Source organism: Specibacter sp. NPDC078709 (assembly GCF_040686795.1).
Classification (GTDB): domain Bacteria; phylum Actinomycetota; class Actinomycetes; order Actinomycetales; family Micrococcaceae; genus Specibacter.
In genome coordinates this window covers 115,343-230,685 of record NZ_JBFBLU010000002.1, presented here as the reverse complement: position 1 = coordinate 230,685, position 115,343 = coordinate 115,343, and the positions used below count along the sequence as shown (strand labels likewise).

Genomic DNA, 115,343 nt, shown 5'->3' with positions numbered 1-115,343 from the left:
CAACGCTTTCCGATACCTACCGCGTCGTTTTGTGATCACTGACCGGATACCGGCGATATGGCAGAGCCGCCACACGCGCCGCTCCGATACCCGGTAACCGAGCGCTTGCAGTTCGTCAGCGAGGAACCTATACCCGAACTCGGGATCATCCTCATGCAGTTCACGGAGCACCCCGATCAGGTGCTGCTCTTCGATCTCGCGTGCCGAGCAGGGCTGCTTCAACCATTGGTAGTAGGCCTGCTCGCTGAACCCGAGTACCCGGCACGTCACCGCGACGGGCACCCTGATAGAGGCACCCGTCGCAGCCAGCTCTTGGACGAGCGGGTAGATCATTTTGGGGGCGTAATGTGCGCCTGCGACAAATAGGCTGCCGCACGGCGGAGCACTTCGTTTTCCATCTCGAGCTCCCGAATACGTTTCAATGCTTGCCGCATCTCGCGCTGCTCCTCGGGATCTTTCGACGGAGTCATCCCATACGTTTTGAACCTTGCGTCTTGGATCCATGCGCTCAGCGCGGACTTCGAGACACCAAGATCTCGGCACACTTGTTTCTGCGAAATTCCGGACTCCACGAGCCCGACAGCGTCACGCTTGAACTCTTCGCTGTACTTGACCGGCATGACTGCCATCCTTCCAGCCCCGACCCCTCGATCGAAGCAGACTTGGACTCAAGCAAACCGACAGCAGACCCGGGTGACCTCGTTCGGCGGGCCGATCGCGCACCTGGGCTACTTCCGCACCGAGATCGTGGAACGCCGACGCTGGATGGACGACCGCGCCTACGCCGACCTGGTCGCGCTGTGCCAGTTCCTTCCCGGCCCGGCCTCGAGCCAGGTCGGGTTCGGCATCGGCCTGCACCGCGCCGGATACCGGGGCGCGCTGGCCGCATTCATCGCCTTCACGCTCCCGTCCGCGGCCCTCATGCTCGCCTTCGCCTCCGGCGCCGCCCTGTTCACCGGCACCATCGGGGAAGGCATCCTCGCCGGGCTGAAGATCGTGGCGGTCGCGATCGTCGCGCAGGCCGTCCTCGGCATGGCGAAGACACTCACCCCGGACCGGCAGCGCGCCGCGATCGCAGCCGTCGCAGCCCTCGCCGCGCTGCTGCTGGCCGGATCGCTCGGCCAAATCATGGCGATCGTCCTCGGCGGGATCGCCGGATACTTCGTCTGCCGCGCACCCGCCGCGAACACGGCGACAGCGGTGCGGTTCCCGGTGACCCGGGCCGCGGGGATCGCCGCGCTCACCCTGTTCGTCGCAATCCTGGCCGGGATGCCGATCCTCGCCGCCGTCACCGGCAACGACAGCGTCGCCCTGTTCGATGCGTTCGCGCGGGCCGGAGCGCTCGTATTCGGCGGCGGGCACGTCGTGCTCCCGCTCCTGCAATCCGGCGTCGTCGATCCCGGCTGGGTCACGAACGCGGACTTCCTCGCCGGATACGGTGCAGCCCAGGCCGTGCCCGGCCCGCTGTTCACCCTCGCCGCTTTCCTCGGCGGCGCCGCTGACGTCGGCCCGGGCGGGGCGGCGGGGGCGGGCATCGCGCTGGCCGGGATCTTCCTGCCCGGCTTCCTCCTCCTCATCGGCGTGCTGCCGTTCTGGAACCGCCTGCAGCACCACGAGCGGGTGCAGGCCATCATGCGGGGCGCGAACGCGGCCGTCGTCGGCATCCTCGCCGCCGCCCTCTACACACCCGTGTTCACCACCGCGATCCTCACCCCGCCCGCCTTCGCACTCGCGCTGGTCTGCTTCGTGCTGCTCGTCGCGTGGAAGCTCCCGCCCTGGATCGTCGTGATCATCGGAGCCGCAGGCGGCATCCTGGCCACCACCCTCACCTGACCGACCCGATCGGAAACGAGAACCCTCATGTCTACTCCCACCGTCCTGTTCGTCTGCGTCCACAACGCCGGCCGTTCCCAGATGGCCGCAGGCTACCTCCGCCACCTCGCGGGCGACCGCATCGAGGTCCGTTCGGCAGGCTCGATCCCCGCGGACCAAATCAATCCCGTCGCCGTCGAGGCGATGCTCGAAGAGGGCATCGACATCCGCGGCGAGGCCCCGAAGATCCTCACCACCGACGCCGTGCAGGACTCCGATGTCGTCATCACGATGGGCTGCGGCGACGCCTGCCCGTTCTTCCCCGGCAAGCGCTACGAGGATTGGAAGCTCGATGACCCCGCGGGCCAGGGCATCGACGCTGTCCGTCCGATCCGCGACGACATCAAACGCCGCATCCAGGAACTCATCGCCTCCCTCGAGCCCGCGAGCACCGAGGCGGCCAGCGCATGAGCGCGTCGGTGCTGTTCGTCTGCAAGAAGAACGGCGGCAAATCGCAGATGGCCGCCGCGCTCATGCGGCAGCACGCCGGCGACGCCATCACCGTCTATTCGGCCGGTACTGCGCCGGGCGATACGCTTAGTGCCCTCGCCGAGGAAGCGATCGTCGAGGTCGGTGCGTCGATGGAGGGCGAGTATCCCAAGCCCATCGATCCCGAGATCCTCCGCAGCGTGGATCGGGTCATCGTGCTCGGCGACGAGGCGAAGGTCGCCCCGGTCGACGGCATGGCCGGAACGATCGAGACCTGGACCTTCGAAGACCAGGCTGCATCCGACGTCGGCGGCGGCGACCGCACGCGGGCGATCCGGGATCAGATCGCCGAACGCGTCCTGCGCCTCGCCAGCGAGCTCAGCGCCGCGATGTCGTAACTCTGAACGGGAGGGCAGGAGTAGTCGCTGGCCCTCCCGTCCAGCGCGGCGGACGGCCGATGAGCCTTGCATGAGCCGAGCACGCAGTCGGGTCAGTGTGAGGGCAGGTTCCCGCTCAATCGTGCGTGGAAGGTTCCGCTCGCCTCGTTCAAGCCGATGATCTCGACCTCGATGTCGTGTTCGCGGTACTTCTGCTCGATTCCATCGAGCGCTGCGACGGTCGAGGCGTCCCACACGTGCGACTTCGACATGTCGATCACGACACGCTTCGGGTCGTCGGCGTACTCGAACTGGGTGGTCAGGTCGTTCGAAGACGCGAAGAACAGCTCGCCATCGACCTCATAGTGCGCCGTGTCTTCGTTAGCGCTGAAGGTGCGGGTGACGGTGGTGAAGTGGGCGACGCGGCGCACGAACAGGATCGCGGCGACGAACACGCCGATGATGACCCCGACGGAGAGGTTGTGGGTGATGAGCACCGGGATGACGGTGACGAGCATCACGATCGTCTCGCTCTTGGGCATCCGCTTCAGCGTGGAGGGTGCGATGGAGTGCCAGTCGAAGGTGAGGAACGCGACCATGAACATGATCGCCACCAGCGCCCCGATGGGGATCAGGTTCATTATCGGGCCGAGGAACCACACCAGGATCAGGAGGAACACGCCGGCGGCGAACGTGGAGACGCGGGTGCGGGCGCCGGAGGCGCGCACGTTGATCATGGTCTGCCCGATCATCGCGCAGCCACCCATGCCACCGAAGAGGCCAGAGAGGATGTTCGCGCCGCCTTGCCCTATCGCCTCGCGGGTCTTGTTCGAGTGCGTGTCGGTGATGTCGTCCACGAGCTTCGCGGTCATCAGTGACTCCATGAGCCCCACCGCGGCCATGCCGAGGGCATACGGGGCAATGATTTGCAGTGTCTCGAAGGTGAGCGGTACATCGGGGAAGAACGGCATCGGCGGGCCGCCGGGCAGTTCGCCGAGACCGCCGACGGTCTTCACATCGAGGTTCAGCAGCCACACCGCGAGGGTCATCACGATCACGACCACCAGAGGCGCGGGCACAGCCTTCGTGAGCTTCGGGAAGAGCCATAGGATCAGGATGCTGACGATGATCATCGGGTACATCAGCCAGGACGCGCCGGTGAAATGCTCCAATTGGGCGACAGCGATGAGGATCGCGAGGGCGTTGACGAACCCGACCATCACGCTGCGCGGGATGAACCGCATGAGCTTGCCGACACCGAGCAGGCCGAGAACGATCTGGAAGATGCCGCCGAGGATCACGGTCGCGATGAGGTAGTCGAGGCCGTACTCGTCGGCGACCGGCCGGATGACGAGCGCGATCGCTGCGGTCGCCGCGGTAATCATCGCGGGCCGCCCACCGAGGAACGCGATCGAGATTGCCATCACGATCGAGGAGAACAAGCCCACCTCGGCCGGCACGCCTGCGGCGATCGCGAACGCGATGGCCTCCGGGATGAGCGCGAGGCCGACCACCATACCCGCGAGGACTTCCTTCGTCAACAGCTTCGGCGAACGGAACACATCCATCACGGTCGGCCGAGACCAGTAGCGTTCCTTGTCGCGTGCGGGCGCGCTCATTCTGCCTCCCAGAGAGGTGCGGGAAAATAGGGTGACGGCGGTCGAGGTCGGAGCCCGCCAAACCCAACTCTACCGTTACGTGAGGGTTGGGTGCCAAATCGAGGCAGAGGAGTACCCGATGGCAGGAACGATCCATATCGGCGAGGTCGCTGAGCGCACCAGCCTGTCGCTGCGCACCCTCCGCCACTACGACGAGATCGGGCTCGTCTCCCCGAGCGACCGCACCAGTGGCGGGTTCCGCCTCTACACCGACGCCGACGTCGAGCGGCTCCTCCTGATCCGCCGGATGAAGCCGCTCGGGTTCTCCCTCGACCAGATGGGCGAAGTCCTCGCCGCTGCTGACGCACTGGCGGATGATCCGTCAGACAGCGCCGCGCGCGCAGCGCTGGATACGTTCGTGACCGACGCAGAGGAGCGTCGCGAGAAACTCGCGAAACAACTGGACGCCGCCGACGAACTCATCGCGCGCCTCCGCGACGTATAAGCCTGCGGCAGATGCACGCCCGGCCCAAGTGTTCACCGGTGGGGTTGCATGTTCGCGGAACATGCAACCCCACACCTCAGAAACCATGGCCTGAACCCGCATCTTCCGGCGATTTAGCCTTCAGGAATCGTGAACTTGCGGGTTTCCTGGCTCATCCGTTGCGTCGTGTCGAAGACCCGGAGCTCTTCCGGATGGAGTTGATGCTGAACCACATAGCTGGACTCTTTAATCCGCCACAGCCCCTGCCCGGTGCCGAGGCTGGGGAGCAGTTTCTGTTCTGTACCGGTGAGACCGAGCGTCTTGCCGGTGGTTCCGATCTGATCAGATTCTTGTCGATAGATGATCCGGGACTCTGCGTTGGCAAGGAGGCTGTTGGCGAGGGCGCGCATGGCGGATCCCTGGTCACCAACGTTGTCAAGGTCGGTGAGCTTATGGAAAATCAGGAGGTTCGCGATGCCGTAGTGGCGGGCAAGCCGCCAATGCGCATCCATTCGCTTCAGCAGCGCCGGGTGGGACATCAGCCTCCACGCTTCGTCGTAGACCACCCACCGTTGACCCCCGTTAGGGTCCAGGAGCGCAGACTCCATCCATGCACTCGAGCACGTCATCAGCACGCTGATCAGAGTCGAGTTCTCCACGACACGAGACAAGTCGAGGGTGATCATCGGCAGCGTCGGGTCAAACGTGACAGTCGAAGGTCCATCGAACAGCCCCGCGAGGTCACCAGACACGAGGCGGCGCAGCGCATGGCCGACGAGACGTCCGTCCTCAGCCAGGCGCTCGTCATCGCCCGGATCAGGGGTGAGAATCCGGTCGACGATCATCGGGAGGATCGGCACCGACGCTGACGCGACGACGGCTTGCAAGGCAACGTCAATGACGGTGTGCTCCAGCGGTGACAAGGCACGCTCCAGCACCGTCTCGGCGAGGGCCCCGATCAGGTCGCGGCGGCGTGAAGCAACGGTGGAAGCCCATTCGGGGTCGGAGAGCCCACCAGGCCGGTATCCCTCATCAAGCGGGTTCAGGCGGTTACGGAGTCCGTGGCCGAGAATGATCGCTTTCCCACCGACAGCTTCGGCGACCGCGGTGTGCTCACCCTTCGGATCACCAGGGACATAGACGCGGCGACCGAACGGGATCGACCGGGTGTAGAGCGATTTCGCGAGCGACGATTTCCCGGAGCCGACGATACCCGCCAGGACGAGATTTGGGGCGGTGATGATGCCGCGCTGGTAGAGCACCCAGGGGTCGTAGACGAAGCTGCCGCCGGAGTACATATCCTGCCCCACGAACACACCCTGCGAGCCAAGTCCGCCCTCAGCCAAGAACGGATAGGCTCCCTGCAGGGTTGCGGAGGTGTCCTGGTGCGGTGGCACCCGAAACTGTCGATACGAGCGCAACGCGGCAGGTCCCGGTTCCCCGCCTCTGGGGAGATAGTCGGTGCTGCGAGCAGCTGCTCGTTCGGCGGCAACTTTCGCTCTCTCCGCCTCCAGCTGGGCGAACCGGTCGCGGGCGATCACCTGCACGGCAGCACGCTCTCGGGCCTTGCGCGAGCGACGTTTACCTTTCCCGTCCTCGACGAGGACGGTGGAGTAGAGCTTCTTTGGATTCGGTCGCGGTCCCATGTGGATGCCTTTCCTCAAGACGAGCAGTGACATCCGTCAGGTGCGGACTGCCTCAAGCTCAGCCCCGCACTGTGGCTGAAATATCGTCGCCACGAACGTCCTAGTACGGCTGGTCGGGTTTTGAGAGAATGAGTACCTACAGCAGCAAGAAGAGGCTGGTCATTTCACCGCGGAACTTCTGCTTTTGGAACGAGTGGGGCAGTTTTAGGCCAATGAGAGAGATATCCCAAGAGAAATTTGACGCCTTTGCAGGATTCTGCCGCCAACCTACTTCCGTACTCTTCGGCCAAGAGGTTGCTTGGTTTGAGAGCAAGTCGAGGTCAGTTTTTGCTCTCCTGATGCTAGATACAGATGAAGAGTTCTCCGGCATCCTGTTCGCCAGGGACCTCGCTAGCCGCTTTCGCTGGGTGAAACAAACCGCCTATTACACATCATCGGCAGATGCACTCGCGGAGCTTCGCCGTCTGATGAGGCAAGTCGAAGCAGACATAGAAGAAGAGCGTGTTCAAGGCGATGAAGCTGATCCAGTCGACTTCTTTGCGCCCGTTGTCAAGGAACAACGATTCCATGAGCGATTCCAGCATCTCGCATTTGGTGAGGGGTTTGCTGCAGCTCGTGAACTGATCAATGTGATGATGTGTTGGTATGAGAATCAGGACGGCAACTACATAGAGCAATTCCAAACGACCGGATTCGACGCGCGCATCTGGGAATTATATTTGTTCGCAATGCTCGTTGAATCACGATACGCGGTATCACAGCCGAGCCCTGCACCAGATTTTCTCGCTCGTGGCCTCGGAGGTACCTTCTTCATCGAGGCCACGACAATCAACCCCTCAATCATCAACGGGAAACCTGCCACTTCCCAGAAACCCGAGTCTGTCGAGGAAATTGCTGATTACGTCCAGAACTATCTCCCAATTCGGTTCGCTGGTCCGCTCAGTGCGAAATTGGAAAAGCGTTACTGGGAAAGCCTGGAAGTCGCTGACGCGCCGCTAGTGATTGCAATTCAAGACTTTCATGACGAGTTCTCGATGACATACAGCGGGCAGTCGCTGCTGCGGTATCTATACGGTGTCGAGTTTCTTGAAGTTCAGAATGATCAAGGAGTAGAGATCGTTAGCCGTCCGGTCACGCATCACCTCTGGAAGGGCAAGAAGATTGCGTCAGGGTTCTTTAGCCTTCCAGACGCGCCCAACATCAGCGCCGTGCTTTTTAACGCCAGCGGTACTCTCGCAAAATTCAACAGAATGGGAGTCAAGGTTGCTTTCGGCCGACCGGGAGTGACTCTTATCCATAGCGGAATTCGCGTGTCGAGTGACGGCAGATTAGAAGAAACTTTTTCGAACGAAGTCAATGAGGGGTATGAGGAAGCATGGATCGACGGGATGGAGGTTTACCACAACCCGGCTGCCACACACCCCTTGAATCCGGATCTACTTCCAGGTGCTAGGCATCACTTTCAAACAGACTCAGGCTTCGAATCTTGGACGCCAGTCGGGCATCTAGTGACGAGCAGAACCGCAGTAGTGACCACTCGTTAGATCATCCGGCTCATTTTCGTCCAAACTCGCCGCTTACCTGAAACTAGACGTAGAGAAAATACAGCCACTTGATCCGCCAACAACTGGCTCCAGAGCTTTATAGGCCGAGATGATGACGTTCAACCGTCAAATGCCTCGGCATAAAGGCAATGCGGCAGCAACGAACGCTTGTGCCTGTTGGCCGACCAAGCGTCGGGTCTCGCAAGACGCTTGGATGGCGGCCTGTTCGATCGCAGACACGGCAGCTTCGAGTTCGTCGTTGCTGGTGGCGGAGACGGCGATGAGGCCGGTGTAGCGGATGACCCCGTGCCCGGAGGTGAGGTCGGCCTCCTGCTGTAGCACGTCCTGGTACTCGGCGGATTGTTGGGCGTCTTCGATCTGCCCGACCCGCTGGCGTTGCGTCGCATCCGAGATGTACTCGGTCTTCTTCTTGCGAATATCCCGTGCTGCCTGATCAGAGCGGATCGGGTCACACAGCAGCGTGAACGAACGTCGGATTCCCGAGGACAGCAGCACTGGGGCAAGAAACCCTGGATAGACAAGAGACCTCGGCCATTCCGATATCCACAGCACCGCATGATGGGCGCTATCCGAGCGCAGCCCCTCCCACGTTTCCTCCACCGCAACAGGACCAGCAGTAGCAAGGTCGTGTCCGATCGTTCCAGAACGTTCCAGGGTGGCGGCGACTCCCGGGTCGTAGGCACTGCGGAGCATCACGGCGAGTTGGCCGGGTGTGTACCACTCGGAGGGTTTCAGATCCGCGGTGCGTAGCGCCGTCGTGAGCGTGTGCATCTCTTGTTTGAGGACTTCGGCTGCGCCTTTGAGGCTGCCGCCCGCGGTGCGAATTGCGCGGGAGGCGGCCCGCATGTCCAGGCTGAGCGAGATCGTGGAGATGTGGCGTTCCCCGGCAGGGCCTGCCCTCTCGATCAGCTCCCGGTAGGTTTGGGCGACCCAGGACCCGTCATCGTTGCCGTGCTCCGCCCACCACTGCGATAGTCCGGACCCGGAATCGGGGACCGTGCGCTCCAGCACTTGCAGACGAGCGATGCGGGTAGAACGGCAGGTGGTCGAGAGGACCCGGCCCCACGCGTGGACACGGCGCTCTTGCTCTCCCGGGTCTAGCAGGATGAACGAGGGGTGGGTCACCTCCAGCAGCGCCGTCAATGTTTGAGCCTGCGGATCGTGCACCATGATTGCACCAGATTCCTTGTCCTGATACTGCCGCAGTGCTGCCGCGTCGCCCGGGAGCGCGAGGGTTCCTGCGGGGCGGGGCTTCACGATCTTGCGCCGGTAACTGGTCTGGTGGGCTCGGGTCCGCCATATCCAGTGCAGAGTGATCGGCACCCACTCGACCATCTTTCGGCCGCCGAATGGAACCACGGCTAGCCCGAGGGCGATGCCCCAGATCGGTGCCGTATAAAGTGCGGCGGGGCCTCCGATGTAGAGGGAGGCGACGAACACGAGGACGGCGATGCTGACGGCGATGACTTGCGGTAGTGAGAGTCCGAGGATGATGCCCCGGCGGGTGAGTCGGGAGAACTTCACCGGGGACAGATCGAACTCGGTGCTGGATGCGGTGGCCATGATTACTCCTCGAGGCGGGAATGGGTATCGCCGGTCAGGTACGAACAGCAAGAAAGAACGGCGGTGCGTGAGCGGGATCTAAGTCAGGTCGCTGGCTGACTCGGATGCCTGCGCTCACGCACCGCCAAGGGGTTGCGGTGTCACCTCCTCTCGGGAACGTCTGGGGGTCTAACTCTTCGGCTCCGCCCGCGGTGGCGGGGGTGCAGATGAGGTGCGAGCAGCCGCCTGGGAAGGCGGAGCGGATGAGGGTGTAACGGGAGGTGCCGCCGGTGGTACGGACCGGTCAGGGGGCGGCGGAGGCGTTTGCCCTTCTCCCGCTGCGTCAGCGTGTCCGTCGGCTGTACGTCCGATTGCGCCGCCGAGTTTCGGGCCGGCCTCTGCCGCACCCTTGGCGATTGTTGCGCCTGCGACCGCGGCGATCCCGATCGGACCAGCGGCGGCGGCACCAGCTGTACCTCCGGCCGCTACACCACCGCCTCCAGCCGCAGCGCCACCTCCTGCACCAGCGCCTGCAGTACCGCCTCCAGCTGAGCCAGCAGCAGAGTGCTTAGGGGCTGAGCTCGGCGGCGGGGCACCACCGCCCGAGCCTTTGCTGTCGCCTCCTCCGTCGAGGACTTTCTGCGGTCCAGCACCGTCTGGTTTCCCGGGCATCGGAACCGGCCGGTTCATCGCCTGCTTCGACTCCTGCTCCGCGGACATCACGTGGTACATGTCGAAGCCGACGAAGGAAATGAATTTGTACACCATGTATGGCGCGAACGCGGCGATGAACATCAGCACGATCCCCGCGATGGGATCCGCGATGGATGACAAGTCCATGTCGATCGGGGCGTTGACCTGGTTGGTTGCCACTAGGAAGACCACGACGATCACGAGTTTCGAGAAGATCAGGGCGAGCACGAAGGATGCCCATTTTCCGAACCAGCCCTTCGTCGCATCCCAACTCGCCCCGGATAATGCGATCGGTGCCATCACGACCGCAACCAGGATGAGGGCTTTGCGGATGAGTAGGGAGAACCAGACGATCGCTGCCGCGCAGATTGCCAGGAACGAAAGGAAGATCGTGATGATCGCCCCCGCTCCGGGTGCGGTGAGGTTGATCGCGGTGAGGCCGGCGACGAGGATTCCGATCTTCCCGCCCATTTCTTCGATGGTCGTTCCCGTGGCTTGGATGATCCCGATGGAGAGTTGGTCGACGACCTCCAGCAGCGTTGCGGTGAGCGTGATCACCAGGAATGATCCGAGCACTGACTTCGCGAGCCCCAGGGCTGCTCGGCCAAGGGAGCCTGCGTCTCGACGGATCAGGCCGGTGATCAGTTGCAGGCAGAAGAAGATCAACATCAAGAAGATCGCGATGCCGAACATTACGTTGTAGACGCCGATGTATCCGGCCCCGGTGATGTCGACCAGAGTGGTGGAGTCAAACAACGACCACACACCTTGGAAGAGCCAGGACGCGGCCTGGCCGATGGCTTGGGCCAGCCAATCAAACGGGGCCGCAACCAGGGTCGCGGCACTTTCGCCGACGGTGTCGCAGACGTTGCTGATGATGGGGACGTCACAGATACCAGCCACAACACCCCTCCCTTCGTATGTTCGGGGTGTGGGTTAGGAGACGGTCTGTCCGACGTTCCAAAAGAAGTTGATCAGCGTCACAGATGCGCCGGTGATGATCGCCGCCGCGCACGAGATGAGTACGCCGATCTTCCCGCGGGAGGCCAGGTGCGGGTTGGAGCTGTTGGAGCCGAAGCCCCAAACCACGGCGCTGATGATCAGTGCCAGGACGGAGAGGATCAGTCCGATTGTCATTACCGCCCCGACCACGGTCCGGAGGGCAGCGATGCCGGGCAGCCCGGAGTCGTTCGGGGTGATGTTGATATCCGCAGGTAACACCGCGGTGATAGCGATGAGGGTGTCGAGGGCAGCAGACATGGGAGGGGCTCCTTCACGAGAACTGGTGAGCCACCAGGCGGTGGTCACCAGAACAGGTGCGGGACGCAAACGCGCTTAGAGTGTGTCGCCGAGGTTCAGCAGGAAGTTCATCCAGGCAACTCCCGCCCCAGCTAGGACGGCTCCGCCAAGAGCGACGAACACCCCGACCTTGCCTTTCGCAGCAGCCTGGAAATTGCCACTGGAAGAAGACACCGCCCAGACGATTCCTGAGATCACCATCATCAGTACGGCGATGATCAACGTGATGGTCAGGAGTGCACCGACTATGCCGATGAGGGTGCCGCGTCCGCCCACACTGTCGATGTTCGGGTAGACGTTCTCCGCCAAACGGATCAAAGGTAAGACGGGCGAGATGCGCATGGGGTTCTCCTGACGGGGCACGAGTGAGTCGGGTACTGGTCAGGTGCGCACGCTAATCGAGCCTCTGTCAGGCGGTGCAGCCCGGGCCGCCGCCGACGGGAGCGTCCAGGCCTTCGATGCCGCGTGCGGCGAGCCATGGTTCCGCGTCTATCGCAGGATGGTTCGCGCCGCCGGGGTGGACTTGGAAGTGCAGATGAGGGCCGGTGGAGTGGCCGGAGGAGCCAACGTCGCCAATGTGTTGACCCGCGATGATGCGTTGCCCAGCAGTGACGTGGATGCCGTGCTCCCACATGTGGATGTATCTCGTCGCGACTTTTTCACCGCCGATCGTGTGTTCGATGGTGATCTCTCCGGAGAACCCTTCGACCATGCCTGCGTAAGTGACGATCCCGTCTGCGAGGGCGAAGATCGCAGTCCCATCGGGGGCAGCCCAGTCGGTGCCGGAGTGCAGGCGGGCTTCGCCTGTGATCGGGTCGATTCGCGGGCCAAACGTTGAGGTCTGCACGTAGCTGCCGGTCGGTAGTGGGAACACCAGCCGGGACGTTTCTGGAATCGCGATGTCTCCAGGGACACCATTGCCTTTGCCTCCGCGGAGGGTGAGGGCGTCGAGGATGGTCCGGGCAACAGGTTCATAGTTTTGGTACCGGTCCGGGTAAGCGGAGACTTCTACCGCTTGGGCAGCCTCGCCTTTATCCATCTGCTGCCACCCTGGAATATCCAGAAGCCCTCGAGGGCTCGGATAGTTGGGGCCATCTGGTCCGCCGTAGAAGGCGCGAGCCTGGTACTTCGGATCCATGAGCTCGGCCACGGTTCCCCACCCGGATTGTGGGCGCATCTGGAACAGTCCGAGCGAGTCATGATCGGATCCGTTCCCGTCATTCGGAAAGTCCCCGGATTCGGGGTAGGTGCCGGTGTTGGCGAGCTGGCGCAACGTGGACTCGGTCAGTGCAGCCATGAGCGCGATCAGAACTCCTTCCCGCCCTACCCCGGGAATGTTCGATCCGGTGGTGATGATCGTGCCCGCGTGGGTGAGTTGCTGCTTGTTCAGCGTGAACGTGTGCCCGTCCTTCATCGTCACTTCCAGGGAGTCTGGGATCGGACCGAGGGTGATGCCGGAGGCGATGCAGTGCGCCTGATTGAGCACTGCAGGGTTGACCAACACACCGACCCCAAGGAGTCCAATCATTGGGGTGAGGAGCATCCCAATGAGGGCGAAGACGAGCAACTTTTTCATCAGAGCGCTCGCTTACCGGAGGGGGTTGTCGAGTTCGGACAGTCGCAAGAGATGGCAGCGATCGAACACCGGTTCACATGAGATGAAAATAGTGAACGCGACCGGATGCGCGGAAGTCACGGGCTCGTCGTACCAGACACCTTCGCGATGCCGGATGCCCTCGACGGTTAAGGCGTGGGTGCCCTCGACGATTTGCCCACCAGACGCTACGACTGCTTCCGTCCACAGGTCCGGAACGAACACCTGCTCAATCTGAATCTGCTGGGAGGTGCGATACTCCGCGAGGTCTCGCCACGTCGACGCTGAGGGGAAATAGTCATCGAGATCCGAGATGAGCCCTGGGGCTTCGGTGCCCGTGGGATCGGCGTCCGCAATCAGCACACCCCGGTGATCGGCCGGGGTGAGCAAGGTGAACGTGTCCCACTCGAACAGGGCGACCGTAACTGCCCGCGCGTACGCCTCCGGGTCATTCGTTTTCGGGAGCGAGGGAAGCCGGGCACCCAACTGGTCGTCTGCAGCGACAGTAGGTTCCGACGGCGCGGCGGGGCTTGTCGCAGGTGGGGTGCTTGCCTGTTGAGGGCCGGTGACGAGGCCGTAGATCCCGACGGCGGCGAGACACGTGACGACGAAGCCGGTGATGGTCAGGATGATGAGTAGTCGCTTCCTGCGATGCTGCTCAGAGTGTGGCGATGACATGGGCGCGGGCCTTCCTGCCAGGCGAAATGGGGTCACCCGGTAGGTGCGCGCCCCACCCGGAAGAGCGGTTCAGCGCGAGAGGCCGCGCTCGTTTCCGGTCACACCGCTGGGGTTGTTCTCCTCAGGAGTGAGGGTTGCTTCCCGCGCCGTGAGTGCTTCGGCGAGGGCAGCGAGTTGGTTCGGCGCGGCAACGATGTGGCGGTCAGGCTGCCACGCGATGTACCCGTTCTCGGCTTGAGCTTTCATCACGAGATGAATCACCTGTTCGGTGGAGGCTGCCGCGATCGTCAACCAGCCCGATGCATTGACTGCGTGTTCCTGCCCAGCCGTCCGGTCCCCGTTGTCCGTGGCAGCGAACTGGCCGTGTCCCTCGTGCCAGGCCGCCAATTGCTGCAGCGACTGCTGCACCCCTGACAAAGCATGGTGCAAGGAACCGAGCACCTCGTAAGTGTCGACGGGAGTCTCGAAGCTCCGGGTTGCGTAGGCAAGACCTCGAGCGGCTTCTCCGAGCTCGTCGGCGTCGACCTTCGGATCCTCAAACGTCGGCATCACGAGCCTCCTCCCGTAGTTCACGGGCACCGCGCGCGAAGTCGAGAAAACGGTGACTTTCGATGATGTAGCTCTCGACGAGTTCCCACTGGGCGTCATCGGCGTGCTTACCGAAGTCCTCCGGGTCGTAGCGGTCCCACCAGCCGTGCTCGCGGCGCAGCAGATCGACGAGCTTACGGATCGCGTGCTTTTCCCGTAGCAGCGGATCCACGTCCTTCCATCCGACCAGTGCAGGATCGGTCGCGGCCTTGTGGATCTCGGTCACCCGGGCCAGGGCGAGGCCCGATTCTTTCGCCGCTTCTGCAGGAGATGCGACGTCTTGCAGGGTGCGGAGCTCCGCCGCGGCAGCGGTGCGAGCCTGCTCGGGAGTGTCCGGATGTTCAGCCATACGGGTGAGACGGGCTACGTTCTGCCTGGTCTTCACTGCCTGGTATCGGCCATTGACCTTCCGGTCCTCGTTGATCTCCAACAGTGCTTCGGCCGCGTGTTGGCGCACATAGGGGTCTTCGGCGTCGTCGGCAGCGATCTGTTTGAGCTGGTTGATCTGTTCCAGCATTGTCCGTGAGTCCCTGCCGGTCACCGCTCGCGCAGCCTGCACCCGGGCTTTCCCTTCATTGGGTGAGCGCCACGGGGGTGCCGACTCGGCACCCCCGGCCACACCCTCTCTGGAGCCCGGGTTCTCGGTGAGTCGCTGCTCGCGGCTTGCCGCCCCGAACCGGGTGGCGGCCTCTCGTCGTTCGGCGTCTTCGGCATAGAGCGCTTTGAGTTCTTCATAGAGCTCCGCCTGCTCAAGCGGCCTGAGTGTCTTCTGAAGCGTCTGCTCGTCACGGATCGCGAGAACGTAGGAGAGCTTGTCGGAAACACCGGGAACTACCCAGACGGGGGTGACACGCATCCCGAGTTTCTCCATCGCCGCGACCCTGCGGTTCCCGGTGATAATCACGTACTCCTCGGTGACCGCGGGAGGGTTCAACACCCCGGTGCGTTGGATCGACGCACACAGCTCGTCCAGATCATCATCGAGGTCACGCCGGTACTGTGAGCCCCTTTTGAGTTGGTCGATCGAATGTTCCAGAATCAGATGTCCCCGAGTCACAACGACTGCCCTCCGTCCCGCCCGTCAGGCAGGCAAGCACTGCGCCGGGAGGTTTCGACGAGGTCTTCGTCGCGGAGGAGATCGGCGACGTCATCCCCGAGGAGCACACGGGCGAAGAGCCCGTACTGACCGGTCTTCCGCTTCCCGGTCTTGGTGCCGATGACCAGACGGACGAGCGCCGCCCATTCTTCAGGGGTGTACCCGAGGCGGATCGCGATGTGCCGTTCTTTCGACACGATCTCAACCGCAGATCCTCGCGAGGACAGCCCCGTAACACGGTGGGCGATGTAGTCCACCGCCTGCTCGACCGGGCGTGCGGGCCAGTCGGTGAGGACGAGGAACACGCAGGTGGCGCGGATGACCCGATCTGCCGAATGATCCTCGTCGCCGAGTTCTCTGGCGTAGAGGGAGTGGGCGTGCGGGTGGACATCGTAGAAGAACTCCTCGTAGTGGCCGGCGCGCATTGGCTCTTCGCGGGGGCGTTTCGAGGGTCTGCGCGCCTTGTCCTGGGAGGTCATGTTGCGGTCGGCGTGTACTTCGGCGGCGATGCCGAGCGCGACTGCCCGAGTGACCACCGCCCACGGGTCATCAGCGCGCAGCGTGGTTCGCTGCCTCATTGCGACGAACGCCTCATATGCGGCATCGGCCGGTTCTCGACGCCACGCTTTCGCAATCGGCGTGTACTTCTGAGTGGCGTAGAGCATCAGTTCTGCAGCGACCGGGCTCGTCGCCCACGCGTTGTGTTCGTTCAACTCCGTGAGCAGCTCACGGAGCCCTTCCCCGGTGGTGAAATCCGGGATCGATGGGTGGTTCTGGGATGAGTGGTGATGGTTCATAGCGACTCCCTCAAGAGAAAATTTCTGTCGGTGATGTGTAGGTACGATTCCCATCCCGCGAAACCTCGAAAGGGACCACAGCCCACAAATCGCATCCGCTGCGGGTATGCCTGCCGGGCCAGTTTTTGGCGCGGTGGCATGGGGAAAGCAGCAGACGTGCCCGGTGTCGGGGGTCTGTGATGGTGCCGGCCGGGGTGTGTGAACGGCCTGGACGGCAGAGGTTTTGGTTAGCGGGTCGGGGTGTCGTGCGGCACCTGGGTGGTGCCGGGACGAGGATCATTCATCGGCTCACCCCCGTTCTCCCGAGCGAACGCCGGAGCGTTGCCGTCTGGGTGATATCTGGGTCCAACTGGTCTTGCCGTTTGGCGAGTCGTTCCTGCAACTGGGCACGTCCGTCACGGACGCCTTCTAAGACAGCCTCATGGAGGCGGGTATTCAGGTCCGCGCCGCGGTCAACGATGGCCCCCGCCGTACGGGCGGCAAGATCGGTGGGTCGCACCCATTGCACTCCCGGACGTTGCGACGCCGGATCAACGTCGTGGAGGGAGAGCGTCGGGTCCCCGTGGGTCGCGAACTCGCTCGCCCGCCGCTCCGCCGCCGTCGCCGCAGTGGTCTGCGGGGTCGGATCGGCATCGGGGTGGCGTCGATCTGGGGCCGGGGTAATGAGGTTCATTGGGTCAGTCATGGGTGTCTCCGTTCTGTCGACGGTCAGGTGTGTTCAGCCAGCGGCCCACGGTCGTGGGATGCACACCGAGCTCGGTGGCGATCTGTCGCTTCGACACCCCGTCGGCGTTCAGCGTCAAAGCCCGCAACCGTGCGTCCTCTCGCGAAGCAGGAGCCGTGCCGTTTGGTGTGGAGTGTGGGACATGAGGCGTAGAAGTACGATCCGCCTCCGAAGGAACAGGCTTCGCAGTGGGCGTCACCGATTGGCGGCCTGTGGGTCTAGCTTCGTCGATCACGGCATGCTGCTTCGTGTCCATCGAAGCGACGACCGGGGTGGTGTTGCGGGTTAGTTCGACCGTGAGATGTGTCATCGCCAGCAGCACCAACGGTGGCACCGACGCGACCAACGCGGCTATGAGTGCCGGGACACGGGTATCAGCAGAGACGACAGCGTGGGTGATGTTGGCTGCGACCGACACTCCTGCCCCGGCAGCGAGGAGCAGCCAGGCGAATCGCCGCGCTGATGGTGTGGAGTTTCGCAAGGCGACGACGCTGACGGTGGCTTCCAGGATCACGCCGTCGACTATGAGCGGCCAGATCCATGCCTGCTCTGAGGGGATCCCGGAGAGCACAGCAAGGTCTTGAAGTGTGGTGAATGACAGCCAGAACGCGCCGAGCGCGAGAAGAATTGTCCCGGTTACGGCGAGGACAATCACAAACCGTGACACCCCAGAACCCGCAGGCGGCCCTGCCGTATCCGAGCCCGGCACACCGTCACTCCAAGTGGGGGTGCTAGGCGTTAGGGCGTGTGTGGTCATCGTCCGACCGGAGCCTTCACGATCAACGTGGATACAGTGCTTTCGCCAGGGTCGTAAGGGACTTGGGCACTGTGGTGCGCGGACCGGATCGTCGCCGCAATCTCCCGTGAGGCAAGGCCCGCCCGTGTTGCCGCCGGCCCCAGCACAGTAGTGGTGCGTAGTTCGGTCATGCCGGCCTCGGCGAGGCGGCAGGCCGCCCAGAACAAGCCCGCGTTTCGGTTGCCCTCCGGCAGGAGCGCTACCCAGTCGGCAATCCGTTCCACCGATTTGTCCTGCACCAACGAAGAGCCAGATGAGGATCGGGACGTCGGAATAGGCTGCGGAGTGAGGAAGTCTCGGATCGCCTCGGCGTCCACGGGGCTTGGTTTCTTGCCGAGAGCGATCACTTCGTAACCGCGGTCGCCACGGTCGGTGGTGACCGTGGAGGGCGGTGCGATGATGTATCCGCCCGTGCTCCGGAAATCGACATGTGTGTGTCCTCGCGACCACGATGGAGATGCTTGCGCCGGGTCTGCCGGGTAGTAGAGGTGGAGGCCACCCGAGGGTGAGCGGACCGCTTGCCCCCATCCATGGACCAGCCCACGTTTTTGCAGGCTGTGCAGGATTGGAAACCCGGTGCCCGCCGCGTGCACATCGACGTCTAGGACATCAACCAGGCTGCCGGTGGGGATGCCAATATTCGCGGTCGGAACCCGATCCCACCAGCGTGCGACTTGCCTCGGGTCGGTGCTGGCATCGTGGAACCCGCGCTTCGTGAGGGGTCGTTTTCCGCCGGGCACGCAGGGAAACACTGCCACCCCGGCGGTCGCGTATGCAGCCGCAGCGTCGGATAGGTTGGCAGGGAGGCGCATGGGCAGCGGCCAGGCGATGGGGTCGTTGATATTCATGTGCGCCTCCCTCGTGACACCGGTTCCAGACTCTTATGAATGTGGTGTCACCAATCCAGGTGCGGCAGCGCCACTGCTGCCCCCCACGGCAAGGTGTCACCCAGCGGTCAGCTACTCCGCGTCAAAGCATTCGTTCAGATCTCAACGCCTACCCGAGCCTTCGATCGTTTGGCCAGCATTTCGGGTAAAGATGCGCGGATTTGTATAGAACATGCGTCAAATCGTCAAGTCCACCGCACCACGCTGCCGCGATGGTCGAGTATGAATTTGCTACAAATGCCGCCCCGGATGACGGTCTGTGGATGGCGATTCGGGGTCCTCCGGGCCGGAGCCGAGGTGCTGTTCTCGGTCAGCGAGGAGGTCACCTAAGAGGACTCCACGCTCGAGTCTTGTCAACGGTACTTCGGAAGTTGCGTCACTGAAATTTGCAGGGGTCACCCCGGTGCGACCGGTGCGGAGAACCGCCGCGTTCACCTGCCGCAGTACCGCCGCTGCATCGTGCTGTTCGGTGTGCTGTTCGATGATGCGTGCGACCTCGTTCAGTGTGGCGCTGTCGTGCTCGACTGGAGGGAATGCCGCTGATGCTGTAGTCCCCTCACCGATCGGCATCCTGCCGACAACGACCCGAAACTCACCAGCGCCATCGAGTCCCTCCGCGTCATATACGCCCGGTGGAATCCAGTCATGAGCTTCTGATGCAGGCCCGGCATACAGCTCGCCTCGGTCTGGGTCTGCGGGGTCGGAGATGCGCACATCTGGGTCCGCAGCGAACAGCATCGCCTCCAACTGTTCCCGTTGCGTTCGGTCCAGCAGCGGTACCCCTTGCCCGGCCGTCTCCCGTTCCACGACCGTTCGGAGAGTTTGGATCGCGATCAGGTCCGCGGGAAGCCACTCCCGATGGAACTTTTCCGGCAGGAACATCGTCCGCGGTCCGCCCTCAGCAAGTAACCCCTGGAGGGCATGTTCTCGATGCCTAGCGAGGTCGGTGAACGCGGTGCGCCACTGCCCGTGATCCCACGCAAACCGCATATCCTCAAATTCGCCCTCGTACGCGGGCGCAACGGTGACGAGGTAATCCTCTTTCACCGGCTCCACGGGCAGCTGTTCTCGTTCGATGAGGTCGATGAGCCCATCACGAACACGCTCCGCTCGCTCCAGCTTCGTGAGCGTGTCTGGGAGTCGTGAGGCTTGGATTGCGAGTGAGAGGCATTCGTCGCGCCACTGTTCGTGTGCTTCATCGAAGCCTTCGGTGTCGGGTGCACCGTCGGGGAGGCTGAAATTGCTGGTGTGGGGTTCGGGCGGGAACATCTCGGCCACGATCTCCGGTATCCCGCTCTCCTCGAATGATTCCCACCCCGGCGACGGAATCACAACCTGGCGAGGTGTCGCTGCCGGAGTGCCGGTGACGGGGATCCACGAAGTGATGCTCGACACGTCACCGCCGAAGTCCTCCCCGAACACCCGATCCCCATCGGTGCGAATCGTCTCAGGTTCACCGGCAAGTTCTTCAACAAGTACCTCATTCACGATGTAGTCAGCTTCGGCCTGACTGCGCGCGAGGACATCGAACTCGATCACCACCCGGTGCGGGGTCAACGGATCAGGAACATATCCCAGCGGTGGCGTGACGTTGATATCAGACATGGCAAGTTTCTCCTTTATTTAGTGGCCCGACTATCTGCACGCGATGCGCACGTCAGGCGCGGGTCAACCGCAGGCAGTACTTCCGGGATAGGCGGCCCCACCGGTGTTGTCCAGCGGATCGGGTGAAGATGCGGCTCTGAGTATGAAACATGCGTCAAATCGTCATGTTCGCGGGCCTCACTGAGACCGAGTATCTCGACGTAGTGCCGGTGGGTCATAGGCTGTGCGCAGGGCCGGGATGCTGGCGTCGGGGGTCATCTGGAGCGTCCACACTCAGTGACTGCTCACGCGCCTGGAGCGCACTGTCCAGGTACCGGTTCACAACGGTACGGTTCGTGCCATCGGCCCCACCGGTCGTCGGGATCTGGTGGAACGAATACGACGGATACGGGGTTGCCTCCCGCAACGCCTCCAACCAGTCGTCGACGTCTTCGGGTAGGACCCAATCTTGCGGTGGCGGATTCGATTCCAGGAACTCCGTCGCACCCTCGTAGGCGGGTGAGTCGTCGATCATCTCGTGGATCATCACCGCCATGGTCCGTGCCAACGTCACCGGGTTTCGGTCGGCGATCACCGTTGGATCTTCCTCGGTGTCATCAGACCAGAGGATCACCCCGAGGAACAGATATGCGGGCACACTTCGTGGCGTCACGTTTGCTTCCAGGGAGGCTGGGGTGTTTGGTTCTTCATCAGGGAGGCCGGTGGCCATGATTGTTCCTTTCCATATGCTGGTGCGCCGCCCGTTGTTACGGGGCGGTATACCTGTCAGGTAGGCAACCAATCAGTGCATGCCGTTGTCGCTGGCGAGTTGTTGATGATCCGTTCCTTGGCGATCTAGTTGTGATGTCCAGGGACGTTTTTGAGTCGGTCGAAGGGTGTGCCGGCAATCGCAGAGTGGTGTCGGTGGTGGTTGTAGAAGTGGAGCCAGCCGGGCAGTGCCAGGCGTCGTTCGGCTTCTGAACCGTAAAACCTGGCATAGGCCCATCCGTCCCCGAGCGTGCGGTGGAATCTCTCGATCTTCCCGTTCGTCTGCGGCCGGTAGGGGCTTGTCCGCTTGTGTCGGATGCCGAGCCGAGCGCAGAAGTCTCTCCATGCGTGGGATCTGTAGGCCGACCCGTTGTCGGATAGGACTCGCTCGACGGTCACGCCTCGTTCGGCGAACCAGTCCACGGCGCGTTCGAGAACTCCCACCGCTGTGCTCGCCTGCTCGTCCGAGCAGATTTTTGCATATGCGACGCGGGAGTGGTCGTCGATGACTGTGTGAACGAACGCCGTTCCGGTGCGCGGCTTGTGGTCTTTTCCTCGTGGCAATCCCGGAGTCGCGAGCTTGTCCCGTGCGCCTTGCTGCCGACCTACGTAACGATGTCCACCGCCGTCGGGGATGTTGCCGAACTTCGTGACATCGACATGAATCTACAATCCCGGATAAGGATGCTCATATCGCCTCAAGGGCTCGCCAGTGACACTATCGATATGCGAGAGGCAGTTTACGACGCGGCAACGGACGAGGACCGCGTGAACAGTGGACGTCGAGAGGCCAAGTCGCGCAGCGATCTGGGCTGGCCCCAGTCGAAGCCGCCAGCACAGGTTGATGATCTTCTTCTTGACATGCTCGGGCGTCCTGCCTGGGATCCGGTGCGGCTTGCTGGAGCGATCCTGCATCCCAAACTCACCCTCTTCCTGGTAGCGACCGGCCCATTTCCGGGCCGTGATCGGGAGACCATGAACATCTTTGCGGCGATCGTGGCCGGATAGCCGTCTTCGATAATCAGACGGGCTAACCGGAGACGGGTACGAGGAGTGAGAAGCGCATTTGGATGATTCATCAATTGGCCTCCACCGCGGTCTTCGTGAGCGCGCGCCCTGTGAGAAGCATGATGACGAGAGCGATCGCTGTCAGCACCGAGGCGACCCAAATCGGCGCGATCAACCCCAGCCCGGTCGCGAGCCCGAACGCACCAAGCACCGGCCCCGCGGCAGCTCCGATGTTCAGCGCCGCGGTGGCGTATGAACCGCCCATCGTTGGCGCACCCGATGCTGCATACAGCACGCGCGTGATCAGAGTGCTGCCAACACCGAACGACAGAAAGCCCTGAATCAGGACGAGGACGATAAGCGCAACGGGATGGGACGCGACCACTGCCAACACGATCCAGCCTGTCAGCAATAGCGGTCCGCCGACTGCGAGCACGAGGCCAGGTCGTTGATCTGATAGGCGTCCTGCGATCGTGACGCCAAGGAACGATCCGATGCCGAACATCACCAGCACGATGGACACCCACCCATCAGTCAAGCCCGCGGTCTTGGTCACGACGGGTGCCAGGAAGGTGAATGCTGCAAAGGTCCCTCCGTTGATCAGCGCCCCGAGTGCCATGGCCAAGATGAGCCGCGGCGTCGCCAACTGGCTGAGCTCGACACGGAGCCTTGGTGAGGTCGCGCTAGTCGCGCTCCGACCAACGTTGTTCGCGACTCCACGAATGACTCCAACGGCCGCGGGAATACAGAGGATGGCGATCGCCCAGAACGTCGTTCGCCAACCCAGCGCTGTGCCGAGCAGTGCCCCGGCGGGGACGCCCACTACGGTTGCGATCGTCGTGCCGGAGAGCAGGATCGACAGTGCACGCCCCTTCTGATTCGCTGGTACGAGGGTTGTGGCCGTGCTCAGTGCTACGGCGAGGAATCCTGCGTTTGCGAGAGCGCTGAGCACCCTGGTGATGAGCAGGAGAGAGAACACGGGTGTCATCGCTCCGATGACGTGGCTTCCCGCGAAAACGATAAGGCAGACGATCAATGTGAGCCGCGGTGGCCAACGGCGAGCGAACGCCGCCATCACTGGTGCGCCGATGACCATACCGACCGCGAATGCAGAGGTCAGCAGGCCTGCAGTGCCGACCGAGACGTCAAGTTCGGTCGCGATCGCAGGGAGTAACCCCGCGAGCATAAATTCTGAAGTGCCCATGACGAAGACCGCCAGGGCAAGCATGTATAAAGCAAAAGGCATCGAGTACTCCGAGGTGTGAGATCAAGAGATGGTTCTTCTTGTCACCACGGCCAGCGCCCCGGGTACGCCAGACATACGCCCACAGAGATCGTGGGCGTTGTAACTAGTGGTTCAAGGGGCTGGCGGCGTGACCGACAACCCCTGACCTGTCTGATTCGGGACTCGACATACCCCAAACTCTACACGCCTTCAATGGCGAGCGGTCTGGACAGATACTTCTTGAATAGGCACGGGGTCATTGCGCGCGGGGGCAGAACAACGTCCCTGGACATCACCGGACTGACGAGAATGCCGGAGAGTCCGCCATGACCGCGGTCGTCTCGTGAGCAATCCGTCCGTCTCCGCGTAGCTAGCTGCAAGAATCGGGTTTGCCGCCCTCCAGTGATCTGGCGAGGACCGATGTGGCCGAATTGATGTTCAGCGGCCCAACCGAGATTGAATCAACGGCAAGTATGCCGGATCCTTCTCCACCGCCACCACTCGAAACCCAGCGCTGACTGCGGCCTCGATGGTGGTCCCGGATCCGGCGAACGGTTCCAACACGGTGCCGCCCGGCGGGGTGAGCAGGGTGATCAGCCAGCGCATGAGTCCGAGCGGTTTCACTGTCGAATGCGACACCCCGAACGCGCGGGGACGTTCGGCCTGTGAAGGCTTGTGTTCAAAACGGAAGATGGGGAATTTCCGTGACAGCGACTCGCCCTGCCACGTCCCCGTCAACACATCTAAAGAGTCCGCCTGGGACGCATCGAAAGCGACATTCGTCGGCCACCGGTCATCGGCAAACCGGGCTCCGTCAATGTTGATCCCGCCGACACCATGCGCGAGCACGTTCCGGACTGTGTTCTGCTCGGGTGGCTTGCGGGCGATGATGATCGGCTCGAACGCCGGACGCAACGCCGTGCCCCACCCCTCCCAGAGCTGTGCGTCTTCCGTCACGGGTGTGCCCTTCGAGAGCACCGTGCGCGTCGCACCGAGCACACCATCATGCTCGGTGGTCTGCACCGTACGGTCGGGACGGTGCGCACCGTGGTGTTTGTCGAGTGCGTGCGAAAGGTCCATCGACTTCGGCATCCCAGTGGTGTGCAGCCAGGCAATCTGATCCCGGATCTCAAACCCGGCGTCCTCGATGCCGCGCACCATCCTGTGCCATGTGCGTGCACCACCGAACACTGCAATGTGTGCGCCCGGCTTCAGCGCGTGCAATGCGCCGTGCGCCCAAGCGGTGCACCAGGCCTCGAATATCTCTGGCCCAGTCATTGCGCTGGTATCGAGGTGAGAGAGGGAGTCGCGGAACCCACTGGCGTCGTCCCAGGAGTGCCCGTTGAAGCTGAGCCCGTAGGGCGGGTCGGTGACCAGGGCATCGATACTCGCCGCCGTGAGGAGCGGGAGGAGCTGGACGGTATCGCCCTCGTAGAGCGTGACCTGGTCGTCGGCGTAGCTGGGTGCGGGTAAGTGCCCGGCGGGCATAGCCGGTGGCGGCGTGGGGTCGGGCATGGTGGAGCTCCCTGCTGTTCGGGGCATGTCCGCCGCTGTGTCGGCATGACAGGCTCACCCAGCAGGTACGGGGCCAACCGCAGAACGACGAGGCGACACAAGCCACGTGTCGCCTCGAGCCGAGAGCGCCGATTTCACCGCTTCGTGCCATCCGACGAGCCGATCGAGTTTCGCTGATTCCCAGTGCCTCAGATCTCCCACACACGATCGGCAATCAACGTGAAATCGCCGACCCGGCCACCACCATTCGCTACCTGGCGAAATTGGCGGAGGTGGTCCGGCCACATCCTCCCAATGCTGACAGCTTAAAATGTTGGGCCGGAAACCTGCCGAGTATCCCTGCGGCACAAGTCGGTAGATTTTACCATCTTGTATGCGAACCTGCTGTCATATGCTGATTGACATGGCACCGAAACCTGAGTTCACATCCGACGACTACGTGGATCCCAACGTTCCCGAAGACGAATTGCGCATCCGCTCCGACCATCCGCAGGTCCGAGACCTGTCTTACGACCGCAGTCGCATGCGCCAGCTAAATGACCTCTACAAAGGCGCAATGTTCGACCCCGGTTGGGATCGAAATGATGCACTCGATCCCGATGACGAATCGACTTGGCAAACCGAGCGCCTCGAGCTTTACATCAAGGAACGTGCGCGCGGCAAAGGATACGTCTCTGACTTCATCTACAACAGTCGAGACTTACCCGTCACTGTTTATGGCATTCTGATCAATCGCGGCCGGGGGCTGGAGATTGCTGAGCTAGAACTCTTCCGAACCTCTTGGGGATACTTTGATGACTGGGGCGACTTCGTCGGCGAGGATGGCAACGACCAGCAGAAAGAACGCAGCGAACCTGAGCAGCTCATCACCAGCGATGTCTTGCGACGGATCCCACTTGGAAGAATCGTCGCAATGGCGCAGCAATCCCTGGCCCACGAGGCATGGCGCACCGATGGCCTCCAGGTTCTCATGGGACGGGATCGTGGACCCGACGAACTTACTTCCGAAGAAGTCAACGCCCTCGAGTCAGGCGCGCGTGCCGCCAAGCAGACCAAACGAGGACGCCCGCCACTTCCGGACAGCACCCTCACCGAGATTGCACACGCATATCTCGAAGAAGCACCTGCTGGAGTCGGTCTCCTCAAACGTCTCGCAGCACGCTTCGATCGTCCAGAGGCGACCGTCAGAGACTGGATCGCCTCTGCACGCCGCGAAGGGTTCCTCACTCCCGCGATTCCCGGAAAACGGGGCGCAGGTCCGGGACCTCGGCTCACCACGGATCAGACGCGACGTAGCCCGGGAGTGGACAATGCAGGTTGAAATGGACCCAGAGGAGACTGTCGCAAAGCTCTGGCAGGCGTGCGACCGTTGGACGGAACGTGCCGAGTGCTTCGAGAAGCTTGCGGATGCAGGGTTCCCTGACGGTTCACGACTACACCGAGATAATGCCAGCGCAACCGTCGGCGAGGACTCGCTCGCCGTATCGAGGTATGTCCAGGAGCGAGCGAGGAACGCTGCACGGATGCTGCGTGCACTACATCGGGATATCTTCAAGACTGAACCAGGGCGTTTCCACCTGGACGCGACGGTGCTGTACCCGCTGATGCGCGCTGCCATCGAGGATGCGACGACGATCGCTTGGCTTCAGGCTCCCGAGGATCGCAAGGAACGCCTCACCCGAGCGTTCCGTGCGCTATTCACCGACTCGCTCTATTTCACAGAGAACCACCTGCTTCTGGCTACTGCTGCACCTACCGTCGGCGCTGTGCCTGTGGAGATGGGTGAGGCACTTTCGGCGCACATCACTGCTGAGAGGACAGCAACACGGACACACTTCGAACGCCTCGCGGGCGAGTTGGGGCTCGACGTTTCCGAGTCGACGAGGAAGCTGACTACCAGCGCGCCGGTAAAGGTCCACTACGGCGATAACAGCGTGGAGTTTGCTACTTGGAAGTTTCTGAGCGACCTGAGCCACTTCTCTTTCATGATGTTGCGACACCTCGCGACCACACCGATCCCTGGCACACCGACACCTTTGCTCCATGCAACGATGCTCCAGTTCGCTCAGACAGTTAACCGAGTGTGCAGTGACGCAGCCGAGCGGATCGAACAGTCCGCATCCATCAGATAGAAACGACTCTTACAATGGCACATTCACTCCATTCGTCAATGACCCGCGCGCTAAAATGTCGGTTCGCGAAGCCCTGGGAACGCGAGACGGATAGGTTACGACCATGACGAAGCGGCGGTCCAGGACAAACCCTCAACTTGCCGAGGACAACGAGTGGCTACGCCGGCTAGATCGAATCTCGTTGGCCGTCGACGCCTGGCGGAAACGCGCCGAGAACCCGACGTCGCCTGAGCATGGAAGCTCGCTCGCGGCCGACTCCATGGAGGGGCTAAGTGTCGAGAACCCCATCTGGTACTCGATGTGCATCTCTTCCGAGCACCTAGATTTCGCAATCGACGCCATGCGGGCAACGAGCACGATGTATCCGACCGCCTATATGACCGTCGCGCGAACTGCGTTTGTCGCGGCCGTGAACGCGGTGTGGATGCTCGCACCGTCAGCGCGGCAAGAGCGTCGCGAGCGTGCGCTCAAGCTCCGTGCCGATGATCTTCGCGTTCAGGTGACATCTTTTCGCGATATGAAGATCCCGGACGGTAAACCCCAGGAAGCTCGCGCCGACCTCTTGGACCAGCTGCGTGAGCGGCAGGCCAGCCTGCAGTCGGTGGCGAAGTCACTCAGCATGACGGAAGATGTCACAAAGATCAGGTTCAATCAGACCAAGGCGATCGACTGGGTGGCTGAGCATATGCACGGCGTCGACGATGATCTCCTCATCGGTGCCACGCAATCCGTCTGGCGATCAGGCAGCGCGGCGGCTCACGCGCAGTACCACTTCGGCATTATGCGAGTCGACCGTAACGAGACGGTACGCGATGCTGGGGGCGGTTCGGTCGTGCGGCTCCGCGGCGATCTTGATAGCGACGTTGGCCCGGCCTTGGCAGCGGCAGCCATGACGCTGAGCGAAGCATTTCGGCTGTACGATCTCCGGCGCGTATCCCACGACCGCACTTGACTGTTGGCCGACCACGGAGGGCGTCGGGAGTTGCGGGTCTGCCACGGTGACGCAGACGTTTCTTGACTGAGGCTCAAGGTTGCGCGTAGTTCAAGGGAGCCGCGCGGGTATCGAATATAGTTCGTGACTTTCGTTGTGCTTGAAGCGCGCATAGGCGCGAGGGGCCACCCCGTATCTTTGCTTGAAGGCTCGCGATGCAACAGCAGGGTCGCTCCACCCGACGGCTGAAGCGATCTCTCCCACACCGAGTCTCGTGGTGGCAAGAAGCTCGGCCATTTGGTCTGTTCTCAGCTGACGAAGATATGCCGCCGGTGATATCCCAACCTGGGCACGAAATAGTCGGGCCAGTTGCGAGCCTGACAACGCGACCTCGCGGGCCAACACGTCAATCCGCCATGGACGCCCCAGATCGGCACGCATCAGTGCGATAGCCAGCGTCACCTCCCGACGCGGGGTTACCCCCGTAGCCATCGACACCTCGCTGAAATCCGATGGGATACCGTTCAGATGCCCCACCGCATGGAACACACTCGTTGCCATCGACAGCAGTGCGAAATCCCCGCCGTCACTATTACCCAGGCGCGCCAAGCGTCCAAGCGTTGGGGCAAGGTCACGCATCGCTGAGGCGGCCAGTTGCAACTGCTGGAGTTGTGGTTCGCATTTAAGCGCGCGGTGCAGATTGTGCACAAGGGGATGCGTAGCCGATAGCCATCGCATTTGATCGACCAGATACTCAGGATGGAAATAGAACGTCACCGTTCGTGCATGTCCGTCAGGGAATCCTCGACATTCGATACCTGCCGGAATCGTAAGAATGCTCCCCGATTCTAATAGCACCTCTCCCAAGGGTGAGGACACTCGCGCCCATCCCGAGATCGTGAACACAACCTTCACGGAGTCCACCACCACTGGCCCCGAATCGACATACGCAGTCTGTTCACGCACCGCCAGTGGGATCATGCCCGGATCGGGCATGATCCCCTCAGAAACGATTGTCATTGACCCTCGCTTCGGTGAAGACGACCTTCAGCTGATTGGTCGGCTGATGGACCTTCCAGTAGGCAGCACCGCACATCGCGCCTGAGCATGGAGAAGCAGCGTGCCCGATACTCGGACGCGGCACGGCACAATGAAGCGTTCTGCTTTGAGCCACGAGTGGTTCAAAGCAGAACTTCTCAGTCGTCATGTTCGACATAGCTAGGTGGTCAGTCGAAGTTCGGAAGTATCCGCACGATTCTCCATTTTGCGTGGATGATCTGTGTCATGACGCGGTCACTTCTGCGTCGCTTGATACAGCTATCCGGATTCGGGAGGCTAGGAGGCCCGCGGCAACGAGTCCGATGATCGCCAAGATGCTGGCGACAAAGTACGGAGTATTCCCAGAAAATGCTGGCGCAAACCCGATCCCGAGATAGATTGCTATCCCGGTTGAACCGCCTAGCTGGTCAGCAGCTCTTTGCACTCCGGAAGCGATGCCTGCATCCTGTTCAGTGACACCAGTAACAGAGACATATTGAAGCCCGACGAGACCGAAGCCCATGCCTGCTGCGATCAGGATCATGGCAGGGATCATTGCGGGTGCCGGTGCGTGCAAATGGACGACTAGGGCAATTGATGCCATGGCCAGTGCTGTGAATACAAGGCCAGCAAGGATGCACACGCGAGCACCCCAACGGCCAAGCAAGCGCGGCACGTATGTCACCGCAACTACCAGTGACACAGCCAATGGGACGAGCATGAGCCCTGTGGCGAGCGGGCTCAGGCCCAGACGATCCTGAAGGTAGAACGTGAAGAGCAAGAATGATGTCGACAATGCAGCGCTCAACAGCGCAGTTGACGCGTTTGCCAGTGTTCTCGCACGGTGTCGGAAGAAGCTAATCGGAACCATAGGGTTCGCGGCTTTTCGTTCGAACACGACGAAAAGTGTGCCGCATATGAACGACGCCAGAATCGCGAGGATCCAGATCATCGGATAGCGGCTTGACCCCGCTTCGACGATGCCGAAAACAAAAAGGAGGGGTGTAACCGTGAGCAAGACCGCACCGCGCAGGTCGAGCGGAACGCGTTCAAGTGAGCGTCCGGGCGGAACGAGGAAACTTGTAGCGACGAGAACAATGGCGACAAATGGAATAGCTACCAAGAAGATCGATCGCCATCCCAAGAACTCTGTGATGATTCCGGAAAGTACGAACCCGAGCACCAAGCCACAGCTGGCGACAGCAGCCCATACGCCCAGCGCGCGTGAACGCGGAGTCCCCTCGGGGAACAGCATGACAATAATGGCCATTGCCGCGGGCAGAGCGAGCGCTTCGCCAACGCCTTGAAGAAGTCTCGCCGCAACAAGGATAGGAAATGACCATGCTGTTCCCGCGAGCAGTGAGGCTGCACCGAAAATTGCAGTCCCAGCAAGGAGGATGCGCCGCCGCCCAAACATGTCACCAAGACGACCGCCGAGCATCAGAAGGCCACCACCAGCGATTGTGTACGCGACCACGACCCAGGTGAGCTGACGCTCGCTAGCGCCGAACTCCGCTCCGATCGAGGGCAATGCGACATTAACAACAGTCACATCGATAGCGATAAAAAACTGCAGCATCGCAAGGCAGACCAAGGTCAGCCAAGCGCGCACCGATGAGTCACTTCGGCGCGAAGAAAAAGTATGAAAAGACACTAAAGGCTCCGTTGTTCGAGAATGAACCCCGGGCAGCACAAAACGCCGCTCCGGGTAGATCACGAAGCGTCGGAAACGTTAAAAGAAGGAACGCTCCGCCGCTAGCGGAGCGTCTTCGTTACTGCGACAGCAGTCGCACCTGAAGGACTTGACATACCAGCCACCATACCGGCTGTCTGACCTTCTGTCACAGCAAATCTCGGTGCTGCGTAGCCGCGCAAGCGTTGGAGCTGAAAGTAGCGGAATCTACAACGTCCACGTGTTGCACACCACCGGCCCCACTCATCAGCACATTCGATTCTGCGTGCACGAAGAACAACCTCATAAAATTCGTGCGTTCAATGTGATGGCAGTGCAGGCCGTCTTGTTTCGAGTCGATGGTGGTTCGAAAAAGACGGCCTGCGCCGACTTTGAAATCATGTCGTCTAAGGAACGTCCAGGAGGTACTTCTTCTCGCTTTCACGCATGCGTCCAGCCAGCATCGCGATTAGAGCCAAGGATGGTGGGATGGTCCCCGCGATCACGAAGATCACCGGGATAGGTACTAGCAGTGAAAGTGGCCCTGCGATGGCGATCGAGATGGGCATGAACGCGATTGACACGAAGAAGTCGAGACTGGCGACTCGGCCGATCATGTCGAGCGGCACCAATCGTTGTAATAGCGTTCCCCAGATGACTACGCCCGCTCCAGTAAGCGCTCCCACAATGAACAACGCTGTCAGCATCAGAATCAAATTATCGGCAATGCCGATCACCACGAGCGGAAGTGTGCCACCGCCCCAACATACGATCATGAATGTTAGATAGCGACGAGGGAGTCTCAGAGACGAGACCACCAACGAGCCGATCGCCCCGCCGATGCCGTATGCGGCTAGAAGGAAACCGAAAGTGGCTTCGGCGTCCTCGAACCGCGCACGGGTGAGGAAAGGTAGGAGTACTTCGATGGGGCCTTGAATGATGAGTGCGAGCGAGCACCCGAAGATCAGCGTCCAGAGGAGCCAGCGCGTGTCCATCACATACTTCACTCCCGCCCGGAGGTCTCCCCAGACGCTGGGACGTTCCACCGGTAGCACGGGCTTGGTCACTTCCTGACGTCGACTCAGGAACAAAGTGATGACGAAAGCGACCACATACGATGCCGCGACAACGGCTGCCCCGACGGCAGGGAAGAACAGACCGACGACCATTCCTCCCAGTGCAGGCCCGAGACCCTGCCCCATCGACGGACGAAGAGCACCTTCGAGCCCATTCGCGGCAAGTAGTTCTTCTGGCGGAAGCACCTGGGGCAAATATGCACTGTAGGCCGGATAGAAGAATGCGCTCCCAGCACCCATCGCAAAAGATGCAGCGCCGACATGCCACAACTCGATAGCCCCGCTGAACGACAAAACTGCCGCCGCCGTCATCACAGCGGCGGTGCACCCCTGCACGATGATAATGATGTGCCGCTTGGAGAACCTGTCGGCGACCACGCCCCCCAAGATCGCGAAGGCAAACAGACCAAGACTCATCCCTGTTGCCACTGCCGAGAGCGCAAGCGGACTGTCGTCAAGTGCAAGCACTTGAAAAACCATAACGATCGTCCACATACCGGTGCCGAAGACCTGAATTCCAACTGCGCCGAACAACAGACGATAGTCCCGGGAAGCCAACGGGCGAAGGGCGCGTATACGAATAGGATTCTTTGCGATCATGCCAGCACGTCGCCTTCGGCCCTGGCGGTCAGCTGAAGTTGTGGCCAGCTGGCGACATCGCGTAGGAGTTGCCGGTCATGACTTGACAACACAACAGCGGCTTGAGTTGCCCCGAGCGCAATGGTGAGTTCGTCGACAAGAGTGAAGGAGAGGTGGTTGGTGGGTTCGTCCAGGAGCAGCAGATGAGGGCGTTTCGAGAGCACGAGCGCGAGGTCGAGACGGCGCTGTTGACCCATCGACAGTTCGCCCACACGCTTGCCGGTTTCGCGGGGCCGCAAGAGGCCAAGCTGCGAGAGGCTGACCACTTCCGATTGCAACAGCACTCCTGCAGAGACGAGTGCACCGATATGCGCGGCATAGACTTCGCTCGCCCGCCGGTCCAAAGGTAGTGCGGATTCTTGATGCAGAAACCCTATGCGGGTGCTGCCCGGCCTCTGAATGGTTCCCGTGTCCTGCACAAGCTCGCCGCTGACCACACGAAGCAGCGTCGATTTTCCTGCCCCGTTCGGGCCAGTGACAACGAGTCGGCCACGGTGCGACAGCGTAAACGACACCGACGTTGCCAACCGACCGGCCACACTAACGTTATCGACGCTAAGGAGAGCAGCTCCGGTTCGAGTTGGAAGGTCGGGGAATCGGAACAGCTGCGGTGGCTCAGGCACTGTCACCGGGTGTGCTTCGAGCGCTTCCCGTCGACGATGCACGTTCTGAACGTGTCCACCTGCTCGCGTGGCTCGGCCGTGCTTGTTGGTTCCCTTCTCAGGTCGCCACCCAGAGATGAGTCTGTTTTGCGCGGCGCTGAGACTTTCTTGCAGCCGTGTATGCTCCGCCTGCTGACGCTCGTAATCCTGTTCCCAACGTTCTCTTTCGCTCAGACGCCCCTCCTGATAGCCGGCATACCCGCTGCCGTAGATGCGTGGACGATTATCGGGTGCTGGGTCGAGATCGATGATGGTCTCAGCGATGTCAGACAGCAAGGCTCGATCGTGGCTGACGATAATCACGCCACCACTGCGTGCTCGGAGCTGCGCGGTCAAGAATTCCAGTCCACTTCGGTCGAGATGGTTGGTGGGCTCGTCGAGCAACAGGAAGTCGTCCTCACTGCCAAGGAGACACGCCAACCTCACCCGATACCGTTGCCCCACAGAGAGGTCAGCAAGCAGTCTGGTCATGTCTGTTTCTGCGTCGAGCGCTTCGAGGGCGATCTGCACGCGGCGTTCGGCGTCCCAAGCCTGGATCGCTCCGGCAAACTCCAACGCAGCCGCATATTCCTCTGCAGCTCCTTCTCTGTCATCGGCAAGAGCACTAGCGGCGGCATCAAGCGCCAAGACGGCAGCGCGAGGCACTGCCATCGCCTCCGCAACGGCTTGCCCCACCGTCCGACTGTCAGTGGCGGTCATTTCCTGTTCTGCGAGGCCAAGAGTGCCTGTGCGCTGGACACTTCCGCTATCGGGTGAAAGCACACCAGCGAGCACATAAAGGAGAGTCGACTTTCCACGTCCGTTTTCGCCAACAATTGCGATACGTGATTGGGCCGTAACGGTGAGATCGACGTGATTGAGGACAGGTGTGGCTCCACGCATGAGAGACACATCAGCGAGGGTGAGTTGCGCGCGATGGCGCGCCGGATGTACATAGGTATGGGTAAGCATTCGAATCCTTCGAAACGACGCACCACGAGCTTGAAAGCAAACGGGCACGCAAATGACGGCGACCCCGAAGGGTCAGAAAAAGTGGCCGCCGCCTACTCGGAGCTACTCAACGAGCGCGGTGGGCCTACTTAGCCGTCACAGGAAATATAAATGCATAAGGTCAAGCGTACCGTACGATATCGCGTGCTTCCAGTTGGGGCGTCCGTCGTGCTTCGTCGCCACAAGGCTTGATCAACGTGACACAACCCAATTCCTGCATACGTGGGCGATTCAAAAAACACTTTGGCCGCAGGTGAACGAACCAATATCAGCTGGAACTCGTCGATGTGTCGGCATACCTTCCGTGTGTGACGGTGTCAATCAGAGTTATGGCGGCCGGTGCTGGGTACCGGTACCTACTGAACTCCGTCGTAACCGGTGACGGTGATCGCGATGCTGCTTCGTCCCTAACGAGGTATTACCTCGAATCCGGAACACCACCGGGCAAATGGATCGGATCCGGCATCGGAGGCCTACCTGGCGGAGTCCAACCAGGCAGCGAAGTGCATGAGACTCAGTTGCGTCGGTTGATGGGGTTCGGTCAGGACCCGAACACCGGTGAACAGCTTGGACGTCCCTACCGGAAGTTCGCCACTGCAACGGAGCGTGTCGAGCGTCGTCTCAATCGCCTTACGGTGAATCTCTCTCCAGACGAAGTCGCAGCTCAAATGGTGCTGATCGAGGCTGAGGAAGCGGCGAAGCCGACAGGTGCTCCGGTTGCCGGGTTCGATCTCACCTTCTCCGTTCCCAAATCAGTTTCAACATTGTGGGCAGTCGCCGACGGAGGAACACAGACCCTCATCGCCCGCGCTCACCACGCAGCAATCCAAGACGTGCTCGGGCTGCTCGAACGAGAGGTCGCAGCGACTCGCGTTGGTGCGGCCGGGCCGCGGGGTGCGGTCGCACAGGCCGAGATTCGTGGAGTGATCGCTACCGCCTACGATCACTACGATTCCCGCGCCTCCGATCCACAACTGCACACGCATGTAGTGGTCGCGAACCGTGTCCAGACGGTGCGGGACGGGAAGTGGCGCACACTGGACTCTCGAGCTCTTCACGGGGCGATAACTGGATTATCGGAGCACTACAACGCCGTCCTTACCGATCACCTCGCTGTACTACTTGGCGTTGAATGGGAGGCGCGTGAGCGTGGCGCGGGCAGGTCGACGGCGTGGGAGATCGCTGGGGTCCCACAGAACCTGATGGATGAGTTCTCATCCCGCACCCGAGACATCGAACTCGTCAAGGACCGGCTGGTCGCGGAATACCTCGCCAAGCATGGCCGTCAGCCGTCGGCAAAGTTGTTGTGGCAGTTCCGACAGCAAGCCACTCTCGCTACGAGGCCGCCGAAGGAAACGCACTCGCTGCGTGCGCTGACCCAGGATTGGCGTGACCGGGCCACCCGAGTTTTGGGCGAGGACGCGCCGACGTGGGCATCCGCATTGGTTGCAGGCAGCGTACGAGAACCGTTGCTACGGGCCGACGATATTCCGCTGGATGACCTCCGTCTGGTCGCTGAAGCTGTGGTGGAGCGGGTGGGTGATCGTCGGGCGACGTGGAAGCGCTGGAATCTGCATGCCGAGGCCGTGCGGCAGACGATGGGGCTGCGGTACGCCTCAACTGCGGACCGGGACGCTATCACCGGGCTCATTGTGGATGCGGCCGAGCAAGCATCATTGCGGTTGACGCCGCCAGAGCTTGCGTCGAGCCCGCCCGTTTTTCAGCGAGGCGACGGCACGAGCGTGTTCCATCCGAAAGCCTCGACGGTGTACTCCTCCGAGCAGGTCCTGGCCGCTGAGTACCGGCTCCTCGCCGCCTCGAATACGCGCTCCGCGCCTACCGTTTCACTATCCCTGATAGAGCAGGCAGCACGTTCAAAGAGCGGTAGTGGCCCTGTGTTGTCTGCGGATCAGGAACGCGCGATTGCGAAGATCGGGGTCTCTGGCCGGGTGCTCGACGTCCTCGTAGGCCCAGCAGGAACCGGGAAAACGACCACTATGAGTGCTCTCCGCAGGGCGTGGGAGAAGGACCACGGTGCCGGGTCGGTGGTCGGCTTGGCTCCGTCCGCGGCCGCAGCGGATGTACTCGCCCAGGACCTCGGCATCAGTACCGAGAACACCGCAAAATGGTTGCACGAGCACCGCCGCGGCACCTGGAACCTCACCACTGGTCAGCTGGTGATCATCGATGAAGCCTCCCTCGCGGGGACCCTCGCGTTGGACACGCTCACCGCCCACGCCGCCGACGTGGGCGCGAAGGTACTGCTGGTGGGTGATTGGGCTCAGCTGGCCGCGGTCGACGCGGGTGGGGCATTCGGGATGCTCGTCCGGGATCGTGGCGATGCGCCGGAGCTGTTGGATGTGCGCCGCTTCCGCAACGACTGGGAGAAGCACGCCTCCCTCCAGCTGCGTCTCGGAAACACTGATGTCATCGACACCTACCTCGAGCGTGACCGCGTCACCCCGGGAACCTATGAGGACATCCTCGACGCCGCGTACCAAGCCTGGCTCGCTGACCAAGTTGCGGGGAAAACGTCGGTGCTGATCGCGGAGACCCTCGACACGGTATCCGAGTTGAATACGCGTGCCCGCACCGACCGTATTCTCGCAGGCGAAGTCGCGCTGGAAGGGGTGAAGTTGCATGACGGGAACGAAGCTTCTCGTGGTGATCTAATCATCACTCGCCGAAACGACAGGCGTTTGCCGCTCGGCAGGGGGTGGGTGAAGAACGGCGACCGGTGGGAGGTTGTCCGTGCGGGCAACGACGGCTCCCTCGCCGTGAGGCGGGCGCACTCGAAATGGCGGACCACGATCACACTCCCGGCCACGTATGTCGCCGAGCACGTTGAGCTCGGGTATGCGATCACTGCCCACCGTGCTCAAGGCTCCACCGTCGACACCGCGCACGCGATCGTGCATTCACCAGAGGTAACCCGTGAATCGCTCTACGTCGCGATGACCCGTGGCCGGGAGTCCAACCGCGTCTACGTCGCCACCGATCAGCATCACCTTGAGGAGCATCAGCACCGAGACGATCTGGAGATGAGCGCACGGAGCATCCTCTACGGCATCCTCCAACATGTCGGTGCCGAACAGTCCGCGCACGACACCATCACGACTGAGCAAGAGGCATGGGGTTCACTCGCGCAGCTCGCCGCCGAATACGAAACCATCGCTGGGGAAGCCCAACAATCCCGCTGGGTCACCCTCCTTGAAACCTCTGGTCTGGAATCCGAGGTCATTGATGACCTGGTCGAGACAGACTCGTTCGGGATTCTTACCACCGAACTGCGCCGCCTCGAGGCCGACGGGCACAACATCGAAGCCCTCCTCCCACGAGTGGTCCGCGCAGGCAACCTCACTGACGTGGATGATCTCGGTTCCCTGCTCCGATATCGGATCCAGAAAGTCACCGCGAGCTACCCGCCCGCACCGCGGCAGGCTCCCGGGCTGATCGTCGGCCTTGTCCCACGGGCCACTGGCATCACCGACCCCGTGATGCGGCAGGCCCTTGAAGAACGGGAACATCTCATGCAGAACCGGCTCGATGCACTCACCCAAGAGGTTCTCGAACACTCCGCGCCGTGGGTCGACGTTCTCGACGTCGCCGACCCAGTGGCGCGGGGGCGCGGGGTCGAAGCGGTGGTCGCATATCGAGACCGGTGGGGCATCATCGCCGCCAGTCCTCTCGGGGCAGTCCCAGTCGATGATGCGCAACGCATCGACTATGAACGCACCCGCGCACGCATCTACGGACTAGGAAATTCCGACCAGGCAGCTGGTACGTCCATCATCCGCGAGCAGGACGGACGCACCCTCGGCTGACTCGTAAGCCGCGCCTCGTCACCTCGCCTTCGCCAGCTGCGTCCCGTGGTTTACACGGTCGCCTGGCACGCACACCGCAACGGCAGGTGAACAGACGACGGTGGGGCTACGTCACCCAATGACGCAGCCCCACCGTATCTCCTTTCGGGTGCGAGTTATCCCTTCGTCAGGTCGTCGAGATCCGCTACGAGATCTTCATCGCGGACATATCCGGTGCGTTCCCGATACAGGGCGAGACGGCGGCCGAACCAGAGCGTTGCACCGGTCGCGAGAAGCACCAATGCGGTGATGATCCCGGCCCAGGTCCATCCGGCCCCGGTGACGGCCAGCGACGGTGGTCCGGGCGGTGTGACGGGCTTCTCGACCACCTTCGTGGTCTCACCCTCCGCACCGCACTCGCCGCGATGCAGCTGCTCACCGTCTGGGCTGTAGAGCGTCTCGACCCAGAAGTACGTCCCTGCCCGGTCGAACACCAACTCCGCAGAGGTATATTCGCCGGGACCAGTGACGGTGATCAGCTGATCGTGCGTGTCGAACACCAGAGTGTCCGCCTCACACTCTGCCTTACTGCCGGTTTGCAGGTAGGCCTGGAACGCGAGGACCGTGCCTTCCGGGACGGTCCCTTCCACGATGGCGACATCATGCGCCGGATCACCGAGTGTCGCCTCGGGCACCGCGCGCGTGGTCACTCGGAGATCGGTCGGACGCTCGTGAACGAGGGTGGTTTCCCCAGGAGCACCGATGAACCCTTCCGCGAGTACCTCACCGTCCGGGCCGTGCAGGGTTTCGACCCAGAACACCAGCCCTGCCGCATCCACTGTCGTGGTGCCGGACTCGTACTCGCCAGGCCCCTCGACGGGGATCTCCTCGGAGATGAAGAACGGCTCCAGCTCCTCATCTATGGCGGGTTGCTCCGGGTAGGGGCCGTAAGCGCGGAACACGAGGTACGCGCCTTCGGGTAGATCCCCAGCAACGATGGCAGTGTCGCTGATCGGTTCGCTAACGAACGCTTCCGGTGTCGCCTTTGTCGTCACCGATACCTCCACACTTGGTGCGGGAGGCTGGGGTACGTAGAAGCGTTCGAGGATGTCCGCCGGTGAGGACCGGAACGGCTGCACCCGGTCATCTCCTGCGAAGTCCGAGACGATCACGTAGTAGCCAGGCTGCGTGGGGCGGATCTGGTCCGCGTCCGTGTAGCCGAGCTTGTAGATGCCGTTTCGTGCCGGAGTCGTCAGTGCCGTCAACGTCGGAGCCTCGTCGAGGATCAGATCATCGGTGAGCACTGTGTCGGTGGCGAAGGGGCCATAGACGGTGTGGGTGATGAGATCGAGGTCGCCGCCCCAGTAACCGTCACCGGTGAAGTCGCCATGGTTGTCGGGAAACCCGGCCACTTGGATCGTGTCGAATGCGCGCCCGTTCGGGTGCACGTTGTACTCCCGCACCTCCGACGTCACACTGACCGGCCACCGCACACTGGTCGATTCCAGCGGAATACCGTAGTTATCCGCCCAATCCTCCGCGATGTAATCCCGGTACTCATCGGGCTGGCTGGCCAGGCGCATCTCCCACACCCAGGTCACAAATCCCGCATTCGGGTGCGCCACCGGAGGCGACGTGTATGTCCCTGGGCCGGTCGCGGTGACCTGCACGTGTCCGATCGGTGTTGCGTCGCTGGGCACTCCGGCCTGCTCAAGCGGCGGCAGGGTTCCCGGCACCTGATACGCGATGCCGTCGAAAATCACGGGGATGGGTTCCCCGTCGATGCGCAGCCAGACTCCGTTGGTCGACGACACGGTGATCGTGTCCGTCACCGCATCCCCAGGCAGCGCGAGCCTGGCATCGGTCTGTGAGACGGCTTCAGGTTGGAACGGGGACACATGGGTTTCGGCGACCCGCCCAAACCAGTCGGTGAACGACCCGCGAATGTACTTCCCGTTCTCGCCCTGCGCAGCCTGGTCGATGCCCCACACCCAGGTGTAGAAACCTGACTCACCTGCAGTCAAGGACCCTGACGATGCATATTCGCCCGGCCCCTGATTCAGTAGCAGCGTCTCGGTGCCCACCACGGGTGCGCCGTCTGGTGCGGTCTCGGCTTCGACCGGCTGCTCATCGAACGGCCCATAGAGGGTGCCGTTTGCGGTCAGTTCCACCGGGTGCCCGTCGATGACGATCCAGTGGCCGGTACCGACCGTGGAGACGGTGAGGAGATCGACGAAGCTGTCACCCTCGGCGACATATTTGGAGGCGACCTGAGTGCCGATGACCGGCTGGAAATCCAGTGCGATCCACGGCGACTGCGCGGTAGCGGTCACCGCGGCCGGAGTCCCGTTCGCGAGCAGCCGCTGTTGCCCGGGCGTCTCATACAAGTTCACCCGCGCCCCGAGTCCAGCCGCACTGTACGACGCAGACGCGGACACCCGATACTCCGGAACGCCAGGGGTAGGCTTCCCGACGATCGGGTACGTGCCGGTGGTTAGCGCTTTCGAGGTCGTGCCGTCGGTGAAGGTCGCATCCGTGAGCACCACGTTCCCATTCAAGACGGTCGGTGACACAGTGACGGTGAGGGTGCCGTTGTACTGATCGGCCATCGTGACCGCCACATCAACCGATGGGTTCACCGCATGATTCGCGTTCGCTTCCGCGCGCATGGTCGCGAGGTTCCCAAGCACCGTGGCACGGTTTGCCACAGGAACGCGGCCGATATACCAAGAATCACCGCTCATCCCATGCGAGTTGTACGTGACGGGGTCAGCTTCTGCCCACACATACATCTGCACAGCCGCAGTGATGTCGGGGTTCGTGGAATCGCCCCATTTGGAGAGCACATAGTTCAGCTTCGCCAACGTCGTCGAGGAAAGCTGCTGCCCGGTGTGACTGACCAGTTCGGTGACTGTAGTCGGCCCCGTCGTCATATTCCACGGCGCGGGTGCTCCCGCATCCATGCAGTAGACCTGCCGGCCATCGGACTCAGCGATAAACGCACCGACCGTGCCGGTGGTATTCAGATCGCCATACCCAGGACCGAGTGATGCCGCCGACGCGGGACCGGCGGCGATGATGCCTCCGGTGACGAGCACCGCGGTCGCTGCGAGCAATGACCCGAACTGTCGTAGCCGCTGCCTAAACCGTGCTCGTGGCCGCTCGGGCAGATCGCCCGGGCCTCGGAGCGTCGGGGGTGATTGAGATCGCATTCCATACCTCTTTCTGCACCACACCAGGTGGTTGCCTCCTTGTGAGACGGCAGCAACCCCAGACCGGGGGTGCCACCAGCAGACAGGTACGACACCGCAAAGCTCGACACCGGTTGCCCGGTCGACCAGCCCTACCGGGAACCCCGCTATTCGCGTAGAATCGAGGTAGGCAGGACAAACCACACGCCGAGACGAACTGAAAGGTTCAGCAACGCAGACCGCCCAGAGGATCGGGCACTCACCCACACAGGACCAGCCGGCCACCTGATATTCCGTGTGCGAAAGTGAGACCCAGATCATGCTCCTGACCCGACTGTGGAACGCCAGCATCCGCACCCGTAGATTCCTGCGCCGGTGGATGCCGACAAACATCCTCCTCGACAAAATCCGCACCCGACGCGGCCTGAAATGGGGTATCCCCGCGATGCTCCTCGGCGGTATCTACCTCTTCGCCGCCGCCTACTGCACCACCCTCATCGATCACGGCTGGAGCGAATGGCTCTACTTGGTGTTCTTCCTGCTGCTGTGGAACGGCCTCAAGTTGCTCCTCATGGGACCAGTCAGCCTCGTCCTCCTGGCTCGTGTCCGCTTCCAAGAAGCACGCGCCCGCAGTCACAGTAAGCGAGCTGCGGCAGCATGGGAAGTGGCACCCGTCAGCAACTAACTGGCCTGCCGGTCCGCCAGTCCGCCGGACCGGCGCTACGCGTTTGTGATGTGCAAACGGATTTTTAGAGGGCTCCTCGCCAGCAGGCTCCACAGAGTCAGGGACGACCAAGTCGAGATGCCCAGCGTCGATGAGGTACTCGTGGCCTGGATCGGGGCGGAAGTATCACCGAAAGCGGTGTCTACGAGGCCGGAGAACAATAACCCAATCGAGTTTGCGGTCGCCACGCTAGGCAGAGTCATACTCGGGCCCAAAAACCTGAGTCAACCAAACCCGCAGCACGCCCGAATGCCGCTGCTAGCGTGTCGGTGGCCGCTACGCAGCAGGCGTCTGGTTTGATTGGGTAGAGGCTATTGACGACGACGGCGTCGTGTGTAACAGAGAGTAATAGATGACGAGATCTACGACGCGAATGCAGGACGCAGTTCGCATCCTGATGCTCATCGACAAGGCAGCGGAACCCATCGACGGAGCTGCTCTCGCTGCCTCGGACCCGCCGCTCGCAACCGCAGTCGGAGTCGTGCGAACCCAGGTCCGACTCCAGAAACTCGATTTCTGGGTCCGAAACCCCGACTACCTCGCCAACGAACTCCTCAACGACTACGAAGACGGCGATAAGGACCCCACACTCCTCCAAATAGCGGGCGAAATCCTTGACAGCGAAGAGCCTGAACTCCGCCGCTACCCGATGCTCCGTTATTTGTTCGGCGCGTACGAGGACCTGGAAGACGCCCTCTCGATCCTCCGCCAGGCCGACCTTGTTATCCGCCGGAAAAAAGGCCGCCCGGGCAACATAACGCGCACTGACTACTACCTCACCCAAGCCGGAGAGGCTCTGGCTGCCCAAATCCGCCAGGAATACCCCGAACTCGCCTGGTACTCCACCCGAGCAACACTCGTAGTACTCCTGGCCGACGGACAAGGTGCCACCACCCTCAAAGATCGTCAATACCTCATTGATGAGTACATCAAGACCCCACACGGCGTTCGCATCCCCAGCATCACCGGCCGAGCTCGCCGCCGGATAGCAGATATCAGAGCCAACCTAGAAGGACAGCAGCCATGAGCGTCCCTACCCAAGACGAACTGAGGGCCTTGATTGCGGAGAAGTCCGACCTCCCCATCACAAAAGTCGATGAAGTTCTCACCGGGCAAGGCGTCTCGCTCGTCCCGGTGCCGCCCGTCAGCCGCTCAATTGACATCAGCCGACTCCAATTCAGCGGAACCCGAACGAATACCCAGTGGGATGGCCCGTTCGATGAGACATTTGAATTCCCATACGGCGTCACCGCGCTCATCACGAGCGAGAACCTCCGCGGCAAGTCTTCCGTGCTGGAATTGGTCACCTGGGCCTTGCGTGGCAAACCCAGAGACCTTCGTAGCGACGTTAAACCCTGGTTCGACCGGATCTCTCTTGAGTACGCCATCAATGGCATCTCAATGGCAGTCGTCTTGACCAAAAGCGAATCCGGCTTCGTCGCTGACGTTATCCGCGCCACGGATGCGGCAACTTTGCGCGCCTATCTTGCAGGAGAAGGAAACCCCGCTGCCGTCAACATCGTTGGCTCAGGCATGTCAGAGTCGCAGTTTGCCAACTTCCAGGATGAAACCATGATGTCGCTCCTCGGTTTCGACCCCATCACACACTTCCAGAAACACAATGGCAGTGATCAAGGAGCACCACGAACCAACACTTGGCCCGCATACTACGGCGGAATACACCTTCCGCGGAACTCCGATCTCCTATTTGGCGACACCGTCTTCGCAGGCCTCCCTGCCCGTATCCTTCAGATGTACTGCAACGTGCCTCTCATGGGCACCTACATCCGCCTCAACACACTTGTTCGGGTACAACGCCAGGACGAAGCGAATATCGTCCGAAGAGCTACCGAAGATGCCGCCGCGCGTACCAGCAACCGCGCCTCCATCCAAGCTGAACTCGATGCGCTCGACACCAAATTCAATGCCCTCCCGTCAGCATCAGGCCGCCCCTTTGCTGTCGTTGCCAATGAGCTCAGAGAAGCAGAGCGCGATCTTGACACCGCTAACGCAGAAAGCCGAGACGCTGGCCGCACCTTCGACGAAGCTAAAGCGGCGCGACAAGAAGAGGTACTCCGCGCTAGCCGCAGCCGTGAGACCGAACTTGCAGAACTCCTATTCCAGGGACTCAACCCAGCTCACTGTCCTCGATGCGAGCAGAAGTTCGAGGCCAAACGCACTCAACGCGAACTCAGCGACCACGAGTGCGCCGTCTGCACCAAGGAAATCCCCACCGGTGCTCACCATGAAGACGACAGCACTGACGACAACGAAGACGCGGCCAACTCACTCGAAGCGCTCGCAGCCGCAGAGGAGGCGGCCCAGGAAAGCTCCGTCTTTGCCTCCGCAGCCGCAAAGAAGGTACATGATCGTGTCACCGCCCTCGCTGCCGAACTCACTACCGCCAGTCAGGCCGACGAGTTCAACGACCGATTTCGAATTCAACTCGAACAATCCCGATTGGCTGGTCGCCTGGAAAGCTTCCCTGAGGGGAAAAGCACTACCGAGTCTTCCGAAACTATCCGTGTCCTCGAGGCCACCCTTGACATCCTCAAGGACGTCACGACCGAGGAAGCTAGCGAACTCTTCATCGAACTCGACTCCGAAATTCTCGCTATCGGACGCAAGCTCGGAATCGACAATCTCGACTCAGTGAAGCTCAATCGCAACGGGGGAATGAGCGTTGTCACCGCCGGCGTCGAAGACTCCTTCAAGAATCTCAGCGGCGGCGAACGTGTCCGACTACGCGTGGCCGTCATTGCCGCGCTCTTGCGCATCGGTCACCGCTCCGGAGTAGGAAGCCACCCAGGACTTATTCTCCTCGACTCTCCCGGCGACGAGCTCACGGCCGATGCCGAAACAACTCTCCTCACCGAGCTCGATTCCCTCAAGAGCGAGCTCCCAACCCTCCAGGTCCTCGTCGCTTCCGACGATCCGTCCGCAGTTCAGGGCCACCTCGCCGCCGACCAAATCTACGCCAGCCTTGATGGAGGGCCGCTCTGGTGACCGCCTTCAAACTGACCACTGCGACCACTCGACTTATTGTCAGATGCCTCCAGCACTGCCTTGACCAACCCAGCGAGGAGGTTGCCAGTGCCTGGCCTGCTCGAAGCCTTAAGCAAGACCGGAGTCCCTGACGCCAGTATCCCCGGAGAGCTCGAGGCATTCGGAGACGACCTGCTCGCTTCTGTCGACCCCGCAGACCTCAAAGACGCCGAGACGGTCGCCCGAGCCGCGGCTGAGTGCGGCCCGGAGTTCATTGCCCTCGCAGAAGCTGCCGCGCGTGCAGATCATACCCACGCGGACCTACTCCTCGAAGCAGCCACCGTGGTCCTGCCTTCACTCACAAACCTAGTTTTCCTTGACTCCGCAGATGTTGCGCTCAACAGCCCCTTGTTTCTCCAAGCGAAGAGTCGCCCTCTCGCGTTGGCCCTCTACAGTCGCGTAACAGAAGCAAAGGCCACAAATGGACTTCAGGCGTATGCATATCTCGAAGCCCTGGCCAGGCTCGGGCTCACCGACACTACTGCTCGCTTCCGAGCTCTGGAATTCCTCAACACGGTCGAACCCAGCGACTCCGAAGATCTTCTGGAACGTCTGCCAAAGCTTATGGGGTTTGCTCTCGATTATTGGAACGATGAGGGTCTGGGAGACAGACTCCGAGTGCTGCTTGAACATGACATCACCCGTGCGGATGCAGCCTACGAACTCGCTCAGTTAACCCTCCGTACAGCACTCGAGGCTCGCACAGTTGAAGACGTACTTGCTGGACTTAGGTCTGCTCGGAACCAGTTCACAACCGTCGAAAGTATGGAAGAAGCCCGAGAAGACGCCACTCTCTACAGGTGCGTCTTAGAACTCACCGTCACCTTTGTGACTGGCGAGAGTTCAAACGGCGAACAGGCAGAAACTATAGATACGTTGACAGCTGCGATCACCCACCGAGTAGCGATGACGACGCGCAGCGACCTCGGCAGCTGGGCCGCACCCCGTCGCCAAGCAGAAGTTGAGTGGTTCGCACTCGCTAGAACCCTACGTGCTGCCATGGATCCGTTGCGCGAGCCTTCATGGAACACGCCTATCGTCACCTTGACGAGAGTCCTCGCGGCCTACCGGGCATCCCGATCCATCACTGTAATGGGCGGCGATGGGCTTCGGATTGTATTGGAGCCTGTAGTAGAGGCAGCGTTCCTTCGACGCGATGGTCTCCTGAACCATTTGCATGGGCTGGTCGAGGACGAGGATCTACCCGTCGACGAACTCGAAGTCGCACGCCGTCTCCTCGCCGCGATCACGGCGTCTAAGGAAGCTCCCAGTGGTGATGTGGTGGGAAAAGCCTGGGCGGCTGCGCCCGATTTAGCCGCAGAACTAAACGATAACCTTGACCCAGCGATCGCCGATGAACTCGTCGCAGCTAGCGAGAGCGCTCCAAATCTTCTTCGCACGCTGAACGAAGGGGCCAAGACGCGAGCACGCCTCAAGGCTCGAGAGTCCGATCCGATAGTTGATCAGCTACTTGAGCGTGTCATGGTCTCGCTAAAGGAGTGCCCCGGCCTTGGCGGCACTGCCCTAGACGAATTCACCGAGATGCTGACCTGTATCTTGAAGTTCGCTGCTGACCGCGCCAACATCGGCCGAATGAATGGCGGCCCAATCGTTCACTATCTTTTCGAGCCCGAAAATGGGAAACCATTCACTGAAAGCTTTCTCCAAATCGATGTCGCGACCTGGCTCAAGGCAACTCCTCTTCGGAGGTTCGTCGAGATGGAACAACACGATGTCGCGGCTGGTCGAGCTGACATCACAGTCGCCCAGAATCACAAGTTCACGATTGAGGTGAAGCGCGAACTTACCAATGTCTCACCTGCTGCTCTTCTCAAGGCATACGGAGGGCAGGCCGCTGCCTATTCCGTGACCGGCCCTGCCGTTTCTCTAGAGATGGTCCTCGACTTGACCGACCAAGTACACGGAACGCCCTCCCTTGAGGAATCGGTTTGGGTTCAAGAGGTTCCCATTTCCGGAGGACAGCCCCGTCACGTAGTAACTCTAGTAATCCATGGCAATCGTGTGACTCCTAGGGATATGAAGACCAACTAGGTTAGTACCAGGTTGCCAAGTTCCTTCTGGTCCCTTCTCGCGTACCTCAGCGAGGGATAACATGCCGGAGATTACATCGTTCGTGAGTTGTTTGCACGCAGCCAAGTTGCGGAGCTATAAGTACTCGCGCCGACCCACAAATACACGCAGGTTCGTGACCTGCGTGCGTGAGGACCTCTCGGCATGCTCGTCTTCTTGGTTGATCGTGACCACGATGCTCGCCCCTCACGCAAGTCGGCCTGCGTAGTGCTTGCTTTATTCGAGGTCATTGTTGCCCCTGGACAACGGAAACTTCAGTTGGGATCAACGGAGGGCGCAATGGTACGCCATGACTGCGGAGGTACCGGCCGATAGTGCCCGGGGCGACTCCAAGAACTATCCCTACCTGAGCAAGAGTTTTCCCTGACAGGTAAAGTTCCCGAGCTTGATCGACAGCGTCCGCGTCCAATCCTTGCCGCCGGATCCGCGCACCCGAGTTTCGAAGATGGCGCATCACCGCTTCTCGATGCAAGCCCACCTCAAGTCCAACTTGGCGCGCGCTCAGTCCGGCCCCGTATAACCCAACCATTCGAACAACAACTTCGGGGGTGACAGAGGTTTGAACCTTCCCAACCGACTCAATGACTCGGCCTCGAGGGTCCGAAATAGGCGTCCGTGCACCTACCTTGCGTACCATCGGTATCTCCGAACTCGCCCGTGAAATCAACGATTTCAGGGCCCGTGACGAGTTTCGAACGTCATCCAGCCAGGGGCACAAAATGAAACACCCTGATCCACGGATCAGGGTGTTTTTTGTTGGGTGGTTCGGGTTGGCGGTTAGCGGTTAGCGGTTAGCGGGACTAGCAGCCAAAATGTGCGCACAGCCCGGGCGGGTCCGTGGCTTCTTTCGGGTTAGTGGCCACAATCCCCGCGGTCCCCAATTCGGGTCTCCAAACTCCAGATACTGCGATGAGCCTATTCGAAACGTCAGATGACTCGATCGCCCTAGTCGAGTCGACACATATGGCCCCGAATTTACCCAAATTTGGGGCCATATGTGTCGACTCGAATCTGCTGGCGGGTTGGCGGGCTGGCGGGCGGGCTGGCGGGCGGGCCTTGGTTGCCTGACTCTACGTGGCTTGCGCGGGCATGGCTTGGTAGCCTGCTGGACGTTTTCGCCTAGGCCAAATCACCAGCGCCGTAGCAGCCAACGGAAGCGCAAACACCAGCATCGGCAGGACCATAATGCCCAGGAACGCCGTCACAATGGCACCGATCAGGGCCCCCAGCAGCACTCGCAGTGCTGGCGTTCCTGGCAGCATCGGGAACAGGAACCAGGCCAGAGCCGCACCACCAAACGCGGATGCCGTCAGCATTCCCAGCTCCATACCGTCCCAGGACGGAGCGTTGGTATACGCCGCGGCCATCGATCCACATGCCAAGGCAGCTAGTAATAACGGACCCCAAATATGCCGCGGACTGCGTTTAAGTGAGGGCCCAAACCGCAACCCAAGCACCGCCAGCAGTGGCACCGCCGATACCAAACCAATCGTGATGCCCTGCCCCATGGCTTGTGTCCCATCGTTGGCCCCACCCCACGAGGACCCCGTCAGCGCGTACACAACTCCCACGGTCCCACCTACTCCGCTAACGCCAGTCAAAATCCGCGATGCCAACAGGCCCGGGACCGCCGCCTTCACGGAGAGTCCGGGAGCCGCCGTCGTACTTTCTTGGGTATCCTGGCCGCTCTGGGCGCCTTGATGCTCAAGGGTCGACGCCGGAGCCACCTTGGTGTCGCGTTGAGACTGGGCTACGGCCAAGACCGTGACAGTCAGCGCCGCCGCGGCGGGTATGTACGGCATGAGTAGCAGCACGCCTGCGAACAAGGCGCCGAATCCCCCGGCGAGAACAAGGGCGAGCATTCGACGCCAGATGGCCCGTCCGGCGTAGACCGAGTCGAGCAGGAGCATGGCTGCCGCTGTGCCCGTGGCCCAGGCCACTAGGAATAGTGGGCCCACGATTCGGCTGAGGAAGGGGGCGGCCATTCCGGAATCGGCGGCGTCGAAGGCGAGTGAGAGGCCCTGCCATGTGGCCGCAGTGAGCCCTACGGCGATGATAGCGAGTGCGAGAATCCCTAGGGCACGGGGCCCCGTGACAGCGCCCCGTTCGCGGAGAAGTGAACACACCGAAACCATGGTCAAAGCCGGGCCGAGTCCGGCATTCAACGCGGGCAGCAACCAGCTGCATCCGGCTTCGTCGAGCACTTGCAAGCCCCACGTGAAAACGACGCCGACTGCGAGCGCAACAACGATTGCAGCTATGCCACTGCGCATCGCTAGCTTGGCGTCGAGTCGTGTTCCCACGCCGTGGGCCACCGATGAGATACGCTCCCCTGTGCTGGGCTTGAGCCTGCCCTGGGCATCAGCGGAGTCGAGCATGGTGGCGAGCAACGCTGCGCCATTTTCCTCGCGCCACGCTTTCGGGTACCAGCGCAACATGCGTGCATAACGCACTTGTGTGGTGTGGGCTTTCGGGGTGTGGGCTTCCGCAGTACTGGCCGGTGACTGCACAGGGCCGTTCGATGAGCGGGTCTCTGAGCCCTTCCCTGCGTCACTCACTGGACGCTTCACTGAGCGAATCCCCGCGCGAAACCCTGCGCGAATACGCGGCTGGTGACTCCGGGGCTCGTGAAGGCATAACTGTGGCCGGAGAGACGCTTGAGCGCCATTCGTGCCTGCGATTGAAGAACTCGGGCTTCTTCATCGAGGCGCGTTGCTCCTTGATCCGTCAACCGGTAATACCGCCGGGCCCGTCCAGAAACAATCTCTTCACCGTCAGCGGCAACAAGTCCATCCCGTTCGAGGCGTTCCAAAGCGGCATAGAGCGTGGTGGCTTTCAACTCCACGCGGCCATCGGAGACCTTGGCACTCTCGAGCATGATCTCGTACCCATGCCTGCGCCCACTGGCGAGAGTGGTAAGAATCCAGAAGGCCGATGAGCTTAGCGAGGTAGACATGACTCCACCATATGCCCACTGTGGGTATATGCCAAGCTTTGTGTCAGTTTAGATTCCCGGCCATGGCAGCCGGCGTTTTATCAGCTGACTTTCCGCTGGAAAATGCGGTCCTGCAAGTACCCGCATCGGCAGAAGCCAACTCATACTTGCCAGCCTCTAGGGTCTTGATGACCGCTGCGAAAACCTGCTCGGGAGAATGTGAAAGGCTCATGGGCTTCGTTACGGGCGCATGCATGATGGCGACCTCCAGTTGGCACTGAATGTTGGCACTGAATGCTGGGACTGGCTTTAGGCACTCTCAAGGAGACCCAAGCTTCCGAAGACCAGCGTGGGCGTTGGGCAGAACTTCCCAACCCATCGCACTAGGATGCCAGTGCTTTAGGTACCCAGCACTTAGGTACCACCCATCGCGGCACCCAACCCTTGACTTCCCTCCTCTATTCCGTGAAGCTCGTCCCCAAGCCATCGATGAGAGGTCTCCATGGACACGTCACGTTTCCCCAGTTTTCCGAGTGATTTTGTGTGGGGCGTTTCCACCGCCTCCTACCAAATTGAAGGGGCCGTCAACGAAGACGGCCGGGGCCCCTCCACTTGGGATGCCTTCGTGGCCGAGCCTGGGCGCATTCACAACGGAGACACCGGAGCCATTGCCTGCGACCACTACCACCGCTATCCCGAAGACATCGCGCTCATGCAAGAGCTCGGTGTGGACGCGTACCGTTTCAGCTTCTCGTGGTCTCGCATCCAGCCCACCGGCAAAGGTGCGGTGAACGCCGTCGGACTTGGGTTTTACGACAAGCTCGTTGACGGACTACTGGAGGCCGGGATTACCCCAAGCCCCACCCTGTTCCACTGGGACACGCCTTTGGCGCTCGAGGAGACGGGAGGGTGGCTCAATCGGGAAACCGCCGAACGATTTGCCGACTACGCCCAGATTCTTGGCGAGCACTTTGCCGACAGAATCCCGCGCTGGATCACCATCAACGAACCCGTTGTGGTCACGATGCTCGGCTACGGTGCAGGCATTCACGCACCGGGGCTGGCGCTCGGTTTTGACGCACTCCCTGCCGCACACCACCTGTTGCTCGCGCACGGCCTCGGCGTTCAGGCGCTTCGTTCTGCGGGAGCTTCGAATATTGGCATCGCGAACAATCACGCACTCACATGGTCCGCCAGTGATAGCGAAGAGGATCGTGCAGCCGCCGGACTCTATGAGAACATCACCAATTGGCTCTTTGCCGACCCCATCCTCACCGGCACCTACCCCGAGGCATTGGCCCCTTTCCTCCCTCCCGTCCCTGACAGTGACTTGGCCATTATCTCCACGCCGATCGACTGGTACGGCATCAATTCCTACAACCCCACCTTGGTTGGTGCGCCCACCACCGGGGACGCCGCGCTCATGGATGGGCACGCCTTGGATGCAGCTCTTCCGTTTTCCTTGCGCGAGATTCAAGGCTATCCACGCACTGATTTCGACTGGCCCGTGGTCCCGGAAGCGTTCACTCAATTGCTTGTGAGCTTCAAGGAGCGCTATGGCGAGTCACTCCCTCCCCTATTCATCACCGAGAATGGAGCCTCCTATAGCGATGGCCCGGACGACGCCGGACGGGTCCAGGACCAGCGCCGAATCACCTACACCGATGCTCACCTGAGGGCTCTCAAAGCTGCCATGGACGCAGGTGTGGATGTCCGCGGCTACTTCCATTGGTCGCTCTTGGACAACTTTGAATGGGCTGCGGGCTACTCTCAGCGTTTCGGTCTCGTCCATGTTGACTACCAAACCCAGAAGCGCACTCCTAAGGATTCGTACTACTGGTACCAAGAATTGATCAGGTCAAATCTGAGTTAAAGTGAGCTAAAGATTGCGGCGATCCACCGACGGTCCGAGTAGTTCGCGGACCAGCGAGTGGCCGCATTCCCGTCGAAGGCTTGATGGGCAGGGAAACTTGGCGTTTCAATTCCGGAAGAGGTAGCCACTGTCCCTGCTGCGGCGTTGGGGATACCGTGTACACCGAGGCTCCACACCCCCATGGTGGCGAAGCCTTGGGTGGGGGTCAATCCGGCAAGCCGCCCATACCGTGCTTCAGTCGTTGGAAAAGTGACCTGGTCCTTGCCTGGCCCAGCAACCTTATAAGGACTCATCCGATCCCAGAACAAGCCGTCTTTGGACGTCTCAACGGCATAACCCGCCGGAGCGTTGAGCTCCCATTTAGCCGTGGCAGATCCGATTTTCTGTACAGACTCGAGGTCAATCATCAAAGCGGCTTCTTTGCCATCGGCGGATTTACTTCTCCTAGGGCGCAGGACCAAAAACTGCTGCACGGCTTCTTCATTCGGGAGCGCCCAAAGTCCCTGAATGCGAGTGCGGCATGTTGCGCGCAGGATTTGCCGGACTTCAGGCGTATAGCCTGTTGCCATGACGAACCTCTTCGATGAGAACTTCTGGGACGAGCGCTACGGCGGCAGCACAACAGTGTGGAGCGGGCAGGCAAATCCCCAACTAGTTGCTGAGTTATCTGATCCTGATGCTGGCGCCATTACAGCGCCTACTTCTGGTCCAAACAATGAACGGCCTGGCGATCGGCGTGGGGCCTCAAATATCCCTCGCACTGCTCTCGATGTGGGCTGCGGCGAAGGTGCTGATGCAGTATGGCTGGCTCGCCAAGGCTGGGACGTGACTGCTGTGGACATTTCACGTGTAGCCCTTCAACGCGCCAAGGAGCATGCAGCTGCGCTGGACTTGGCGGGTTCCATCAGCTGGGAACACCAGAATCTGTTGACCTGGACTCTCCCGGTATCCAGTTTTGGCCTTGTTTCCGCCCAGTTCATGCACTTACCCAGCGACGAACGGGAACCCCTGTACGCTCGACTCGCTACTGCGGTTACCCCCGGAGGGACACTGCTCATTGTGGGCCACTCAGCATCAGACATTCACGCAGGTGCCAGGAGACCAGATGCTCCAGATTTGTATTTCAGTACGGAGGAGCTCGCCAGCTCGCTGGATCCGCAGCAGTGGCAGGTTCTGGTCTCGGAGTCCCGGCCCCGTAGTGCGCAAAATTCTGAAGGGCAGCCGATCACAATTCATGACGAGGTTCTGCGAGCCATTCGCCTGGCCTAGTTACTGCAGGATTCCGCGAAGGAACTACTTCAGAATTTACTGCCGGTCCACACTGTGCCGGCTTTGGTATCCCGGTAACGGAGGCGCCGTGGAAACGTATCGGTGGCCGGTGGGAGTGCTGATGCAGGTTCCCGCCGGACCACCCTCTGCCACTCCATGGGACTCGCTGCCCTTGACACGTTTGGAAACCCAGCCGGGCGATTCCTTGGCCCGGTTGCAGTCCGAACACAGACCTTGACCGTTGTCCAGAGAAGTGGCTCCCCCGGCCACATAGGCTTTGATGTGGTCATACTCCCGGATTGGCGCGTCGCAATAGGGTGTTTGGCAGCGTTGACCTTGGAGCCGAAGGAATTCCTTCATGCCTTCCGGGAACAGTCTGCCCTGAGAATCCATAGCCAGAAGCTGATTGGTTTGCGGGTGGGTGAAGAGCCTCTTCAGCCACACTCGAGCTGAGAATCCTCCGTTCAGGACCATGTCGCGGGCAATAGGGGCTGGAATCGGATCGTAACCGACAAGAATGGCTGGCTCATTGTCAGTACCAAAGAGCGATCTGTCCGTCATGACCAGCTCCAAGGAGATACTGGCCTCATCCACGGTGGTGCACAACTGGTCGCCCGTGGCGCCAAACGGCGGAAAAGTTGCCGCCGGGAAGCCATCCACCGGAACACCCCGGTGATCGCTGACGGTTCCAGCGCCATCATTGCATGGGGCGTGCTGGATCAAGCGGTGCATCAGCGCGTCCGCCATGATTTGCCCTTTGCCCCGTTCATCACCAGAATTCCTGAGACTATCGGCAATCTTGGTCAGTGTGGCCAGCACACGCACTCCTTGTTTCAACGGGATCAATGCCGTCAAGAAGGTCATGCCATCTGCCGCTGGCCGAAGCGAGACATAGCGCTCTCCCACAGCTTTCTCCTGCCGCTTCACAAAAGCTTCCGGATCGAGGTTGTAGGCGGCTCTTCTGGCCGCCGCGCCGAGTTCTCGATTTCCTAGAAGCTCGACGGCGTCCATGTCACCACAGATTTTTCGATCCACCATTTGCCGGTGCTCCAGCGACAGAAAAACTGTTTCCCTAGCGACAATGCCAGCCTTGTACTCGCTGATCCTTCCTTGGGAGAATGCCTGCATGCTACACGGCATTTCCCGCACCAAGACCTCGGATAATTCACAGAGTTGGCGCCCTCTAAACGGCGATTCGTGTCTGGCAAGAGCCAATTGATGGGGAATGCCGCGACCCACTTTTTCCTTCGGGGTTCCCGCGCAAGCCTGACTAAGCCGTTGCTGGGCAACAAATAAAGTTTGCGCATGGGCCTGAGCCGCGGCAAGAGCATTTTTAGCTCGTTCAAGGGAGCCAATAACGTCAAGCAGCACGACACCGGAAACCGCTTCGACGGCTTCAGGGTCAAAACCTACATCGGAGATTTCGCCGCCCAAGGCCCGCAGTACGTCTGTGGCCAGTGTTGCCTGAGACGCGGCCTTGGTGGCATCTGATTTTGCCGTTGCCACACGTTGTGCCAAATGGGCCAGAGCGTCAGTATTTTTGCTTTCTCGGAGGGCCACTGACATTCCTTCAGTGGCAGCGACAACCTGCCCCTGCGCCCGGTGCGCAAATTCATGAGCGAGGGCCGCATCCAGCTGCGCCAGCATCACAGGGTCAAAGAAGGAATCGCACTCAGCCAACAGAGCGCTGCTGAACTCAAGCAGTCCTTGGCACTTACCCATGGCAACCGCACCGGAGTTCGCAGGTTTGGCTGGGCTGGCTTCAGCCAAGGTCTCCCACGCAGGCACACCTGTTGGTTCAATACCGACGTTGTTTGGTGCAGCCGCGGGGTCCACAGGGGGTTCAGCAGCTCTCTCGACATGCGGCCTCACCGCTGGGGCACTGCCAGTCGGCACCCCTACTTCTGGTCTATTGCCGACCGGCGACCCCAGTCCGGCAACAACCACTGGGGAACTCACCCATTCAGGAGCCGCCATGCGATTCACCGCCTTGCCATTTCGCCTAGGTCCGTCGGCAAAAGCTACGGAACCAGATTGCGTCCTTGAATCAAAGACAAATTCTGCAACAAATGTCGATTCAGATCGTCCTTGATCTACTGCTACTTACGACACTACGCACACCCTCTGACATTCTGGATGCCAGAACCACGACACCTGGATAGCCGCGGCGCCGGCCTTGCCGGTGGAGGAATGAATGAGGCAAAGCGCTAGGACAAAGCCTCAGCGGATGCCTTTCGGGGCTTGAAGCTGCGACTTCAGGCCGGGCCCCAATTCGGGGACACAAGGGTGGACACAAGGAATGGCTATGAGTCGCGCGCTCAACTCATGAGCTCACCGATGTATCCGATGTATCAGACGCCGGATACCCCTAGCCATCGAGGCAAGACGCCCCATCTGCGAGCGCAGCCAGCAAATCAACAGCGAGCCTGCCAGTCACCGAGTTTCTAGCTCATGTGCGCCTGGCCCACCTACGCCTAGCTCACCTACTCCGAGCCCAATTGCTCCGAGCCCACCTACGCCGACGGCTTTTGAGGACAGCTTTCCAGACAGGGTTTCCGGTCGCAGTTTCCCAGCCTTCCCAGCCTCCCCACCCTCCCCAGAATTCCTCGAACGCCCAAGGCTTACCCCTGCAGCAACTGAACTTAGAACCACCGCGATACCCGCTATCTGCAGGGCCCCCATCGATTGACCCGCCACTGCCCACCCGAGCACAATCGCCACTACAGGGCTGAGCAGTCCCAAGAATGCTGCGGCGCCTGCTGGCAGCCGCGATAAACCTCTGAACCAGCAGAAGTAGGCGAATGCCGTGCCAAAAACGGACAGATACAGGTACCCGAGCACATTGGTGACCTTCAACGGTTCCGCCGGCAGACCTTCAAACACCAGCAGCAAAAAGGCTAGGGAAGCTCCACCTGCCATCAGTTGCCAGGCGGTGGTGGCCAAGGCCGTGACTGGCCGGCCACCACGTGAAACCGGCTGTCCCCATTTCTTGGCCAATACCGTGCCGGCGGCCATGGACACGGTGCCTCCTGCTGCGGCCACAAGTCCCAATGCGTCCAGTCGAGCCTGCGATTGCAGCACGATCAATGCGACACCCAGCACCCCCGCCCCGCCGGCCATGAGACGTGGCACAGTCAACTTTTCGAGCAGTACCGCACTAGCCAGCACCGCCACCATCAGCGGTTGAATCCCACCAACAATGGCGGCAACTCCACCGGGCAACCGATACGCCGCAATGAACAGCAGAGCGAAGAACGCTCCGATGTTGAGCACTCCCAAGACCCACGACTTCCACCACCATGAACCCTGCGGCAGCTGACGCGAAAGGGCCAGCAAGAGCAATCCGGCGGGGAGTGCTCGCAGCACCCCGGCAAGCAGCGGCCTCCCCTCCGGTAGGAACATGGTGGTTGTGAGGTAGGTAGTCCCCCACAGGATCGGGGCCAAGGAAGTCACGAGTATCAAACTCAAATTTTTACTAAGCACTTAGCTAATATAACTAAGTGCTTAGCAAATTGCTAGAGTGGTGCCATGGCAGACCACCTTGAACGCATCCTTGCCCAATGGCACACCGAAAAACCTGAGCTGGATGTCTCTCCCATGGCAGTGATCGGGCGCTTGAGCCGGGCCGCCTCAGCCGTAGACACCCGACTCGCCGCAACGTTCGCCCAGCACGGGATGGATGCCTCTACCTTCGACGCCCTGGCCACACTCCTGCGCAGCGGGGCCCCGTACAGCCTCACCCCCGCCGCACTTGCGCGCGACGCCATGATCTCAAGCAGCGCGGTTGCCCAGCGTCTCAACAAGCTGGAAAGTCGTGGTCTGGTCAGCCGCGGCGCCAACCCCGACGACGGACGCGGCACCTTGGTCTCGCTGACCACCGCCGGCAGAAAACTAATCGAGACCACGTTGCCGGATCATCTGACTGCCGAACATGCCATCACAGGCGCGCTGAGCAAAGCAGAACAGGCACAGCTGGCAAACCTGCTGGAACGCATCACCGCAGCCGCTTCGGATCTCTGAAAGCCTCCCTCTTACTTGTTTGCCCAAAAAATTGAAGGGCACCGCGGGTGGAACAGCACAGCGGCCAGAAAACGGAGCGGCACACGAATCGATCCATGACAGACTTTCCCAATGACCAAATTGATTGCTGCGCTGGCCATTCTTGCGATGCTTGCCTGGGGCGTAACCGCGGCCGCTGCGTGGATTACCAAGAAGAAGGCCCCGCTAGCTCTCGCGGCCGGCAAGGCCCCGCTGCACGCAACTGCCGCCGATCAGGACCAGTCCATGCGCCGGGCCCAGTGGCGCACTGTGGCCGCTTTGGTCTTCGCAGCCGTCATGTTTGCCGCCCTGTTCAGGATTTCGATTGGCCTCTCCGGCCAGGAGGGCTTGCCGATCGCGGTCACTGCGGGCCTCTCTGCCAGCGGCGGGCTCCTGCTGTTCTCGGCCCTGCCCGCCGCCAAGCTCGCAACGCGCGAACGTCTCCTGCCTAGGCAATCCTTCATCTTGCCGGCAGCTGTCCTCGCCGCTTTTATCGCGTTCATCGCCTTTGTGGTGGCAACCGATCTGGTCCCGAATCTGACCCTTGAGAAGTACGACGGCGTGCCCCTCCTCCTCGTCGCCGTCCTGATCTGCGGTGCCTCACTTCTTGCCCTGCACAGGTTGAACACCACGGCCACTCTCCCGGATCCCCGCATGGCTGGCCTTGACCGCCGGTGGCGCGAAATCTCCGCCAGAAATCTACTCACCTTCATGAGCGGCGCGCTCCTGAGTTTCTTCGGCATGGCCGCGCTAGTGACTGCCATGGCACTCAACTCCGCGGCACTGAGCAAGACGGCCAGCGCTTCCGTCTCCACCCCCTGGGTAATCGCCTGCGGTGCCGGTGGCGCGGTACTAGCGCTGGCCGGCGTCGTACTTCTGGTCTTGGCGGCCAGAGGGGCGCTCGCTCTGCGCACCGCAGCACGCAAAGAAACCCTCGCGCCAGCACCCGAATAAGCGCCCACGTGAAAACCGCATAAACTGGGTGGCACCATGACTTTGACTATCACCTACCCTGCCGCGCTGCCCGTCTCGGAGCGCCGCGAGGACATCATGGCTGCCATCGCCGCCAACCAGGTCACCATCATTGCCGGCGAGACGGGGTCGGGAAAAACCACCCAAATCCCGAAGATGTGCGTGGAGTTGGGTCTGGCCGAGAAGGGCCTGATCGGTCACACGCAGCCGCGCCGCCTCGCCGCACGCACCGTGGCCGAGCGCATCGCCAGCGAACTGGGCGTGGAAATCGGCGAAGAGGTGGGCTTCCAGGTCCGTTTCACCGGCCATGTGGGCCCGCAAACTAAGATCAAACTCATGACCGACGGCATCCTGCTCGCGGAAATTCAGCGCGACCGGCTGCTGCGCAAATACTCCGTCATCATCATTGACGAGGCCCACGAACGCTCGCTAAACATCGACTTCATCCTCGGTTACCTGCGCCAAATCCTGCCCAAACGCCCGGATTTGAAAATCGTCATCACCTCGGCAACGATCGACCCCGAGCGTTTCGCCACCCACTTCGCCTCCGCGGAGGGCCCGGCGCCCATCATCGAAGTCTCCGGGCGCACCTTCCCCGTGGACATCCGTTACCGCCCCTTGAGCGGCCCGGCCAATGGGGAGGGCGCCGGGGAGGACGACGACGAACTTGAGTTGCGCTCGGACCGGAACCGACACGGTGGGAACCAGGAAGACGGCGGCAATAGTGAGGAAGACCGCGACCCGCTCGATGCCGTGTGTGACGCCGTGGATGAACTGTCCAAAGAGGCGCCCGGAGACATCCTGATCTTCTTCTCCGGTGAGCGCGAGATCCGCGACGCCGCTGACGCCCTGGCCGGCCGGGTAAAAACAAATCCGCGGCTCCGTGACGTGCAAATTCTGCCACTCTTTGCCCGGTTGTCGCTGGCCGAACAGCACGCCGTCTTTACGCCGGGCTCGCGGAAGCGGATCGTACTGGCCACCAACGTGGCTGAAACCTCGCTGACAGTGCCAGGCATTAAGTACGTCATTGACACTGGAACAGCCCGTATCTCGCGGTATTCGCACCGCACCAAGGTCCAGCGCCTGCCCATTGAGCGCGTTTCCCAGGCCTCGGCCAATCAACGTTCAGGCCGTTGCGGGCGTGTGTCTGACGGTATCTGCATCCGTTTGTACTCCGAGGAAGATTACAACGCGCGCAGCGAGTTCACCGACCCGGAAATTCTGCGCACCAACCTGGCCGCCGTCATTCTTCAAATGACGGCCATGGGCGTGGCCAAGGGACCCAAGGATGTAGAAAAGTTCCCGTTTGTGCAGCCGCCGGATTCCAGGGCCATCACCGACGGCGTGACCTTGCTCCGCGAGCTCGGTGCCGTGAGCGCCCAAGGTGGGATCACCGGCGTCGGGCGTCAGCTTTCACAGCTGCCAGTAGACCCGCGTCTGGGCCGCATGATCGTGGAAGCCGCCAAGCGCGGCGTGGCCGCCGAGGTCATGGTGCTGGCCGCGGCGCTCACCATTCAGGACCCGCGCGAACGCCCCACCGACAAGCAACAGCTGGCCACGGAAAAGCACAAGCGTTTCCAGGACGAGAACTCCGACTTCACCGGATTCCTGAATCTGTGGCGCTATATCAAGGAGAAGCAGAACGAGCTGTCTTCCAGTGCGTTCCGGCGCCTGTGCAAGGCCGAGTTCATCAATTATCTGCGGGTGCGTGAGTGGCAGGATTTGTTCACCCAGCTCAAGCAAATGGCGAAGTCGGTGGATATCAAGGTCGCAGGCTCCGAGATCGATCCGGTGGCCAATCACGACGCCATTCACATGTCGCTGCTGACCGGCCTGCTCAGCCATATTGGTCTATATGACCAGCGCAAGCGTGAATATGCCGGCGCGCGCGGCACCAAGTTCATGGTGTTCCCGGGCTCGGCCTTGTTTAAGAAGTCGCCCGATTGGGTCATGGCCGCCGAGCTCGTGGAAACCTCACGGCTCTGGGCGCGCGTGGCCGCGAAGTTCGATCCCCTGTGGGCGGAGCAGGTGGCGCCAGATCTGGTGAAGCGCACGTACAGTGAGCCGCACTGGTCCAAGAAAATGGGCTCGGTCATGGCGCACGAGAAGGTCACGCTCTACGGTGTCCCGATCGTGCCGAACCGCCGCATCCACTACGGGAAGATCGATCCGGAACTGAGCCGGGAGATGTTCATCCGCCATGCCCTCGTGGAGGGTGATTGGCACACCAACCACAAGTTCTTCCACCGCAACCAGGCCCTGTTGGCCGAGGTGGAAGAGCTGGAAACCCGCATGCGTCGGCGTGATTTGCGCGTGGATGACGAGACGCTGTTCGAGTTCTACGATGAGCGTGTGGGCGCCGATGTTGTCTCAGAGCGCCACTTCGACAAGTGGTGGAAGGACGCCCGGCACGAGAACGCGGCACTGCTGGACTTTGACACGCAGGTGGTCATGGCCGAGGAGCCGGAGCTGGATGAGGCCGCCTTCCCCAAGCTGTGGACGCAGGGCGAGTTTGAGCTGCCGCTTTCTTATGAGTTCCATCCCACCGCGCCGGGTTCTGCCCCCAACCCGTCCGACGGCGTGACCGTTCAGGTGCCGCTGTTGTTCCTGAACCAGCTGTCGGAAGCTCCGTTTAGGTGGCAGATTCCGGGCCTGCGTGCCGAGATGGTCACTGCCCTGATTAAGTCGCTGCCCAAGGCGATTCGGAAGAACTTTATTCCGGCACCGGATGTTGCGCGGCAGGCTGCGGCATCGCTGGCCGAGGACTTCGATCCTTCGGTGGATGCGTTGGAGCCTTCCCTTGAGCTGGCCCTGCGCCGACTCAAGGGCCATGTCATTCCGCCCGGTTCCTGGAATTGGGACGCCGTGCCGAGTCATTTGCGCATGACGTTCTCCGTGGTGGATAAGAATGGCCGGATTTTGGAAGAGGGCCAGAATCTCTCCGAGCTGGCGTCCAAGCTGGCCGGAGCCACCCGGCGCGCCATTGCTGAATCGCTCGGCGCAACGCCGAAGACAACGCAGCCAGGCCGGGCTCCGCTGGCCAACCCGCTGGCCAACCCGCTGACTAACCCTTCCGCGAAGAACCCCAAGAACCCGTCCGCCAACGGCACCACAGCGGCAGGTAGCGCAACGGCGCAAGGTGCCGCTCCGGCGTCGAACATTAGCGGCGGCACAATCGCTGTGACGGACGGTATTGCGGAGCGTTCCGGGATCACCACGTGGGATGTGGGCACGCTCCCCCGCGAAGTCAAGCGTCTGGTAGGCGGGCACACGGTGACCGGTTATCCGGCGCTGGTGGATGAGGGCGTCACCGCCGGGATTCGCGTGTTCCAGCGCCAGGATATGCAGGAATCGGCCATGCGTGGCGGCGTCATTCGGCTGCTGGCGTTGCGTGTACCTTCGCCGGATCGCTACGTTTTGGACCACCTGAGCAACACTGAAAAGCTCACGTTCAGCCAGAACCCCCACGGCAGCGTCACTGAATTGATTGCGGACTGCACGCTGGCCACCATCGACAAGCTGACCCCGGCCGCGCTGCCCTGGAACAGAGCAGATTTCGACGCGCTGTATGAAGTAGTCCGCGCGGAACTGATTGACACGGTGTTCTCGGTGACCGCCGTCGTCGAACGGGTCTTGGCGTCCACTATGCGCATCCAAAAGCAGCTGCGAGCCACCACGAGCCTGCCGCTGATCAGCGCCCTGAACGATATCAAGCAGCAGCTGGACCTGCTCGTGTACCCGGGCTTCGTGGCCAAGACGGGCTTTGCCCAGCTGAGTCAGTTGCCGCGGTACTTGGGTGCCATTGAGAAGCGTCTGGAGAAACTACCCAGCAATGTGGCGCGCGATGGCCAGTCGCTGGCCGCCGTGCAGCGTCTTGAAGACGAGTACGACGACGCCGTGGCGGCCCTGCTGCCCGGCCAGCGGTCCACGGCTGGGCTGGATCATGTGCGCTGGATGATCGAGGAACTGCGCGTGAGCCTGTTTGCCGTGGAGTTGGGGACGGCGTATTCGGTCTCAGAAAAGCGAATCCGGGTGGCGCTGGCGAAGGCCATGGCCTGACCCAGCAGGAGTTGTCACTGCGTTCGCCAAAGCCAGTACCGATTCCGCCGTTACACTTCGGGTTCGACCGGGGCAGCCTCGGACGCTGAATCTGCCGCCTCCGGCCCGCCGGGTGACTCCGCGTCCTGCGGGTGGTGTCCGAACGGGTCAATGCGTGGGCGTTTATCTACCGGAAGCCGTCCCCGCAATCGGGCAGTGAGCGCACGCAGATTCATCAAGGGGGAATCCTGGTTCGGGCCCTCGACTTCCAGCCCGTAAAAGTCGCCAATGTGTTCCACGAAGGCCATGCGCCTGGCCTTTTCGTAGGCGCGCGATTCGCGGGAGAAGGCCCGGTAGGTGGACCAGCAAATCAAGATCAGCACAACGCTGAAGGGCAGTGCAATGATGATTGCCGCCGTCTTCAGGGCCTCCAAGCCACCGGACAGTAGCAGGGCGCTAGCCAGTAGCGATGTGGTCAGGGTGAAGAAGATGCGGATCCAGTTCTTGGGTTCCACGTCTCCGCCGCTGGCGATCATGCCCATCACCAGTGCGCCCGAATCGGCGGAGGTCACGAAGAAGATCACGATCATGATGATCGCCCCAAAGGTGAGCACCCCGCCGGCCGGAATCTGCGCCAACGTCGCAAACAGGGCGCCAGCGGCGTCAACCGTCCCGTCCGGACCCACCAGCCCGCCTTTGCCGGAGAGCTCGGAATACAGTGCAGTACCGCCCAGCACGCTGAACCACAGCAGTGTTACCAAGGTGGGCACAAGGATGACTCCGGCCACGAATTGGCGTACTGTGCGTCCCTTGGAAATCCGGGCAATGAAGATCCCCACAAACGGGGCCCAAGAGATCCACCAGCCCCAGTAGAACGTGGTCCAGGTGGACTGCCAGGCCTCGCCCTCCGCGCCGGAGAAGGCGCTGACATTGAAGGCCATGCCCAGGAAGTTCTGCAGATAATTGCCGGTGGACTGCACAAAGTTGCGCAGCAGGAACTGGGTGGGGCCGACCACGAGCAGGAAGACCACGAAGATGCCGGCCAGGATGAGGTTGGTGTTCGAGAGCCATTTCATGCCCTTGCCCACGCCTGAAAGCACCGAAAAAAGCACGAAGCAGGTGATCACCGCAATGATGACAATGTCAATGAACAACGACGAGGTGATCAGCCCGGCACTTTCCAGTCCGGCGCTGATCTGCAACACACCCAACCCGAGCGAGGTGGCCACGCCGAAGATCGTTCCCACCAGTGCGACGACGTCGATGAGGTTGCCCAGACCGCCACGAACCCTTTTTCCGAACAGGGGCTCAAGGGTCCAGCGGATCGATACCGGCCGGCCGCGACGGTGGATGGCGTAAGCCAGTGCCAACCCGATGACCACGTAGATCGACCAGGCATGGACGCCCCAGTGCAGGAAGGTTTGTGAGAGCGCCTGCTGGGCGAGCTCAGCGGGGGCTCCGGTGGTACCGGGCTTCGGTGAAGCGAAGTGGGTCAAGGGCTCACTGACGCCGTAGAACACCAAGCCAATGCCCATGCCCGCGGCGAACAACAGGGAAAACCAGGAGCCGAGCGAAAATTCGGGTTCGTCGTCGTCCTTGCCCAACTTGATATCGCCAAATTTGCCGAAGCCGACCCACAAGCAGAAGATCACCAGCGCTGTGGCCAACAGAACGTAGTACCAGTTGAAGTAGCCGACGATGGTGCCCTGGATTTCCGAAAACAGGTTCTCGGCGAACTCGGGCGCAATCATGGCAAATGACGCGAAAATGATGACAATTAAGGCTGCTGGCCAGAATACCCAGCGATGGACCCGTGACGTGGCTTTTGTTTCTGACATTTTTCCAGCATATGCGAATTTTTCCCTGAGACGCCGCTACTCAGCTTAGTACTCAACGGTGCGTTTCCGCTGCCACCGGCGGACCTCGGCCCGCCGGCGCTCACCTTTCGAAGAATCGTGGCAGGTGCCGCCGCCAGGTCAGGCTACGGACCAGCCGCCGTCGGAAGGCAGGATGACGCCGTTGACGTTCACGCCGTCGTCGCTGAGCAAGAACGTGATGGAGGCTGCGAGCGCGTCGGCTTCGGCTGCGTCAGGCAGAACAGCCATGGCGCGACGAACACGTGCAGCACCCAGCTCGGAATCGAAGCGAGCCTCAATGTTGGTGATGACCGGTCCCGGCGCGACAGCATTGACGCGAATGCCACTGGGCCCGTACATGAACGCGCTGCTCTTGGTCAGACCAGCGACGGCGTGCTTGGACGCTGTATACGCAGCTCCGGCGGCGGAACCGCGCAATGCAGCCTCGGAAGCCACGTTGACAATGGAACCCTGGGCTTGTGCGAGCATGGTGGGAACCACGGCGCGCATGAGCTTCATGGTTCCGTTGACGTTAATGTTGAACACGCGGTTCCACACATCGTCGGCCACCTCGTGCACGGGGGTCATGTTGTCCATGACCCCCGCAACGTTTGCCAGCCCGTCAATGCGCTCACCGGCAGCTTCGACAATGGCTGCCACGGCGTCGTCGTCGGTGATATCCCCGGAGACAGTAACGATGTTGCCCTCGGGCAGGGCAGCGGCGAATTCCCTCAAGCGTTCGGCAGAAATGTCGACGGCGATGACCCGGCCACCCTCACGGGCCACGCGGGATGCTGTGGCCCGGCCAATTCCCGAACCGGCACCTGTGACGATGATGGTCTTGCCGGAGAAGCGGCCCTGGGTGACCTTCTCCACCCATACGGGCACCTCCGGTCCCGCCGCTGCGGCGGAGACAGGTGCAGAAGCAGGTGCTGGCTCTTCGGCCGGAATGTCTCCGGACTCAACACGCTGCACCAAGCCGTCAATCATGTCCTGCGTGAACGCTCCCTGACTCACCTCGACCAATCGGTTGAGCGCCATCTTGCCCACAGGGCGCAGGGAATCGGCACCCTGGCCGCCAGCTGCCAACGTGGCACGCAGCACAGGACCACCTGCCGGATCAGCCAACCAGGTGTTAATGGTTGATTCGCCGCTGAGGTCATTGGGGTTATTGATGTTATTGCTCATGGAAAACGATCTCCGTTCCGAAGGATTGATTTACTGTTGCAGATTCTCGGCTGAAAGCTCGTCTGCGTGCACCGATTCCACAACTACCGGACAACTCTGTCCGGTTATAGACTAGCACTGTGCCAACGAAGCGAAAAGTCAATCTAGGACCCAGCGCCGGACCCGCGAATCGGGCTGCGCTGATAGCAGCTGCCCGGGAGGTCTTTGCCGAATCCGGCTTCATGGCTCCCTTGAGCGCGGTGGCTCGGCGGGCGCAGGTGGGCCAAGGCAGCCTCTACCGACATTTCCCCGACCGAATTGCCTTGGCGGTGGCGGTTTTTGATGACAACATCACGGCCTTGGAGACGTTGGCAGAACTCTCCGATTCAACGCTCGTGGACCTCTTCGATAGCGTGGCTCAACAGGTCATCGCCTCCACCGCTTTGATCGACATGATTATTTCCGAGCGCGATCAGCGCGCCGAACATCTGGCCACGCGCATGACAGCAGTGGCCGCGGCGCTGCTCGCCCGGGACCAGGACCAGGGACGCATCGCCGCTACCGTGGAGCCGGCCGATGTGATGCTGGCCATTGGCATGCTGGCGTCGTTACTATCCCGGACCCCGGTGGCTGAGCGGATGGAGTCCGCGACTCGGGCCCGGGCCATATTCAGGGCGGCATTCGTTCCGCGCGCGCCGTAGCGCCACCAGCAGACCCCACAAAACCACGCACGACGGCGGCACTCACCGGGGCGCCGTCGCCTGCGCCTGTGCGCCGTCGTCTGCGGCTGGTTAACTGCTAACGGTGCGCCACTCAATGAGTGGCGCACCGTTCGATGTTAACCGTACGCAGGTGCAAAGTGCAGGCCTGCAGCAATCGCGAAATTAAGCCTCCGGGACGAACTCCCCGTGCCCGGCTTCGCGCAAGGCCACCCGGAGCTTTTCGGCGTTGGCGTCCATAGCGGCCGGATCCGGGTTGTTGTTGACCGTGCCAAAGTCGAAGTTTTCCAGCCCATAGGCCGGGAACACGTGCACGTGCAGGTGCTCCACTTCGAATCCGGCAATGGTCAGCCCGGCGCGCGGTGCACCAAAAGCGGCAACCTGGGCCTGACCGATGGTCTGGGCCACGGCCATCAACTTCGTGACCAGCTCCGGGGCCGCGTCTGTCCACTTGTCCACTTCCAGGCGCGGGACCACTAGGACATGCCCGTCGGTCAGGGGCCCGATGGTCAGGAAGGACACGCAGTCATCGTCCTTCCAGACAAAGCGTCCGGGAATCTGGCCTTCGATGATCTTGGTAAACAGGGTGCTCAAGAAATGCTCCTCATATAAGGGTGGGGAAAATTAGATAGTGGCGGTGTCCAGCACGAAGCGGTACTTGACGTCGCCCGCAACCATGCGGTCGTAGGCGCCATCAAGATCTGCAGCGGTGACCAGTTCAATATCGGAAACAATCCCGTGCTCGGCGCAGAAATCAAGCATTTCCTGGGTCTCGGCAATCCCACCGATCAAGGATCCCCCATAGGCCAGGCGCTTGCGGATCAGCAGGCCGGGCTCCACCGGCGGCATCTTCTCCGAGGGAAGGCCCAACTGGATCAGGGCCCCGTCGCGGGCCAAGGTACGCAGATACGGGTTCAGATCGTGGACCGCGGCAACCGTATCGATAATGGCATTGAGCGACGCCTTGGCACCAGCCATGGCTGAGGGATCGGAGGAGATGACAACATGGTCGGCTCCGAGATCCAGAGCATCGATGGTTTTGGCCGGCGAGGTAGTGAACACCGTGACCGTGGCGCCAAGTGCCTTGGCGATCTTGACAGCCATGTGGCCCAGCCCGCCAAGGCCAATCACACCCACCGTGTCACCGTCCTGAACATCCAGGTACCGCAGCGGCGAGTAGGTGGTGATGCCAGCGCACAGCAGCGGGGCGGTGGCTGCAGGGTCCATGCCTTCGGGGATGTGCAGCACGTAGTTTTCATCCACCACGATGCCCTGCGCGTAGCCGCCCTGCGTAATGGCGTCCCCGTTCCGCCGATCAACAGCGCCGTAGGTGCCAACATTTCCTACTTCGCAGTACTGCTCGAAGCCTTCGAGACAGGAATCGCACTCGCGGCACGAATCCACCATGCAGCCCACGCCGACTCGCTCACCCACGGTGAAACCCTCGACGGAGTCCCCTACTCGGCTGACGGTGCCCACAATCTCGTGCCCGGGCACCAGCGGGTACTTGGCCGGCCCCCATTCGGAGCGGATGGTGTGCACATCCGAGTGGCACAAGCCGCAGAATTCAATGGCGATTTCAACGTCGTGCGCGCCGGGTTCGCGGCGTTCGATGGTTGAAGGGGTCAGTCCGGATGTTGCTGAAACAGCTGCGTAAGCCTTTACTTGGGTCATTGTTCAACCCTATCGCCGTTGCCGCCACTCCCGCCAGAAGCCCCTCGCTCAGAAGGCCCCGTCGCAACTGGCCGCTCCGGCTGATTTGACCACGCGGAGAAGGAACCCGGATACAGCGCCGCCCGAAACCCAGCAATTTCCAACGCCGCAATCTGATGCGCGGCGGTCACCCCCGAGCCGCAATACACCGCCACCTCGCTGCCCGGCTCAACGCCTAGCCCCACAAACCGTGCCCGCAATTCAACCGCCGGCAAGAAGGTGGCATCGGCCGCCAAATTCTCGCTGGTGGGCGCACTCACGGCCCCCGGAATATGCCCGGCCCGCGGATCAATTGGCTCAACCTCACCCCGGAACCGCTCCCCCGCCCGCGCATCGAGCAGAATCCCGGACCAGGCGGCGGCTTGGTCCGCGTCAATGGTGGCCTTTGCCCCAAAATGTACGACGGCGTCACCTGGCTCCGCGCGCTCCTCACCTGCTGCGAGGGGAAGGCCAGCAGCGCGCCAGGCGGCCAGACCGCCGTCGAGCAGGTACACATCTTTGAACCCGGCATAACCCAGCAGCCACCAAGCACGGGCGGCGGCGGCAGCTCCGGCGTCGTCGTAGACCACCACGGTGTCACCGGAGTTGATACCCCAGCGCCGCACCGTGGCAGCAAAGTCTTCCGCGGACGGCAGCGGGTGGCGGCCGTCCTCAGGCTGCCCGTGACCGGCTAACTCGGTGTCCAGATCCACGAACACAGCACTTGGAATATGGCCAGTAAGGTAATGTTCGCGGCCGTGCGGATCGCCCAACGCCCAGCGGACGTCCAGCAGCACCGGCGGCGTCGCGGAGGCTAGGCACGTCTGTAGCTCGGCGACATTGATCAGAATACTCATGGGATGCTCCTTGGGCGAGGTTCACGGGCAACTGCAGCTAAATCTACTGCGATACGCTGACTGGCATGAACACTTCGCACGCTGACTGGTCTTGGACGCACAACGCCATTGGCAAGGTCCAGGCCGAGAATAACCGTTCGGCAGACACTCACCTGTACAAGATCGAGCTGCCCGAGGCATGGGGCGTGGACCTGTATGTGAAGGACGAATCGTGCCACCGAACAGGGAGCCTGAAGCACCGGCTGGCCCGTTCCCTGTTCCTCTTTGCCCTCGTGAACGGCCAGCTCAACCGGGGCACCACGGTGGTGGAAGCCAGCTCCGGGAGCACGGCAGTGTCCGAGGCGTACTTTGCACAATTGCTCGGACTGGACTTTGTGGCCGTGATGACGCGATCCACGAGCCCGGAAAAGATCGCCCTCATTGAACAGTTTGGCGGGCGTTGCCATCTGGTGGAGTACGCCGATGAGGTGTATTCGGCGGCGGCGGAGATTGCCGCGGAGAGCAATGGGCATTACATGGACCAGTTCACCTATGCCGAGCGGGCCACCGATTGGCGCGGCAACAACAACATTGCCGAATCCATCTTCAGCCAGCTCTCGCACGAACGCCATCCCGAGCCAGCTTGGGTAGTGGTGGGCGCTGGGACCGGCGGCACCTCGGCCACAATTGGCCGCTACATCCGCTATCACGGCCACTCCACGCAGATGGCCGTGGTTGATCCGGAACGCTCCGCTTTTTATCCGGCCTGGAAGAGTGGTGATCTCGGCACGGTCACCGGCCATTCCTCCCGGATCGAAGGAATCGGCCGCCCCCGCGTGGAGCCCAGCTTTGTTCCCGGAGTGATCGATGCGATGTTCCAGATCCCCGATGCCGCTTCCGTGGCGGCCATGGTGCACTTCGCGCAGCTGACCGGAATGCATGCTGGGCCTTCCACCGGCACCAATCTGTGGGGTGTGTGGCAATTGGTGGCGCAGATGGTGGCCGCCGGCGAAAAGGGCAGCATTGTGACGTTGATGTGCGACGGCGGGGAACGCTATGCGGGCAGCTACAACAACCCTGCCTGGCTGGCCGAAAAAGACCTTGACCCGGCTCCGCATCTGCGCACGATCGAGGACTTCTTCGCCAGCGGCGTGTGGACCGGCTGATCATTTTCGCCCAGCCGCCAGCCGCTCGCCCGTTCTAGATTTCCACCGACTGCCCGGCGTTGAGGTGACGGAACTGCACCCCGTGCAGCCCGCCGATCCTGGCAATGTGAGATTCGGTGAACGCTAAGCCTTGTTCATTGAGGAGACCGTCGTGGATTTGGAAGGCGTGGGGTGCCCGTACCGAGACCACAAAGTCCACCACCTCGGACACCTTGGACCAGGGCGCATGGACCGGGACCAACAGGGTGCCCACACTGACCCCGTCGGGGACTATCAGGGAGTCGCCCGGGTGATAGACGTCGTCGTCAATCAGGTAGCCCACATTGGCAACCACCGGGATGGAAGGGTGGATCAGGGCGTGCTGGCCGCCGAAGCACTGGATCGCAAAGCCTGCCGCAGTGAATGAGTCCCCAGGCGCGGCGTCCAGAATCCGTGCGGCAGCTTCCGGCGCCCGTACCCGCAAGTCCCGGGCCACCCCAGTGGGAGCGTGAATGCTCAGCTCGGGGATGGCGGTCAAAGCCTTGGTGAGGGCGTCGCCGTCGTAGTGGTCGGCATGTTCATGCGTGATCAGCACGGCGTGGGCACCATCCAAAGCGGTGGCGGATTCGGAGAAGACTCCGGGGTCCAGCACCAGTACACGGCCCTCCTGCTCGAGTCGAATACAGGCGTGGGAGAATTTTGTGAGCAACATGGTCACAGCCTATGCCTGGAGTTCAGCCCCGCCAAGGGCAGCAACAAGGGGACGTTAATGGGCAGGTGCGCTAGGCTGGTTGATTGAATCGAAGCGTGAAGAAAGAGGGTTGTGGGCATGTCGGATGCACCGATGAAGGAGCAGCGCGTCACCAAGCAGCGTGTTGCCATCAGCGCCGCCATGGACACCCTGGATGACTTTGTCAGCACCCAGGAACTCCACCGTCTGCTGCACGAGGCAGGGACCCCGGTCTCGCTGGCCACCACGTACCGTATTCTTGCCTCCATGGCTGAAGAGGGCCTGCTGGACACTCTCCGAAACGGGGAGGGCGAGGCCGTGTACCGCCGCTGCAATGCGACGAGTCACCACCACCACCTGCTGTGCCGCAACTGCGGGAAGACCGTGGAAGTTGAGGCTCCCGCAGTGGAGAGCTGGGCGGCTCGCATCGCCGCCGATCATGGTTTCACCCAGGTCCAGCACACCGTGGAAATTTACGGCCTGTGCCCGGAATGCTCGGCGCAGGCCTAATTTAGTAGGCCTAATTTACCGGGCCTACTTTACTAGGCGGCCACGGCGGGCCGAGCAGACCAGCCCCGGCGTCGCCGCCAGGACCCGGCCACGCGGCAGAGCAGATAGATCACAAACGACAACGTGGTGACGTAAGGGCTAATCGGGATACTTCCACCCAGGGCGATCATAATCCCACCCACGGTGGAGATCATGGCGAACGCCACGCTCAGTAACACCACCATCCGCGGGGCCACCGTTACCTGAAGGGCCGCAGCAGCCGGGGTGATCAAGAGTGCCAGAACCAGCAGCGCACCGACCACCTGAATCGAGAGCGCCACGGCAATACCCAAGAGGAACATGAACGCCAGCGACAACGTTCGCACGGGAACACCGCGCGCCGTGGCAATATCGGGATCAACGCTGGCGAAGGTCAGCGGACGCCAAATCAGGGCGAGCCCAGCCACCACCACCAGCGCGGTGCCGGCTAGAACCGAAAGCTGCGTGGCATCAACAGAGACAATCTGACCGGTGAGCAGACCAAATTTGTTGGCCGAACGGCCGTCGTACAGGGACAAAAAGAGAATGCCCAGGCCCAGCCCAAAGGGCATGATGACGCCAATGACAGAGTTTTTCTCTCTGGCACGCACACCCATGACACCGAGTAGCAGTGCCGCAGCGATGGAGCCCGCCAGCGAACCCAGAATGACATCGACCCCAATTAGCAGGGCAAAGGCCGCCCCGGCAAAGGACAGCTCGGCGATGCCATGGACGGCGAAGGCAAGATCGCGCATCATGACGAAGGTGCCCACCAAGCCGCCTACCAGACCAAGAATGGCACCGGCCAGTATGGTGTCGCGAAAGAGCGGAAGCAGTTCCGCGTAGTTGCTGAAGTTAAAGACCGCTTCTGAAAAGTCCGCCCAGCTCATGGCCGTCCCCCGTCAAATGTGCTTTTCGTGGCCGGAACGGCGTGAGTGTGCAGATGGTCTTCCGCATGGCCGTCAACCACGGAATCTGGCCGCCCCACCACCACGAGCCTGCCGTCAACGTTGAGCACCTCGACCCTGGTTTGGTACAGCTTGGACAGCACCTCGGTCCGCATCACATCGGCAGGGGCACCTAGAGTGAAGCGCCCCCCAGCGAGGTAGAGCACCCTATCTACGTGTTCCAGAATGGGGTTGATTTCATGCGTGACAAAGACGACGGCGGTTCCGTTCGCCTTTGCCTGTTGGGCCACGAGCTCGCTCACAGCCTTTTGGTGATGCATATCCAGCGAGAGCAGTGGTTCGTCACAGAGCAGGACCTTTGGGTTGGAAGCTAGCGCTTGGGCAATCCGCAACCGTTGCTGCTCACCGCCGGAGAGCATGCCTACGGGAATCTTGGCGTAGCTACTGGCCCCGACCATTTCTAACAGTTCATCCACACGCTGATGGTAGCCGCGGCCACGCATCCTAAAGCCCCATTTGTGGCCATCAACCCCAAGTCCCACGAGGTCGCGGGCCCGCAGGGCAGTGTCAGGGGAAAAGTTTTTTTGTTGGGGAACATAGCCAATGGTGCGGCTACCGCGTTTGGCGGGTGCGCCGTCGAGCATGATCAGTCCCGAGCTCAGCGGAGCCAGGCCCAACAGAATTTTCAGGAAGCTTGTTTTGCCGCTGCCATTGGCACCCAGGACGGCCAGGAATTCACCGGGCGACACCTCTAAGTTGAGGTCTTGCCAGAGGGTGCGTTGGCCGTACTTGAGGGTTGCTCGCTTGAGCGTGATGACTGATGGTGCTGATTCGCTCATTTTCCAGCCGTTGTAGTTAGTCCTTGTTCCAAGTTACTTACATTAGCAATCATCCAGTCGAGGTAGCTCGTGTCAGCTGGCAAGGTCTCTGCAAAGTCCACCACAGGGACTCCGGCCTTCTCAGCAGCAGCCTTGACCTGCTCGGTCTGCGGGCTTTCGGTCTGGGTGTTGTAGGCCAACACGGCAACCTTGCCAGAGGCCATCATGGCCAGCACTTCGGTCAGTGTCGAAGCCGGAACATCGGCGCCATTCTCGATAGCAGAGGTGAACTTTTCCGGTGTTTCATTGACCAAACCCGCCTCGGCGAGCAGGTAGAGCGGAACCGGCTCCGTCACGGCCGCACCAGCGCCATCGTGGTCCTTCTTCAACACCGCAAGGCGGGACTCCACAGTCGCGATCTGAGTTTTGAACGCAGCGGCCTGATCGGTGAATGTCGCCGCTTGCGTTGGCAGCTCGGCACTGAAACGGGTGGCAAGATCATCGGCCAGCTTGAGAATGGTGGGTAGTGAATACCATACGTGCTCATTGAAATCAGCGCCTGTATCCAGACCGGACAACTCGCTGACATTGACAATGTTCTTCGTGTCCAGCTGCCCCTTGGCTAGCTGAGTGAAGAAGTCGTCGTAACCGCCACCATTCTCAATACCTACCTGAGCTTTTGACACGGCCAACTTGTCTTGGGCGTTGGCTTCGTAGCCATGCGGGTCGGCGGCGGGATCAGAAATGATGGTGTGAACACTGACGTGGTCTCCCCCAATGCTCTTGGCAATATCGCCGTAAACATTGGTGGAGGCCACGACCGCAATGGTTGCCGCACTGCTGGCTTCGGCCCCGGAAGGGCTCCCGCCGCCGCACCCTGCCAGGGTGAGTGAAGCCACCAAAACGGCCCCCATAAGCAGAAGTGAGCGGCGGTTTGCAGACATGCGATTCCTTCGAGAGATGCTAATGAGAATTGTTACCAATAAGACCAGCATAACCCATATTAGGAATCGTTCGCATCAAGTCTTTCTGCGCTCCTGGATGTGCGTCTGGGTAGCGTCGCGAATTTCGCCCACCAATTGCTCAATGACGTCTTCCAAGAACAGCACTCCCACGGTTTGTTCATTGGTATCGATGACGCGGGCCATGTGCGATCCGCTGCGCTGCATGGCTGCCAGAACGTCTTCAATTTCCTGTGTAGCTTGCAGATTCACCATGGAACGCACCCGCGCTTCACCAATGGGCGTCTGGTAACGCTCCAGTGGAATCCGCAGCACATCCTTCAAGTGCAGATACCCGATCAAGGAGCCTGCCTCATCGGCAAAGACAAACCGGGAAAACCCGGTCTTGCCGACCTTCCGCTCGAAGTCCACAGGCGTGGCATTCACCGGCAAGGTGACCAGCCCGGCCAGCGGCACCATGATGCCTTGAGCCGTTTGGGAGGAGAATTCCAAGGCACCGGTAATGAGCCCTGTCTGGTCATCCACCAGCCCGCTGCGGGTGGATTCCTCCACGATGGATTGCACCTCTTCAAGCGTGTAGCTGGAGGAGACCTCATCCTGTGGTGTAATCCCGAACAACCGCACAATATGGTTGGCCGTCCAGTTCAACGCCACGATCAGGGGGCGGACCACCTTGGCCACGAGCACCAGCGGCGGGGCCAGCAGCAGGGCTGCCTTGTCCGCGGCGGAAACACTCATGTTCTTGGGGACCATCTCGCCGAAGGTCACGTGCAAGAACGTCACCAGCGCCAAGGTGATAACAAAGGCCACCGGTGATGCCACGTTGTCTTGGATACCTACCGCATGGAGCGGTTCGGCAATCAAGTGGTGAATGGCAGGTTCGGCGACGTTCAAGATCAACAGTGAACACACCGTGATACCCAGCTGCGAACAGGCGAGCATGAGCGAGACATTTTCCATGGCGCCCAAGGTGATCTTGGCGCGCTTGGAACCGGCGTCAGCGAGGGGTTCAATCTGGCTGCGCCGTGCGGTCATGACAGCAAACTCAGCGGCTACAAAGAACGCGTTACCCAGCAGCAGCACCACTAGCCAGGCAAGTCCAGCCCAGGGGCTCATCGGGACTCACCGCGCTCTTTGGATTCTGCCGCACTCTTACTGTCTTTTTCCGTTCCGAGGGTCTCACCATCAGTACCCTCTGTGGATGGTGCCGGGATAAAGCGGATCCGGTCAATCCGGCGTCGTTCTATCCGGTCAACCACCAACTGACCGCCTTCAACCGAAACACTGTCACCAGGTGCGGCGATGCGGCCCAGTTCGGCCATCATGAAGCCACCCACAGTTTCGTAGCCGGCCTCGTCGGGGACATTGAGCGGGCCAATGCGCTCGGAAACCTCGTCCGGACGCATGAGACCCGGGAAGAACCACGTACCGTCCGCGCCGAGCAGGATGCCGGGCTTGATGCGGTCATGTTCGTCAGAGACCTCGCCAACAATTTCCTCTACCAAATCTTCCAGCGTGGTCACGCCAGCGGTGCCACCGTATTCGTCCTGCACCACGGCCATCTGCAGATTTCCTTCACGAAGCTCCAGGATCAGGGCATCGAGATGAACCGTTTCGGGCACCCGCAGGACCTCTGTCATGATGGCACCCACTTCAAGGTCCTGGCGTTTATGGAAGGGAACTGCAACAGCCTTTTTCAGGTGGACCACGCCCACAATATTGTCCGGTGACTCATCGATAACCGGAAACCTGGAGAAGCCTGTCCGGCGGGCGGCATCGATGATCTCGGCCACGGACTGCGTGCTCTCGATGGTCTCAACCTGCATGCGCGGGGTCATGACATCGGCGGCCGTGCGCCCAGAGAAGCTCAGCGTGCGGGCCACAAACGTCGCGGTTCCCACATCCAAAGTGCCCATGGCGGCCGATCGGCGCACCAGAGAAGCAAGCTCCGACGGCGAACGAGCACCGGAAATTTCTTCCTTGGCTTCCATGCCGAACAAGTTCAGAACCTTGTTGGAGAAGCCGTTCAAAACGATGATGGCGGGCTTGAACACGGCTGTGAAGATCAGCTGCGGGCGAGCTACCAGTTTGCCAATTTCAAAGGACTTGGCGATGGCCATGTTCTTCGGGACCAGTTCACCAATCAGCATCGACAGCAAGGTTGCGATCAACATGGCCAGAGTCAGTGCGACCGCGGCGATGGCTGGTTCCGGGACACCCACGGCGCTCAGCGGCTCCGTGAGCAACACACCCAGGGACGGCTCCATCAAGAAGCCCGTCAGCAAGGTGGTCAAGGTGATACCTAGCTGGCAGCTGGAGAGTTGAGTGGACAGTGACTTCAAGCAGCGCAGCAGAGGTTCAGCGGCTTTGTCGCCAGCAGTCACGGCCCGCTGCACGGTGGACTGGTCCAGTGCAACGAGAGAAAATTCAACGGCAACAAAGAATCCTGTGCCAAGGATGAGCAGCAGACCTGCTGCAAGTAATATCCATTCCATTTACAGCGCCCCCCATATCAGTACATGCTGTGATGTTGCATGCATGTGGGGGTGGGCCGCCGGCGGAGGGTGGTCGGCGGCGGGACCGGCCACTGCAGGGGTGGGAGAGCTTTGGTCATGTGTGCGGGTTTTGCCGGCATGGGCAACGTGGTTGCAGGCGGCACTCGAAGTGCTCTGCAGGCCGTTGCGCCGGCCCCTAGATTTACTTTCCATTGGATGGCCAGTCTACCCCAGCACGCCGCAGACTCTTCGATGATGCCAGGAGTAGGAAGATGAACAAACGCTGTGAGTTTGCCACAGATATTGAGCGAACACCTGGTGTGTATCGAGTATGCGGCTAGTACGGCATCACGCTGTGTTCGCCGAGAGCGTGGAAGTTGCGACTGTGATAGACCATGGGTGCGCTAACGCTCACGGGTGAGAAATTCGCCTGTCCAGGATTGACTTGTGCAGCAGGGCCACTTCTACCCGGTGTCATGATCTCCAGCACTTGCGCCGCCAACAACAGCGAGCCACCGGCCGGGGTGCGGCTCAGAATCTTGCACCGCAGAGCGTAGCCACCATGGGTCAGTAATGGTTCCCCTGTCTCGAGCCGAGTCCAGGGCATGGCAGCGGTAAAGCGTTCAGAGTTTGAATTGGCGAAGGTCTTGGCCAATTCCAGATCGTCTGTTGTTAGCAGATGCACCACCACTGAATTGGCCACGGCGAGTGCGGCTGCCGATCCGCTGGACGCGGCTAGAGAGAATGCCAGCAGAGGTGGCTCGGCAGATACCGAAGCCACGGACGACGCCGTAATACCCACCGGTCCCGTCGCTGAGTCTGCCGTAATGACCGAAACCCCTGCCGGGTGGCCACCGAAGGCAGCCTTGAAGCTGTCGGTCAATGCTGGGTCAATCTGCGCTGCTTGTCCCACTGCCGAAACCGGACTTCCCGTTGCGGCTCCTTCAGCTTGCACTGCCGCTACGTGCACAGTCTGACTTTGCACAGTCTCGGTTTGCACGGTCATGATCAAAATTCCTCTCACCTCGCCCAGCCTCATCAGGCCAGGTTCCTCAAGTGACTCTAAAACCTCAACCTTAGTTGAGGTCAAACCAGGCCGCCATGAGTCCTCTCACTCCAGCACTTAATTCCAAATCGCAATCGTGGCGGGTACGTGGCATGTGCAAGCTCGAGTGGATTCAACGATTGTTACGCGGAGCCGAGCCTATCAGCGGCCCCGTCCCCGTCCCCGATCCCATCGAATGCGCGGGCACCGGGGCCCTGTCCGGCCACTTGATCGTCCGGATTCACAAAGCCGCATTCAGCCAGTGAGAGACAGCCGCAGCCAATGCACCCGCCTAAACTTCCGCGCAGTTTTTGCAGGGCGGCAATGCGGGTATCGAGCTCTCGCTGCCAGTGCTCGGAGAGCCGCTGCCAATCAGCCTGGGTGGGAACCCCGTGATCGGGCAACTCCGCAAAGACGGCTGCCACCAGCGAAAGCGGGATGCCTGCGCGCTGGGCTGCCCTAATGACTGCCACACGCCGCAGTACCGAACGTGAGAAGCGGCGTTGGTTCCCGGAAGTCCGGGTGCTAAAAATCAGCCCCTGCCGCTCGTAAAAGTGCAGTGCCGAGACGCTGACCCCGCCGCGTTGGGCGAGTTGACCCACGCTCAACTGTTCGTTCGCGCGATGCCCGGCTCCGGCGTCGTGCATGCTAGCCAGCCGCGATGGTGCGAATCCCAGCCACAGCCTGATCCAGAATCTCGCTCATACTATGATCGACATCAACCACGACGGCGGCCTCGTCGGCTTCCATGGGTTCCAAGGCTTCCAGCTGCGAGGCCAGCAGATTCGCTGGCATGAAGTGCCCGGAACGGCCCTCGAGCCTGGCACTGAGCACCTCCAAGGAGCCAGCTAGATGTAGGAAAATGGTGTCGGGGGCCTTGGCTCGGATGGCGTCACGGTAGCGCCGCTTCAGTGCCGAACAGGCAACAACCACTCCCCTGCCCGAAGTGGTGGCCAGTTCATGGCCCACCAGATCCAGCCAGGGCCAGCGGTCCTCATCGTTCAAGGGCGTGCCGGAAGCCATCTTGCGAATGTTGCTCAGCGGGTGCAGGGAATCTGCGTCGACGAACGGAAAATCCAAGGCGTCAGCCACCAGGGTGCCGATAGTGCTTTTGCCAGCGCCTGAGACACCCATGACCACAACACGGATGACGTCCGACGACGGGACGGTAGATTCAAAGCTCGAGTTCAAGGGGATATCCATACTCACTTGTATATCAAACGCGAATACTTTTCTCCCCACCGGATGGGCCGGCGGGAAGAAAAGCAGAACCAGCCTAGAGCCGGGTGTCGAAGGAATTGCAGAAGACGTTCTCATTGAACGAGCCCTGGAATTCGGAGAGTCCCTGAATCTTGGCCACGGTGGCCCGGATGGCTTCGCGGGAGTCCGCATGGGCGTGGATGGCGGTTTTGACCATCGGCACGTCGATGAGATGGTTGGGCTGGTTCAGCGAAACGAACACGGTGGGCACCTCGGTGACGTACCACGGGATTTCCGCGGCCATCGGTGAGGACCACTTGAGGCGTATGGCTGCTTCTTGAGCGAAGCCCTTCACATTCGCGACCACCAGCGCGGCGTCGTACTTATCGGCGTAGTCGGCCGTTGTTTCATCGGAGATGACGGACATGAAGTTCACGCCCTCCTCCCCCGCGGCCCTGCGCTGATCGGCGGTCTTGAAGATGTGCACCTCAAAGCCCACACTTTCAAGCTCCTCGGCCACAACATCCAGATAGCCCAACGGATCTGCCATGGTGAAGTCGGAGCCACCGGAAATACCGTACAGACGGATCTTCTTGTGCGTGGCCGGGGTGACCGTTTTCTCGGCCACGTCAGCGGCAGTGGCGCGGTGTGCCTCGGAACCAATGACAGCCAGCGCCGAAGCAGCAGGAACCAACGCAGCCCGGTCCTTAACGTGCAGCCCCAGCGAAACCTTCAAGGCCAGAATGCGGCGCAACCAGAATTGGCCCTCGCCACAGTGAATCCGGGCGAGACCATCAAGCTTGCCAAGGCCACCTATGTGGGCAATTTTTCCACCGCCCGCGCCGGGACCGGAACGGCCCATCCATCTCGTCGGCACGGCCGATAGCATCCTCATGAACTCCGGCACATCCGGAACTGCCCCAGCCTGCCCCGTTATCCCGCACGGACGGCTGGAATTCAGGCTACGGTCGCTGGCTTTCCAACGCCCCGCACAGGGAGCTCTCCGGCTTCACCAGCACCAACGGCGTTGACGGGTCCCACCGCGTGCAGGTGCTCAACAACCACCTCGGCCCGTTCATCGCCGCCGAACCAGTCGACATCAAGGCAGGAACCTACAACGGCATCATCCGCGGCAACGTGTTCAAGTCCACCATCTCCGACCTGGCGAACAGCGGCAGCTGGGCCATCTTTGACGCGTCAAAAAACTGCACCCTCCCGAACGTCGACCAGTCATCCAGCACCGTGACGAATGCCGTCAAGGGCCTGAACAACATCGCCGTCACCCCGTAGACCCTGCCTCTCGCGCAGGCACGCACGACGCCGGGCCCGTTCAGCCCCGGCGTCGCCCGATGCCCAGGTGCACCCTTGCGCCCCAGGACGCCCGCTTGGGCGGCTCACGCTGCCGGGCGCCGCCCAAGCGAGCGTCATTGTTCCATGCGGGAGCTGTCTGGCCATTTTGTTGTTGCAGGCCCCGCAAACTAAAACGGCGGAAGTTGCGGCGTATCGGGACTTTCCTTTGGTTGGGTCATACACTTCCAGACAAAAAAAGAGGCTCTGACCTGCACAAACACTAGCCTGACCCCGATTAGCCGGGAAACTCCCGCTAATGCGCAGTCCCCGCTGCCGGTCCGCTGGAGCCGCGCAGCACCAACTCGGTCAGCAGAGGTCCGGGGCTTGCCCCCGGCTCGGGCGAATACAGCTTGTCCAGGATATTCCGCACTGCCGCATCCCCTGCTTCGCGCAGCGGCGACTTGATGGTGGACAGCGGCGGAGTGGTGAAGTCCGAGCCAAAGATGTTGTCGAAGCCCAAGATGCTCATGTCTTCAGGGACCTTGATGCCGGCGAGCTGCAGCTCGCGCATCAGCCCGATGGCCATGAGGTCGTTGTAGCAAAACACTGCCGTTGCCCCACTGGAGCGGACGGCAGCGGCGGCGCGGCGTCCGCCGTCGACAGTGGGAACACCCGAGGCAACCACGGTGACGTTCATGCCCGACCATTCGCAGCGTGCCCGGATGCTTTCCCACCTGCGCTTGGACATCCAGGACTTGTCGGGACCGGCCACATAGGCCAGCGATTTGTGGCCCTGGGCGGACAGGTGACAGACGGCCTCCGTGACGCCGGCCTCGGTGTCGGCCACGAGGGAGTCCACGCCGTCAACCAGCCGGTTGACCACCACCACGGGCTTTTGCTGGGCAAGCTCGACGATTTCGGCGTCGGACAACCGGGGGCTGGCGAGGATGATGCCGTCAACCGTGGCCAGCATGCGCTGCGCCGCGGTCAGTTCCAGTTCCGCAGACTCGGTTGATTCAGCCAGCATGAGCGTGTAGCTGCGGGCCGACGCCGCGGCCTCGGCGCCCCGGAGCACGTCAAAGAAGGCGGGGTCGGTGATGTCGGAAACTATCAACCCGATGGAATGTGTTCTGCCGGTGGGCAGGGCCCGCGCAAAGACATTAACCCTGTAGTTGAGGGCTTCAGCAGCATCCTCAATCTTCTTTTGGGTCTTGGCGCTGACCCGGCCCGGCTTGCTCAGTGCCCGTGAAACGGTGGACGGGTTGACTCCGGCACGGGCAGCAATGTCATAGATGGTTGGCGCGGACTTTCCGTTGCGGGCACGCGGGGCCCCCGCGGAAGGTGCCACCGGGCCAGCCGGGGTGCGGGAAGCGGCCGGCGCAGCACTCGGGTCCGCAGGGTCGTTGTGCTTTGCAGGTGTTGCAGTGTTTCCTGAAACATCGCTGGTGTCTTTCAAAGCAGCCCTCCGCCGTAAGTCGTAATGGCCAGCTTAAGCGGTATATGCCTGTTTATCCGGTACCTGCCCCGCCTGTCTAGGCACAGGGTGGCGGGAGGCACTCCCGCCACGCCATGTCAGGCCGATGCCCAACGACCCGGCAGCCGTTCTGAAGGCCCGTGCCGCTACACCAAACGCAACGGGCCCGGAGTAGCCGCCCAGTTCGTGGGCGCTCGCAAGGTGCGGCTCAAGGGAGGCAAAGCCTGCGTATCCGTCCCTCGTATCTGTCCCGGCGCAGCGCGTCCATGGTCAGGCGCAGCTCGCCATCGCCCTGCCCCGTGGGCACCACGGTTCCGGAGCCCGCCAGCGCATCCTTGACCTGCAGGTATTCCAGGTAAGGCCGGAGCATGGTGTAGCCGTCCGTGTAGGGCCTGACCCCCACCTGGACAAAGTTCGTGTTGTCCCAGGCAGCCCGCATTGCCGGGGAATCCACCGTCTCCATGATGTCCAAGACCCGCTCGGGGTGTCGTCGTAGATACCCTTTTCGTTTTCGTGCAGGAGCACCACGCCTGCCTCTTGCGCGGTTGCGGCCAGCGCAGCCATGCGTTCCATCACGTCGTCACGAATGTCGGCGGCGGAGAGTTCCGGGGCGTGGAAGTGGGAGAAGATCCGAATGTAGCCGGTGCCCAGTATCCCGGCAGCCTCAATGATCCGCTCCGGCAGCCGTGCCGTGTCCAGGTCCACCACGTTGTTTGTGCCCCAGGGGCTGCGCACCTCAATGTGCCGGGCACCAAGAGTCAGCAGGACGGCGCCTGGATCCTTGGGGCGGGGTCCACCTCGTCGCCGAAGCCGGACTGGGTCCATACAGAGTTGGGCGGTTCAGCCATGCAATCCTCCATACATAGGGAGGCCCCGCGATTGCGCCACTGCGTCACGGCGCCATTGCGTGAGCTCTTTGTGCCCGTTGGGCGGCTGTCCCGGAGCGCCGCCGCACGAGCGATGCCCTGACGCACTGCCACGGGGTTGCGCTGCTTTCGATGGCAACAACCCGACACCCAATTGTCAATCGATTGTCATCACACTTTGCGCTGGGGTTCCGACCCTGCCGGAAGCTTGCGACCAGCGGAACCATTACGGATGCGGCTGGCGGGCTCCCACGTTGGTGCAAGGGCAAAATTGGTTTGCTTCTGCGCCACATTGGCCCCCTGCCGCAGCGCATATGCTATGCGCGGGCCGAGCAATGCAGCGCACCTTGGAGGGACAATGCCCCGTCACCACCCCTGCGGCAGCGGCCGGCCTTCCTCATATCCGGCGGCGGACTGCACCCCCACAATGGCCCGCTCACGGAACTCCGCCAGCGAGGAGGCACCCGCGTAGGTGAAGGAGCTGCGCAGACCTGCTGTGATCATATCCAGCAAATCTTCAACTCCTGGACGCACTGGGTCCAGGTACATCTTGGACGTTGAAATGCCCTCTTCGAACAATCCCTTTCGGGCGCGTTCGAAGGCCTGATCGCCCGAGGACCGGTTCTGTACGGCCCGGGCCGAAGCCATACCAAAGCTCTCCTTGAACTGCCGGCCGTTAGCGTCCACCTGCAGGTCCCCGGGGCTTTCATAGGTGCCGGCGAACCAGGAACCAATCATCACTTGCGAAGCTCCTGCCGCCAGCGCTAGGGCCACATCGCGCGGATAGCGCACTCCCCCGTCGGCCCAGACGTGGGCACCCAACTCGGCAGCCGCCGTCGAACATTCCAGAACGGCTGAGAACTGGGGCCTGCCCACGGCCGTCATCATGCGCGTGGTGCACATGGCTCCGGGGCCCACACCCACCTTGATGATGTCGGCGCCAGCCTCCACGAGATCGCGTACACCGGCCGCGCTGACAACGTTGCCGGCTGCCACTGGAACGGACGGCGAGAGCGAACGGACCGCACGCAGGGCCTCGAACATCTTTTCCTGATGTCCGTGCGCCGTATCCACCACCAGTGTGTCCACGCCATAGTCCAACAACGCTGCAGCTTTGCCTGCGACATCGCCGTTGATGCCCACAGCCACACCGAGTCGCATCCGGCCGGAATCGTCCACGGCGGGCCGGTAAATGGTGGAACGAAGCGCACCGAGCCGGGTCAAGACACCTACCACTTCCCCGGAGCGCAGCACTGGAGCGTAATCTGCACCAGCAGAATCAAGGACAGCGAAGGCTGAGCGTAAGGCAGCATCCGTCGATGATTTAGCCGCCGAGAAGTCCAATTCGCCGGCATCGGCCTGCGCCCGGATCTCGTCAAAGGGTGTGGCATCCAGCGTCAGCACGTTCGAACGCATGACCGAGGCGAGAGATGCAAAACGGTCAGCACCTTCGCAATCGGCGCTGCGCACCACGCCAACAAAGTCGTTGCCATCAACCACCACTACGGCGTTGTGGGCCCGTTTGCCCATGAGGTGCAGGGCGTCGATGACAATATCGCCGGCGGTCATCAGCAGCGGAGTTTCATAGAGCGAATCGCGCTGCTTGACCCACGCACTGACCTGCCCCAACACCTCCAGCGGCACGTCCTGAGGCAAGATCGCCATCCCACCGCGTCGCGCCACGGTCTCCGCCATGCGCTTGCCAGAAACAGCCGTCATATTTGAAACCACGAGAGGAATGGTGGTTCCGGTGCCATCCATGCTGGATAAATCAACATCCAGCCGTGAGGTGACGGTGGAGTGTGACGGAATCAGAAAAACATCCGAGTAGGTCAGGTCGGTGGCGGGCTGGGTCAAAAAACGCATAGCACTCCCTCGTTGATGCGGACCGGTGGACGGTCTCGGCGGACGGCAGAGCAATCAGGTGCCGTCCGCGTCCGATTCTAGTCACAATAACAAGGGTGTTCGGCGCAAATTTGGCCCTTTTTGGCTGATTTGCTGAGCGGGCCGTGGCACAGATTGGCCTACAGTCTAAATTGCTTACTAGACTTACACCCGGAACGGGTTTGTTGGACCTGGACCATTTTCGAATAGGCTTCGCACGTTTGCGCCGACAGCATCCGCCAGATTCGGATGCCGTCGCCTTGCGCGGGCGTGCACAACGGGCAACAAGAACTCATGGAAGAGGCGTAATACACGTGCCAGAGCAATCCATCCACCGTCTACCCGAAGAGTTTGGCGGCAACGAGTGGCTCGTCGATGAACTGTACGAGCGCTACAAGGGCGACAAAAATTCTGTGGACACAAAGTGGTGGCCACTCTTTGAAGGTTTTGCAGCCGATGATGCGGCAGGAAACGGTCGCCACACTGCCAACAATTCCGCCCCGATCACCGCACAGATTCCGGTAGTTGCCGCCCCTGCGGCACCTGTTGCACCTGCCGCACCTGTGGCAAGCACGACGCCGGCCCCCGCCGCCGCTGCTCCGGCCGCTCCCGCCGTGGCCCCCAAGACGCCGGCAGCTCCGCGTCCTCCGGCCCCGGCCAAGGATGCAGCTCGCACCGGCACCACCCCCATCCCGGCTCAGCTGCCCAAGTCCGCCAAAGATGTCTCGGTGCCGGAAGAGGCCGTCAAGACGGTGCTTCGCGGACCGGCCAAGGCAATCGCCGCCAACATGGTCTCAAGCCTGGAAGTTCCCACGGCCACCAGCGTGCGCGCCATCCCGGCGAAGCTGCTCATCGACAACCGCCTCGTGATCAACTCCAACCTTGCCCGCGCCCGTGGTGGCAAGGTTTCCTTCACGCACCTGATCGGCTATGCCGTCATCAAGGCGCTGTCCGCGTTCCCGTCGATGAACGTGTTCTACGACGAGATCGATGGCAAGCCCGTTGCGGTTCAACCTCCGCATGTGAACTTCGGTATTGCCATTGATATGCCCAAGCCGGACGGCACTCGTCTGTTGATGGTGCCGAACATCAAGAAGGCTGAAACGCTGAATTTCGCCGAGTTCTGGCGCACCTATGAGGACCTCATCAAGCGCGCCCGTGCCGGCAAGCTGACAGCCGATGATCACTCAGGAACCACTGTTTCCCTGACCAACCCCGGCGGTATCGGCACGGTTCACTCTGTACCGCGCCTCTCCAAGGGCCAGGCTGCCATCATTGGCGTCGGTTCCTTGGACTACCCGGCCGAGTACCAGGGATCCAGCCCCAAGATCATCGCTCAGAACGCCGTCTCAAAGATCCTGACGCTGACCAGCACCTACGACCACCGTGTCATTCAGGGTGCCGGTTCGGGCGAGTTCCTCAAGAAGATCCACCAGCTCCTGCTCGGTGCTGAGAACTTCTACGATGAGATCTTCGAATCCCTGCGTATCCCGTACGAGCCCGTCCGTTGGAGCCATGACCTGCAGGTTGACCCGGCTGATGAGATCAACAAGGTTGCCCGGATCCAGCAGCTGATCCACTCTTACCGTGTGCGTGGACACCTGATGTCTGACACGGATCCGTTGGAATTCGTTCAGCGCAAGCACCCCGACCTGGACGTGCTCACGTACGGCCTGACCCTGTGGGACTTGGACCGCGAATGGCCCACCGGTGGCTTCGGTGGCAAACCCAAGCTGCTATTGCGCGACATCTTGGGTGTCCTGCGTGACGCTTACTGCCGCACCACGGGCATCGAGTACATGCACATTCAGGAACCGGAACAGCGTGAATGGTTCCAGAACGAGCTGGAGCACCCTTACTCCAAGCCGAGCCGCGAGGAGCAGCTGCGCATTGTCTCCAAGCTGAACTCTGCCGAGGCGTTTGAGACGTTCCTGCAGACCAAGTTCGTTGGCCAGAAGCGCTTCTCCCTGGAAGGCGGCGAATCCTTGATTCCGCTGCTGGACTCCATCATTTCCGATGCTGCCGACGACGGTCTGGACGAGGTCGCGATTGGTATGGCTCACCGCGGCCGTCTGAACGTGCTCACCAACATCGCCGGTAAGACCTACTCACAGGTCTTCCGCGAATTTGAAGGCACCCAGGATTCTCGCACCGTGCAGGGCTCCGGGGACGTCAAGTACCACTTGGGTACGGAAGGTACTTTCACCTCCGACGCCGGCAACGAAACCAAGGTCTACCTCGCCGCCAACCCCTCGCACCTGGAAGCCGTCGACGGCGTCCTTGAGGGCATTGTTCGCGCCAAGCAGGACCGTTTGGATCAGGGCGAGAACTTCCCCGTTCTGCCCATCATGGTCCACGGTGACGCAGCCTTCGCCGGCCAGGGTGTTGTTGCTGAAACCTTGAACCTGTCCCAGCTGCGTGGCTACCGCGTCGGCGGTACCATCCACGTGGTTGTCAACAACCAGGTTGGTTTCACCACCGCACCCTCATCGTCGCGCTCATCGGTGTACTCCACCGATGTGGCCAAGATGATTCAGGCACCGGTGTTCCACGTCAATGGCGATGACCCGGAAGCTGTTGTACGTGCAGCACAGTTGGCGTACCAGTTCCAGCAGCGCTTCCGCAAGGACGTTGTCATTGATCTGGTCTGCTACCGCCGCCGCGGCCACAACGAGGGCGATGACCCCTCGATGACCCAGCCGCTGATGTACAACCTGATTGAGGCCAAGCGTTCCGTACGCCGCCTGTACACCGAAGCCTTGATTGGCCGTGGTGACATCACCGAAGAGGAAGCCACGCAGTTGCTGCGCGACTACCAGGAGCGCTTGGAGCGTGTCTTCGCCGAAACGCATGCCGCCCAGACCTCCCCGATCCCGATCATCACCAAGGATGCTCAGGCCATCTCAGATCTGGAGCGCCCCATAGCCCAGCAGGCTGACTCGGGTGTCAACGATCCCCAGATCACGGCCATCAGCGCTGACACACTGGCCCGCATCGGTGCAGCCCACCTGGCTATCCCCGAAGGCTTCGAGGTGCACCACAAGCTCAAGCCGCTGCTGGAAAAGCGTGAAGCCATGTCCCGTGAAGGCGGCATTGACTGGGGCTTTGGCGAGCTCACTGCGTTTGGTTCGCTGCTCTTGGAGGGTGTCCCGGTCCGCATGGCAGGCCAGGATTCACGTCGCGGTACCTTTGTTCAGCGCCACGCAGTATTCCACGACCGTGCTAACGGCAATGTCTGGAACCCGCTGACTGAACTCAGCGAAGACCAGGCCAAGCTGTGGATCTACGATTCGCTGCTCAGCGAATACGCCGCACTGGCGTTTGAATACGGTTACTCGGTGGAGCGCCCGGACGCGCTGGTTGTCTGGGAAGCCCAGTTCGGCGACTTCGTCAACGGCGCACAGACAGTCATTGACGAGTTCATCTCCTCGGCTGAGCAGAAGTGGGGCCAGCGTTCCTCACTGGTTCTGATGCTGCCGCATGGCTACGAGGGCCAGGGCCCGGACCACTCCTCAGCCCGCATTGAGCGCTTCTTGCAGATGTGTGCCGAAGAGAACATGATCGTGGCCAACCCGACCACGCCGGCGTCGCACTTCCACCTGTTGCGCCGTCAGGCTTACAGCCGACCGCGCAAGCCGTTGATCATCTTTACACCGAAGCAGCTGCTGCGCCTGAAGGCCGCTGCGTCCTCGGTGGAAGACTTCACCACGGGCGGCTTCCGCCCCGTGATCAGTGAGCATGCAGCGCTGGATAACAACGCCGTCGACCGTGTCATTTTGGTCTCCGGCCGCCTGTACTACGATCTGCTCGCAGCCCGCGACAAGGCAGCCGATAACAAGGTGGCCATTGTCCGGGTGGAGCAGCTGTACCCGCTGCCACTGGATGAGATCAAGGCTGAACTGGCCAAGTACCCCAACGCCGATCTGGTGTGGGCACAGGACGAGCCCGCCAACCAGGGTCCGTGGCCGTTCATGGGCCTGAACCTGGCACCCGAGCTGGATAAGAAGCTCACCCGGGTTTCACGCCCGGCTTCGGCATCCACGGCCACCGGTTCCTCCAAGACCCACGCGGTTGAGCAAACGTTGCTTGTCAAGCAGGCTTTCGAGCGTAGCTAAGCCAGTCAAGATGCCCGGTCTGTATAATCAGGCCGGGCATCTTCTATTTAGACTTTCACTGTTTGTCAACGAGGGAAAAGGGGAGCCGTGGAGAAACGGGACCTGAGAATTGTAGCTGTTGGGGATGAATTAGTGGCCGGTGTGGGCGATCCCCGCGCTTTGGGCTGGCTGGGACGGGTGCTAGCCAGGACCCCTGCCGAGGCCGTGTCCATTGAGCCTTTCATCCTTGCCAGCCCCCGCGAGGGCACCGAGGCATTGGCTGGGCGTTGGCTCACCGAGGCCGGGCGTCGCTTCGATGACTTCCACGAGAACCGTCTGGTCATTGGGCTTTCGGGGCGAGACATTGAATACGGGCTTTCCACGGCTCGCAGCCGGTTGAACCTAGCGAACATCCTCGACGGCGCCACCCAGCTGAACATCCCCGTGTTCGTAGTGGGCCCGCCGCCGTCGCTGGACCCGGCGTTGAACCGCAAGCTGGCGGAGCTGAACACGGCCTTTGCCGATGTCACCACCCGCCGCAAGCACCACTATGTGGACACGTTCACGCCGCTGCAAAACCATGAGCAGTGGCGCAATGATGTCGCGGCCAATGCCGGTGCCCCCGGCCAGGCCGGCTACGGTCTGATGGCTTGGCTGGTACTGCACCGTGGCTGGTACCAGTGGCTGGAGATCCCTGAGGCTGTGTAGGCGCTGAGGAATTCCACGCCAAAGTTGCAGCTGTGCTTGCCTCAAGGCGTACCTCAAAGCTTGCCTCAATCTGCTCGAGTAAGCACTTGACGTACACTTTTGGTCGTTTTTCTGCTTTTTCCGTACGCAAGGTGAACACTCGAGACTCCGTTGGCTTCCACCAGAGCCTCAGAACTAGCCGCCAGTTAGGTGGGCATGTGTCACCTATGCGAAACTATATGAGGATCGTTTTTAGAGATCTCAATTTTAATGATTGGAGGCAGCTATGTCGAAGCGTTCACGTAAGCGCAAGGACCGTAAGAAGGGCGGCGCTAACCACGGTAAGCGTCCCAACTCGTAGGTCTTGACGTACACAGCAAAAGCCCGTTCGGCCACCATGGCAGGACGGGCTTTTGCATATCAAGGGAGAACTTTCCCACCTCCTAAGCCCTCAAAGTCTTCAGAGTCCTCAGATCCATCAAAGCCTTCAGAGAAAGCTAAAAATGTTCTCGCTCGTTCTGCTCATCATGCTGCCGTTTGTTTGGTTCGGCATGGTCACGGCTATCTCATTCATCGAAACACCGTTGAAGTTCAAGGCACCGGGCATGACACACGCACTGGGTGTAGGTATTGGCAGGCTTGTTTTCAAGGCGCTGAACCTGGTCGAAGCCGCCATGGTGGTGCTACTCGTGGGTGCGTGGACGCAGCACCAGGACTTGGTCACGCTGCCCATCGGCATCCTCCTGACATTGCCACTGATGGCATTGCTCGCGCAGATGCTGATTCTTCGACCAGCCATGGCCAAGCGGACCAAGGCGCTGGCGGAGACCGCTCACACGCACTCAGGGGACACAGCAGTCAAGGCCAAGGTCGCCACAGCAGCCCACATTGCCTTCATCAGCTCTGAGGCATTGAAGGTCATCACCTTGCCCATCGCAGGGATCCTCTTGGTCCTAGCTGTGGCAGCGTAGGCCCGGATGGAACGCGCGGCCCTCAACTCCGGTAGAACGGCGTCGAACCTCAACGCCTACACCCCGGCGGCAACGGCGGCAGCAACGCCAGCTTCTGAGCGCGGCGACATCGGCACGCGCGAAGACATCCTGATATTGGTGGAGACGTTTTACACCAAAGCGTTCGATGACGATTTGATTGGGCATATTTTCACCGAGGTGGTGCACATGGACCTGCCTCGGCATATGCCCATCATGGCGGATTTCTGGCAAACGGTGCTGTTCAAGGCGGGCTTGTACAGCAGGAATGCGCTGAAAATCCATTTCGACATCCATGCCAAGGAGCCACTGACGCTGGAACACTTCAACCGGTGGTTGCAGCTGTGGACCAACACCGTGGATGAACTGTTCGCCGGTGAGAAGGCGGAGCTGGCCAAGGTCCAGGCTCACCTGATCGCAGGCTCACTGCACCGGCGCGTGACAGGCCGCCCGGCCAGCCAGTACAGCACCATCTCCATGCGGCCGGACACTGCGCGCATGGACGCAGCGCACCCAGACTCTGTGCGCCCAGAAGCCCCAGGGCCACAAGACTAACCCGTAAGGCCGCTACAGCCGCAAACGGTTAGGGCGCGAAACACACGTACGGCTAAACGGCGGCCGGACGTCCTTCGTGCAGGCGCGCCAAGATGGCTTCCTTGAGGGTTTCCGGGGCAGCTTCCTTGCAGGATCGCTTCACCACGGAGCGGATGACGCATTCGAGGTCATATTCCTGCGAGCAGTCGGTGCAATCGTCAAGGTGGGCCTTGATCTCGCCGAGGTCCTCGCGGGACAGTGCACCGTCCAGGTATTCATAAATTCGAACGATGCGTTTATCGTCGCAATCGCCCAGGCTTTGGCAGTCGCCCATGGTTATTTCTCCGTATCAGTTAGTTGGTCGGCTTCCTTGAGGTAGCCGCGTTCCACGGCATAGTCAGCCAACATGTCACGCAAAAGCTTGCGTCCCCGGTGCAGCCGTGACATCACGGTGCCAATGGGGGTGTTCATAATTTCTGAGATTTCCTTGTAGGCAAATCCCTCTACATCGGCGAAGTAGACGGCCAACCGGAATTCCTCCGGAATGGCCTGCAGCGCGTTCTTAACATCAGAATCGGGCAGGTGATCCAAGGCGTCGGCTTCCGCCGAACGCAAACCCTTGGAGGTGTGCGACTCCGCCCGAGCCAACTGCCAATCCTCGATGCTGTCCGCATTGGACTGCAGCGGCTCGCGCTGACGCTTGCGGTACAGATTGATGTACGTGTTGGTCAGGATCCGGTACAGCCACGCCTTGAGGTTAGTACCCGGCTTGTACTGGTGGAACGCAGAAAAAGCCTTGGTATAGGCCTCCTGCACCAGATCCTCCGCATCAGAGGGATTCCGGGCCATACGCATGGCGGCCGAATACAGCTGGTCAACATACACCATGGCGTCACGCTCAAAACGTGCGCGCCGTGCTTGCGTGGTCTCATTGGCAACATCAACATCGGCAACGTCCGTGCTCACCACTGCGGGTGCGCTTTGCGGCTCGGTGCTGACGGTTTGCTCAGGCTCGGAAATGTTCATCACGTTCGAGTCTATGCTCACACGCACTAACACGTCAGTTACTGGAGGTGCCAGAGTACTTAGTGTCTGCATTGCCGCCTTTCCGTCCCTGAGTCGTCGATCAGTAGTGTCAACTGTCCGGCCCCAACAGACGCCGCCACTAATGATGTAAACCGGGCAACGGCGTCGGATATTCCGCAATGATCCCATCAGCGCTTCCAGTCGTGGGAGACTGGTACACAGCATGAGCCTTCTGTGGGCCGGCCCGGGCCGCCCATGGATGGCTGACCGCACCACGAAGGAGGCCACCTTGTCCATTATTCGCGCTCTTGCCCGCCCAATGCTGGCATCATCGTTCATCTTTTCCGGTCTGGATCGGCTGCGCCACGCAGATGCGACGGCCGCACAGCTGTCTCCGGTTCTGGGCCCGCTCAGCGCCGCCCTGCCGGTGGAAGCCAGTGAGAAGAACCTTGCCCGCGTCCTTGCTGGCGCCCAGGTAGGGGCCGGCGTCCTGCTGGCTGCCGGCAAGTTTTCCCGGCCCGCCGCCGTCGTGCTTGCACTGACCGCCGGGCTCAACACGGTGGTGGAGTACCGCAATGCGAACACCGACACCAAGGAAAACCGCTCGCACCGCCGCAATCAGCTGACCAAGAACATTGGCCTGATTGGCGGGGTTCTGCTGGCTAGCGTGGACACCGCGGGGCGTCCGGGACTGGCGTGGCGTACTGAAAAGCTGCTCGCGAGCAGCAAGAAGACCGCCAAGACTCAATTGAAAAATGCGGACAAGCAGGTCCGCGCGCTTGCCCACGACGTGACAGGACAGTAAATATTTATGACCACCGCCCATTGGCCCGCACCTTTTAGCGCAACACCCCTGGACGCCACCGTCACCATTCCGGCCTCCAAATCGCTGACCAACAGGTACCTTATTCTCGCCGCCATCGCCGAGGGTGAATCCCGCCTTCGCGCCCCGCTGCAATCGCGTGATTCTGATCTGATGATCGGCGCGCTGCGTGCCTTGGGGGCTGGAATCACCGAGGTGCCCGGCAGCGGCGACGTCCCGGATTTGGTGGTCACCCCCATCCCAGCGGGCTTCACCGCGCCCGACGGCGGCATTGTGGTGGACTGCGGGCTGGCAGGCACGGTCATGCGTTTTGTTCCGCCGCTTGCCGCTCTGGTTTCCGGCGCAGTGAAGTTCGACGGCGATCCCGCGGCTTTGGTGCGCCCGATGGCTCCCATTGTGGCCGGCTTGGTAGGGCTTGGGGTGCGGGTCGAGGACGGCGAGGATGGCTTCTTGCCGTTCACCGTCCACGGCAGCGGTGGTGTTGATGGTGGACACGTTCAGGTAGATGCTGGCGGCTCTTCCCAGTTCATTTCCGCCCTGCTGCTGGTGGCGCCTCGTTTTAACACAGCTCTGCACCTAGAGCATATTGGTGAGTCGGTCCCGAGCCTGGACCACATTTCCATGACAGTAGAAATTCTGCGCTCTATGGGTGTTTCCGTGGACGATTCCACGCCCAAGCACTGGATCGTGGAGCCCGCCACCTTGGCTGGCTTTGATGTTTCGCTTGAGCAGGATCTATCCAACGCAGGGCCGTTCCTGGCTGCCGCGCTGGCCACACGGGGTACTGTGCGTATCCCTAACTGGCCTGCGAACACCACCCAGGTGGGCGATAAGTGGCGCGAAATCCTGCCACAGTTCGGTGCCACAGTGACTCTCGAAGAGGGTGTGCTCACCGTGACCGGCGGCGCTGAAATCCGGGGTGTGGACATTGCCGACACCTCCGAGCTGGCACCGTCCACGGCGGCCATCTGCGCCCTGGCGTCGACGCCGTCGCGCCTTCGCGGGATCTCGCATTTGCGTGGCCATGAGACGGACCGTCTCGCTGCGTTGGTGGCCGAGATCAACGCTCTGGGCGGCAACGCCGAGGAGACCGAGGACGGGCTGATCATCAACCCCGCTCCCCTGCGCGCTGGCGTGTTCCACAGTTATCACGACCACCGGATGGCGACAGCCGGCGCCATCATTGGCTTGGCCGTGCCCGGTATTGAAGTGGAAAACATTGGCACCACGGCCAAGACCATGCCTGACTTCCCGGCCATGTGGGCGCAGATGGTGGCGCAGACGGCCGAACCGTCGGCCAGCACCGAGAACATTGCGGCGGCTGAAACAGAGGCGTAGAACATGGCACGGGACTACAGCAACTGGGACGAATCAGATGTTCGCGTACGGGCAAACAAGAAGGGCAGCCGTCCGCGCACCAAGGACCGGCCTGCCCACGATGACGCTGTCATTGGCCGGATCATCACGGTGGACCGCGGCCGCTACACAGCGATCGTGGATGAGGACCAACCCACGCAGCGCATCCTGATTGCTGCTCGGGCGAGGGAACTGCGCCGCAATCCGGTGGTGGCCGGAGACTTCGTGGCGCTCGTGGGAGATACCAGTGGCAAGCCCGATTCCTTGGCCCGGTTGGTCCGGGTGGAGGAACGCCGCACCCTGCTGCGCCGTAGCGCCGACGACACCGATCCGGTTGAGCGGGCCGTGGTAGCCAACGCAGACCAACTGGTCATCGTTGTGGCCGCCGCCAACCCGGAACCTCGCACCGGCTTCATCGACCGCGCCCTGGTGGCTGCCTATGACTCCGGCATCGCGCCCCTGTTGCTCATCACCAAGACCGACATCAAGGATCCGTCCGAGCTGCTGGCCAACTACGAACACCTGGACATGACCGTCATCATCAGCCGCACGGCCGCAGATGGGGCCTCCGGTATTGATGCCCGTAGCGACGACGGCGATTCCGCCCTCTTGGCAGGCGGCGCTGTGGAACAGCTCCATGGCTATTTGGATGGCAAGGTCAGCGTGCTGGTGGGCCACTCTGGCGTGGGCAAGTCCACCATGGTCAATGCCTTGACCGGATCGCAACGGGCCACCGGCGGCGTCAATGCCGTCACTGGCCGCGGCCGCCACACCTCGTCCTCGGCGCTGGCGCTGAAACTCCAGGACTCCCAGCCCGGCTCGTGGATCATTGATACCCCTGGTATCCGCTCCTTCGGTCTGGCCCATGTGGATCCCGACCGGATCCTGCAGGCCTTCCCGGATCTGCAGCCCGGCACCGAGGACTGCGAACGCGGCTGCAAGCATGACAGCGCCGCGGTCAACTGCAGTTTGGACCCTTACGTTGCCGCCGGCCATGCGGGTGAGGCTGGCCCGGCCCGCCTGGCATCGTTGCGCCGCCTCCTGGGCACCAGCGACCGCACCGAAGGCCGTGCCGCCGAGAAGGAACTGGGCATTATCGAGTAGCCGCTCCAGCGCCCACTTGCGGTCCAAATTTATGAACTCATACGCACCACTGCGCGCCACCGGTGCGTATGAACACTCATACGCACCGGTGGCTGCGACGGGCGCGTATGTGTTCAGGGCGCTGAAGCTATACGCACCACTCATCACGAATGGTGCGTATGTGTTCAGGGCGCCTGCCCCGTCTTGTGGTTAAACCGCGATAGCGTGAACTTATGACGACCCCACCCCAGACGTACAACGATGACCTCCGCCTGGCCCATGTGCTGGCTGACAGCGTGGATTCCCTGACCATGTCCCGCTTCAAGGCCCTGGATTTAGCCGTTGAGACCAAGCCGGATCTGACACCTGTCACCGATGCCGACAAGGCCGCCGAGGAGTCCATCCGCAGCCAGCTGTCCCGGGTCCGCCCGCGTGATTCTGTACTGGGCGAGGAATTTGGCAGCAGCGGCCACGGTTCGCGCCGCTGGATCATCGACCCCATCGACGGGACCAAGAACTTTGTCCGCGGCGTTCCGGTCTGGGCCACGTTGATTGCTCTGGTCGACGACGGCGTCCCCGTTGTTGGCCTCGTCAGCGCACCTGCTCTGGGCAAACGCTGGTGGGCCGCTCAAGGCACAGGGGCATACATGGGCAAGTCCCTCGCCGCAGCCACCCGCATCCGCGTCTCTAACGTCGCCGAACTCAAGGACGCCTCCCTGTCCTACTCTTCGCTGACTGGCTGGGCCGATCGCGGCAACCGCGACGAGTTCATTTCCCTCACCGACGATGTCTGGCGCACCCGCGCCTACGGCGATTTCTGGTCATACTGCATGGTCGCCGAGGGCAGCGTCGACATCGCCTGCGAGCCCGAACTCAACCTCTACGACATGGCAGCCCTGGTCCCGATCGTGCAGGAAGCCGGCGGCCGCTTCACCTCACTCGAAGGCGCCGAGGGCCCGTTCGGCGGCAACGCCTTGGCCACAAACTCCATCTTGCACACGGAAGTTTTACGGCGCCTGAACCCGAACTGGGATGACCTGCTGGGCTGATCCCCACGCCTTCACACGCCTTCCCCAAGTAATAGCGCAGGTGAGTTAAGAACGACGGCGGCCTCCCGCCGTCGTTCTTTGTCTCTCCTGCCGCCGCGCTCACCCAAGATCTGCGAAACGAAACGTAATAGATGCACCAGTAAAAATCTTGGGCTACTCTTTTGGGCATAGGTCACGAGTGCCAGTGCTAAACCCCGGTTTGCTGGCCGGCAACCCTCCTTTCGCGGCGGGGTGCCCCGGGTGACGACCTGGCCAGAGCTGTTCGGTTCTGGCAAGCGCGGACTTCTTGGCACCCCCAAAAGGTCCTTTGGCGTCAAAGGAATTCCTCATGAGCTCTGCCGTTTTGGACCACATCCACCTTGCCGATGCACCCCTGTTGCCAGTGGTGGGTCAAGATCTAGCCGCTCCCCTGATCCAGGGCGGGCATGTGCGGTACGCAAACCTGGACTACGCAGCGTCGGCCCCGGCCGTTGAAGAGGTTGCCGCACACCTGAACGAGGTGCTGCCGTACTACGCGAGCGTGCACCGCGGGGCCGGATTCGCCTCACAAGTGAGCACCTCGGTCTATGAAAACGCGCGCAAGATCGTGGCCAACTTTGTTGGCGCTCGGGAGGATGACACAGTCATTTTCACCCGCAACACCACCGATTCCCTGAACTTGTTGGCCGGCTGCGTGGAATCGCTCCTGAAGCAGCGCGGCTACGCCGAGGGCCGTTCCAACGTCCACGGCGAGGTGCTGTACCTGGACATTGAGCACCACGCCAACCTGCTGCCATGGCAGGCGCTCCCCCACCGATCCGTGGTGGCCGCCAGCTCCATCGCCTCCACACTGGCCCGCGTGGAAACGCAGCTGCGAGCCGGAAATGTGCTGCTCCTAGCCGTCACCGGCGCCTCCAATGTCACTGGCGAGGTGCTCCCCATAGCCGAGTTGGCCACCCTGGCTCACCGCTACGGCGCCCGGATCGTGGTCGATGCCGCCCAGCTTGCCCCGCACCGCCGCATCAACGTGGCTGAGACCGGCATTGACTACGTGGCCTTCTCCGGACACAAGTTGTATGCTCCCTTCGGCGCGGGCGTTCTGGTGGGACGTTCCGACTGGCTCGACGCCGGTCACCCGCACCTCGCCGGCGGCGGAGCCGTGAAGGACGTCCGGCTCGAATCGATCATCTGGGCGCAGGGACCTGCCCGCCACGAGGGCGGCACCCCCAATGTGCTGGGTGCCGCGACCCTCGCCAAGGCGGCCACGGTCCTGTCCGCTTTGGACGCCGATGACTGGCACAACCATGAGCAGAGCCTGCGCGCCCATCTCGTGGCAGGGCTCAACGAGATCGACGGCGTCACTGTCCACTCGCTGTTCGAGGACGCAGACACACACCCGGAGTGCGGCAGCATCGGCGTGGTGAATTTCTCGGTCACCGGGTACGACGCCGGATTGGTCGCCGCCTATCTCTCCGCCGAGCATGGCGTGGGCGTCCGTGACGGAAAATTCTGCGCCCATCCGCTGCTGAACCGTCTGGGCTTGCCGTCCGGTTCGCTGCGGGCCAGCTTTGGTGTGGGGTCGCAGCTTGAGGATGCTCGGCGCCTGATTGCGGGTGTTCAAGCGTTATTGCGCGACGGGCTGGGCTGGGATTACGTGGTGGATGCTGGCCGCTGGGTCCCCGTGAATGATATTCGCAGCTACCCGCAGTGGGCGCCGAACACCCCAGGTACCGCAGGCGCGGCCCCCTGCACCACGGACTAACCCAACAGCGGAAAACCCAACAGCGGACTAACCCAACAGCGAAAAACTCAACGCTATCGCAGCAATGGTGCGGTTTCGGAGGACCCTAGGGGAGCAATGGTGCCCTTTCTGAGGACCCTAGGGCAGTGCCCTTGCACATCCTTCCTCATTTTCGGGCTCTACGGGACTCGCCACCATGCGTAGACCTGAGACGGACTTGCAGGTGTTTCTACCCAGTACAGGATGTGTGACTGCCAATCTGTCCATAGCCACATGGTTGTTTCACTCTCAACCCACGTCATGATGTTTCCCTTGGCTAAGCTGGTGGCCTCCCCCTCAGTGACCCAGGAGTGATGCAGCTTGGGCTTGTCAGGAAAACCCTCCGTCAACCCGTGATCATCGATCAAGGTTTGTTCCGAGGTCCGCATTGACGGCAAGTTGGGATAGGCCACCATAAAGACCTTGCTCGCCGAGCGCTCGGGAATATTCATGTTTCCTTGACACGCCAGCACTGCCGTTTGAGAACCTTCACCCCACTCTCCCGGCTCACAGGTCGTGGCGTCCACCAGCTCTGACACGCCGCCGTTCAAGACCTCGCATTCAGCATCCGAGAGATCATTGAGCACATGAGCGCCGCACAATCGTTCCTGTTCGGTAGGAGTTGTGGGAGGAGTCGTGGGAGGGGAGACAATTGCCGAGGTACTGGGCGGTATGGGAGTCCTGGAGCTACCGCTGGTACTTCCGGGATCACTTCCAAGAAGCGCAGAGAATCCCAAGGACGCCAAGGCAAGCACCACCACCGATCCTGCAATCAGCAGCGGAACTCTGAAGCCATTCTTGGGCTTCGATGTTGGATTTGCCGGAGGCGGAGGTGGCGGTGGCGGCGACTCCGGGGGCCGCGTTTCTGGGGAAGGAGTGGAAATCGGCGGATTCTCAATTCTCGGCACCGGTGCTCGCATGGCACCCAAGATGGTGATCGTTTTAGGGTCGCCCAGCGTGGCAACCTTCTGAGGCAGCACATCATTGATCTTCATCTGCACAGCAGGAATCAAGCTGCTGCCACCGCTGAGGTAAATCACATGCAACCCGGCAGGGCCACCAGCCCCAGCCGCCACTACATCTGTTGCCAGCCGTCCTGCTTGTTCGAGCGGACCCGCGAGCATCTGCTCAAAATCATTGCGAGTGACCGTGAAGATCCACTCGTCGCCTCCTACTCGAAGCACGCCGGGAGCCTGAGAGCTGTAGCTCAAAGCATGCTTCACTTCGCGAACTTGTTCCCGAAAAGTTGCCCTGGCACCACTATTGGCTTCATCGCGCAGCTTGGCCACCAGCTCGGCATGGCCTGTCTGGACGGCCTGCCCCAACACCCAATCCTGCAGCCGCGCATCAAAGTCCTGTCCGCCCAACGGATCTAGCCCACGCGCTGCAACCACTTCGAATGCCTGTTCCTTAGTTCCCGGAGCATAGTGAAGCACTGCCGCATCACAGGTTCCTCCACCAAAGTCCAAGACAGCAATATTGGCTCCGGCAGGAACGTCTCCTGACGCCGCGAAGTGCCACGCCGCCGCAACGGGCTCTGACATGAGGACCACGGTGCGCGGATCAATTCCTCCCCGCGCTGCTGCATCACACAATCGCTGGCACATGTACACTCCCCAAGCCTCAGGGTGAGTCAACAGCACCTGCTGAGGCGGTGTCTGTCCCATTTCCCGGAGAGCCACTTGAAGGATGTGATGAAAGAGCGCCCCCGCCACCAGAACCGGATCAAGGGAACGGCCAGCGAGCCAAAGAGATTGCTCTCCGAGTCGCCGCTTAGGCGTAAGTTCAACGCAGTCAGGCGCTATCCCCGCTAAATTCATCGCAGCCACGCCACAAACAAATTCTCCTTGGTACAGGGCCACGCATGAGGGCATGGAATCGGCGTTTGTGCCTAGGCGAAGGATCTTAGGCTCCTCCCCGAAAGCCTGAACAGCCGCGGTGGTGTTGGAGGTACCAAAATCGATGGCTAGACGCCACAACCGCGCATTTCCGTTGCTGTTCATGGTGAGTCTCCTTCTTGATAAACAATGACCTCAGCAGGTCGGAGGATTTCTTGTTCGTTTCGCCAGCCCACTCGGGTGACACTGCTGATGTGCCAATAGAGTGCCGGTTCCTGGGTGCTGGCCGCACCACCACCCGCATGTTGGTTGATGTCAAAGGGGGTACCGCGCTCCGGAAAGATAGGCGTGATCCCCACGCTCGCAAGCGTCTTTTGCGCTTGGAGAGCCACCCCCGGTGAATCACTGAGATCGTAGATGGAAATGAGACCACCTATCAGAGTGTCAAGGCCTGCTGACGGCAGCACGAACGCGTTCCCACCATTGCTAGGGACTACTCGCGGGAGCGAGCCTGAATGATGCGTATCGTGATGCCGACCTGGCTGATACCGCGAGCGCCACCACAGTAAGAAGAAGACGCAGGCCAACACAGCCATCAAAGCCAGTGCCGCCCAATACCAAGCCCCCACAGTTTGGCTGCTGGCGGCAGCCAAACTCGGTGCCGGCAGTACATCGAGGGATTGTTGTGTGCTTGGCTGAACGGACACTCCCTCAGGCCGCGGCCGTAGGGCGGGAGCTGTTGCCGGGCAGCTGCCCAGCTTCCCAAACCCAATGTCTCGGCACGCCGTGAACACTTCAGGACCAGTGCTGCCGTCGAACAGCCAGGTCGTCATGACCAGCTACTTGGCAATCAGTCTGGCTACAGGAATCGCGACGGCCAACAGAATCCAAGGATTAGCAGTTGCCCAGCTGATGACCGCCTCGAGGGGCTCCGGCGATGAATCCGGCCCACCCAGCAGATCCGGAAGCCCTTCAGCCCGCAACGGGAAGCTGGTTCCTTGACCATCCGCGGCTGGTCCTGTGCTGGCCCCAAGTTCCCCCGCTTCGGCGTCTATATTCGGGTCCGCAGGGAATTGTGCTTGGTCCTCATCCACCACTGGGGTGTCTGTGAAATCACTGGGCGGGGTGTCGCACACGATCATGGCGTTGTCTGAATCTGACCACGCATTCATAAACAAATCAATGGGGACTTCCTCGAAGTTACCGCCGGGGGTTCCCGGGTCGGAAAGAATCACGGTCCCGCGTTCGTAGTTAATGCCGGTGACTACCACCGCATGGTCGGCAGCGTTGTCTTCAGCAGCCTCTCCGCTCCAGATTTCACCGCTGTCAATGGCCACGATGATGTTGTAGCCCGCTGTCAGATCCTGGGACAAGGTATCCAAGTCTCCGAAGTCCAGCCGGGCCGGCACACCAGCCTCATTCAGGATGGCAACGCCGCCGTCCATGGTGACCCCGGGCACACCGTCCATACCAACCGAGAAGACACCGAGCTCATTGGCGATCTCGACAAACTCCGACTCGTCACTCACAGGCTGCCCCGTATACTCGGCCACAATCTGGGCGATGCTGGCAGGAAGGCAGAATCCATTAGCGGCTTGCTCAAACCAGTACTGGCTATCGCCTGCAGGATCGCCAACCAACTGGCCGTCAATCACCAGAGTTGTGTCCACTGACACCTCGGTGTCCAGCCCGGAATCCAAAAGAGCCACAAGTTCCGGAATTGCTTCAGTCAACTCTTCCCGGCTCAGCCACACTGGCTCTTCGGTCCCACTCAGATCGTCAACCCGGTATTGCCCTCCGTCTTCGGTGACTGAGACATCTAGTACGCCGTCACCATCGGTGTCAATCCAAGCTGTGTCGAAGGCTCCATCGCCGTCTAAGTCTGTCGTGATGACAGACATTTGCCCTTCAACCTGAACGTACCAGGAGTCCATCACACCGTTCTCGTCGAGATCAAGAAGCTCGGGTTCAAAATTGAAGCCCATTTCAGGTTTTACGGGGTCGGGATCAATCCCGGAAGTGTCTGCGCCTTCGGTGAATTCCTCACCCATCGGTTCTGATAGTTGTTCCACGACGTTCTCCGTTTCAGCTATCGGCGAATGCCTGTTTGGCGATTCACTACGTTAGAGAGTCCCGAGGAGAGAAAGGTTCCCTGCCAACAGGACCAGAGTTGAAAGCTGCAATGGCGCCCTCCACCGAACCCAGCTGCTGCCGGTAAGATTCCATGCGCGTGCGGAGGGTATTTTCATCCAGGGATCGCCGCTCGGCTTTGACAGCATCGATGGACTGTTGCACCGAGAGCATGCGTTCTTTGAGCCTGTCCCGGTAGACAGTAATCAACTCAGGCTTGAGATTTCTAAAGATCTCTTCCAGCTGATCGAGCATGGCGACCTTCTCCGCCACCAGTGCCCTCTGCAGTTCCTGCTGCAATTGCGTTCGAGCAGCTGCTCCCTGCCTAAAATGGCGGTTAATGAGTAACCACGCGCCACCTCCCACCGCACCAATAGCCAGTGGAATCAAAGCCAAACCCCCTGTTGCCGTGGCCACGGTGACACCCGTCCCGAACGCCATTCCGCCGAGCTTGTAAGCGACATTGCCACCGAAGGAGGTGGTCATGAGCAGCATGGGGTCAAAGGGAGATTTGGTGGTGGGGGCCAGCGGGCTTCGACCCACGTTTGCGGATTCTCGGACTTCGAGAAAGGGAAGTAGCTCTTGCGGTACCGCAACTTGTTCAAACTTGCTCGCCATCAGCACTCTCAACCTCTCTAGGGTGAGCTGCGTGTAGTCGTTTCGAACCCTATTCAGATCAGCAAATAACTCCTGAGAAATGTCGTCACTGATTCCAGCTGCTGCCGCCCGCTTCAATGTCTGCAGCCGCGAGCGCCAGGTGACCAAAACGTCGTCGAGCTTCAGGGAACATTCGCGCAGCAGACCAGCTCTGATCTCGCCCAGGTCTCGTTCCAAGTCCATGCCCCAACGTTGCTGGTGATCGCGCAGGGTTTGCAATCGGTCTTCCTCGTCCTGCAACCGTTGCACAAAGTCATTCCGGGACGAATTCAGAACACTGTTGAGAGAATCCGCCAACGATTCCAGTGCCGTGCCAACAAATCTCAGGGCATTGGCCAGACGCAAGCTGTCGTTCGATCGCACCTGCCGCGCAATGGCCAGAGCCAAGGACTCAATACCCGATGCCCGGATCAAGCGCTCGCCCGTTGCGGCGTCTGGGCATTCACGCCCTGCCTGATGCATGGCAGCGGACACCGCGATGACAGGAGTGTGCGTGAGCCGCGGGATGCGTTTGCGCAGGATTTCCCGGTTTCCCTGGACCACCAGATCCACATCAACAAAGAGATCCGCCTTGGCCACGACCACCAGAATATTCTCTACGCGCTGCGAACAGGCCTGCAAATATTCCAACTCAAGTTGAGATAGCAGGGCTCCGCCATCCGTGACAAAAATGACCACATCGGCCCGCTCCAGCACGGAGGCATTGAACCGGCCTTGCGCCCCGTCGAGGCCTCCTCGCGCCGGCGCTTCCATGAATTCCAGATCCTCAATCAGCGGTGCCGCGGTATGACATTCAATCCCGACACACAGTCCCTGTTCTGGTAGCTCTGTACTCCGGCTACCATCGGGAAGTATCCAGCGCGGTGAACGGGAATCCGGCCGATGATCGCTCTGGCCGCCACTGCCAACATCACCAACATCGCCGCCCGCGCCCGGCCCCGCGCCCGGCCCCGCACCCGGCTCCACTAGGGGCCGCACATAGCGGTAAAGACTGTGCGACGCCGCTTCAATACTGTCCGTGGAATCGTGTGGCGCCAGTTGTTGGATGATCATCGACTTACCCCGCAGCTCCTCCCCGATGACCGCCACCAGCGGAAGGGTCCGGCGATTTGAGACAATCATCTGCGCCATGCGGGCGACATCCTCCAGACCGCCCTCACGCAACATCCGCGTCGTGGCCGCGAGAACCGCGCCGGCCGCATTGGCCTGCTTCAAGCTCGTCAAGTCAGAAGTGGTCATGGCCTGAATCCTCCTCCCAATTCGGCGGCTCTTGGGCTGCCTCCACGAATTCTGCCCCGCCCAACGTCCAGCCCAAAGCCTCACCATCGGTACCTAAGCCGTCCCCGCTGTCGCCGTCGTCTCCATCAGGATCTTGAGAATGTTCGACGGCGGCCACCTCCTGTGCGTTTATGTCACCTGAGATATCTGCACCGGTATCTGCGCCGGTATCCGGTGAGTCTTGGACAGCCTCCACTGCCCGAGCCAGCGCACTTTGCCAGCTGCCTTCCGGTGGTCCTTCAGATGCGTCCAGAAGCGCGCGCAGATCCCATTTTTCCCCAGAGTTATTCATGGTGTTCCTCCACCAAATCCCATCCTTTTCGTTTGTTGGTCAACGCCCTAGAATGAGCCATATTGTCCTTTCGCTGCGGGAGGAAACCATCGTGACTGTTGAACCCGAGGTAAGGCGTTGGCTGGAAGACCAGCCCGCGGATGTTTCCTTCGCGCAGGCCGGTGATCAGCAAGCCTTCGCCCGTCTGATGGACAAACACAAGAAACTGATGTGGTCGGTATGTTTGCGCATCACCGGAAACTCTTACGACGCCGAGGATGCAGTCCAAGATACTTTGATGCAGGCCTGGAAGGCACTGCCAAAATTTCGGGGCGAAGCTTCGCTGGGAACCTGGCTTTACCGGATAGCAGGCAATAGTTCCATCGCGATCGTCAGACGGCGCAAATACACCGACACGCTCCCGGAGGAGCTGAGCGGAGAACGGGATTTCGCTGAACAAATAGCAGCAACTGATGCCGTGCAGCGGGCGCTCTCCACCATGAGTGAGATCTTTCGAGAAATTCTGGTCTTGCGAGAACTGTGCGATTTCAGCTACGAACAAATTGCCGCGCATCAGGGTGTCAGTGTGCAAACCGTGAAAAGCCGTTTGAACCGCGCACGTGCTGCTTTCCGCAAAGAACTGTTGGAATCCTGAGGTTGACAGCTGGCTGATCATTGCAATGGCCCCCGGTTTCCGGAGTGGAAGGGCTTGCTTTCCAGGTCAGCTCCGCGCGCGTGGTTGAGCATGATCTCTAGACTTTTGGCAATGACCCGGTACGACTGCGCCACCACACCCGATCCGGATTCAGCCACTTTCCCGTGGTAGTGGCGGATCTCGCGTGCAATAGTTTCCGGTGCCAGCCATTCCGGGCGCTGCGCATCTGCCAGCAGATCACCCAAGACCTGAACTAATTCATGTCCTGGGTCCGCGTCTACCAATAGCTCGTACGCTGCGTTCTCCTGCAATTTGTGGAAATCCTCAGAATAGTAGCTGATCTCGATAATCGAGCCTGCTTGTGGCCCCCAACAATTGTTGCGTCCCTGGGCCATCAACCAGTCCCGGAGCATTTCGATCCGCCGGAAATACGAACGCTGCACACCTCCGGCCATAATGTGCCCCTCCAACGTGGACATGCCGGAGCGGTACTCCAGCCATTGCAGGAGCTGCTGCGACGATGTCGCTGCCGTCCTGCCATGCAGAAGTCCGTACTGGCCAACCCGGGCTATTAAGGCCTGGATTTCTTCACCTGAAAAGGCACCGGCTCCCACCTGACCAGCAAAACGCAACTGCTCGGGGCTCAACGGCGCAAGCTGCGCCAAGGCGGTGGTGAATTGTTCGGTCAGCATTCCACACCGGGCTGTCTCGGCCATGAGTCCACTCACAGGAACCACAAATGCCAAATCCTTGCCCGCGACCAGTGCGCTGGCTGCGGCGCCGGCTGCCACAAATGGATCTACCTGCTGCCATGCCCCGCCACCGTAGCTGTCGGCATGAGAAATCACCCCGGCAACGATCCTGCGTCGCGATGGTCCCATGAGACTGTCGAGGCTTTTGAACTCACGAATGAAGTCAAAGTCGTCCGGTCTGAAGGCGTCCCGAACCAAGTACAAAACCAGGTCCGGATCAAATTGTTCCTCGGCAGCTGAGAGCAGAACGGTGTTTGTCCTGGGTGAATTATCCGAGGATACCGAGCCCAATCCGGGCGTGTCCAGAATGGTCGCCTCGCGCAAGGTTGCCAGCTGTAGTTGCACCTCAAGCATCCGAGTCCTTGCCAACAACTGGCTGGGAAGCACCGGGCCCGCTGCCGAAAGCGCAAGGTGCGCCCGTCCGCCGTCGTCCATAACTGCCGTGGCCGACGGTGGGGAACCAAAAACGTAGACCGTGGGAACACTCGTCAGCTCCTGTGTTGCTGTGGGCGCAACAAGGGAGCCCACCAACGCATTGACCAGGGTTGATTTGCCCGTGTTGACCCGACCAGCAACAGCGATCTTTAGGGGCGATTCCAAGAAAAGCTGCGCCGAATCGAGGGCACCCCTTGCCTCCGGCGGGCAGAGCTGGCGCAAGCGGTCAAGCAGCGCTATCGCTTCGCCCATAAGCCGCGGCCGCCTGTCACTGAACATTGCTGCCCCGTTCCCTTGCATTAGCTGATGCTGTAGACAGTCATGTATTTGGATGGCGGCGGAGCCTGAAATGTTCCCTACCCAAAGGATTCTCTCTCCTATGGAACATTCTGGACCTTGGAGCCGTCCTACTTGGCAAGCAGGTCGGTTCCGGCCGCGGGAGAGGAAATCATGACAGATGGCTCATATTTTGCAGACACCAATAGCGACGGCGTCTACGATGCCTTGGTGATGGACAGCAACGGCGACGGCGTGGCTGAGTCCATCCACTATGACACCACCGGGGACGGAATTGCGGACGTCATCCGCTTCGATGTGAACGGTGACGGCTACATGGAATCGATCGGCAGCGACACCAATCAGGACGGAATTGTGGAGTCACTCCAGGTGGACACCAACCTGGACGGGTACATTGATTCGGCCATCAGTGATGTCAACCAAGACGGTGTCGGCGAGCAGCTGACGGTTGATACCAATGGCGACGGCGTTTTTGACACCACCATCGTCCTCGATGGCAACGGTGACGGCGTGATCGATCAAGCCAGCGGTACGGCCTACCAGGAAAGTGGTTTAGTCGGTCCGGCGACCGGCGGTGGCACGTTCAACACCCTGATCAATAACGACGTCATCATGGGCACCCCGGAAGGACGAGGGTTTGTTCAGGACATGATTGACTCCCACAACAGGACCATCGACAACATTCTGGATGTCCCTGACTACGACGACTAAGGGACGAATAAGCTACGACTAAGCCAGCGTCTCTGGGGCGGTAAAGTTGAACCGCACTATCGGTTCAACAACCAAGAAACATTCAGGAGCACCATGGCAGGCACCGGCGGTCCGGTCTTCGACGCGCAGCGGCGCCAGCAGATGGCCACGGCCTTCCTCGAAGGCGGGGATCATTATCACAAGGTCCGTCCTGGCTATCCGGCCGAGTCGCTGGACTGGCTCGACGAGCTGAGTCCGCGCCCCATCCGCGACGCCGTGGACATTGGGGCCGGCACCGGTAAGTACACGCGGCTTTTGGCGCAGCGCCAGTGGAATATCACTGCCCTGGACCCATCGGCGGACATGCTGGCCCAACTCGCCGCAGAGTTGCCTCAGGCCACCACCATGGTGGGCACCGCAGAACACCTTGAGCTACCGGATGAATCGATGGATCTTGCAGTGGTTGCCCAGGCCTGGCACTGGTGTGACCCGCTCGCCGCGAGCACCGAGATCGCGCGGGTGCTGCGGCCCGGCGGCGTTCTCGGACTGGTGTGGAACCAGCTCGATATCGGACTCCCCTGGGTTCATCGTCTGGCACGGATCATGCATGCTGGCGACGTTCACAAACCGGATTTTAGGCCCACGGTAGGCGCAGAATTCACGGCAGCGAACCCGCACCATACGCACTGGTCCCAACTGCTGACCCCAGAGGGAATCATGGAGCTGGCCAAGTCGCGCAGCTACTACCTTAAAGCAAATGAGCCAATACGGGCCAAGGTCATGGCCAATCTGAGCTGGTACCTCTTCGAACATTTGGGCCACACACCCGGCGAAACCATGGAGCTGCCGTACAGCTCACAAACCTGGCGGGCCAAGAAACGCTAGTACCACCGCACTGACGCGCCGCAGCACCACCGCAACCGCCGCAGCACCGCAACCGCAGCCCCGCAACCGCCGCCGCAACACCGCAACCGCAGCCCCGCAACCGCCGCCGCAACAAACCCCAAGGGCACTCGACAATACCAACCCAACACCCTATGATTTCGGTATGCCTAAATATTTGATTTAGGCATGGCGAAAGGTGGGGTTTTGCTAGACACAGCCAAGGTCAAGGCGCAGCGCAGACCCCGCGGGGGCCTATTACTGCTGCTCGGACCAGCGTTCGTGGCAGCCATCGCCTACGTGGATCCCGGCAATGTGGCCGCAAACCTCACCTCCGGCGCCAGCTACGGCTACTTGCTGGTGTGGGTGCTGGTCGCGGCCAATGTCATGGCCATGCTGGTCCAATACCAGTCCGCCAAACTTGGCGTGGTGACTGGGAAATCGCTCCCGCAGCATCTTGGCGAACGCTTTAGAACCACTCCGCGCCGACTCTATTGGGTACAGGCCGAGCTCGTAGCCATGGCTACCGACCTCGCCGAAGTGGTGGGCGGCGCCATCGCTCTGCACTTGCTCTTCCAGATCCCCTTGCCGATCGGCGGACTTATCGTGGGCATCGCCTCCATGGCTCTGCTGACGATCCAGAACCGGCGGGGCCAGCGGCACTTTGAAACCGTCATCATCTTCTTGCTGGTCATCATCACCATCGGATTCCTGGCCGGCCTAGTACTCAGCCCGCCCGATCCGGCCGGTATCGCAAGTGGCTTGATCCCCCGGTTCGATGGCGCCAACAGTGTCCTGCTCGCAGCCGGCATGCTCGGCGCCACCGTCATGCCGCACGCCATCTACTTGCACTCACAACTGGCCAAGGACCGCCATCCCGACGCAAGGAACACCCCGGAAAAACTCAAGCTCATCATCAAAGCCACACGAGTCGATGTGGTGCTGGCCCTAATCCTGGCCGGAGCCGTCAACATTGGCATGCTCCTGCTGGCAGCTTCAACGCTGGGCGGCATCTCCGGAACCGACAGCATCGAAGGCGCTCACGCGGCGATCGTGGACAGCTTAGGCCCCGTGATCGGCGTCGTCTTTGCCGTGGGTCTGCTGGCCTCGGGCTTGGCCTCCACCTCGGTGGGCGCTTACGCCGGCTCCACCATCATGAACGGGTTACTGAAGGTGCGGATCCCCCTGCAAACCCGGCGCATGGTGAGCCTGATCCCGGCCATCATCTTGCTCTCGGTCGGCGTTGACCCCACGTGGGCGCTGATCGTAAGTCAGATCGTCCTCAGTTTTGGCATCCCGTTCGCGCTCATCCCCCTCCTGCGTCTAACCGCCAGCAAGGAACTCATGGGAGTCCATCGAGACGGCCTGCCGCTGCGGCTGACGGCGCTGCTCAGCGTGATTCTCATCGTTGCCCTGAACATCCTGCTACTGTGGCTGACATTCACCGGCCAGACCTAACAGGTAGTGTTGAGGACGTGAAAACAACTGCCACTTCATCCAGCATCGAAGACTACGTCAAGGTCATCTATGCCTACACCGAATGGCAAGATAAGCCCATCACTTCCTCGGTGCTGGCCACCCGGCTAGGGGTGGCCAACTCCTCCGTTTCGGAAATGGTGCGCAAACTCAAGGATCAGGGCTTAGTTGATCACCAGCCCTACAGCCCCATCCACCTGACTGCCGAGGGGCTGTCTTTGGCCCTAGCCATGGTGCGCCGGCACCGGCTCTTGGAGACCTATCTGGTGCAGGAGCTCGGTTACACCTGGGACGAGGTCCATGATGAAGCCGAACAGTTGGAGCACGCCGTCTCGGAGAACTTCATCGAGCGCATGAGCAACAAGCTCGGCCACCCGGTGCGCGACCCCCATGGGGACCCCATTCCCGATGCTCAGGGCCGTATCACCATGGCCCCGTCACACCGGCTCGATGAGCTGGATCCCGGTCATACCGGACGCATCAGCCGTATCAGTGATCACGATCCCGAGCTCCTGAGGCACTTGGAATCCTTGGGCATTGGCTTGGACACCGAGCTCACAGTGTTGGGCCGGCCGCGCTTCGGTGCCGGCCTGCAGGTGCATGTAGAGAACTCAACGCACGACGCCGGACCCCAGACTTTGGGCGATGAGGTCGCCGCCTCGCTGTGGTTGGCTTCGGTAGGAAGCCACGCCGAATGTTTAGTGCAGGACCTCACCGGGGGCTCACTCATGAGCCCGCACACCACGCACTAGGGCGTTTTTTCTGCTGTGATTTCCTCGCATTGCGAAGCAACCCCCAGCAGGGAGTAGCTGATCTTAGCCAAGAGAATCAGCTAGGGCATAGCGGAGAATAGTGATTCAGTGAGCTTGACGGGCCACATACTGTGAGCCCAGGAAATGCCCCACTGAGACAAGTGCCATAAGAGTGCCCCAGAGCGCGGCTCCAGCAGCAAAGAGCGCCACGGCTGCGAGCAAGAATAGTGCCAGAGCCACCCAGCACACAATGGCGGGCTTGAGACGCCGTTCGCTTCGTGGCGCCAAAAAGACTCCCCATGCGACCACTAGCACGGCAGGAATGCCAATGCCCAAAACCAGGTCCCACGGACTGTCCTGCCTGAATCCCCAGAACACAAAAGCTGCCAGCATGGCCACTTCCAAGACGAACCCAAATATGGCTAGCGCGACTATGCACGCCGACACCACCGGTTCCTTGCTAGCAGCGCCTGCGGACCGGCGGCCCGCCGCCTGACGCCCAGCTGCCGGGACCGCCCCAGCGTCCGGCTCCGTCGCTGTCTCCGCAGTTGCATCCACGGTTGTGCCGTTGTCCACGCTCGCCCCGTTCCCTAACCCAGATCCGTCATGGCGGCCCGGTCTTTGCGCAACACGAAACGCTGGACTTTACCGCTGGGCGTTTTGGGAAGTTCGGCCACAAAATGAATGCGCCGCGGGTAGGCGTGGGCAGCAAACTTGGTCTTGACCAATTGCTGTAGTTCCACGGCCAACTCATCGGAAGCAGCAGCCGGATCATTGAGCACCACGAACGCTTCCAAAACTTCGCCGCGGATGTCATCCGGCGTGCCAATAACGGCGGACTCAGCCACGGCCGGGTGCGTCACCAGTACGGACTCCACATCGAACGGGCCAATCCGGTAGCCGGCCATGATGATGACATCGTCATCACGGGAAGAGAAGTAAATGCAGCCGTCGGCATCGCGCCGGCCAGCGTCACCGGTGATGTACCAAACGCCGTCGGCCGTGTAACGCTCGGCGGTTTTCTCCGGAGCATCAATGTAGGAGGTGAACCACATGAAGGGGCTGTCCGCCACCTTGATAGCCACGCGTCCAGATTCGAGGTCAGCGGCAGGAGTGTCGCTTTCATTGGCCAGCACCTCCACGGTCCAGCCCGGCAGCGCCCGCCCCATCGAGCCAGGTCGCAACGGTTCGCGCAGACCATCGGCCCATGCATTGCCAGCCACCATGCCGTGTTCGGTCTGTCCGTAGTGGTCGCGGACTTCAACGCCCAGAGCCTCGCGTCCCCACTCAATCACGTCAGGGCTCAGCGGCTCACCAGCGCTCGATGCCCGGCGCAGCGTGTGTCCCTGACCGGGCGTCGAGCCGGCTCGCAAGGATCGGTACACCGTAGGTGCCGCGGCAAAGTTAGTCACGGAGAACTTCTCCATCACCGACCACACCAAGTTGGCGTCAAAACCTGCGGTAAGGAGCAATGAGCGTTGTCCGGTAGCCATCGGCCCCAGCAGCGCAAAGTAGAGCCCATAAGCCCATCCGGGGTCAGCCATGTTCCAAAAAACGTCGGTGTCCCGGACGTCCAGGCCAAACTCCAAGTAGCCCACAAAGGAGGCCACAGCTCGCAGTGGAATGGGCACACCCTTGGGCGAACCGGTGGTTCCGGAGGTGAACAACTGCGCCAGCGGGCCAGCACCGCCCACGGCGACGGATCCGGCGTCGTAAGTGTCAGTCAAGGGGGCAAGCCCGGAAAAGGCGCCCGTCCCGGCCACCATCTCGGCCAGAGAATGGTCGTAGCCGAACGCTTCGCCGCGGGCCACAATGACGGGGCGGGAGGCATCGGTGGGGGTCTCGCCGGGAGGGGTCAATTTACGGCGCTGATCGGCGTCGCAAATCACCAGCCGAGTCCCGCTGGCCTGCAACCGGAAGTCAATGGCGTCGTGAGCGAAGGCGGTGAACAGCGGAACGTTTACAGCACCGAGGCGCCAGATGCCCAGCAGCGCAATGACCAGTTCAGCAGACTTGCCCATGAGGGTGGCCACGTGGTCGCCGGGGGTCACCCCGAGGGAGGACAAAGCAGCGGCGAACCGCAGGGATTTCTCCCGCAGTTCGCCGTAGCTGATGTCGACCGAGTCAAGATTGGCATCGATGACCGTAAAAGCGGTGTTCTCTGCCGGGTGCCGGTCGCACAACAGCTCGGCGGCGTTGGCATTGGGGGCATCGAAGACGCCCAACAGTTCCTGCACACGATCGGTCATGATCCGCACCAAGCTTTCCTCGAAGTCCGCCGTAGAGTGCAGGGCCACATTAAAAGGCCCTGCATAGCGAGCGTACTTTAGCCTTCGCAGTCCTTGCAGAAGAACATGCCGTTCTTTTCGCGAGCAACCTGGCTGCGGTGGCGAACCAGGAAGCAGGAAGAACAAGTGAACTCGTCGTCCTGTGCGGGAATGACCTGAACCACCAACTCTTCGTTGGAGAGGTCGGCGCCGGGCAGATCCATGCCTTCAGCCGTGTCTGAATCTTCGACGTCAATATGAGCCGTCTGTGCACCGCCACGCTGAACCTGGAGTGCCTGAAGCGACTCTGTCTCGTGGTCTTCGTCCTTGTTGCGGGGTGCGTCGTAATCCGTTGCCATGCGGTTTTCAAACTCCTGAGGTACTCGTGGTAATGGCGGGGTGTTTCAGCGCCCCATACTAGCCCTAGAATGCTGGACTTGCGCCCTATATTCCCTGATGTTTTCCCACAGCATAGGGGACGATAGGCAAATTTATTGTATTCTCGGCGAATTTATTCAAAATGTTGCAGGCAGGGGCTTCCCTTTGTGGCCATTCTCACCAGCTCTGCGCGGCTACTTTGGCTGTTCACGGACCCACTTCCGGCCTTCATCAGCCCTGTGGAATCGCCACCGTGCGCGCTTCGCCCTATTCTTGATAGAACCATGGCAAACAACTCTTCCTCGCACTCTTCGCTCAACCGTCGGCAAGTGGCCCAGGCCCTGAATATTCCGCCGGAAATGGCTGCCCGCAACGGCATTCCCTCGCGCATGAGTTCCGCCGAGGTCGCAGCTATTGACGCCAACCCGCCCGCATGGTTGGCCCAGTCCCGCGCCAACTCCACCGGCAAGCGCCCCATCTGGGTGGATCTGCGCTGCTACCTCTGTGACTTCCTCGAGGTGGCTCGCCCCAAGAAGTGGTGGCCGGAATTCACCTACGTGATCTGCGATTTCCACGAGAACTCCGAGCTCCCTGATCCACAGGCCGGCTGGCGTCGTAGCGAGTACGACGGCGTCGGCTCGCGTTTCCGTGGCATCGTCGACACCCAGGATGACTAGGCAAGCAACGGGCCCAGCTATGAACAGTTCTCCTGAGACGATCACCCTTGGCGCTGGCTTAGGCTGTGGCGCCATCATTGGCGCCGTGGTGCGGCCGTGACCGTTCCGGCAAAATTCTTCCAACACTGGCTGACTGGCGTTGCCGGTGGCACCAGCCACGCCGCTGTATGCCGCGCCGCTGGCATCAAACGCTCAACCCTGGCCCAGCAATTAGTGCGCGGGCGAGTATCGCTGGGAACCGTTGCCGCCGTCAGCCGTTCCTTGGATTTGCCCGTGGTAGCTACCCTGACCGAATTCCCCTCCTTTGAGGACCTTTCTGCAGGGTCAAAGCCGCCTAACCTCGCTGAATTACTGAGCCAAGTCTCTGATTCAGACCTCCTCCAAGAGCTACTGAACCGAAACACGGCGGCAGAGAATCTCAGCAAACCCGTTGCTGCGCCTTTGTCACCACCGCACCACAAGTCCTCTGTGCGGGCCTGGCTGGATGCCGTGGACACCGGAGATCTGCGCCAGACCGTGGCCAGGCAGGCCGCCATTGCTCCACAGAACTTATCTGCGCAGATCAGCGCTAACCGGCTCACCGCCGAGCTGGCCATTGGCAGTGCCAGAATTGCCGGCGTCGGCCTGAGCAATGGCCTGGTTTCCACCGGCTTCCTGTCCCCCGCCGAGGCCGGATGGGCATCCGGATCCCGTGAACATGCTTTGCGGACCCTCCCCACCAGCGCTCTCGCCTCCCTGGCAGCCAATCGGCTGGACTACTTGAGCCGAGTATTGCGCCGCACCGAGGATGACAAGGCAGCTGTGCGCAGTGTTTGGGAGAACTTGGGATGATCCTTATTTTGCAATGGAGCGCACTTATCGTGTGTCTGGCCTGCACCTTGTGGCGTGCGCCCTCGCTACTCAAAGGCCGCAACCGCGGGCTTACCTGGGCTTTTGTCCTAGCCACGGTCAGCGTCGCACTGAGCCTGCCGGAAATTTACCTGCCTGTTGATGCCGTGCTTGGCGGTATCAACTTGGCCAATGTTGTGTTGCGTCTGAGCATGTTGGGTGTCTTTTCCCTACTGACTTTCAGGGTTGCCGCGGCATATGACTCTCCCTTAGCTCAAACGCTCATCCGAGGCCCGTTGGGTGTGACTGTTTTAGCGGTTTCCGCACTGGGACTTTGCGTCAGCTATGTGCTCGCCGATGTAGATGGATCCAGCACCGGGCTGGTGGCATTCACCCATCAGCCAGCCTTGGAGGCCTACCATTGGTTCGGTATTGCCTATATTGGCTACGCCGCAGCCTGCGCCGTCGTGGCAACCGCGAAGGCAGCATTTTCTCGACGGCGTGTGGTTGACCGGGTCGCGGCTTCTTTCTTGCTGGTTGGATTCTCCTTGGTCTGTGCCACCGTACCGCTGCGATTTCCTGTCTGGGCAAACTGGGATGCAGTGGACATCATGACCTTCAGCGCCATCTTGTTTGTAGCCCTGGGGCTGGTGCTTGTCTGGTTGTCCTTCATCCGCCGCCCCGTTGCAGTTACGACGCAGCCGCCGCGCCAGCACTAGAGCCCTGCACTCCAGTTCCGGGTCCGGGTCCTCACAAAGCCCGATGTACACTTTTCCATTAGTATCTGACATAATAATGAATGTGTGAACAAAGTTTGCCTCATGTGGTGCACAAAACTTTGGGGGTGAGTGGTGGTCCGGCTTTCTGGCTGGCCACCACTCAATTGTTTAAAGGTGTTTAGCCCACTGCCATGGTGGCGTCTTGCGGGTATGCGGCTCCGCAAGTTAGAGCGATTGCCGTCGCACCAGCCAGTGCGGCCAGCCACCCCCTAGGAAGCCTGCTTGTGCCATCGCCTACTAAGGACAAGGACACCGCATCTGCTCGTCTCCCGTGCATCTTCATCCCCCTTGTGTCGACTGATGATGAAACCCGCGCACCGCTAACTAGCGCCCCAGTTGCCGCGCGTCACTCTGTTTTCCATCAGGGCATAAAAAAGGACCTGTCCCCCACCGCGAAGGCGAGGAACAGGTCCCAATAGGGATGTGGAGATGGGGAGAATTGAACTCCCGTCCGATGTTGTGTTGTCAGGGCTTCTCCGGGTGCAGTTTGCAGCGGTTTTTCTCGGCCCCAGCTATCTCGCAAACAAGTAGCTGCCAGGCCCAGTTGTATAAGAGTCCCCTAAGCGCCTACAACGAGAACTTAGAGCAGTGGCCCTCTAGATGACGCCAGGATCCGGGACGAGAGCGTTCCCGGGCTGACGGACTGTCTTACTGCTTAGGCAGCAAGAGCGAAGTCAGTGCGATTTGATTCAGCACTTGTGTTTTACAGAGATCGTTTACGAGTTAACCCTGTATCCTCGACCCGCTTCACCTGTCTCGACTAACACCGTCGAAACCGATCATCCCCTATTGTTTTTTCAACTCCACTCACTGATGCCCGAGAGCAACTGTTCGTGGACTACCCATAATAGCGCATCGTGGCAGAGATATATTCCCGCGAAGCCCTGGCTAGTCAATGAGCCCCTTGGCTTCTTTGGCTTGGAGCACCAGCAGAGCTGCGGCGTCGACCTTCTCAGCAAAGCCAGGGTCGGTTTGGGCCCGCTCAAGCAGCCCGGAATACATTTGCGGCAGCAGAGCCTGGTTCGTACACAAGGCCATGGTTCCACCAGCCGCAATGAACTCCACGCCGCGCTGCGCCACGGGAAGCGCCGAGACTTGCACGGCGTCGCAAATATCGTCACTGACAATGACGCCCTTGAAGCCTAAGTCGCCACGTACCATGTCATGAACCATCACCTTGGAAAACGGTGCCATCGCTGACGGGTCGATTTTGGGATACCAGGCGTTGGACATCATCAGCCACGGCACTCCTACCTGCACGGCGTCACGGAACGGGGCCACATAAGGGTCATTGCGCACCGTGATGTCATCCGTGACACCTGCGGCAACATCGGTGTTCAGTGTGACCCGGCCGAGCCCCGGAAAGTGTTTGATGGTCGGCTCAACACCAGAGGCCATCATG

General features: G+C 61.1%; 98 protein-coding genes, 1 other RNA gene, 2 pseudogenes and 1 riboswitch (2 of these 102 running past the window's edge). Of the genes and pseudogenes, 39 read left to right on the top strand and 62 right to left on the bottom strand.

Going from position 1 to position 115,343, the window contains the following annotated elements; all coding sequences use genetic code 11:
- Positions 1-620 (bottom strand): IS3 family transposase gene (locus AB0P14_RS05095; RefSeq protein WP_363838600.1). Its coding sequence is split into 2 segments (ribosomal slippage): positions 1-344 and positions 344-620, totalling 1,176 coding nucleotides; it reaches 555 nt to the left of the window's first position; the frame shifts between segments, so codons are not numbered across the junction.
- 73 nt (positions 621-693) lie between these two features.
- Between AB0P14_RS05095 and chrA the strand changes: the two genes are divergently transcribed.
- From chrA to AB0P14_RS05080, 3 genes are read left to right on the top strand one after another with little or no spacing between them, the layout of a single operon-like run.
- Complete coding sequence (gene chrA, locus AB0P14_RS05090) at positions 694-1,833, top strand: chromate efflux transporter (protein ID WP_363838597.1); 1,140 nt, start codon at positions 694-696, stop codon at positions 1,831-1,833.
- 27 nt (positions 1,834-1,860) lie between these two features.
- Positions 1,861-2,283, top strand: coding sequence for an arsenate reductase ArsC (locus AB0P14_RS05085; protein ID WP_054683684.1), 423 nt, complete (start codon positions 1,861-1,863; stop codon positions 2,281-2,283).
- Positions 2,280-2,699: a low molecular weight phosphatase family protein gene (locus AB0P14_RS05080; protein WP_026937615.1), complete on the top strand. Its 420-nt coding sequence runs from the start codon at positions 2,280-2,282 to the stop codon at positions 2,697-2,699. Before AB0P14_RS05085 ends, AB0P14_RS05080 begins: the two co-directional genes overlap by 4 nt.
- A gap of 92 nt (positions 2,700-2,791) precedes the next feature.
- On the opposite strand, the gene AB0P14_RS05075 is transcribed toward AB0P14_RS05080, so the two are convergent.
- The gene (locus AB0P14_RS05075) at positions 2,792-4,297 is read right to left on the bottom strand and encodes a SulP family inorganic anion transporter (protein ID WP_363838593.1); all 1,506 of its coding nucleotides are present in this window, start codon (positions 4,295-4,297) and stop codon (positions 2,792-2,794) included.
- Between the two features lie 118 nt (positions 4,298-4,415).
- Here AB0P14_RS05075 and AB0P14_RS05070 point away from each other — a divergent pair, with 118 nt between their 5' ends.
- Positions 4,416-4,781: a MerR family transcriptional regulator gene (locus AB0P14_RS05070; RefSeq protein WP_054687050.1), complete on the top strand. Its 366-nt coding sequence runs from the start codon at positions 4,416-4,418 to the stop codon at positions 4,779-4,781.
- Positions 4,782-4,894: 113 nt separating this feature from the next.
- Here the strand turns inward: AB0P14_RS05070 and AB0P14_RS05065 are convergent, their stop codons facing one another.
- Positions 4,895-6,406, bottom strand: a complete 1,512-nt coding sequence (locus AB0P14_RS05065; protein ID WP_188046638.1) for an ATP-binding protein — start codon at positions 6,404-6,406, stop codon at positions 4,895-4,897.
- A gap of 212 nt (positions 6,407-6,618) precedes the next feature.
- Between AB0P14_RS05065 and AB0P14_RS05060 the strand changes: the two genes are divergently transcribed.
- Positions 6,619-7,950 (top strand): hypothetical protein, encoded by a 1,332-nt coding sequence (locus AB0P14_RS05060; RefSeq protein WP_183664364.1) that lies wholly within the window; start codon positions 6,619-6,621, stop codon positions 7,948-7,950.
- A gap of 126 nt (positions 7,951-8,076) precedes the next feature.
- On the opposite strand, the gene AB0P14_RS05055 is transcribed toward AB0P14_RS05060, so the two are convergent.
- The 18 genes and pseudogenes from AB0P14_RS05055 to AB0P14_RS04970 all read right to left on the bottom strand — a co-directional run bounded on the left by AB0P14_RS05055 (position 8,077) and on the right by AB0P14_RS04970 (position 24,765).
- Positions 8,077-9,534, bottom strand: a complete 1,458-nt coding sequence (locus AB0P14_RS05055; protein WP_363839348.1) for a PrgI family protein — start codon at positions 9,532-9,534, stop codon at positions 8,077-8,079.
- A 168-nt stretch (positions 9,535-9,702) separates the two neighbouring features.
- Complete coding sequence (locus AB0P14_RS05050; RefSeq protein WP_183664366.1) at positions 9,703-11,109, bottom strand: conjugal transfer protein TrbL; 1,407 nt, start codon at positions 11,107-11,109, stop codon at positions 9,703-9,705.
- 33 nt (positions 11,110-11,142) lie between these two features.
- Positions 11,143-11,466 carry a DUF6112 family protein gene (locus tag AB0P14_RS05045; RefSeq protein ID WP_183664368.1) on the bottom strand — a complete coding sequence of 108 codons (324 nt, stop codon included), beginning with the start codon at positions 11,464-11,466 and terminating at the stop codon, positions 11,143-11,145.
- A gap of 75 nt (positions 11,467-11,541) precedes the next feature.
- Positions 11,542-11,847 (bottom strand): DUF6112 family protein, encoded by a 306-nt coding sequence (locus AB0P14_RS05040; RefSeq protein ID WP_183664370.1) that lies wholly within the window; start codon positions 11,845-11,847, stop codon positions 11,542-11,544.
- Positions 11,848-11,914: 67 nt separating this feature from the next.
- Positions 11,915-13,081, bottom strand: coding sequence for a M23 family metallopeptidase (locus AB0P14_RS05035; protein ID WP_183664372.1), 1,167 nt, complete (start codon positions 13,079-13,081; stop codon positions 11,915-11,917).
- Positions 13,082-13,093: 12 nt separating this feature from the next.
- On the bottom strand, positions 13,094-13,777 hold the full coding sequence (locus AB0P14_RS05030; protein ID WP_188046636.1) for a hypothetical protein: 684 nt from the start codon (positions 13,775-13,777) through the stop codon (positions 13,094-13,096).
- A gap of 69 nt (positions 13,778-13,846) precedes the next feature.
- Positions 13,847-14,326: a hypothetical protein gene (locus tag AB0P14_RS05025; RefSeq protein ID WP_183664376.1), complete on the bottom strand. Its 480-nt coding sequence runs from the start codon at positions 14,324-14,326 to the stop codon at positions 13,847-13,849.
- Positions 14,313-15,422 carry a ParB N-terminal domain-containing protein gene (locus AB0P14_RS05020; protein WP_313276969.1) on the bottom strand — a complete coding sequence of 370 codons (1,110 nt, stop codon included), beginning with the start codon at positions 15,420-15,422 and terminating at the stop codon, positions 14,313-14,315. Before AB0P14_RS05020 ends, AB0P14_RS05025 begins: the two co-directional genes overlap by 14 nt.
- Positions 15,419-16,258 carry a hypothetical protein gene (locus AB0P14_RS05015; protein WP_183664380.1) on the bottom strand — a complete coding sequence of 280 codons (840 nt, stop codon included), beginning with the start codon at positions 16,256-16,258 and terminating at the stop codon, positions 15,419-15,421. The genes AB0P14_RS05020 and AB0P14_RS05015 overlap by 4 nt, the downstream gene beginning before the upstream one ends.
- A 280-nt stretch (positions 16,259-16,538) precedes the next feature.
- Positions 16,539-16,943 carry a hypothetical protein gene (locus tag AB0P14_RS05010; protein WP_183664382.1) on the bottom strand — a complete coding sequence of 135 codons (405 nt, stop codon included), beginning with the start codon at positions 16,941-16,943 and terminating at the stop codon, positions 16,539-16,541.
- Positions 16,936-17,739 carry a DUF2637 domain-containing protein gene (locus AB0P14_RS05005; protein WP_183664384.1) on the bottom strand — a complete coding sequence of 268 codons (804 nt, stop codon included), beginning with the start codon at positions 17,737-17,739 and terminating at the stop codon, positions 16,936-16,938. The genes AB0P14_RS05010 and AB0P14_RS05005 overlap by 8 nt, the downstream gene beginning before the upstream one ends.
- Positions 17,736-18,626 (bottom strand): bifunctional DNA primase/polymerase, encoded by an 891-nt coding sequence (locus tag AB0P14_RS05000; protein ID WP_183664386.1) that lies wholly within the window; start codon positions 18,624-18,626, stop codon positions 17,736-17,738. Before AB0P14_RS05000 ends, AB0P14_RS05005 begins: the two co-directional genes overlap by 4 nt.
- Before the next feature lie 270 nt (positions 18,627-18,896).
- Positions 18,897-20,270: a hypothetical protein gene (locus AB0P14_RS04995; protein WP_183664388.1), complete on the bottom strand. Its 1,374-nt coding sequence runs from the start codon at positions 20,268-20,270 to the stop codon at positions 18,897-18,899.
- A gap of 214 nt (positions 20,271-20,484) precedes the next feature.
- On the bottom strand, positions 20,485-20,979 hold the full coding sequence (locus AB0P14_RS04990) for a hypothetical protein (protein ID WP_183664390.1): 495 nt from the start codon (positions 20,977-20,979) through the stop codon (positions 20,485-20,487).
- A 125-nt stretch (positions 20,980-21,104) separates the two neighbouring features.
- Positions 21,105-22,096, bottom strand: a pseudogene (locus AB0P14_RS04985) (IS481 family transposase).
- Positions 22,096-23,271 (bottom strand): chloramphenicol efflux MFS transporter Cmx, encoded by a 1,176-nt coding sequence (gene cmx / locus AB0P14_RS04980; RefSeq protein ID WP_183664392.1) that lies wholly within the window; start codon positions 23,269-23,271, stop codon positions 22,096-22,098. Before cmx ends, AB0P14_RS04985 begins: the two are co-directional and overlap by 1 nt.
- 21 nt (positions 23,272-23,292) lie before the next feature.
- The gene (locus AB0P14_RS04975; protein ID WP_011113070.1) at positions 23,293-23,346 is read right to left on the bottom strand and encodes a chloramphenicol resistance leader peptide; all 54 of its coding nucleotides are present in this window, start codon (positions 23,344-23,346) and stop codon (positions 23,293-23,295) included.
- 342 nt (positions 23,347-23,688) lie between these two features.
- Positions 23,689-24,765 carry a site-specific DNA-methyltransferase gene (locus AB0P14_RS04970; protein ID WP_241095361.1) on the bottom strand — a complete coding sequence of 359 codons (1,077 nt, stop codon included), beginning with the start codon at positions 24,763-24,765 and terminating at the stop codon, positions 23,689-23,691.
- A gap of 403 nt (positions 24,766-25,168) precedes the next feature.
- Between AB0P14_RS04970 and AB0P14_RS04965 the strand changes: the two genes are divergently transcribed.
- From AB0P14_RS04965 to AB0P14_RS04955, 3 genes are all read left to right on the top strand, one after another.
- Positions 25,169-26,086: a hypothetical protein gene (locus AB0P14_RS04965; protein WP_206348526.1), complete on the top strand. Its 918-nt coding sequence runs from the start codon at positions 25,169-25,171 to the stop codon at positions 26,084-26,086.
- Positions 26,076-26,897, top strand: coding sequence for a hypothetical protein (locus AB0P14_RS04960; RefSeq protein ID WP_271394424.1), 822 nt, complete (start codon positions 26,076-26,078; stop codon positions 26,895-26,897). Before AB0P14_RS04965 ends, AB0P14_RS04960 begins: the two co-directional genes overlap by 11 nt.
- 103 nt (positions 26,898-27,000) lie before the next feature.
- Positions 27,001-27,849 carry a hypothetical protein gene (locus AB0P14_RS04955; protein WP_183664397.1) on the top strand — a complete coding sequence of 283 codons (849 nt, stop codon included), beginning with the start codon at positions 27,001-27,003 and terminating at the stop codon, positions 27,847-27,849.
- Between the two features lie 90 nt (positions 27,850-27,939).
- Here AB0P14_RS04955 and AB0P14_RS04950 read toward each other — a convergent pair whose 3' ends face one another.
- The 4 genes from AB0P14_RS04950 to AB0P14_RS04935 form a co-directional block, all read right to left on the bottom strand.
- Positions 27,940-28,848 (bottom strand): AraC family transcriptional regulator, encoded by a 909-nt coding sequence (locus AB0P14_RS04950; RefSeq protein WP_271394425.1) that lies wholly within the window; start codon positions 28,846-28,848, stop codon positions 27,940-27,942.
- Between the two features lie 262 nt (positions 28,849-29,110).
- Positions 29,111-30,520, bottom strand: a complete 1,410-nt coding sequence (locus AB0P14_RS04945) for an MFS transporter (protein ID WP_363838579.1) — start codon at positions 30,518-30,520, stop codon at positions 29,111-29,113.
- Positions 30,521-30,945: 425 nt separating this feature from the next.
- Positions 30,946-32,214 (bottom strand): MFS transporter, encoded by a 1,269-nt coding sequence (locus AB0P14_RS04940; RefSeq protein ID WP_183664401.1) that lies wholly within the window; start codon positions 32,212-32,214, stop codon positions 30,946-30,948.
- A complete protein-coding gene (locus tag AB0P14_RS04935) occupies positions 32,211-33,866 on the bottom strand; it encodes an ABC-F family ATP-binding cassette domain-containing protein (protein ID WP_183664403.1) in 1,656 nt (551 codons plus the stop codon). The genes AB0P14_RS04940 and AB0P14_RS04935 overlap by 4 nt, the downstream gene beginning before the upstream one ends.
- A gap of 368 nt (positions 33,867-34,234) precedes the next feature.
- On the opposite strand from AB0P14_RS04935, the gene mobF reads away from it, so the two are divergent.
- Positions 34,235-37,729 (top strand): MobF family relaxase, encoded by a 3,495-nt coding sequence (gene mobF, locus AB0P14_RS04930; RefSeq protein WP_221244750.1) that lies wholly within the window; start codon positions 34,235-34,237, stop codon positions 37,727-37,729.
- A gap of 155 nt (positions 37,730-37,884) precedes the next feature.
- Here mobF and AB0P14_RS04925 read toward each other — a convergent pair whose 3' ends face one another.
- A complete protein-coding gene (locus AB0P14_RS04925; protein ID WP_183664409.1) occupies positions 37,885-40,824 on the bottom strand; it encodes a hypothetical protein in 2,940 nt (979 codons plus the stop codon).
- A 394-nt stretch (positions 40,825-41,218) separates the two neighbouring features.
- Here AB0P14_RS04925 and AB0P14_RS04920 point away from each other — a divergent pair, with 394 nt between their 5' ends.
- From AB0P14_RS04920 to AB0P14_RS04905, 4 genes are all read left to right on the top strand, one after another.
- Positions 41,219-41,584 (top strand): sulfate permease, encoded by a 366-nt coding sequence (locus AB0P14_RS04920; RefSeq protein WP_183664411.1) that lies wholly within the window; start codon positions 41,219-41,221, stop codon positions 41,582-41,584.
- 391 nt (positions 41,585-41,975) lie between these two features.
- A complete protein-coding gene (locus AB0P14_RS04915; RefSeq protein WP_206348524.1) occupies positions 41,976-42,650 on the top strand; it encodes a hypothetical protein in 675 nt (224 codons plus the stop codon).
- Positions 42,647-44,629 (top strand): ATP-binding protein, encoded by a 1,983-nt coding sequence (locus AB0P14_RS04910; RefSeq protein ID WP_183664413.1) that lies wholly within the window; start codon positions 42,647-42,649, stop codon positions 44,627-44,629. Before AB0P14_RS04915 ends, AB0P14_RS04910 begins: the two co-directional genes overlap by 4 nt.
- 87 nt (positions 44,630-44,716) lie before the next feature.
- Entirely contained in the window at positions 44,717-46,720 is a 2,004-nt protein-coding gene (locus tag AB0P14_RS04905) for a hypothetical protein (RefSeq protein ID WP_183664415.1), read from the top strand.
- 1,109 nt (positions 46,721-47,829) lie between these two features.
- On the opposite strand, the gene AB0P14_RS04900 is transcribed toward AB0P14_RS04905, so the two are convergent.
- Together AB0P14_RS04900 and AB0P14_RS04895 are read right to left on the bottom strand one after the other, a co-directional pair.
- A complete protein-coding gene (locus AB0P14_RS04900; RefSeq protein WP_363838573.1) occupies positions 47,830-49,317 on the bottom strand; it encodes a hypothetical protein in 1,488 nt (495 codons plus the stop codon).
- An 8-nt stretch (positions 49,318-49,325) separates the two neighbouring features.
- Positions 49,326-49,715 carry a PadR family transcriptional regulator gene (locus AB0P14_RS04895; protein WP_363838570.1) on the bottom strand — a complete coding sequence of 130 codons (390 nt, stop codon included), beginning with the start codon at positions 49,713-49,715 and terminating at the stop codon, positions 49,326-49,328.
- A 481-nt stretch (positions 49,716-50,196) separates the two neighbouring features.
- Between AB0P14_RS04895 and AB0P14_RS04890 the strand changes: the two genes are divergently transcribed.
- Positions 50,197-51,567 (top strand): GH1 family beta-glucosidase, encoded by a 1,371-nt coding sequence (locus tag AB0P14_RS04890; RefSeq protein WP_363838567.1) that lies wholly within the window; start codon positions 50,197-50,199, stop codon positions 51,565-51,567.
- On the opposite strand, the gene AB0P14_RS04885 is transcribed toward AB0P14_RS04890, so the two are convergent.
- Positions 51,564-52,136, bottom strand: a complete 573-nt coding sequence (locus AB0P14_RS04885) for a hypothetical protein (protein WP_363838564.1) — start codon at positions 52,134-52,136, stop codon at positions 51,564-51,566. The genes AB0P14_RS04890 and AB0P14_RS04885 overlap by 4 nt on opposite strands.
- Between AB0P14_RS04885 and AB0P14_RS04880 the strand changes: the two genes are divergently transcribed.
- The gene (locus tag AB0P14_RS04880; protein ID WP_363838562.1) at positions 52,135-52,836 is read left to right on the top strand and encodes a class I SAM-dependent methyltransferase; all 702 of its coding nucleotides are present in this window, start codon (positions 52,135-52,137) and stop codon (positions 52,834-52,836) included. The genes AB0P14_RS04885 and AB0P14_RS04880 overlap by 2 nt on opposite strands.
- A 36-nt stretch (positions 52,837-52,872) precedes the next feature.
- On the opposite strand, the gene AB0P14_RS04875 is transcribed toward AB0P14_RS04880, so the two are convergent.
- Positions 52,873-54,624 carry a DUF222 domain-containing protein gene (locus AB0P14_RS04875; RefSeq protein ID WP_363838559.1) on the bottom strand — a complete coding sequence of 584 codons (1,752 nt, stop codon included), beginning with the start codon at positions 54,622-54,624 and terminating at the stop codon, positions 52,873-52,875.
- A 645-nt stretch (positions 54,625-55,269) separates the two neighbouring features.
- Positions 55,270-56,289 (bottom strand): EamA family transporter, encoded by a 1,020-nt coding sequence (locus AB0P14_RS04870; RefSeq protein WP_363839344.1) that lies wholly within the window; start codon positions 56,287-56,289, stop codon positions 55,270-55,272.
- A gap of 75 nt (positions 56,290-56,364) precedes the next feature.
- Between AB0P14_RS04870 and AB0P14_RS04865 the strand changes: the two genes are divergently transcribed.
- The 3 genes from AB0P14_RS04865 (at position 56,365) to hrpA (ending at position 61,905) form a co-directional block, all read left to right on the top strand.
- The gene (locus tag AB0P14_RS04865; RefSeq protein ID WP_363838556.1) at positions 56,365-56,856 is read left to right on the top strand and encodes a MarR family transcriptional regulator; all 492 of its coding nucleotides are present in this window, start codon (positions 56,365-56,367) and stop codon (positions 56,854-56,856) included.
- Between the two features lie 111 nt (positions 56,857-56,967).
- Positions 56,968-57,828 carry a hypothetical protein gene (locus tag AB0P14_RS04860; protein ID WP_363838554.1) on the top strand — a complete coding sequence of 287 codons (861 nt, stop codon included), beginning with the start codon at positions 56,968-56,970 and terminating at the stop codon, positions 57,826-57,828.
- A gap of 36 nt (positions 57,829-57,864) precedes the next feature.
- Positions 57,865-61,905, top strand: a complete 4,041-nt coding sequence (gene hrpA, locus AB0P14_RS04855; RefSeq protein ID WP_363838551.1) for an ATP-dependent RNA helicase HrpA — start codon at positions 57,865-57,867, stop codon at positions 61,903-61,905.
- A gap of 50 nt (positions 61,906-61,955) precedes the next feature.
- Here hrpA and AB0P14_RS04850 read toward each other — a convergent pair whose 3' ends face one another.
- Together AB0P14_RS04850 and AB0P14_RS04845 are read right to left on the bottom strand one after the other, a co-directional pair.
- Positions 61,956-63,722, bottom strand: coding sequence for a BCCT family transporter (locus AB0P14_RS04850; protein ID WP_363838549.1), 1,767 nt, complete (start codon positions 63,720-63,722; stop codon positions 61,956-61,958).
- Positions 63,723-63,860: 138 nt separating this feature from the next.
- A complete protein-coding gene (locus AB0P14_RS04845) occupies positions 63,861-64,928 on the bottom strand; it encodes an SDR family NAD(P)-dependent oxidoreductase (protein WP_363838546.1) in 1,068 nt (355 codons plus the stop codon).
- Between the two features lie 119 nt (positions 64,929-65,047).
- Between AB0P14_RS04845 and AB0P14_RS04840 the strand changes: the two genes are divergently transcribed.
- Positions 65,048-65,608 (top strand): helix-turn-helix domain-containing protein, encoded by a 561-nt coding sequence (locus AB0P14_RS04840; protein WP_363838543.1) that lies wholly within the window; start codon positions 65,048-65,050, stop codon positions 65,606-65,608.
- A gap of 183 nt (positions 65,609-65,791) precedes the next feature.
- On the opposite strand, the gene AB0P14_RS04835 is transcribed toward AB0P14_RS04840, so the two are convergent.
- From AB0P14_RS04835 to AB0P14_RS04825, 3 genes are read right to left on the bottom strand one after another with little or no spacing between them, the layout of a single operon-like run.
- Positions 65,792-66,220 (bottom strand): HIT family protein, encoded by a 429-nt coding sequence (locus AB0P14_RS04835; protein ID WP_363838541.1) that lies wholly within the window; start codon positions 66,218-66,220, stop codon positions 65,792-65,794.
- Positions 66,221-66,250: 30 nt separating this feature from the next.
- The gene (locus AB0P14_RS04830) at positions 66,251-67,300 is read right to left on the bottom strand and encodes an NAD(P)-dependent alcohol dehydrogenase (RefSeq protein ID WP_363838538.1); all 1,050 of its coding nucleotides are present in this window, start codon (positions 67,298-67,300) and stop codon (positions 66,251-66,253) included.
- Positions 67,297-68,175: a sulfurtransferase gene (locus AB0P14_RS04825; RefSeq protein ID WP_363838535.1), complete on the bottom strand. Its 879-nt coding sequence runs from the start codon at positions 68,173-68,175 to the stop codon at positions 67,297-67,299. The genes AB0P14_RS04830 and AB0P14_RS04825 overlap by 4 nt, the downstream gene beginning before the upstream one ends.
- A 65-nt stretch (positions 68,176-68,240) precedes the next feature.
- Here AB0P14_RS04825 and AB0P14_RS04820 point away from each other — a divergent pair, with 65 nt between their 5' ends.
- A complete protein-coding gene (locus tag AB0P14_RS04820; RefSeq protein ID WP_363838533.1) occupies positions 68,241-69,320 on the top strand; it encodes a PLP-dependent cysteine synthase family protein in 1,080 nt (359 codons plus the stop codon).
- A gap of 34 nt (positions 69,321-69,354) precedes the next feature.
- On the opposite strand, the gene AB0P14_RS04815 is transcribed toward AB0P14_RS04820, so the two are convergent.
- On the bottom strand, positions 69,355-70,011 hold the full coding sequence (locus tag AB0P14_RS04815) for an MBL fold metallo-hydrolase (RefSeq protein WP_363838530.1): 657 nt from the start codon (positions 70,009-70,011) through the stop codon (positions 69,355-69,357).
- A 117-nt stretch (positions 70,012-70,128) separates the two neighbouring features.
- Here AB0P14_RS04815 and AB0P14_RS04810 point away from each other — a divergent pair, with 117 nt between their 5' ends.
- Positions 70,129-70,539 carry a Fur family transcriptional regulator gene (locus AB0P14_RS04810; protein WP_363838527.1) on the top strand — a complete coding sequence of 137 codons (411 nt, stop codon included), beginning with the start codon at positions 70,129-70,131 and terminating at the stop codon, positions 70,537-70,539.
- Positions 70,540-70,571: 32 nt separating this feature from the next.
- Here the strand turns inward: AB0P14_RS04810 and AB0P14_RS04805 are convergent, their stop codons facing one another.
- The 9 genes from AB0P14_RS04805 to AB0P14_RS04765 form a co-directional block, all read right to left on the bottom strand.
- Complete coding sequence (locus AB0P14_RS04805; RefSeq protein ID WP_363838524.1) at positions 70,572-71,447, bottom strand: metal ABC transporter permease; 876 nt, start codon at positions 71,445-71,447, stop codon at positions 70,572-70,574.
- Positions 71,444-72,304, bottom strand: a complete 861-nt coding sequence (locus AB0P14_RS04800) for an ABC transporter ATP-binding protein (RefSeq protein ID WP_363838522.1) — start codon at positions 72,302-72,304, stop codon at positions 71,444-71,446. Before AB0P14_RS04800 ends, AB0P14_RS04805 begins: the two co-directional genes overlap by 4 nt.
- A complete protein-coding gene (locus AB0P14_RS04795) occupies positions 72,301-73,227 on the bottom strand; it encodes a zinc ABC transporter substrate-binding protein (protein ID WP_363838519.1) in 927 nt (308 codons plus the stop codon). Before AB0P14_RS04795 ends, AB0P14_RS04800 begins: the two co-directional genes overlap by 4 nt.
- Positions 73,228-73,302: 75 nt before the next feature.
- Positions 73,303-74,361, bottom strand: coding sequence for a hemolysin family protein (locus AB0P14_RS04790; RefSeq protein WP_363838516.1), 1,059 nt, complete (start codon positions 74,359-74,361; stop codon positions 73,303-73,305).
- Entirely contained in the window at positions 74,358-75,740 is a 1,383-nt protein-coding gene (locus tag AB0P14_RS04785; protein WP_363838513.1) for a hemolysin family protein, read from the bottom strand. The genes AB0P14_RS04790 and AB0P14_RS04785 overlap by 4 nt, the downstream gene beginning before the upstream one ends.
- Before the next feature lie 337 nt (positions 75,741-76,077).
- The gene (locus AB0P14_RS04780; protein WP_363838510.1) at positions 76,078-76,746 is read right to left on the bottom strand and encodes a flavin reductase family protein; all 669 of its coding nucleotides are present in this window, start codon (positions 76,744-76,746) and stop codon (positions 76,078-76,080) included.
- Positions 76,747-76,928: 182 nt separating this feature from the next.
- The gene (soxR, locus tag AB0P14_RS04775) at positions 76,929-77,432 is read right to left on the bottom strand and encodes a redox-sensitive transcriptional activator SoxR (RefSeq protein ID WP_363838507.1); all 504 of its coding nucleotides are present in this window, start codon (positions 77,430-77,432) and stop codon (positions 76,929-76,931) included.
- Position 77,433: 1 nt separating this feature from the next.
- Positions 77,434-77,988 (bottom strand): gluconokinase, encoded by a 555-nt coding sequence (locus AB0P14_RS04770; RefSeq protein WP_363838505.1) that lies wholly within the window; start codon positions 77,986-77,988, stop codon positions 77,434-77,436.
- A 73-nt stretch (positions 77,989-78,061) separates the two neighbouring features.
- Positions 78,062-78,862 (bottom strand): hypothetical protein, encoded by an 801-nt coding sequence (locus AB0P14_RS04765; RefSeq protein WP_363838502.1) that lies wholly within the window; start codon positions 78,860-78,862, stop codon positions 78,062-78,064.
- Between the two features lie 167 nt (positions 78,863-79,029).
- On the opposite strand from AB0P14_RS04765, the gene AB0P14_RS04760 reads away from it, so the two are divergent.
- Positions 79,030-79,275, top strand: coding sequence for a hypothetical protein (locus AB0P14_RS04760; RefSeq protein WP_363838500.1), 246 nt, complete (start codon positions 79,030-79,032; stop codon positions 79,273-79,275).
- Positions 79,276-79,588: 313 nt separating this feature from the next.
- Here the strand turns inward: AB0P14_RS04760 and AB0P14_RS04755 are convergent, their stop codons facing one another.
- The 3 genes and pseudogenes from AB0P14_RS04755 to AB0P14_RS04745 all read right to left on the bottom strand — a co-directional run bounded on the left by AB0P14_RS04755 (position 79,589) and on the right by AB0P14_RS04745 (position 83,481).
- Positions 79,589-80,731 carry a LacI family DNA-binding transcriptional regulator gene (locus AB0P14_RS04755; RefSeq protein ID WP_363838497.1) on the bottom strand — a complete coding sequence of 381 codons (1,143 nt, stop codon included), beginning with the start codon at positions 80,729-80,731 and terminating at the stop codon, positions 79,589-79,591.
- Between the two features lie 150 nt (positions 80,732-80,881).
- A pseudogene (locus AB0P14_RS04750) lies at positions 80,882-81,597 on the bottom strand (TIM barrel protein); the annotation flags it as partial.
- A gap of 384 nt (positions 81,598-81,981) precedes the next feature.
- Positions 81,982-83,481, bottom strand: a complete 1,500-nt coding sequence (locus AB0P14_RS04745) for a GuaB1 family IMP dehydrogenase-related protein (protein WP_363838494.1) — start codon at positions 83,479-83,481, stop codon at positions 81,982-81,984.
- Between the two features lie 332 nt (positions 83,482-83,813).
- On the opposite strand from AB0P14_RS04745, the gene AB0P14_RS04740 reads away from it, so the two are divergent.
- From AB0P14_RS04740 to AB0P14_RS04725, 4 genes are all read left to right on the top strand, one after another.
- Entirely contained in the window at positions 83,814-87,614 is a 3,801-nt protein-coding gene (locus AB0P14_RS04740) for a multifunctional oxoglutarate decarboxylase/oxoglutarate dehydrogenase thiamine pyrophosphate-binding subunit/dihydrolipoyllysine-residue succinyltransferase subunit (RefSeq protein WP_363838492.1), read from the top strand.
- An 87-nt stretch (positions 87,615-87,701) separates the two neighbouring features.
- Positions 87,702-88,301: a GDSL-type esterase/lipase family protein gene (locus AB0P14_RS04735; RefSeq protein WP_363838490.1), complete on the top strand. Its 600-nt coding sequence runs from the start codon at positions 87,702-87,704 to the stop codon at positions 88,299-88,301.
- Between the two features lie 482 nt (positions 88,302-88,783).
- Positions 88,784-89,251 (top strand): hypothetical protein, encoded by a 468-nt coding sequence (locus AB0P14_RS04730; protein ID WP_363838487.1) that lies wholly within the window; start codon positions 88,784-88,786, stop codon positions 89,249-89,251.
- Positions 89,252-89,257: 6 nt separating this feature from the next.
- Positions 89,258-89,824, top strand: coding sequence for a group III truncated hemoglobin (locus tag AB0P14_RS04725; protein WP_363838484.1), 567 nt, complete (start codon positions 89,258-89,260; stop codon positions 89,822-89,824).
- Positions 89,825-89,876: 52 nt separating this feature from the next.
- On the opposite strand, the gene rsrA is transcribed toward AB0P14_RS04725, so the two are convergent.
- Positions 89,877-90,137 (bottom strand): mycothiol system anti-sigma-R factor, encoded by a 261-nt coding sequence (gene rsrA / locus AB0P14_RS04720; protein WP_363838481.1) that lies wholly within the window; start codon positions 90,135-90,137, stop codon positions 89,877-89,879.
- A gap of 2 nt (positions 90,138-90,139) precedes the next feature.
- A complete protein-coding gene (locus AB0P14_RS04715) occupies positions 90,140-90,901 on the bottom strand; it encodes a sigma-70 family RNA polymerase sigma factor (protein WP_363838478.1) in 762 nt (253 codons plus the stop codon).
- A 217-nt stretch (positions 90,902-91,118) separates the two neighbouring features.
- Between AB0P14_RS04715 and AB0P14_RS04710 the strand changes: the two genes are divergently transcribed.
- The 5 genes from AB0P14_RS04710 to AB0P14_RS04690 all read left to right on the top strand — a co-directional run bounded on the left by AB0P14_RS04710 (position 91,119) and on the right by AB0P14_RS04690 (position 96,881).
- Positions 91,119-91,634, top strand: coding sequence for a DoxX family protein (locus AB0P14_RS04710; RefSeq protein ID WP_363839341.1), 516 nt, complete (start codon positions 91,119-91,121; stop codon positions 91,632-91,634).
- Between the two features lie 6 nt (positions 91,635-91,640).
- Positions 91,641-92,990: a 3-phosphoshikimate 1-carboxyvinyltransferase gene (gene aroA / locus AB0P14_RS04705; protein WP_363838476.1), complete on the top strand. Its 1,350-nt coding sequence runs from the start codon at positions 91,641-91,643 to the stop codon at positions 92,988-92,990.
- Positions 92,991-92,993: 3 nt separating this feature from the next.
- A complete protein-coding gene (gene rsgA, locus AB0P14_RS04700; protein ID WP_363838473.1) occupies positions 92,994-94,112 on the top strand; it encodes a ribosome small subunit-dependent GTPase A in 1,119 nt (372 codons plus the stop codon).
- A gap of 212 nt (positions 94,113-94,324) precedes the next feature.
- Positions 94,325-95,140, top strand: coding sequence for a histidinol-phosphatase (gene hisN / locus AB0P14_RS04695; RefSeq protein ID WP_363838470.1), 816 nt, complete (start codon positions 94,325-94,327; stop codon positions 95,138-95,140).
- 170 nt (positions 95,141-95,310) lie between these two features.
- Positions 95,311-95,424, top strand: a riboswitch (SAM riboswitch).
- Between the two features lie 44 nt (positions 95,425-95,468).
- Positions 95,469-96,881 carry an aminotransferase class V-fold PLP-dependent enzyme gene (locus tag AB0P14_RS04690; protein ID WP_363838467.1) on the top strand — a complete coding sequence of 471 codons (1,413 nt, stop codon included), beginning with the start codon at positions 95,469-95,471 and terminating at the stop codon, positions 96,879-96,881.
- A 158-nt stretch (positions 96,882-97,039) separates the two neighbouring features.
- Here AB0P14_RS04690 and AB0P14_RS04685 read toward each other — a convergent pair whose 3' ends face one another.
- The 5 genes from AB0P14_RS04685 to AB0P14_RS04665 are packed head-to-tail and all read right to left on the bottom strand — an operon-like array spanning position 97,040 to position 103,094.
- Positions 97,040-98,902: an Hsp70 family protein gene (locus AB0P14_RS04685; protein WP_363838464.1), complete on the bottom strand. Its 1,863-nt coding sequence runs from the start codon at positions 98,900-98,902 to the stop codon at positions 97,040-97,042.
- A complete protein-coding gene (gene grpE, locus AB0P14_RS04680) occupies positions 98,899-99,570 on the bottom strand; it encodes a nucleotide exchange factor GrpE (RefSeq protein ID WP_363838462.1) in 672 nt (223 codons plus the stop codon). Before grpE ends, AB0P14_RS04685 begins: the two co-directional genes overlap by 4 nt.
- A gap of 6 nt (positions 99,571-99,576) precedes the next feature.
- Entirely contained in the window at positions 99,577-100,809 is a 1,233-nt protein-coding gene (locus AB0P14_RS04675; RefSeq protein WP_363838458.1) for a hypothetical protein, read from the bottom strand.
- Positions 100,810-100,855: 46 nt separating this feature from the next.
- Positions 100,856-102,763 (bottom strand): hypothetical protein, encoded by a 1,908-nt coding sequence (locus AB0P14_RS04670; protein ID WP_363838456.1) that lies wholly within the window; start codon positions 102,761-102,763, stop codon positions 100,856-100,858.
- Positions 102,750-103,094: a hypothetical protein gene (locus tag AB0P14_RS04665; RefSeq protein ID WP_363838453.1), complete on the bottom strand. Its 345-nt coding sequence runs from the start codon at positions 103,092-103,094 to the stop codon at positions 102,750-102,752. Before AB0P14_RS04665 ends, AB0P14_RS04670 begins: the two co-directional genes overlap by 14 nt.
- Positions 103,095-103,146: 52 nt before the next feature.
- Here AB0P14_RS04665 and AB0P14_RS04660 point away from each other — a divergent pair, with 52 nt between their 5' ends.
- Positions 103,147-103,728, top strand: coding sequence for a sigma-70 family RNA polymerase sigma factor (locus AB0P14_RS04660; RefSeq protein ID WP_363838450.1), 582 nt, complete (start codon positions 103,147-103,149; stop codon positions 103,726-103,728).
- Between the two features lie 17 nt (positions 103,729-103,745).
- Here the strand turns inward: AB0P14_RS04660 and AB0P14_RS04655 are convergent, their stop codons facing one another.
- On the bottom strand, positions 103,746-105,167 hold the full coding sequence (locus AB0P14_RS04655; RefSeq protein ID WP_363838447.1) for a dynamin family protein: 1,422 nt from the start codon (positions 105,165-105,167) through the stop codon (positions 103,746-103,748).
- Between the two features lie 198 nt (positions 105,168-105,365).
- Here AB0P14_RS04655 and AB0P14_RS04650 point away from each other — a divergent pair, with 198 nt between their 5' ends.
- From AB0P14_RS04650 to AB0P14_RS04635, 4 genes are all read left to right on the top strand, one after another.
- Positions 105,366-105,923, top strand: coding sequence for a hypothetical protein (locus AB0P14_RS04650; protein ID WP_363838445.1), 558 nt, complete (start codon positions 105,366-105,368; stop codon positions 105,921-105,923).
- Between the two features lie 93 nt (positions 105,924-106,016).
- Positions 106,017-106,787, top strand: coding sequence for a class I SAM-dependent methyltransferase (locus AB0P14_RS04645; protein ID WP_363838442.1), 771 nt, complete (start codon positions 106,017-106,019; stop codon positions 106,785-106,787).
- Between the two features lie 204 nt (positions 106,788-106,991).
- A complete protein-coding gene (locus AB0P14_RS04640; protein ID WP_363838439.1) occupies positions 106,992-108,242 on the top strand; it encodes an Nramp family divalent metal transporter in 1,251 nt (416 codons plus the stop codon).
- Between the two features lie 17 nt (positions 108,243-108,259).
- Entirely contained in the window at positions 108,260-109,012 is a 753-nt protein-coding gene (locus AB0P14_RS04635) for a metal-dependent transcriptional regulator (protein WP_363838436.1), read from the top strand.
- 105 nt (positions 109,013-109,117) lie between these two features.
- On the opposite strand, the gene AB0P14_RS04630 is transcribed toward AB0P14_RS04635, so the two are convergent.
- From AB0P14_RS04630 to AB0P14_RS04620, 3 genes are all read right to left on the bottom strand, one after another.
- Positions 109,118-109,588, bottom strand: coding sequence for a YrdB family protein (locus AB0P14_RS04630; protein WP_363838433.1), 471 nt, complete (start codon positions 109,586-109,588; stop codon positions 109,118-109,120).
- 14 nt (positions 109,589-109,602) lie between these two features.
- Entirely contained in the window at positions 109,603-111,261 is a 1,659-nt protein-coding gene (locus tag AB0P14_RS04625; RefSeq protein ID WP_363838430.1) for an AMP-binding protein, read from the bottom strand.
- A 77-nt stretch (positions 111,262-111,338) separates the two neighbouring features.
- Positions 111,339-111,638, bottom strand: coding sequence for a DUF4193 domain-containing protein (locus AB0P14_RS04620; RefSeq protein ID WP_062287035.1), 300 nt, complete (start codon positions 111,636-111,638; stop codon positions 111,339-111,341).
- 303 nt (positions 111,639-111,941) lie between these two features.
- Between AB0P14_RS04620 and AB0P14_RS04615 the strand changes: the two genes are divergently transcribed.
- The 3 genes from AB0P14_RS04615 (at position 111,942) to AB0P14_RS04605 (ending at position 113,881) form a co-directional block, all read left to right on the top strand.
- Complete coding sequence (locus tag AB0P14_RS04615) at positions 111,942-112,334, top strand: hypothetical protein (RefSeq protein WP_363838427.1); 393 nt, start codon at positions 111,942-111,944, stop codon at positions 112,332-112,334.
- Between the two features lie 96 nt (positions 112,335-112,430).
- Positions 112,431-113,165 carry a hypothetical protein gene (locus AB0P14_RS04610; RefSeq protein WP_363838425.1) on the top strand — a complete coding sequence of 245 codons (735 nt, stop codon included), beginning with the start codon at positions 112,431-112,433 and terminating at the stop codon, positions 113,163-113,165.
- On the top strand, positions 113,162-113,881 hold the full coding sequence (locus tag AB0P14_RS04605) for a hypothetical protein (protein WP_363838422.1): 720 nt from the start codon (positions 113,162-113,164) through the stop codon (positions 113,879-113,881). Before AB0P14_RS04610 ends, AB0P14_RS04605 begins: the two co-directional genes overlap by 4 nt.
- Positions 113,882-114,362: 481 nt before the next feature.
- Here AB0P14_RS04605 and ssrA read toward each other — a convergent pair.
- Positions 114,363-114,728: a transfer-messenger RNA gene (gene ssrA, locus AB0P14_RS04600) on the bottom strand.
- 101 nt (positions 114,729-114,829) lie between these two features.
- Positions 114,830-115,343, bottom strand: the 3' portion of a protein-coding gene (locus AB0P14_RS04595; RefSeq protein ID WP_363838419.1) for a glycoside hydrolase family 3 N-terminal domain-containing protein. 770 nt of this gene lie beyond the right edge of the window; the window shows 514 of its 1,284 coding nt (coding positions 771-1,284); the start codon falls outside the window, past its right edge; it ends in the stop codon at positions 114,830-114,832.

Bases quoted from the DNA above. Each gene is read 5' to 3' on its own strand.
- AB0P14_RS05085 (WP_054683684.1), top strand. From the start codon at position 1,861: ATGTCTACTCCCACCGTCCTGTTCGTCTGCGTCCACAACGCCGGCCGT.
- AB0P14_RS04955 (WP_183664397.1), top strand. From the start codon at position 27,001: ATGACGAAGCGGCGGTCCAGGACAAACCCTCAACTTGCCGAGGACAAC.
- AB0P14_RS05000 (WP_183664386.1), bottom strand. From the start codon at position 18,626: ATGAATATCAACGACCCCATCGCCTGGCCGCTGCCCATGCGCCTCCCT.
- AB0P14_RS05005 (WP_183664384.1), bottom strand. From the start codon at position 17,739: ATGACCACACACGCCCTAACGCCTAGCACCCCCACTTGGAGTGACGGT.
- AB0P14_RS04950 (WP_271394425.1), bottom strand. From the start codon at position 28,848: ATGACAATCGTTTCTGAGGGGATCATGCCCGATCCGGGCATGATCCCA.
- AB0P14_RS04885 (WP_363838564.1), bottom strand. From the start codon at position 52,136: ATGGCAACAGGCTATACGCCTGAAGTCCGGCAAATCCTGCGCGCAACA.
- AB0P14_RS04730 (WP_363838487.1), top strand. From the start codon at position 88,784: ATGTTCTCGCTCGTTCTGCTCATCATGCTGCCGTTTGTTTGGTTCGGC.
- AB0P14_RS04665 (WP_363838453.1), bottom strand. From the start codon at position 103,094: ATGAATAACTCTGGGGAAAAATGGGATCTGCGCGCGCTTCTGGACGCA.
- AB0P14_RS05075 (WP_363838593.1), bottom strand. From the start codon at position 4,297: ATGAGCGCGCCCGCACGCGACAAGGAACGCTACTGGTCTCGGCCGACC.
- AB0P14_RS04625 (WP_363838430.1), bottom strand. From the start codon at position 111,261: ATGACCGATCGTGTGCAGGAACTGTTGGGCGTCTTCGATGCCCCCAAT.
- AB0P14_RS05040 (WP_183664370.1), bottom strand. From the start codon at position 11,847: ATGCGCATCTCGCCCGTCTTACCTTTGATCCGTTTGGCGGAGAACGTC.
- AB0P14_RS04825 (WP_363838535.1), bottom strand. From the start codon at position 68,175: ATGAGTATTCTGATCAATGTCGCCGAGCTACAGACGTGCCTAGCCTCC.
- AB0P14_RS04685 (WP_363838464.1), bottom strand. From the start codon at position 98,902: ATGAACAGCAACGGAAATGCGCGGTTGTGGCGTCTAGCCATCGATTTT.
- AB0P14_RS04655 (WP_363838447.1), bottom strand. From the start codon at position 105,167: ATGGGCGAAGCGATAGCGCTGCTTGACCGCTTGCGCCAGCTCTGCCCG.
- AB0P14_RS04965 (WP_206348526.1), top strand. From the start codon at position 25,169: ATGGCACCGAAACCTGAGTTCACATCCGACGACTACGTGGATCCCAAC.
- AB0P14_RS04990 (WP_183664390.1), bottom strand. From the start codon at position 20,979: ATGGCCACCGGCCTCCCTGATGAAGAACCAAACACCCCAGCCTCCCTG.
- AB0P14_RS04795 (WP_363838519.1), bottom strand. From the start codon at position 73,227: ATGTCTGCAAACCGCCGCTCACTTCTGCTTATGGGGGCCGTTTTGGTG.
- cmx (WP_183664392.1), bottom strand. From the start codon at position 23,271: ATGCCTTTTGCTTTATACATGCTTGCCCTGGCGGTCTTCGTCATGGGC.
- AB0P14_RS04790 (WP_363838516.1), bottom strand. From the start codon at position 74,361: ATGAGCCCCTGGGCTGGACTTGCCTGGCTAGTGGTGCTGCTGCTGGGT.
- AB0P14_RS04830 (WP_363838538.1), bottom strand. From the start codon at position 67,300: ATGACCCAAGTAAAGGCTTACGCAGCTGTTTCAGCAACATCCGGACTG.
- AB0P14_RS05065 (WP_188046638.1), bottom strand. From the start codon at position 6,406: ATGGGACCGCGACCGAATCCAAAGAAGCTCTACTCCACCGTCCTCGTC.
- AB0P14_RS04650 (WP_363838445.1), top strand. From the start codon at position 105,366: ATGACAGATGGCTCATATTTTGCAGACACCAATAGCGACGGCGTCTAC.
- AB0P14_RS04780 (WP_363838510.1), bottom strand. From the start codon at position 76,746: ATGACCGTGCAAACCGAGACTGTGCAAAGTCAGACTGTGCACGTAGCG.
- AB0P14_RS04895 (WP_363838570.1), bottom strand. From the start codon at position 49,715: ATGTCTACCTCGCTAAGCTCATCGGCCTTCTGGATTCTTACCACTCTC.
- AB0P14_RS04820 (WP_363838533.1), top strand. From the start codon at position 68,241: ATGAACACTTCGCACGCTGACTGGTCTTGGACGCACAACGCCATTGGC.
- AB0P14_RS04715 (WP_363838478.1), bottom strand. From the start codon at position 90,901: ATGCAGACACTAAGTACTCTGGCACCTCCAGTAACTGACGTGTTAGTG.
- AB0P14_RS04960 (WP_271394424.1), top strand. From the start codon at position 26,076: ATGCAGGTTGAAATGGACCCAGAGGAGACTGTCGCAAAGCTCTGGCAG.
- AB0P14_RS04865 (WP_363838556.1), top strand. From the start codon at position 56,365: ATGGCAGACCACCTTGAACGCATCCTTGCCCAATGGCACACCGAAAAA.
- AB0P14_RS05035 (WP_183664372.1), bottom strand. From the start codon at position 13,081: ATGAAAAAGTTGCTCGTCTTCGCCCTCATTGGGATGCTCCTCACCCCA.
- AB0P14_RS04810 (WP_363838527.1), top strand. From the start codon at position 70,129: ATGTCGGATGCACCGATGAAGGAGCAGCGCGTCACCAAGCAGCGTGTT.
- rsrA (WP_363838481.1), bottom strand. From the start codon at position 90,137: ATGGGCGACTGCCAAAGCCTGGGCGATTGCGACGATAAACGCATCGTT.
- AB0P14_RS04770 (WP_363838505.1), bottom strand. From the start codon at position 77,988: ATGGATATCCCCTTGAACTCGAGCTTTGAATCTACCGTCCCGTCGTCG.
- AB0P14_RS04910 (WP_183664413.1), top strand. From the start codon at position 42,647: ATGAGCGTCCCTACCCAAGACGAACTGAGGGCCTTGATTGCGGAGAAG.
- AB0P14_RS04670 (WP_363838456.1), bottom strand. From the start codon at position 102,763: ATGACCACTTCTGACTTGACGAGCTTGAAGCAGGCCAATGCGGCCGGC.
- AB0P14_RS05060 (WP_183664364.1), top strand. From the start codon at position 6,619: ATGAGAGAGATATCCCAAGAGAAATTTGACGCCTTTGCAGGATTCTGC.
- aroA (WP_363838476.1), top strand. From the start codon at position 91,641: ATGACCACCGCCCATTGGCCCGCACCTTTTAGCGCAACACCCCTGGAC.
- AB0P14_RS05015 (WP_183664380.1), bottom strand. From the start codon at position 16,258: ATGAACCATCACCACTCATCCCAGAACCACCCATCGATCCCGGATTTC.
- AB0P14_RS04920 (WP_183664411.1), top strand. From the start codon at position 41,219: ATGCTCCTGACCCGACTGTGGAACGCCAGCATCCGCACCCGTAGATTC.
- AB0P14_RS05070 (WP_054687050.1), top strand. From the start codon at position 4,416: ATGGCAGGAACGATCCATATCGGCGAGGTCGCTGAGCGCACCAGCCTG.
- AB0P14_RS04805 (WP_363838524.1), bottom strand. From the start codon at position 71,447: ATGAGCTGGGCGGACTTTTCAGAAGCGGTCTTTAACTTCAGCAACTAC.
- AB0P14_RS04935 (WP_183664403.1), bottom strand. From the start codon at position 33,866: ATGCTTACCCATACCTATGTACATCCGGCGCGCCATCGCGCGCAACTC.
- AB0P14_RS05045 (WP_183664368.1), bottom strand. From the start codon at position 11,466: ATGTCTGCTGCCCTCGACACCCTCATCGCTATCACCGCGGTGTTACCT.
- mobF (WP_221244750.1), top strand. From the start codon at position 34,235: ATGGCGGCCGGTGCTGGGTACCGGTACCTACTGAACTCCGTCGTAACC.
- AB0P14_RS04845 (WP_363838546.1), bottom strand. From the start codon at position 64,928: ATGAGCAATAACATCAATAACCCCAATGACCTCAGCGGCGAATCAACC.
- AB0P14_RS05025 (WP_183664376.1), bottom strand. From the start codon at position 14,326: ATGCCGACGTTTGAGGATCCGAAGGTCGACGCCGACGAGCTCGGAGAA.
- AB0P14_RS04995 (WP_183664388.1), bottom strand. From the start codon at position 20,270: ATGTCTGATATCAACGTCACGCCACCGCTGGGATATGTTCCTGATCCG.
- AB0P14_RS04690 (WP_363838467.1), top strand. From the start codon at position 95,469: ATGAGCTCTGCCGTTTTGGACCACATCCACCTTGCCGATGCACCCCTG.
- AB0P14_RS04800 (WP_363838522.1), bottom strand. From the start codon at position 72,304: ATGAGCGAATCAGCACCATCAGTCATCACGCTCAAGCGAGCAACCCTC.
- AB0P14_RS04940 (WP_183664401.1), bottom strand. From the start codon at position 32,214: ATGATCGCAAAGAATCCTATTCGTATACGCGCCCTTCGCCCGTTGGCT.
- AB0P14_RS04970 (WP_241095361.1), bottom strand. From the start codon at position 24,765: ATGCCCGACCCCACGCCGCCACCGGCTATGCCCGCCGGGCACTTACCC.
- AB0P14_RS04725 (WP_363838484.1), top strand. From the start codon at position 89,258: ATGGAACGCGCGGCCCTCAACTCCGGTAGAACGGCGTCGAACCTCAAC.
- AB0P14_RS05010 (WP_183664382.1), bottom strand. From the start codon at position 16,943: ATGACTGACCCAATGAACCTCATTACCCCGGCCCCAGATCGACGCCAC.
- hisN (WP_363838470.1), top strand. From the start codon at position 94,325: ATGACGACCCCACCCCAGACGTACAACGATGACCTCCGCCTGGCCCAT.
- hrpA (WP_363838551.1), top strand. From the start codon at position 57,865: ATGACTTTGACTATCACCTACCCTGCCGCGCTGCCCGTCTCGGAGCGC.
- AB0P14_RS04745 (WP_363838494.1), bottom strand. From the start codon at position 83,481: ATGCGTTTTTTGACCCAGCCCGCCACCGACCTGACCTACTCGGATGTT.
- AB0P14_RS05080 (WP_026937615.1), top strand. From the start codon at position 2,280: ATGAGCGCGTCGGTGCTGTTCGTCTGCAAGAAGAACGGCGGCAAATCG.
- AB0P14_RS04915 (WP_206348524.1), top strand. From the start codon at position 41,976: ATGACGAGATCTACGACGCGAATGCAGGACGCAGTTCGCATCCTGATG.
- AB0P14_RS05055 (WP_363839348.1), bottom strand. From the start codon at position 9,534: ATGGCCACCGCATCCAGCACCGAGTTCGATCTGTCCCCGGTGAAGTTC.
- AB0P14_RS04615 (WP_363838427.1), top strand. From the start codon at position 111,942: ATGGCAAACAACTCTTCCTCGCACTCTTCGCTCAACCGTCGGCAAGTG.
- AB0P14_RS04890 (WP_363838567.1), top strand. From the start codon at position 50,197: ATGGACACGTCACGTTTCCCCAGTTTTCCGAGTGATTTTGTGTGGGGC.
- AB0P14_RS04785 (WP_363838513.1), bottom strand. From the start codon at position 75,740: ATGGAATGGATATTACTTGCAGCAGGTCTGCTGCTCATCCTTGGCACA.
- AB0P14_RS04620 (WP_062287035.1), bottom strand. From the start codon at position 111,638: ATGGCAACGGATTACGACGCACCCCGCAACAAGGACGAAGACCACGAG.
- AB0P14_RS04605 (WP_363838422.1), top strand. From the start codon at position 113,162: ATGATCCTTATTTTGCAATGGAGCGCACTTATCGTGTGTCTGGCCTGC.
- AB0P14_RS04660 (WP_363838450.1), top strand. From the start codon at position 103,147: ATGAGCCATATTGTCCTTTCGCTGCGGGAGGAAACCATCGTGACTGTT.
- AB0P14_RS04880 (WP_363838562.1), top strand. From the start codon at position 52,135: ATGACGAACCTCTTCGATGAGAACTTCTGGGACGAGCGCTACGGCGGC.
- soxR (WP_363838507.1), bottom strand. From the start codon at position 77,432: ATGCACGACGCCGGAGCCGGGCATCGCGCGAACGAACAGTTGAGCGTG.
- AB0P14_RS04850 (WP_363838549.1), bottom strand. From the start codon at position 63,722: ATGTCAGAAACAAAAGCCACGTCACGGGTCCATCGCTGGGTATTCTGG.
- AB0P14_RS04645 (WP_363838442.1), top strand. From the start codon at position 106,017: ATGGCAGGCACCGGCGGTCCGGTCTTCGACGCGCAGCGGCGCCAGCAG.
- rsgA (WP_363838473.1), top strand. From the start codon at position 92,994: ATGGCACGGGACTACAGCAACTGGGACGAATCAGATGTTCGCGTACGG.
- AB0P14_RS04860 (WP_363838554.1), top strand. From the start codon at position 56,968: ATGACCAAATTGATTGCTGCGCTGGCCATTCTTGCGATGCTTGCCTGG.
- AB0P14_RS04815 (WP_363838530.1), bottom strand. From the start codon at position 70,011: ATGTTGCTCACAAAATTCTCCCACGCCTGTATTCGACTCGAGCAGGAG.
- grpE (WP_363838462.1), bottom strand. From the start codon at position 99,570: ATGACGACCTGGCTGTTCGACGGCAGCACTGGTCCTGAAGTGTTCACG.
- AB0P14_RS05030 (WP_188046636.1), bottom strand. From the start codon at position 13,777: ATGTCATCGCCACACTCTGAGCAGCATCGCAGGAAGCGACTACTCATC.